Origin of the sequence: Peribacillus aracenensis, assembly GCF_025175645.1 — a bacterium.
In the GTDB taxonomy this organism is placed as follows: domain Bacteria; phylum Bacillota; class Bacilli; order Bacillales; family DSM-1321; genus Peribacillus; species Peribacillus aracenensis.
The window spans coordinates 1-115,343 of sequence record NZ_JANZMJ010000016.1; the positions used below are offsets into that span (position 1 = coordinate 1).

The window sequence follows — 115,343 nt, forward strand, 5'->3', positions numbered from 1 at the left end:
CCAACACCCCTAATGTGAAAGCCTAATTTTTAAATATTTTCAGACAGTTGGGCCCCTCCCCCGGTCCGCGGGTTAAAAAATATATGCAAAAGTTTTTGACCCGGGGGTGTTACCACCTCTCATCATCCCATTTCTTCTGCTTTGTCCCTCCAAAAACACGGTCATGCATCTTGTTATGACAGTTCAGGCATAAGGTTTCGAGATTATCCAACACCAATGCCAGTTGCGGATAATCTTCAATCTCGTACTTGTGATGGACGTTAAGCTCTATACTCTTCCGTTCTCCGTCAACCTTCTTAGAGTCCACATGCACCTTGCCTTCACGCTTACACTGTTGGCACTCACGATTGTCTCTATCCAATGCCTGCTGCCTTAGCTTGTTCCATGCCCCTGACTTATAGAAAGTTTGCTTCTGTGCTTCTGTCTTATACTCTGTCACTCCCCCTCTACCTCCCTTAATAAATATCTGATATCATATATAAAGTTGAATCCATTATTGAAGGTGATTAGCATTGACTGAAGAAAAATACAACGGCTATGATACATCCATTGTTTACGACTATAAAGACCAACCTGATATTAACAGTGGTAAATGTGATAATTGTGATAAAGCCCAGTTTAAAAGTTCCGTTAAGGACTATGTCTATATTCGCGAGTGTCGCAATTGTGGCATGAAGAAAAGTATCTGACCCTTTATGGGTCGTTTTTTATTTCCTCCTCCCTCTTCTTTCTCCATAGAAAAAAGCACCATCTTTTTATGATGATGCTTCCCTTTTTTCATCCATATACTTTTTACGTTTTACTATATCTTCTTTAAGAAAAAGCCTATCTCTGGGCAAATCCTTAATTGGATTGATGACTTCCCTTTTGACTAAGTTATTCAGGTTTTGTCTAGAGCATTGTAAGATATCTAAGGCTTCAGTGGTGTTGATAATTTCTTTCTGAACGAATTCTGCAAGTTCTTCTCTTGAATTAAATGTATACATCACGACCTCCGTTCTCTAATCTTACGATAAATATCCAGGGATTTATCCACTATCATGAGTGACATCAAGATAATAAGTAAGATATCCAACGCGCTCTTTAATAAACCATCATGCACCTTGTATTGAAAATACAAGAGATAAGCTAAAATCAAAAGTACTACGTAATCTTTTACATTCTTCATCATATTGTTTAACAAGTGGCATCCTGTTATAATTCTTATTAAGGAAGAGAAGCCGTGAACTTCTCTCCCTCGGCTCAAATTTTGATTGCTTACTTGTCGGTAGCGTCATTTTTGAGCTTTTTTATTTTTGTAAGTATGTCTACGATTTTTTCTACTATCATCAGCGATGTTAGTATCAACCCTAGCACGATTGCCATTTTTGCCACTTGCTGTCCCCCCTTTCTATATATTAATTATATCATTTATGTTTACTCACGTCAATATAAATTGGGATATTTTATTATATTTTCCAATATAAAAAGCACCTAAAAATAAGGTGCCTTTAATTAAATATTTATTTTTTTAGACGCTCTTTCATGGACTGACGTTTATTAACTTCAATAACTTTATTGCTTTCAGGCCGCTCATTTTTGTCCTTGCTATTTGTTTTGAAAAATACAGACATTAATATGTTTACTATCCGGTGAGTAGATGGTATGAACCAACATGTAAGTCCTAACCAAATATAGAAAATCACTTTAGTTGTAATTGAAGGATATACGCGTAAAACATGCATTGCACAGGAAAGAATTACTACCAAAAAACCCATTATAAATGTTTCATTAAAATAACGTTTTAAAGTATGCTTTTCTTTCGAATCAAAAATTGATTTAACAATCGCACTGTCTTTTATACTTACCAGTATACCAAGTAACGCCCCTAAAAAACCCACCACAATCGAACTAAAAGTAATCGTACCATCTAACACTTTATCAAAGTTCTCAACAGTATATGAGAAGTCAAAACGTATGGATATTACAACCACAATTATTGAAATAAATAAAGGGTAAAACCATGATATAAATTTAATCACGACACTTAGCCCCTTCCGATAGATTACCTCAGATAATGATTTATATCGCGTTGCCTATTATTACATCCCTCAGTAGCACTATAAATATCCCACATTTCTTTGGCTATCGCGAAATGACTTAAGCTTTCTCTTCTTTCCATTCTAAAAGTTCCAAAGTCATGGGCTTTGTGTGCAAACAGATCTATTAACTCTACCTTTGAATCATCATCGTCTTTTCTTGCAATTTCTGCTTTTGTAAATAACTCTCGATTTTCTTCAATGTCAATAAGTGTATCATTAATTGTTTCCTCGTCAAGTGAAGCGTTTCTAGTGTTTCCAACAGTTATAACAACTTGAGCATTTAAGCCCTGGTATTGATCAAATGACCCTATTATTTGGCCTAATGGAGACCTAAACCTCTCTCTTAGTGTGCCAGCGTTCACTTGCCTTAAATCAGCAAATCGAATGTTGATTTTTCTGTATTCTGCTGCTCTTCTTGCTAATTCAAATGCATTAGGCGGAGCTATTGGTCTTAAATAGATAGTTTCGTTTTCATTATTCCACGCTAGGTTTAAATAATCCTCAATCCCCTCAGGCCCTAAGCTAAATTTATTTCTTTGAAGCATTAATACGTGATTATTTTCGTCATACAGTGCTGAAACTTCTTCCCCAATAAACTCGTCATCTTCTAACTCTAAAGGCTCTACTCCTGCAGACGCCCTTGCTGTTGATGGTATATTCGTATCTCTAAGACGTACAAAATGCAAAAAAGAAAAACCTAGCTCTTCATCCCAATATGCAGTTTCAAGGCGTGCTTGTTCTTGTAGGTAATCATATGTTCTTCCTTCTAAAGAACGTTTAGTAGTTTGGTCCATCCATAACAACAAATCAAATAATCTGTCTCTTTCGTGAGGCCCATCCTCACGTTTTTTATAGACAACCTGATAGTATTCGAATCTTACTTTTCTATATGACATATTATTACCCCCATTTATTAAATTACTTATAAGTAATTCAACACCAGGAGGGCATATCCTTCTTTTGTCCTAAAAATAACGACACTCATAAGTTGAGTGCCGCCCTTTCTTTATTTCCGATGATATAAATTTACCATATCTAAATCCAAACGAATGAAAGTAATATGAAAAAATCCCTAAATATTTTTGAAAGTTTTTTGAAACATTTTTGAAACTAATTACCTACCGTGACAGCAAGATTAAGCGTTAAAGCCAACCGATAGAAAGCTTTCCATCTAATCTTTCCATAAGTCACATGGCTAATTGGAGGTTGGAATTTATAACAGTACACTTGAAAATCATTTATATAATCACTATCTTGGGACATGTAACGTTCTTCAATTAAAAATCTCTCCATTTTAGGCAATCGCTTGACAGCCCATTCAGTACGTTCACAATAATCTTTTTGGTATCTTTGTTGATCGGCATTATAGATGGCAATATCTCCTGTTTGATCACTAGTCTGATTTGTTGGGCCATGATAACGTACTTCTGAGCTTGCTGTCACCGATGCTTCTCGTTCCTCAAAGATTAAGTATTTATATAGGCGATATATTTCCAAATGAGACTCCACAGCTGACTGCGTAGCATTTCGATCTAATTCAGGTAATTTAAAGCTCATTGTATCCCCCATTTCTCAAAAAACACCCCAAGCCTAAGCTCAGGGATTTTATTCAATCAATTGATTAATTCTTCAGCCGTTTTTAGTTGGTCAGGGCTAACACTTGCTGAACCATCTTTCTCAATCGTGTATTCCACACCTTCATGCGGCTCTTCTAAATCATCTGTGCTCATTTGTCCTTCTGGTGCATTATCGTTTTGTGGTTGACTCTCCATTACTTCTTTAGGAGTTTGATAAGCATACGTTAAATCAATTAAGAAATACTGACCGTACTTGTTATATTTCTCTGTGATTTTGTGCATTTGAAGGTTGTTATTTTCTTTAGCAGCTGAAACAATTTCCTCTGCTTCCTCCCGTGTATCTGCATAATGTTGTTCCTTTTGATTAAGTTGTACTTTTGACATTGATTAATCCTCCTATTTATAACCGTTATTTTTATTTGAAAGTATAAGTAGACTAATTGCTCCTATAAAGAGAGTTGATGAAAGTTTTCCTTTATTTATAAAGCGTTTCTAGCCTTAGAAAGCCTTTCAGCAGCTCGTTGTCTTTGTTCTTCAGTCATTTCGCGCTTCTTGGGTACATTTTTCATACTGACCTGTTTTTCTAATAAAGTTCCTCTAACAGCTATCGGTCTGTCATCCTCGTATTCTAGGACAAATAACTCTGTTATATTAGCAAGTTTTCGAATGTGTTTAGGAACAGTAGAGTAAACGGTCCACTTGCCTGTACTATTGTCAAAAACCAATGAAGTTTCTTGTTCTTCTCGGGAATAACCCATAGTATGAAACCTCCTTTTTATTCGAACTATGCAGTAATATTTTCAAATAATGGTATTAAAACCAACTTTATCATGTTAACCTTTATATAAATATAGTTTACATATATGAGGAGGAGATAAAATGTCTCTTAACGTACGCCTTTTTATAACCATAGTTACTGCTCTTTTATTTGTCATTCTTGTGTTCATGAATTTCTTGGGATATTGGAAAGCTAACTCAGCAATACAAATTCTTTTTTTCTTTACTATGGTAGTAGCTATTTTCAATGCGGGTACTGAAACCGGTAAAAATCTAAAAAACAGGAGCTGATTGGAAAATTCCACTTGGCTTTTTTACTACACAGTTTGTGTCTACTCAACGACTCTTCTCAACTTAGCAATCCAAGGAGAAGAAAAATCTTCAACTTGGAATCGCTTTTGCTCGAAAGAATAAATACTAAGCATTTCAGATTGAGGATTTTCCTGTTTAAGAGGGGAAACAACCTCAAACCCCCTCGCTAATAAATCCTTAATAGCTTGTTCAGCCTCATGCTTCCTTTGCCGGCGGATAATAACCGGCTGTATTTGCCTAGCCATAAATATCTTTCCTCCCCTTGTTTTCCAGATAACCAGACTTAACAAAGATGTTTCTCCAAGCACGATTTAAACGATCCTTTTTTCTCCTAGCCAAAGACTTTCGAGTACGGCGTTTTTGTTTATCCGTCATGTTTTCTCCTCGCTTTTTCAGCTTTGTAGATATCCTCCAATTCGCTCAATGTTAGTTCATATAGCTGCAGACCTTCCGGCGTCTTGAAATACCCCATATTTAGCAGTTCATTTTTATAAAAGTCTTTTTCAAGTTCAACTCTTTTACGTAAGACCATAGTTCAATCCTTTCTAGCAAAGTTAATATCTAAGACAAAATGACAGCCACACGTACAAGAAAATTTATAATTATTTAGTCGTTGGCGCTTCCCTGAATACACTGTAAATTTACAAGCTGGACAGAAAGCTTTGTATCTTTGTCCATTCATAGCCTTCATTAAAAAACACCGGTCCTAAGATAGTGCTTTGCTTGATAGTAAAAATGGTGATATATCCAATTCCCACTGAATTTCTGATCTAAATAAACGATTTCAAAATTGTATTTTGCTTTAAATGTATTAAGTCTTCCGAGCAACGCTAATGGATTGTACTTGGAACGGTATTTTCCTTTAAGCATTTTTTCGTAACCGTGCAAATCCTCCACAATTAAAGTGAAAGGAATGTCTTTAGAGCGAATTAATTCGTTTTCAAATGTTGTTTGTGTATCCTTTTGAAGATTTCCTGTAATTTCATCCATATGAGCTTTACGTTCCACTCTGCTGCTTAAATAAATATCGCGACCTATTCCCAATTCATTATTTTTAGGTATCATGCAGCCATAATCGCCAGTGTCCAGTTTTTGAATTTTCACTGGAATATCTTTTTGCCGTAAATAATCAAGTATATGGCCGTTTACATTTTCACGAGTATCAACAACGATCGTTAATGTTTTTAGTATTTTATTTAATTCCGTATCTGAGTAATGGTAGGAAATCAATTTCTTTCACCTGCTTTATTTTGCTTTTTGGCATAGTTGACAGCGCGCATGTATAATTCTCTAGCCATTTTGTTTGATTCATCATTTTCAAATTGCCGAAAATCTTCATAAATGTCGTTCCATCCATTCCTAGCAAGTGAACACATCCATTCATCAAACAACGCAAATGTACCATCCTCATTACATAACCAATCATTTAATTTTTCGTTATGCTGCCATCCACAGATTTGATGAACCATTTTCATAAGAGTGATTTTCTCAGCACTAGCGTTTTTCCATGATTTAAACCATTCATCGATTTTTTCAGAATTTTGTTCTGCAGCATCCATAACTTCTTTTGGAATTAATTTTGGTCTTTCTATTGCAATTCGATCATCACTTTTATCAAGAGAAATATTTGCTCCAGATTTCCATATGAAGCTTAAAATTCTTAAAACCTGCAAATCTATCACCTCGTTATCAACCAGTTACTTAAAATCACGAAAAACAGCCTTCATTAACTAAAAGTTATTAAAGAATAACTGTCTAAACCTTAGAGCCACAAGGGATTGAGACGAAAAGTTATTAAAGTTATCGGTGTTTGGGTATTACTGCTCCTAATAGTACTTATATATTTTTTTATTTTTTTAATTAATAGAAAAACAAATAACTAAAATAACTAAATAACAATATAAGTTAACTCAAACCCTTGGTACGACTGTATTTTTGAAAAGTTATTAAAAGTTACTGAAACACCCAAACAGTTATTTAATGACCTTAAAAAAGCTGTTTTGTTCGTTCTCGATAACCCCTTTAGTAACTGGCATCCTCTCTTTTAAGGTAATTCCTGTTAAATATGTTTTATTTCCAGCGCCCTTCAATTTTCCGAAGCCTTTTGTTTCTAACATTCGATAGAATGATCTGTTCCCTAATGTGCGTTCACCAGATTTAAAACACCAATTGTCATAAACGTTGTATAATTCTTTCGCTTCGATTTTGACTGCTTCATTTTTCGGTTCATCAATGTAACAAATTTCACCCAAGAACGGTGCTAAAATATCCATTTCTTCTTTGTAGTTACCGGTTGCATCTGTTACAACTTTCGGGTCTTGCAACCCTAACCGCTGCCACTTCAAGCAACCCTCAATTGCCCAATTTAGAATCCCTGGCATTTCAAATGACAATTTTTCTTCCAGTTTCTTATCACGTTCATGCGGCTTTAGATTTAAAGTAAATGGGATAATTTTTACACGTCTCCAAATACCATCGTCTACACCACCAATAATCGGCTTATGATTTGTTGTAAAGAAAACCTTAAATTCTGGAATAAATTCGAAATACTCTTGTCGTAAAAACCGAGCTAAAATTGGCTCTCCACCTGTAATAGTCTTTACAAGAGATTCTTGCAATTTTTCGCCTTCCTCTGACTCTACGGCCGAAACAAACCTCGAATTTACTAACCTGGCAATATCATTATTTGCACCAGTATCTTTTTTCTTAATGAACGTATCTGATTTTGTTTGGGATCCGTAATCTCCCATTAATTTTTTGATTGTATTTACAAATGTCGATTTACCATTTGAACCACCACCGACTAAGAAATACATGGATTGCTCTGAGATGTCTCCAGTTAGGGAGTAACCGACAAGCCGTTGCATATAATCAATTAAGTCTTTATCACCTTTAAATATTTGGTCCAAGAAATTTGACCAAGTTGGATGTTTGGCATTTTCATCAAATTCAACATTTGAAATTTTTGATATTCCGAGCTCACGATCATGCGGCTGGAGATTTCCAGTTTTTAAATCAATAACTCCATTTTCAACATTTAATAAAAATTTATGTTGGTCGAAATCTTCACGTTCAGCCGGGACAAGTGGCATTAAATCTTTAATACTATTCATTCGGATATTTCTTCTTTCACACATTCGCGCCCACTTTGTTTCTGATTCATCCTCAGATTTATAAAGCCCGCGCAATACTTTGGCTGTGATGCGCTCAATTTCTTTTTTATTGTCTACCTTCCACCGTTTTCCATCCCATATGAACCAACCTATATCACTAACGTATTTAATGACATGACCATATTCATATGCAATCCGTTCTGCATTTCCAAGTTCAGTTAAACGGAATTTCTTTTTAGGCTTTTCCTCCACAACTTCTTCCTCAATATTGTGGAAGTCAAAGGAGAATTCTTCGAATTGTTCCTTGTTATCTAATATTGTTGTAGAGGTGGAAGAAATGGCTGTTGCTATCGTTCGTTCTCCATATGTTTCATTTGTATCTCTAAAATGGATGACATCCCATTTATCACGCATAAGGGCTGATTCACGAAACATAGTATCCATTCGTGTTGCAGATTTGCCTGTCCAAAATGCAAGGTGATTGCATAGGGCCAAATCACTAGCTGAATGATCATCATTTATCAGATTCCCATTGAATAACGAACGTATTTCATCGCCATTTTTGCTTCTGAAAATTCGGCCCCATAAAGCATCGTTCGTAATATTGATTTCGTCTTTTTCAAATTCAGCTAAGTTGACGCGGCCTTGTATATCACTGTCATCGAAATATTGCTCAAATACTTCAGCAATTTCATCTGTACGATCATATACGTCATTAGAATTTTCACGATTACCAGTGAAACTGAAATAACGTCCATATGAATAAATTTCTAAGCCATGCTTAGTGTTCTTTCGGCCAGTCCCTAGAACAGTTTGTGGAAGGTTCCCCTTAATGATGATGTGGACTCCGGTCCCAGAAGGAGAGAACTCCGTATAGCTGTCTAATGTGTCAATAATTTCTGTTGAAAGAGCATTCGTCTTTCCATCTACAACACATTTATCAATATCGATGCCGATGTAATTGTCCTGCCGGCTAAATACAAACCCTATGCCGTCATAGTCGCCTTCTAAGTAGAATTTGACTGCTGTTGCAAATGTCGACCAGGTACGTCTATTGTTCGCCTGCGCCATTTCTCCATTTACTTGATATGGCACCTTTGTTGGTTTGTTATTTCGCTTTTCCGATCTCCACAAAATCCATTGAGGAAGGGCTTTTAATTCGGCAGGGATTTCGTTGAAATTGTATGGATTTTCTTTCATTTTGCCCTCCAATTAGTGCTAAACATCGTTTTTTGGGTATAAAAAAGAGAAGCTAGTAAAATACCAACTTCTCTATTTAATTTTATTTAGAACGGGATATCATCATCACCGATGGTAATTGACGGTCCTGTTTGTTCTGGAGGACTCACCTTAGATGCTTCGAAGAATCTAGCTTTAGCATATTTTTTTGATTTATCTTTTTTATCTTCTTGATGCTTAACGGTAATAATCAAATTTTTGTTAAAAAGCTGTTTTGCCATGTCGTCAGGATCTTTAAATTCAACTCCATTAGGGAAGCCGCATGCTTTGATAAGACTGTTGATACGTTTAATATTGTTTTCTTTATACTCAGGATCATCATTATGGAAATATAGTGTGTTGTACAAAACTTTTGCACCCTGATGAGCTTGTGGAACATCTGAACGAATTTCAAAGTCTAGATTTAACGTTGGGTGACCCTGAAAATCTTGTGCATTTGCATTAATAATGATTGCCTCGTATTTCCCTTCTGCTACTAACTCAAATCCTGTGCTTACGTTTTCCTCATCAAATTTAAAGAATGACATTATTTATTTCCCCCTGTATTTTCATTTGTGGTTGATACTAATATTTCTTCTTGAACGCAGCCTTTACGATTATCAAGATGATTCTTGGCAAAAATGCTCTGGTTACCCTCCAAAATAAATCCGCGGGTCCCGTCTGCTTTTCTAATTAATCGAGCGACAACATGTACGATTCCCATTACATGATTTACGATTTTGTCACGAATATCCGGAATGAATTGGTTATATTGCTGACCGTCATCATGGATAATGCTGCGTGTAGTTTCCCAGGCAGTGTAGATGACATTGGCATCTAAACCATTGAATGTTTCAATAACCTTCAGTAAGTGGTTATCGAATAAAGCGTAATCCTTTAATTCCGGCATTCCACTTTTCGTTTTTTCGCCCTTACTCATCAACCAAAGCTTTTGATAATGGGTAAGGTTATCCACAAAAACGTTATCGTAATTAGCGATATTCGCTTTTGCATGCGCATAAAAATCTAAAATACTTTGGTGGGGATCACTCGAGTCAACCTTGGCAACATCGACATTTGAGTAACCTTGTAATACCTGACATGTCCCATCAATATCGAGCACCAATGTTTTGCCTGGTAGCAATCCAGCAACTGTCGTTTTACCGTCCCCAGGCTTTGAGTAGATAATGACTTTCGCCTTTTTGCTTTTCTTAATTTCAGAACCGTTTGTAGTTTCCAATTATTTCACTTCCTTTTCTTCTACATGCTCAATAATTTCGTTATATTGCTTAACTAAACGTTCCTTTCGAGCAATCGAATTTGAAATGGATTCATTGGCCTGTATATTAAGTTCAATTTTTGTTTTTGCTTCTGATATTTCCCTTAAAACATGATCTCGATCTTTCTTGATGTTCTTTAATGCATCCATTTGGTTTTTCACCTTCCTTTAACATCGAATCAAGGTATTCATAGTTTTCTATTAAATCTTCATATAGATGACTACCACCTATAGAAGGTTCATATTGTTCTAGTAATTTATAAAAAGGTTCTAATAAATTATTATTTGGGCTGAACACTGTACGCCCTTTTGAATCGAAATACATTATTTTTTCCTCCTATTGCATATTTGGATAAAAAATGTATAAAATGTATGTGAGATAAGTATTTTTTTAAACGGCACTGTTGGCGCAGTGCTTTTTTTATTCTTTGCCGTTTCTACAAAGTGATCTATCAGCAACATATTGGAAACAGCATTCAGAACTTTCATGGATGAGAACCGTTTCTTCTTGATCCTGCATATCGTAAAAGTCTTCAAAGGAATAAATACTTTGACCACATCCTTCACAAACTCCAATTACTTTTGGCTCTTTCCTCCACAATGAATCAATTACCATTGGGTTCTCTACACTCACTAGATTGGAACCTCCTTTATCCGGCCTGTTATTCTGTGGACGATATGCAATTCATAAGGGAAGCTTTTTATGACTAACCATTCCTTTGAATCTCGTATGCCTGCCCATTCCATGGCTTTACGTTGTCGATTAGTAGGCCTTCTACCACTTTTCAAGAAATCACCTCCTTAATTGACTGCTGCTAATGGATATTCGTAATTCACACTAACTACAGGTAAATTAATTTCAGTAATAAGTTCATCACGGCGATTAAACAATTTGAACACTCCATCATGTTCGATAATGTCATCCACAGCTTGGCCACCGAATTCCTTACCAACCTCAAAGGTATAAATAAAAGGTGTAGTTGCTTCAGCGATTACATCAATAGACTTGATCGTTCTTCCCATTTGCTTCACCTCCCTTATTATTTTTGGCTTCTTACATAAGCACGATAAACTTCCATGTAACGGTCTACCTCAGTCATTGCTAACCATTCCTTAGTTTTGATTTTCAACTTTACTACCTCCTAATCTGGTATAATTCTCCTATGAAAGGAGGTGTAATTATGGATAAAGCTATAATTACTTTCAGTAATAATGAAACTTTAGTTGTTAAGGAAGGTGATTTCTTCTGCCCAATTGTGGCAACTGAATCTCCAGAAGAAGGTATTGCTTCTGCTCAAGGTAAACCTTACGAACTTTGGGGTCATAACCATGATGGGTTGATTCCTTCCTTGACTGAATTGTTTTTTAAGGGTAACTACTTCTTTAAAATGGATGAACAAAAAACTGTTTATAACACTGCATCGATTGTGAAAATTGAATCATTATAATTCTTCTGGCGGCTTATTTGACGGATAAGCCGTTTTTTTCTTTCTCGAAAGAATTAGTGACGTTATCGATAATTGAAATTAAAACTGCATTTCCATCCCATCTAACCTGTTTTTTTAAAGCATTTAAACTTTTTTCAACATCACGATATTGCTTGGATTCTTCTCTTACTAATTGAATAAGCTGTTCTTCAATGTTCCTTATTTCTTTATTGGAACTATTTATGAATTGTTCAATTTTGCTTTTCACTAGTCTCACCTCCCTTCAATCGCCCTGAAGTCAATGAACTTCCACACATACAGCCGCCTAAAAACAAGAGTAAAGCTATCAAACCGTAAACCATGAATTCGCCCAATGAGATACCCCCCTTAAGAAACCTTCTTATTTTCTAATGGCTTTTTATAGGTCAAATACGTTCTAAAATTCCCATTTTCCTTAACAACTTCTCTTTCATAATTCTCTAGGGGATCCATTTGATTATCCAAGGAACCGGGTGCTATATACTTCCAAGCACCGGCTCTATTAAGGAGTTCAGACAGCCCTATAGGAACAGGAACTTCATATCCCCCTAGAGATATACTAGTCACAATTAAATCCTCCTTAATCCTCATCTGATCACCTCCCTCTACTTTAATAGGTAGAACCTACCTCGAATTCTCTACTTAAAGTAGAATCTACATTAAAAAAAATAAAATCATAACTTAAATCTAAAATGTCACAAATCTTCTTTGCTTCCTTGATTGTAACATCACCAGGATTTTTTTCCATTTTACTGTAAGTTTGAACATGAACACCAAGCTTTTTAGCTATTTCGCGTTGTGTAAAACCTTTTATTAATCTGGCTTGTTTCAGTGTGAGAATCATGGTTATCACCTCGCTTTTTAACCTTCACAATCACATGTTATTCTACTTTTAGTAGATTGTCAACGCTATTCTAGTAATTTTTATCTACATAATCTACTTATTTTTCATTAACTATACTAAAAGTAGATTTTTTTCGTTATTATATTGAATTAATTCTACTTTTGGGGTAATATTAATTTTATAAAGAGACAGACCGGAGGGAAATAAATGAGTATTGGTAAAAACATAAAAAAGCTGAGAGAAATACATAATCTTTCCCAAAAAGATCTAGCTGAAATTGCTGGAGTATCGGATAAAGCTGTATCTACTTGGGAGAATGGAATAAAAGACCCCCGAATGGGTGCTATTCAAAAAATAGCTGATCACTTTGGTATTTTGAAAAGCGATATTATTGAAGATAAGGAAACGAAAGTTAATCCCATTAATCCTTTAAAACAACCTAAAGTCGAAGGCTTTTCAAAACCAATGCCATTATTAGGTTCCATTGCAGCTGGTCTTCCACTTGAAATGATTCAAGTTCAAGAATGGGTGAATGTTCCTTCAGAAGTTGCTGATAAATATCCTCATGCTTTCTTAGTAAAGGTAAATGGAGATAGCATGAATAAAATTGTACCTCCTGATGCTTTAGTTTTGATTGATCCTACCTTAGAAGTAAATAACGGGGATATTGCTGCAGTTGCTATTAATGGTTATGATGCAACGTTAAAAAGGTTCTTTAAGTTTAAAAATGGAGTTACTTTGGAACCAGAAAGCTTTAATGAAAAACACATAACGCAATATTACGATCATAAGGAACAAGAATTTAATCCTATTCACATCAAAGGAAAGTTAGTTTGGTACATGGCTCCATTAGATATTAAATTCTAATTTGAAAGGTGATTATTATGACTAAGGCGGCCCTATATATTCGCGTTAGTACACGGGAGCAAGTCGAAAATTACAGCATTGAAGTACAAAAGGAACGTTTAGAAGCATTTTGTAAAGCTAAAGGCTGGGATATTTACAATATCTATATTGATGGTGGATATTCAGGTTCAACGTTAGATCGTCCCGACCTACAGAGAATGATTAAGGATTTAAAAAACATAGATGTAGTACTTGTTTATAAATTAGACCGATTGTCTAGATCACAAAAGAACACACTAGAATTGATTGAAGAACATTTTCTAAAAAACAAAGTTGATTTTGTATCCATAACAGAAACTTTAGATACTTCTACTCCTTTCGGAAAAGCCATGATTGGAATACTATCTGTATTTGCACAATTAGAACGTGAAACGATTGCTGAAAGAATGAGAATGGGACACATAAAGCGTGCTGAAAATGGATTGGGTTCAATGGGTGGGGATTATGACCCAGCAGGATACTCAAGGGAAAATGGGTTATTGATAATTAAGGATGAAGAGGCCAAGCATATCCAAAGAGCCTTTGATTTATATGAGCAGTATCGTTCAATCACAAAGATGCAACAAAGTTTGAAAGAGGAAGGTCATGCGGTATGGAGATTCAGAAGATATAGAGACATCTTAGCTAATACTTTATACATAGGCATGGTTAGCTTCGCTGGTAAGCTTTATAAAGGTCAACACCAACCTATTATTAACCCTGAACAATTTGAACGCGTACAGGCACTATTACAACGCCATAAAGGTCACAACGCTCATAAGGCTAAAATGAGCCTTTTATCCGGGCTATTACGTTGTCAATGTTGTAATGAACTTTTTGTATCGTATTCAACGAGCATTTCGAAGAAAAATCCCCAGAAGTATTATTACTACATTTGCAAAGCAAGAAGATTTCCTTCCGAGTACGACGAGAAGTGTAAAAATAAGATTTGGAATAGATCTAAATTAGAATCAATAGTGATTAGTGAATTAAAAAATATTTCAATTAAAAAGTCGAAGGCTCAAAAGAAAGAGCAAACGATTAACTACGAAAAACTAATAAAAGATACAGATAAAAAAATGGAAAGAGTAATCGAATTATACACAAATGAATTAATCAATAATGACTTACTGGAAAAACAAATGAGCAAGTTGAATACTGAAAAAGAAAAACTAATTCAGAATCAAAGGTCCACTTTCGAGGATACACATATAATCACTGATGAAATTTTAGAGAATATCCAAAGTGATTTTGAGGATTTAGAATTTAAGGATAAACAAGCAATTGTACAAACATATATAAAAGAAATTCATTTAGATGGTGACAACGTCATAATTGATTGGCGTATTTAATTAGTCATTTTTTTATGTATTCATTCCCGGCTATTCATACGGCCCATACCAGGAATTCATCTTTTCCGTTCACGGCTTCAACGACACAGTCGGAGGCATTCTGTTGACCTGCCGATAAAGTGCCTGCCCACCTCATCACATTGTCAGGAATCGTAAACTGAACGCAGGGTCCGGTCCACCTATAAAGCTTTGCACATTCACTGACCCGTCCCATCATGACGCATGAGCGGCAATAGGTGCAATCTTGCTTGCAAATCTTGCAAGGGAATGTATAAAACAACGTTTGATCTTTGTTACCGCAGCGTACACAGTTATAACTGCCGTTCCCCGATTGCACGCCGCAAGTTTCCGAGACATACCCATTCTTGAGGTGATCTGCGAGGAGTTCTTGGGAGAAGGGGATTTCGAAGGCCAAAAGGTGTTTTCCTGTGAGATGGTTCTGGAGTTCCGGGGAATAAGGGGGGGAAATGCTCATGTTTTCCAAATTGCAACCTCCTTTTCTTAATAAATTACACTCCCCCTTATCATTCGCTTTTCACTCCCGGATTCCTTTTTCCTCCATGAAAAAACGCCTTTCACTTAGTAAAGGCGTCACAGCTTGAATTTTATACCAGCCCATCCCCATTGAACCTTCTCCCAGATGCGTTACGATTACTGGACCGAAGTACTGATGCCGAACTCGACATTGGGAACCAACCCTTAAAGCCAATACTTTTCCTTTCCGATCAGGGTGCTGTGAGTGGACAGTCAATTATTTAGGCAACAGCCTTGAAAATAAAAATATAAAAAGAGCAGGAATTAGCCTGCACTTTCTTTTTAAATTAATCGAGAGTAAATGTATCCGTGTGTTGTTTGTTATTTTTTTCCCACGTTACGGAAATTTTATAGGTTAATCCCTTTTTAGGAGCATCTGCTTGGTAAAAGTCAGGGTAGTCTAAAGGATTAATCTTGTGGGCTATACCATCCTCGCTTTTACCAGGAGTAAAGTCGGTTACCTCAACTAAGACTTTATCATCTTCCTGAAAAATGATTTTTTTTACTACTGCATCTTTATTCTTGTTACTCTGCTTAATAGAAGCTTCCCATCCATAAACTTCACTAGGATCTCTATTTTTTTTGTATGTTGCTTTCCACATATTATTTTCAGACTTTCCCGATATTTTTCCTGAAGAACTATACCAATAAAGCCCTACCAATATCACAAAAAATAATGATACGACAATCAAGATATTTTTTTTCTTCAAACATTTCACCTCCTATTTATAATTTTAAAATGCGATACTTAATCCAATCAGGACTCATGTATTTGAAGTTCCTTTTAAGATAATTATCTGTGTGGACTGGTAAATATAGGGTGCCATTGGATTTTTCATAAACAAACATAGAATGAGAGTATCTTGTTTTAGGCTTTTTCTTAAACTGAATTACATCCCCTTCATCTGCAAACTAATTAGTGTAGATTTACTAGCACTACTTTTTGTAGACTGAGTTTTACTCCGGAAGGCATAAAAATCACTTACGTTAACCCATGAAGAAGACCTTTTAAAATATAGAACTTTAGCATCATAGCACTTAAATACTATACCAATAATTAGTAGTTCTGTATACTTTCGGGATATGCTTGTACACAATCCAAATTGCAACCTCCATATCCGGATAAATTACAATCCTCCTTATCAGTCGCTTTTTACTCCCGGATTCCTTTTTACTCCATGAAAAAACGCCTTCACTTAGTAAAGGCGTCACAGCTTAAATTTTATACCAGCCCATCCCCATTGAACCTTCTCCCAGATGCGTTCCGATTACTGGACCGAAGTAGCTGATGTCGAACTCGACATTTGGGAACCGTGCTTCAAGTTCGGCTTTCCAGTCCTTAGCTTCACTTTCCCTTTTTGCATGAATGATGACGGCTTTATACTTCTCGCCGATTGCCGCGTCTTCCCCAAGTAAATCGGCAATCCGTTTCATCGCTTTTTTTCTTGTACGGATTTTTTCAAACGGGACGATGACTTTATCAACAAAATGGAGGACAGGCTTCACTTGAAGCAGGCTGCCAATCAATGCTTGGGCACTGCTTAAGCGGCCGCCGCGCTGCAGATGGGATAGGTCATCTGCCATGAAGTAGGCCCTTACCGATGGTTTCATTTCTTCGAGTCTTGCCATGATTTCTTCTGCACTTTTACCATCAAGTGCCATCTTTGCCGCCTCGATCACGTAAAACCCCTGTACCATGCAGCTGATTTCCGAATCAAAGGCATGAACCCTAATCCCTTCGACCATTTCACCTGCAGATACCGCTCCTTGATACGTTCCGCTGATGCCGCTCGATAAATGAATGGAAATAACATCATCATATTCTTTTTGCAGTTCCTCGAACTTCTCGACAAACTTCCCGATTGGCGGCTGTGAAGTGGTCGGCAATTTCTCCTGCATCTTTACTTCCTGATAAAATTCATCCGCAGTTATATCAACTTCCTCCCGGTAAGCTTCATTGGAAAAAATGACATTAAGCGGCATCATATGTATATGTAAACGATCACGTATTTCCTTAGGTATATATGCAGTGCTATCTGTTACGACTGCGGTTTTCATAATAGTACCATCCTTATAAAAATTTACTCTGTATCCTATTCACCATTCTATCTGAAAATACCTTTATTTGCATTAATAGCTTTCTGCATTATGAAACCAAGAATATGAATCAGTTATCCACCAAAAAAAATCCGGCCCTTCAGCACGCATTGCGGTATCTGAAGAGCCGGACATATCGAACGCTTTAATTACTTCACTTCCACCCAGCCATTTTTAATAGCTAGGACAACCGCTTGTGTACGGTCATTCACATTCATCTTCTGTAGAATGTTACTCACATGGTTCTTGACTGTCTTTTCACTGATATATAGAGTTTCTCCGATGGCCCGGTTGCTTTTCCCGTCCGCTAAAAGTTGAAGCACTTCACATTCGCGTCGAGTCAATAGGTGAAGCGGCCTCCTGATTTCTATCGTATGTACGGAATCACGGTCAGCACCCTCTTCAGCTGCTAAGCGGCGATATTCTTTAACTAAATTATGGGTCACCTTTGGATGAAGATATGAGCCGCCTTCAGCGACTACACGCACAGCATCAATCAACGCATCTGCGTCCATTTCTTTCAAAAGATAACCTTGTGCTCCTGTTTTCAATGCATGCTGCACGTAGTTTTCATCATCATGAATGGAAAGGATGATGACTTTTGTTTCAGGGTAACGGTTCACGAGCATTTTTGTTGCTTCGACCCCATTCATGGTCGGCATGTTGATATCCATGATAACAACATCAGGTTTATGTGTTTCAACGAGGTCCATCGCTTCGCTTCCGTCATCACCCTCGGCAACAACATCAAAGGATGATTCAAAATCTAATATGCGCTTTACGCCTTCACGGAAAAGCTGATGGTCATCGATAATGACGATACTAGTCTTCAACGGCTTCTTCCTCCTAGTTTCTATTTAATATGTCTATTCTCTATAATTTATCATGGTAGGGAACTTGTATAAATACCAAAGTGCCTGCCCCCGGTTGTGAATCGATCGTCATTTCACCCTCCAGCAGCTCGACCCTTTCCCTCATTCCTACCAAGCCAAATGAACCTTCTTTTTGAATCGAAGAGTCAAACCCCTTTCCATCATCTTTGACGACGACGGTTACCATCTCCTTGGAAATGGACAGTTTAACTTGAATCTGTTTGGGGTCCGCATGCTTCAATGAATTTTGTACAGCCTCTTGGACCAGCCTGAATAATGCGACCTCCATATCGGAAGGAAGCCTTTTGACCTGTCCAAGGTTGACGAAATTCAGGTTCACGCCATTATTATAGTCTTCGGTCGTTTGCAGGTACTTTCTGAGGGTAGGTACAAGGCCTAAATCATCAAGCGCCATAGGGCGAAGGTCATAGATGATCCTGCGCACTTCATATAAAGCATTCCTTACCATGACCTTTAAACTGCGGATTTCCACTAACGCTTCATCAGGGCCTCTCTCCCGCTGCACTCGTTCTATCAAGTCTGAGCGCATCATGACGTTTGCCAGCATTTGAGCAGGACCATCATGAATTTCTCGTGAGAGCTTTTTACGTTCCTGCTCCTGGGCTTCGATTATTTTCAGGCCGAAGTCCTGTTTGCGTTTCGCTTCTTGAAGGGCTTCTCCCACAAATTTAAGATCCTGTGTCAAATAATTCTGCACTACCGATATTTGCGAAACGAGATGCACCGCTTTATCGATCGTCTGCTGAAGACCCCTTAACCTTAACTCAAGCTCATCCCGGCGATTACGGAGCTCTTTCTCCAATTGCCGGTTAATTTGTAAATCGACTTGCAGCTTATGTGCCCTTTCATAAGCATCGCGCACCTGTTCTTCAGAAAAATGGTTGAAGTGCATACTGACTTCTGAAAGCCTTTTTCGAGCAAACCTGGCCTTCGAATCCAATGCATCGCTGTCGGTTATCACAATGGCAACCCTGATTTTCACATCATCAAGCTCTTTTGATAATGTCTCGAAATCCTTTCGGCATTGTTCGCCGATATCAAAGACCTCATCCTTACTCTCACTAACAGTGCTCACCATTGTTTCTAAGATCTTGTCCAATGCTTTAGCATCAACCTTTTTTATGGACATTAAGATCCCTCCACTTAAATCAAAAGACTTAAACAATTTATTGTCTTAAAGACTATGTATACGGAAAAAAGTTCTTTCCCTTTTTCATGAATGGCTAAATTTCAGGAAACTTTTGTATGAAGTAACCTTCATGAACATATTGTACCAAAAAAAGATTAAAAATACGTTAATTCCCTTTTATGATTTCCTAAAATGTACCTTTTTACTATACATCCCATATTCCCGGCCATTAAGTCTGCCTATTAAAGGCAGAAAACCGTTTCTATTATCCTAATACAAAATATCCTTTTCAATCAAATGGGATATTCTGCTCCATTGATTATCTTATGAAATAGATGCATTTATTAAATGGCAAAATCCCTGAAATGTGAGGACGCGTTAAAGCAAAGCCAGGATAATGGCACAGAACTCATGTTTTTCCTAAAATGTTATTCTTTTAAGAATATTTGACCAGCTAATAACAATAACAGGCAATGAAATTAATTATAACACGTACAGCTTTTTCTTATATTAAAGTTTCTTTACACATGCGGTATGTAAATGAATCGTCATTGCCACTTTTTCCGCAAAGCCTTATAATAAATCAACTAATAGGAAGTACGAAGGTGGAATAGTAATGCTCACTCAATATTTAACGGTGGCAGGTCGCGGCGAACATGAAATCATCATTGAAAAATCCCGTTTTATTTCCCACATCGCCCGAGTTGAAACCGAAGATGCCGCACAGGACTTTATCCAGGAAATCAAGAAAAAGCACAAAGATGCTACACATAATTGTTCCGCTTATATGATCGGGGAACAAAATCAAATCCAAAAAGCCCTCGACGATGGGGAACCGAGCGGAACGGCAGGCGTCCCTATCCTGGAAGTACTAAAGAAAAAAGAACTGAAAGACACCGCTGTTGTTGTCACACGATATTTTGGCGGCATCAAACTTGGTGCTGGCGGTCTCATTCGCGCTTACAGCAAAGCGACTTCAGAAGGAATAAATACCACTGGTGTGGTCGTAAGAAAACTAATGCGGGTCATTTCGACAACCGTCGAATATACCTGGCTTGGGAAATTGGAAAACGAATTGCGATCTTCCATTTATCAAATAAAGGAAATTCAGTACCTTGATCAAGTCAATATCCTTGTATATGTCGAGGAAACACAAAAAGAGACATTTACCGCATGGATTACAGAGCTGACAAATGGTCAAGGCCATATCACTGAGGAAGAAATGATTTATCTGGAAGAGGAATTCACCTGATAAACTACTGCATATTTCTCCTTTTTTATGCTGTAATATAATTGAAAAGAATATTTATTTTACGAAATTATTAAATCATTGTAAAATTAGGTGTGATATATGACGAAATATAAACTGTAGGATTCGAAAAATAGCGATATATGTCTGATATTCGTTATTTAAAAGGAGAAGAAAAAGATGTCTACTACTAGGCGTGTTTATAAAGTTAAAAAAACTAAGAAAAAAAGGCGAAAGAGGCTTTGGTTGTTGCTTGTCCCCCTGCTGGTACTCGGTCTGGGAGCTTCTACGTATGCTGCGACCCTGTATATGAAAGCCCAGAACGTATTCAGTGATTCTTATGACCCTGTGGAGGCGTCAGCAAAGCGAAATGCAGCGATCGACCCGCTCGAAGATAATTTCTCGATCCTTTTCATAGGGATCGATGATAGTAAGGACCGTGACTTAAAAGGAAATTCCCGCTCGGATGCTTTAATTCTGGCCACATTCAATAAAGATCAAAAATCTATAAAACTTTTAAGCATTCCACGTGATTCCTATGTGTACGTGCCAGCCAAAGGCGTAACCACGAAAATCAACGCGGCCCACGCAGCCGGCGGACCAAAGGCGACGATGGACACCGTAGAGGAGTTATTGGATATCCCTGTCGATTATTATGTTCGCATGAACTTTAATGCTTTCATCGATGTCGTAGATTCATTGGATGGTATCGAAGTAGATGTCCCTTATGAAATAAATGAAATCGATTCACATGACAAAAAGAATGCCATCCATCTTGAAGAAGGATTACAGACCGTTGATGGTGAGGAAGCATTAGCGTTTGCACGGACACGTAAAAAGGATAGTGATATCCAACGCGGTGAACGTCAGCAGGAAGTCCTAAGGGCCATCATTGCCAAAGCAACCTCTGCCGGATCACTGACGAAATATACAGATGTAATGGAAGCTGTCGGTGACAATATGACAACGAACCTTCAATTCTCACAAATGAGAGGTTTCATAAAATATGTAACTACCGATAAAGGACTCAATCTTGAAACCATCAAACTCGAAGGTCAGGATTCTACCATTAACGGAACCTATTATTATCAGCTGAACGATACATCAGTAGCGAACACTAAGCTGTTGCTTCAATCCCACTTGAACCTGGGACCGAATGAAGGCAATCAAACTGAAGCAGTTCAATCACAAATACAAGAATAACGTGAAACCCCCACTCGTCATGAGTGGGGGTTTCCTTTTCAACTTGAAATGACATGCTTAGCAGACAGCCTTAAATGTTCCACTCTCAATACAGCAAAAAAGCCACCAACCGTCTTTAAACGATTGGTGGCTTTTATTTATATTAGCTAATCTAGTAATCTATTTCCAAAACGGTCATGGCTTGTTTTTAAAGTTGAGCATCTTGAGCAACGGCTGGTAGTTTGAATTGACCAAACCAATTTTCTCCACAAAAATCTCTATGATCAGCAGGAGTCCCGTCACAAGGATCAAAGCTCCCCACATCGTTGCAAATGAAAAGATTATGGCCGCTAAGCCAAAGCAAGCAGCTAAAGCGTAAATGAGCAAGACAGTCTGCTTATGAGTGAATCCCAAGTTTATCAAACAGTGATGTAAATGGGATTTATCAGCAGCCGAGATCGGCTGTTTATTGACGACCCTGCGGATAATCGCGAAAAATGTATCCGAAATGGGAACACCCAAAATGATGATCGGTACGATCAATGAAATCATCGTAACGTTTTTAAACCCTAACAGGGATAGAACGGCAATGATGTAACCTAAGAATAATGCACCTGTATCTCCCATGAAAATCTTTGCCGGATGAAAGTTATATTTCAAAAAGCCAAGAGTGCTTCCAATCACGATCAATGCGACCATAGCAACAAATAGGTCCCCTTTAATAAGGGCCATGGTTGCAATCGTCACTAATGCGATCGTTGAGACACCGCCTGCAAGGCCATCCAGTCCATCTATCAGGTTGATTGCATTAATGATGCTGACGATCCACAAAATTGTGATCGGTATACTAAAAACGCCGAATTCAAGTGTATCGGTAAAGAACGGCAAATTGATGAATTCCACTTCAAGGCCGCCCCATAATACGATAATGAGGGCCGCCAAAACCTGGCCCAGGAATTTGGGCGCAGCTCTTAATTCAAAAATATCATCAGCCATCCCGATCAAAATGATGACAAGGGCTCCCACCAGAAGGGGCAACTGCTCCCGAAAGTCATTCATGAAAAGTAAGAAGGTAATGAAAAAACTCAAAAATATAGCTAAACCGCCCATGCGCGGCATAATTTTACTATGCACTTTTCGCTCATTCGGTTTATCGGTAGCTCCTAATTTAAAGGCCAGCTTTCCGACAAAAGGAGTCAAAAAAATGGATAATAAAAAGGATACCAACAAGGCCCCTATTAACATCAAGAACCACCTCAATTCCACTAAAAATCTAATACCCATATCGATCTATATGAAAACCTATATATAAATGCTTATTTTAATTTTTCATCCTCAAATAAACATTATATACGTTTTTGGCTAAAATCTCTATAGAAAAGTTGCTTTTTGCAAATTTTTGTAAATCCGACCCTATCTTTGTCAGGTCTCCGGATTTTTTTAATTCCATGGCATTGCAGATGGCCAATTTCAGCTGTTCCACATTGCCGATATCCGTAACCCAGCCCTTGCTCCGATCGGGAATCAATTCCTGTACACCTCCGACATCACTTGTGATTGCCGGAAGACCCGATCTTGCTCCTTCAAGTAAAACAAGTGGAAAACTTTCGCTTAATGAAGTCAATAATGTGATGTCCCCTAACGGGTAGATTCGTTCTAAATCTTCACGATACCCTAAAAAGTGCACATGATCGGATAATCCCTTTTCCGAGACCATCTCTTCCAGAGCAGATCTCCTGCTCCCGTCCCCTGCAAGCAATAGCCTTACATTCGGGAATTCCGATACCACTTCACTTAATGCCGCTAAAGCAAATTCATGACCTTTCACCGGTTCAAGCCTTGCAGGCATGATGACGATGAAATCATCCTTCCCGAACCCGAAGTCTTCTCTTTGAAGCGGGAAAGGCAATTCCGTTTCAAAGTCAATTCCGTTTAGGATCTTTGTTATTTTTGAAGAATGGATTCCTTGATCAATCAAGTCTTGCTTAAAGCGGTCGGAAACTGCCAGTATATGATCGGCATATTGAAATGACCTTACATGAAGGCCTGTAAACAATTTCCCTTTTACGCCCTGCCCCAAAAAGTCATGATGAGGTGAACTGTGAACAGTAAGAAGCCAAGGGCATTTGATGAGGCGCTTTATAAAGGCACCATATATATTCGCCCGCGGACCATGTGTATGGATGATGTCTATATTATTTAGACGGATAAAGTCCCGTAAAGGTTTCAAAATTGAAAGGTCATATTTGGATTGTTGCTTGAAAAGTTCGGTTTGTATCCCGGAAGACATGGCCCGCCGGTAAAGTTCACCTTCTTCAAATACACCAAGCAAACATTCCTCTTTATTCAATTGGTTCAGTAAGGACATAATATGAAACATTCCGCCGCCAGTTTCATTACCAGCGTTTAAATGCAAGATTCTCATCCAGTCCACTCCTTATATTCAGGAACGCTGTACCGTTCTCCTTAACCGCTTAACCTTCAAAACGAATCTTGGCAGTGCAAGCATCCGTTTCCAGCGCGAAGGTTGCTGGATCAGCCGGTACAACCATTCAAGACGCATCTTTTGCCAGATAACCGGGGCGCGGTTCACCTTTCCCGCAAGGACATCAAAGCTTCCCCCAACTCCCATGAATAACCCCTTATTGAATAGCCCATAGTGCTTGGAAACCCATTTTTCCTGCCTAGGGAACCCTAATGCAGTCAAAATGATGTCAGGTTCAAGATCCGCTATCGACTTAGGCAGGGCATCATCCTTTATATCAATGTAACCATGGTTGTATCCCACCAACTCGAGACCCGGATATGATTCTTTTACTTTCAGGGCCGCCGCTTCAATCACGCTTTCCTCCGCTCCAAGCAGGTACACCTTCAGCGCTTTTTCATCAGCGACCCGAAATAATTCATTCATCAAGTCGAATCCAGTAATCCGCTCTTGTAAAGGTTGATTTAGCCATTTAGAGGCCATAATAATACCAACGCCATCCGGAGTGATGTAATCAGCCGATATAATGATGTCTTTATAATCCTGATGTTCATTTGCATACTCAACTATTTCCGGATTTGCCGTAACGATAAAGGTTTTTTCCTGATTCATCAATCTTGGATAGATCATCCCATTCATGAATTCATCCATATTGCTATCAATGAATGGTATGGATAGTATCTCAACAAACTTTTCTGTCATTTCACTTCAGCCTTTCATATGTACTATACATCTAAAGGGTGGGGTATTATTCAAGAAATTTTTTCATACACATCATAGAACGTGATTTTTGATTCAAAGGTGGTTAATCAATTGAAGTTTATAGAGAAGCAATCGTTATCCATTCTATTTCTGTGCCTGCTCGTCCCATCGGCAGTTCCTCACCCTATCGCCGGTTACATGGCAACGGCGCTGATGCTCATTTTTATCGGTATAAATAAAAAAAACCTGTTATTAATTCTATTCATTTATTTCCCTGCCCGTCCCTTATTGATGGAACTGAATAGCGGCTTAACCTATACAGGTGACCTGATCATTCTCACCTTATTCATTTCTTTGCTTATTGAAAGATTCAAAAAGAACGAATGGCAATTTTCGAAATATCATTTTACTGCGCCATTTTGGTTGTTTTGTTTAATTGGTGCCGGGGCTGCACTCATAACCGGAGTGGGAATCCTCCCCATCCTATTTGAACTCCGTGCCTTGCTTATTACATTCTTGCTTCTTTACATTATCGGTGAATTAAATCTAGAAAGAAAGGATATCTTTCGCTTTTTAAAGGTAATCCTAATATTTACGGTCTTACTTTGCCTGCATGGCATCGTGGAGAAAATCTTTTCACGTACGGTCCTGCTTCCCCATGCATGGGAAATGTGGAATCTTTCTCCTATAAACCGGATGAGGATTTATGGAGCACCTGCCAATCCTAATGTACTTGCCTTATACTTAAGCATCCAGTTATTCCTTAGTTTCTTTCTATTTCAGTCGCTGAAAAAATATAAATGGATCGTCTTCCTGGCAGCCATCCTGTTTTCCGGAACATTATTGCTTACCTATTCACGGGGCACGATGATTGCATTTGGGTTCTCGGCGCTTGTCTTTATGATTTGGACTAGAAATAAACCATTTCTCAAATATGCTGTAGGAGCACTTTGTCTCGGCCTGCTTTTTATTTATTACCCAGTTTTATTTGCATCAAGTAAAGTGGAGGTATCCGCATCGATTCCCATGGAAAATGTGGTAATTGGCAGCACTCCCTCTCCTGAACACGAACATGCCCTCTCCAATCGCTTTTCAGAGATGTTCTCTGATAAAACTCTGCACCAAAGTACGGAATGGGGCCGGTTATATGTCCTAATCAAAGGAATTGAAATTTTCACAGATCACCCGATAATCGGTACCGGGCTAGCAACCTTCGGAGATTCTGCCACACTTTCCCATTCCTCACCAATCTATCAGGATTACCAAATTGGTGAAAGGATGTATACCGATAATCAATATATCCAGATTCTGGTCCAAACTGGCGTATTGGGATTTCTTGCAGTCCTTGCATTCATCTTTTTCACCTGCCGTAAAATCCTAAAATCGGGAAATGGCACTTTAGCAGCGTTTACCATCTGCCTGATGTTGGCCGCATTATTAGCAGGACTTTTCTACAATATTCTCGAAGATAAAACGTTTACGCTGATATTTTACAGTTGTTTGGGAATCTGTTTACAGAAGGACATCATTTTAAAGGATTGAAAATATGCCTACTCTTTCACATGTCATTAAATCGGTCGGGCTCGTCACCATTATTGCAGCCATTGGAAAAGTCCTCGGTTTCGGTCGGGAATCGATCATAGCCGCCTATTTCGGGGCATCATCACTGGCAGATGTTTTTTTCGTGGCAAGCCTCATACCAACCATTCTTTTTACGGCTCTCGGCAGCGGTCTTCAGGCCGGCGTCATCCCTATTTACTTGGAAAAGAAAGCGGACAATCCGGTGAAAGCTGATGAATTCATCAGTGTTTTAGGCTCTTTCTTTATGCTGGTAGCCGGAGTCCTGACCATTGCCTGCATGATTTTCATAAAGCCGCTCGTCATGTTGACAGCCCCGGGGTTTTCTGAGTCTGAGCTTGCCCTGACGGAGTCACTGACCCGGATCATGCTGCCAAGTTTACTATTTTTCACGCTTTCATACATGGCGACGGGGGTCCTGAATGCGAATAAGCGTTTTATTCTGCCGGCACTCACTTCAACTGCACAAAACACGGTCATTATAGCAGCCACTGTATTGTTCGCTGCTCCGTTTGGGATTGAAGGATTGGCTTGGGGCTTTTTATTCGGTGCAGCAAGCCAGTTCCTTATTCAATACCCATCATTGAAGAAATACGGAATCCGGCCCATCGTCGCTTTCCTGCCCCATAAAAGGCAGATCGTTCAAACACTGTACACCTTTTATCCAATCATCATCGCCGCTTTGGCGATCCAGTTGAATAGTGTCGTCGATCGGATTATTGCGACTTCGCTCGAAACAGGGAGCGTATCGGCACTGAACTATGCGAATCGCCTGCTGTGGCTGCCATTAAGCATTGTCCTCACGCCCCTGATTACCGTATTGTATCCTTCAATCGTCGAGCGTGCACTTATAGGCTATCGCTCTTTCCTTAATTTGACCTTAAAGGGATTGAAGTCGCTATTATTTTTAGCGATTCCTTTCATGGTCGTCATGTTAATCAGCGGAAACAGCTTAATCACTCTGGCTTTCCAGCGCGGGGCATTCGATGCTTCAGCAACCGAGGTGACTTATAGGGCATTCATCTTTTATTCAGCTTGCCTCCCGTTCTTTGCACTGCGGGATTATCTGATGAACGCTTTCTACGCCTTGAAGAAAATGAAAGTGGCCATGTATTCCTGCCTGGTTGCCGTATTACTTAACGTCCTGCTCAGCTGGGTCCTATCACGTTATCTGGGCGTCGGCGGAATCGCTTTAGCATCAGGCATTTCCATGCTCCTGCAATCTCTTTACCTTTTCGGCTACCTATGGCTAAAGACAGAAAGAACGGACAAGGCCGCTTTCACGGATGTTTTTCAGGAAAGCAGCAAGCTTGCCATCATCGGAATCATCATTTACGGACTCGCTCTCTGGATCCATCCGTTAACCATGACATTACCCATCATCATGGAATTAGTGATCATTTCGCTGCTGGTATTCGGATTATATCTCGTATTATCCATTCTTTTTAAAGTAAGCAGCCTGCAAGCGGTGAAAAGGATTGGGTCATCCAAGTAATTCATTAGAAGAAGGAGAGCCATTATGAACATATTAATCACGACGATTTTCAACTACCCTCATGAAGGAGGGCTATCGAGCCATATCACTACGTTAAAAAAGGGTTTAATGTCGCGGGGCCATGATGTGGACATATTATCTTTCTCTCAATTGCCACCTTTCAAGAGGAAGATGCTCGCCCAGGCTCCGGGATTTTTATTAAATAAAGTAAAACAGGGGAGCGGCCAGCTTTTCAATGACCGGCAACGCCAAAAATTATTGGCTTCATCTATTAAAGCCTTGAAAAAGAACTATGATGTCATTAATGCTCAAGACATTTTCGCAACGCTCGCCTCCATCGAATCCGGGATACCAACGGTGCAAACCGTCCATGGGTATTATTCATTCGAGGCAGTCAGCAGGGGCGCCCTTCTTCCGGATAGTGAAGAAGATTTGATCATTCGGGAGCTGGAAAGGAAAGCTTATCAGTCAGCTGCAAAAGTGGTGACGGTCGATCGAAGGATCAAAGACTATATAAATCATTTGGCACATATAGAGGCGGATACGATCAAGAACTTCATTGACGTATCTGCTTTCAAACCGGAAATGGCAAAGCGGGAGCAAACCCGCCGGGACTTTCAAATACCCCTACATAAAAAGATGATTTTCGTTCCGAGAAGAATGACGGAAAAGAACGGTGTCATCTACCCGCTCCTTGCTCTGCCGGAGGTGCTGGAAAATCATCATGAAACGGTATTGGTCTATGCAGGTACAGGAGAACAGCGAAGGCGGCTTGAGGAAACGGCAGCCAGGCTCAAAATATCAGATTCCGTACTTTTCCTGGGTTCAGTGCCATTCGAGAAAATGCATAATCTCTATGAAACATCGGACATCGTACTCATCCCTAGCGTTCATTCCCACGGGGTGGAAGAAGCGACTTCCATTTCTGCATTGGAAGCGATGAGTTGCCGCTCACCCGTCATTGCAAGCGCAATCGGAGGTTTAAAGGAGATTCTCATTGATGGTGAAGATGGTCTGTTAGTGGAAGAAAAAAATAAGGAAGCACTGGCACAAGCCATCTCCATTCTGCTCAAAGACGCTGAATATGCAACAAAGTTAGCTGCGAAAGCAAGATATAAAATGGAAAACGAATACTCCCACCTTTCAGCTGCCGAGCGGTTTGAGAAAGCTTATGATGAAGTGCTGAACTAAAAAAAAGCAGACCCGAAGCCCGGGTCTGCTTTTCACTTTCATACCATTGCGGAACTACGCCTTTTCATTTGTTCTTCACGGTATTTTTTCTGTTCTTGTTTAGACATGGCGTTATATTCTTTTAAGAATGCTTCATATTGCGGCATTACTTCGTTCATGGCACCGTATGCCTTTAACTCTCCATATTCAAGCCATAAAGCCTTTTGGCAAAATTTCTTCATCTGACCGATTGAATGGCTGACAAAGAACATCGTTTTGCCTTTTTCCTTAAATTCGTTCATTTTCTCCAAACACTTTTCAGCAAAGTTTTTATCCCCGACTGATAAGGCTTCATCAATAATCAGGATATCTGGATCGATATGCACGGAAATGGAAAAACCAAGCCTGGACTTCATGCCGCTTGAGTAGGATTTCACCGGTTGATCAATGAACTTGCCAAGTTCTGAAAACTCGATGATCTCGGGCTCAAGTTCTTTGATCTGATTTTTGTCGAATCCGAGCATCAGCATTTTCAGTTCGATATTTTCTCTGCCCGTCAACTGATTATTCAGTCCCGATGAAACGGCAATCAAAGCAGTTTTCCCGTTAGTTTGGACATTTCCGTCCGTTGGCGGGATAATGCCTGCAATAATATTGGATAATGTGGATTTCCCTGATCCGTTGACCCCGACAAATCCTATTACATCGCCCTTTTCAGCTTCAAAACTTACATTCCTCAGAGCAAAATACTCTTCCCCATAGCTTTTGGGCAAAAGGAGATCCAATAATTTTTCCGAGTTTTTATTATATAATTTATATTTTTTTGTTATATCTTTGACTATTACCGATTTTTCCAACTTTTCTCACTTCCAGTTTACTTAAAGTCAACAAAGCGATCTCTAAACCTGACATGCAGCGAGGAACCTATCAAAAACAAGATGATAACGACTGCCCAGAAATAAAGCGTATATTCCCAATGCTCTATTAGATACCATGATTCCCCCAACAACGATGCTCGATACCCCTCCACAATATAATATAGGGGATTCAGCTTCATGATGTTGACTATGACAGGATGGTCCTTAGCATCCATTACCCAAAGGATTGGTGTTAAATAAAACAAGACTTTCATTAAGGACACGATTATATTATGAACGTCACGAATGATGGTTGATAATGTTGAAGAGATTAACCCAAACGAAAATAACAGCAAGACCGTCGCAACAATATAATACGGCAGCTGCAAGATATAGACTGTTGGGAGGTATCCAGTAAAACCTAATAGGATGATGATGACTCCCAGCAGCATTAAATGCTGATACAACTTGGCAAAGATGACATACGATGGGATGACACTCATCGGAAAGCTCATCTTGGATACCATATTCAGGCGGGAAAAGACGGATTTGGACGTTTGAGTTATTGAAGGATTCACAAAAAACCAGACAACGATCCCTGCCATAAGCCATGGAAGGAAATTTTCACCGCGATTTAAGATTATAAATCCGAATACAAACCAATAAATCGCAATCTGTATCATCGGATTGATGATTTCCCATAGGATTCCCAGGTAGTTATTGCTGTTGGCACTTTTCACTTCATAAACAGATAAACGCCTTACCAAATAAAAACTATTGATTTGTTCTTTTAAAACGGTCAAAGCTGAACTCATAAATTACACAGACCTTCCTAAAAACACTTTTTCTACGACACGGCGTGAAGCCTGGCCATCCTCGAGTGCACAAAACCGCTCGTGAAAATGATTGATATCATTGGTATTTTCGTATTTCACCGTCTTGATACTATCAATGACCGCATCAGATGTTTTGACTAACAAACCAGGTGCATTCTTTTCAAAGTCAAAGTAAAACCCGCGAAGCTTGTCCCTGTAATTTTCAATATCATATACATAGAAAAGCATCGGACGCTGTAAATTTGCGTAATCAAAGAATACGGATGAATAATCAGTTATTAATAAATCCGAAATAAGATACAAATGACTGATATCCTCGTAACCGGATAAATCATAGGCGAATCCATGATACGCCGATAAATCCAAATTCTCTGAAACCAAGTAATGAAGACGGAGCAAAATGACATACTCCTCCCCCAATTCCCGTTTCATTCGATCCAGGTCCAGCTTTATTTCAAACTTATATTTTCCCTTGCTATAGAACTCATCGTCCCTCCAAGTCGGGGCATATAAAACGATTCTTTTCTCTATTGGTATACCCAACTTCTGTTTCAATGAGTCGATTGTATCACGATTATCCCCATTGTAAAGTATATCATTACGAGGATAACCAGTTTCCAGAATTTTAGAAGTATCGACATTGAAGGCCCTGGCAAAAATTTCACTGGAATAAGCATTCGGTGAAATTAAATAATCCCATTTACTTGATTCGGCATGGAAATTTTCTTTATATTTATCCGTCGTTGTTCCAGGCATATGAACTTCATCCATATCCGCCGCAAGTTTCTTTAATGGAGTACCATGCCACGTTTGCAAATAGATCGTGTGCTTCGGCTTCGGAATCCAAAGCGGGAGCCTGCTGTTCGTTACCCAATAATGGGCCCTTGTCATTTTGAGCAGCCAACTGAATGAAAAACGATTGAGATATGGGATGCCTGCCTCTTCGAAATGAGCTGTATATCTTTTATCCACGCTCCAATACATTTTATATTCAGGATGGTGACTCTGCAAGTATTCATAAATCGCCCGGGGATTGCAGCTATACTGCTTGCCCAAAAAGCTCTCGAAAATAACAAGCTTCCGGTCCACCGGCAATACTGTGCCCGCCATTGCAAAAGCCATTTTATATCCTCTTAAAAAAATTGCTTTTGCCTTATTTTTAACTAGCGATAGAAGGGAAGGTCTCTTTGAGGTTTGTATTTTTTCATTTGACATATCCGATCTCCCTTTTTATTGATTAATGATATTGGAACCATGCTAATACATCGAATGAAAAATAAGCTCGCCCAATAGAAGGGAGAGCTTATTTTTGGTGTACTCCTAACAGCTACTCCAAAGACTTTATTGCCAGTCCCAAATTATTTGCCACTGTTGTATAAAACTCCACATTTTTCTTATTATACGTCATCTTATTTTTCAGGATTCTTTTAATATTCACCAATTGATAATCATTGTAGCGAATGAACACCGTAAATAACGACTTTTCCATTTTATCAATTTCATCTAATGAAACAGTGAAATAGCCTCTATTACCTTCTATTTGAACTCCGCAATTGATTTCATTGTCAATTCTTGTCCTATCACGTATCAATACAGAATCTATGTTGTCTATATCATCACCATAAATCTCAAAACTTTGGTGGTAGACATCATCCATAATATAAGAATCCAGTGCACGGGCAAGCATCGGTATCCTGACAAAGCGATATTCGTCTTTCAGAAATGGAAGTTCATAATAAGGTAAACCATCTTTTATATGGTATTTTTTATTGGAATCTCGCTTTAACCATTCAAACAACTTTACGAAATCATCAATACGATCCTCCATGAATAATTCAAGTGCCAATTTATAAATAGGTACTTTAAATTCATTTTTGAAGTCATATGACAAGTTTTTCGCAGTTTCGACAGCTTCCCTTAATATTTCTATAAAATCTTCTTTATTCTTGGATTTCACAAAGATTTGACTGTCGAACGTTTTTACAATATCGTACTCATAAATCCGGTTAAGAGCCACCTTTTTCAATTCAATGGCCATATCCTTGGATTGAATATACTTTATTATTTCAATATCCGCTTTTCTTTTGTCCAACACATTCGTGACACGTGTTAAAGAAGAGGGGTTTTCCGACGTTCTATTGACATAATAAATAGGTTTTTTAGTAGTTGATACAGCTCTGACTTTAAAGAAAACATCAGTAAAAAACCATTTATCTTCACCGAATTTCATATTCGGAAAACCAATTTCATTTTCTTTAACCATATGCAGATTCATCATTCTGGCCGTTGGACCCATATGATAAAAAAAGTGCGGTACATCCATCGGGGTGATGCTTCTTCTTTCTTTAATGGAAGCAAACTCACCGATCACACTCTCTGACCCAGATTCGACTTTTACCGTTTTGCCCACTACATAATCATCACCGGTTTCCTCCAAGATGTTATAGAGGCTTTCCAGTCCATCATGGGCAAGCCAGTCATCCGCGTCCAAAAAAGTTATATATTTGGATGTTCCCAATTCTATTCCAATGTTTCTCGGAGTCCCAGGTGACCCATTATTTTGTTTTAGGGTAACTGAACAGATATTCTTATATTTGGCTGTATACTCTTGAATGATTTTACTTGTACCATCTGTCGAACAATCATCAATGATAATATATTCAATCCGATCTATGCCCATGGTTTGATTGATTACTGATTCAATCGTTTTCCTGATGAATTTTTCAGCATTATATGCAGCAGTGACTACCGTAACTTTTTTTCCTTTTCCTAAAAATTTATTTCTTAAGCTTACAGGGCTATTTTTAAATTGAATATTACCGCTCTTTAAAAGTTCCCTCGCTTTTTGACGTACCAAGAAATTCATACGATTCCTCTCTCCTTTTATGTCTAGAGGTAACATTGACGTTCGACTTGGGCAGCCAAATTACCAGTTACTTAAGCAACAATACCCTTTATCTTAGGAATCAATCATTAAAAAATTTATCCACGATTCTCTGGGTAGCTTTACCATCCTCTATTCCACAATACTTCTCTCTAAATAAACCATATCTTTCTTTATATTGCATGTTTATTTCATCAATATTGGTAATAGTTTCGATAATCTCCTCAGTTGTTTTTAAAAATGGACCAGGCGCTTCCTTTTCAAAATCCATATAGAATCCACGGATGTTATCTCTGTAATCTTCCAGATCATACGTGTAATACAAAATCGGCCGGGCGGTATTAGCGAAATCGAACATTACTGAAGAATAATCCGTAATCAATATATCGGAAATCAGGTAAAGTTCCTGAATATCTGAATAATTGGATACGTTTATCACAAAATCCTCAAATTCACTCGGGATGCTGAGATTATTACTGATAACGACATGCATCCTTAATAACAGGATATATTCATCCCCTAGTTCTTCCTTCATTCTTTCCAAATCAAATTTCAGTTCGAAAATAAATTTATTGTTTTTCGATGTTTGATTATCCCGGAATGTAGGAGCATATAAGATGACTTTTTTTCCTTTTGGTATCTTCAATTTTTCCATCACCGAATTGGAAATTATTGAAGCATCTTCCCTGTAAAACAAATCATTTCTTGGATATCCCGTTTCTAAAATTTCCCCTTCATACTTAAAAGCGCTTCTGAAGGCCGTGGATGCGTATGGACTTGGTGATATTAAATAATCCCATGTTCTCGTTGCACCATGCACTCGATCTAAGTACCCATCGTCTCTTCCTTGAATATTGTCTATATCAAATAGCATTTTTTTCAAAGGGGTACCATGCCAAGTCTGAATATAAGTCGTTTCCTTCCTTTTGCTTAAATAGGTAGGGAAGTTTTGATTATTTATCCAATAACCTGCTTTGGCTAAATAATAATAGTATTCCGGACTTAAGCGTTTTATCAGCTTCGTATTCTTTCCTTTTATCGGTAAATTACCATTATACACCCAAACTTTTTTATATTTATTATCCCTTTTGACCAGTTCTTCATAAATATACTTGGGGCTATCGGCGAATTGCTTCCCTATCCCACTTTCAAAAAGAATAAGGTTCCGGTCAACCGGGATAACCCTGGACATGATTTTATAAACTTTTTTCATGACAGGGAAATATTTATCACTCTTCCTAAACCGATTCAAAATGAGTTTCGATATTGGATGGTTATATAATTTAATTAGTGAATTTTGATCTTTTTCTGCATTTTGAATCACTTCGAATATCCTTGAATTAGAATGGACATCGCGATATTTAATAAAACGGTTGGCTTTGTCCATATACTTCTTCTTCATGACAAAATCAGTATTGGCATATTCGGCTAATACACCCAATAATTCATCCAATTCATTCACGATTTCACCAGGAAGATCGTTATCCAAATCCAAATGTGAAGGTCTTTTCCCTATGAAATGATCTCTATCAAATTGATAGTAAATAACCGGTTTATGCAGAAAACTAAAGTCAAAAGCAACACTTGAATAGTCCGTGATCATAATCGCACTTTCCTTGATTAATCTTTGGACATCCACTTCCCCCTGACTAATTACCCTAACAGGGGCATCCTTAAAATAAGATGTGAATTTCTGCATATTAGGGTGAAGGCAAAAAATGATTTCAAACCCATCTTTTTTAGATAGATCATGTAATACCGGGTGATTCACTAACTTCTGATACCTTTCAAAATACTCGCTTTCCAAAAATATTTCATCGGAAGTAATCCAATCTCTCCATGTTGGAATGATCAATAATTGCCTCTTTGTTGAAACATCATCCTTAAACAGCGAGTCGAACCTCGAAAGTCCCGTCGCGAATACTTCTTTTTCGTTGTAACCAAAATCAGTTACAATCATATCCTTTTCAAAGTCTGAACTTACCAGAAAAACATCCGTACTAAAACCGGAGACTGCATTTTTCCCGTAGTTTGCCACCATATTCTTAGTGCCCATAACACCATGTTGAAGAAAAACCTTAACTCCCTTGACACGATTTTTAAATTCGGATGTCCTTAAAGGATATAAATAATCCGGGTGATGTGATGAAATGATACGTGTCGATTCCATTGTCTTTTTAATATGATCCTTTGACTTGAAATAAAGTACATTTCCAAGGGGCTCGACGTTCTTGGCTTCCACGGAATTTTCCTCTATTACATAATACACTTCTTTTTCTGGATGATTTTCCCTCATATATTTAAAAAAGTGATATCCGGTATCCTGGGCTTTATACGTTCTTTCTCCAACTAGCCAGACATCCTTTTTCTTTTTAAATAAAGTCAGGTATCTCCTCCATCCCATCATCCTTTTTAGATACCGATAACTTTCTGTAGTGAAGTTAAACACTTCCAAAGATAAATTGGATGCTTTAAAGGTATAGTAAGGATTGACGATAGCCACTCCATCATTCGAGCTGACATCGGTCTCTTTAGTAAATAATTTAGTTCTGGTGGTTGGTCTTCCGACGCGTACCATTTTCGGCTCTTCCTGATCATGTAAATGTAGTCTCATGTAAATGTCATATACATCATCTTCCAATTCCGCACTGACTAATTGTTCTAGATCCAATCTCAAATCATATATATAACGATTAAGTCCATATTTCTTAATAATCATTTCCTCATTATGAATAAAAGATATATTTGCCTGATATTCTTTGGAACTTTGCCTTCCTTTTACAAGGCCCTCGCCTTTTATGATTCTTGAATGCTTGGTGAAAATTTGACCATTAATTTGCATGGTTTTCGACTTATTTTTAATTTTTTCAATTTGAGACTTAATCGAAATTTTAGGGACCACATTGAAGTAAAGAGATAAATTCCCCTTATTCGTTATAGAGAATATACTTTGGTTATCTTCATATTTATAAATACTCAAATTGTTCGCGTGCGTTTCCTGGAAACGCCCGAAACGAATTGGATATTCGATATGAACCTGTTCGTTCACTTCTACATATTCGGCTTTATGCTCGATACTAAGTATCGTTTTTTTGCTCAGCCTTTCAACTGGAACGGAAATCTTTATGTAACAGTCAAAAACAGTCGGTTCAACATCTTCTAATTTCCGCATTAAATCCTTCATATCTACTTTAAACTCAAATTTAGATGTGCTCACTGATTCAGCTATTTTTATTTTTTGATTTTCATTATCCCTAGAATATAGCCATAGTTCTTTTGCGCAATAATGTTCTATTGAAAATTGCCCTTTTATCAACAGTTTATTTTCCTCTTGCACAATGGTCAGAACTTGTTTCAGCTTAATTTTAGGAGCTTTTTTTGCTTTCCCTTTTCCAAGAAGCTTTTTAATCATTTTAGACCACCTATAACAAATTATTATTTAAATAAAATGAATCATTCATTATACTTTAAAATCATAAACTTTTTTCGGTTTTTCCTCAATATCATTAAACAGACAGGCATTTCGTCCATAAATTACCTTTAATCCCTCAGATAAACAAAAAAGATAATATTGGTTAGTTCGAGACTGGAAATGAACATACTGAAACTGAAAACATTTCGTAAATATGTTCGTTCTTCCATGTTGCCAGAATGGAAAGGGAATAGCAAAAACATGTTTCTAATTGTAAAGAAGTCTTCTAAACATCAAAGTGAACGCTTTCAAAACAGCCAACTGTTATACTTGCACTTCTATTAAATGTGAAGCGATAGATTGATGGCCTATACCTGCCCCCTCCCGCAGTTTCACCTTCACCATTTACAGGGATTTATGATGCTCCTCTAGTTGTTCTCTCCTAAACGTGGTAAAATTGTGAATGGCTTATTCTGATTGCAGCAAGATGAAATTTTCTTATCCTATCGTTCATTTTAAGAATAAATACCATTCAGTATAAACCATGCATTTCTATAGCTACTTTATTATGCCCTACAGAGTAAGACAAATTAGTCAACATTTTATTTTAGCTTAAAAATTAATATTTACAATAATCATCAATGTAAAAAATTGTGGTTTATTTGTAAAAAAAATGTGGTTTATTTGTAAAGCTATTAAGTTATAATTAGTTAGAGAATGCCATTGTCTAAAAAAATATAGGAATAAAACAAGCAGAATTGAAATGCTAGCTGCCTGTTTCATTGTTCCATTTCATATTCTAATAGACCAAATATATATGATTTTGATTGAATGACAGTTTAAGAGTCTTAAAGGAGGAATAAAAATGAAGAAAGTAATCACTTACGGAACCTTTGATTTGCTTCATTGGGGCCATATCAATCTATTAAAACGCGCTAAAGATTTAGGAGATTATCTGATTGTTGCCATTTCGACGGATGAATTCAATGCTTTAAAAGATAAAAAAGCTTATCATAGCTTTGAAAATAGAAAAATGATCCTTGAATCAATCCGTTATGTGGATGAAGTTATACCGGAAGACAATTGGGAACAAAAGAGGGAAGACATCGTTCGTGAAGGTGTAGATATTTTTGTAATGGGTGATGACTGGAAAGGCCAATTCGATGAATTATCCGAAGTTTGTGAAGTGGTCTACCTTCCAAGGACAATCGGCATTTCGACTTCCCAAATTAAAGATGACCTTTTACAAGTTACTAATGGCTAAAGAATTCGCGATAGGGATTTATCTTTTTTGTTTCAAAGTTTTATTCTCTATCTTTAAACTTTTCCCTTCACATGACAAAACGACCTTTGTCACATCATTCGGGGACAATTGCCAATATATCGCAGATGAAATGGACAAGCAGGACATTTCCGTTCAAAAAGTTTTTTTAATGAAATCAAGCAGTTCTATACAAGTTAGGGACGATGGGGAAACCATCGTCCTTCCGTTTGAATCAAAAGATATCATTGCCATGATCCGGTCGATTTATCATCTGGCTACATCAAAATGGATCATCATCGATAATTATTTTGGCTTTCTTTCAGCCATTACATTCAAAAAGCAAGTGACATGTGTTCAAGTGTGGCATGCGGCAGGTGCCGTTAAGCAATTCGGGGCAAAGGACCCTTCCATTCAAAACCGTTCAGCCGGTGCAAGGAAAAGATTTTTAGAGGTATATAAAAGATTTGATTATGTTACGGCAGGTTCAGAAATAATGGCAGGGATTTATCAGGAAAGTTTTCAACTGCCAGCATCCCATATCCTAAGGACTGGAATACCTCGGACCGATTTCTTCTTTAATGATGAATCAAAAAGAACTGCCCGTAATGCTTTGCTGGCCAAGTATCCAGAACTTGAGCATAAGAAAATCATGTTATATGCCCCTACATTTCGTAATGACGGCTTGAACGACGGAGAGATTGCACTTGATTTGGAATTGCTCTTCAAGGAACTTCAGGACGAAGATTATGCGTTATTACTGAAACTGCATCCAGCTGTAAAAGCAGAGCATGATTTACAAGATAAGTTTCCGGGATTCATTTACCCTGTCAATAGTGAATTTCACGTTAATCAACTGCTGATCAGTACGGATCTTTTAATTACCGATTACTCATCGATACCATTTGAATTCTCTTTTTTGGGAAGACCTATGATATTCTTTGCATATGACTTAGAAAAGTATGTGCAGGAACGAGGATTCTGGGAGGACTACTCTTCTTCCATGCCTGGACCCGTGGTATCTACCACAGAAGAGCTCCTAAGGGAAATCCGTACCTCCGATCATTCATTAATGAAGATCGCTTCCTTTAACCAAAAATGGAATGAATACTCCACGGGAAATTCAAGCAGGGATTTAGTTGATTTCCTTTTTAAATAAAACCACCCACTTCGTAAAACGAAGTGGGTTTTCATTTTTTCAAACATACCCTAAAAACAGGTGTATTTTTACAGCAAATGACAAACGAAAACATAAAAATCCACAATGTGAAAAAAGACTCATAATATAGAAAATATTGTAGATTACAATACTCAAACCCCACCAATATAAACCAGTAAAATAATACTATTTTCCCCATGTAATAAAAATGTAATATGTTTATCCCCAAATAATTTGTTAGAATAGGGAAAAAGACATATTAGAGGTGGAAAACCGTGAAAAAAAGTGTTGTCGCATTTTCGACATTAGCCATTTTATCTTCGACTTTTGTTTCTCCTGCCCTTGCCGGTACATATACAGTTAAAAGCGGTGATAACTTAAGTAAAATCGCCCAGAAGCATAATACGACGGTAAAAGACTTAAAACAGCTTAATAACTTAAAATCAGACTTTTTGAGTATCAATCAGAAATTAATTACACCCAACTCCACAACAACATCAAATGCTTCTTCTGTTTCCGTGAAAAAAACAAATAAAACCACATATACCATTGTTTCAGGTGATACCTTAACAAGGATAGCAAACAAGCATGACCTTACACTTGCTGAATTGATGAAAATGAATAACTTAAAATCCGATAGAATTTATGCAGGCGCCAAACTTATCGTATCTAAATCAACCACCACCACTACCATTGATTTACCAGGCAGCTCCAAACCATCCAATGTGACACAGACCCCAGCCAATTCGTCTATATACATAGTGGTAAAAGGTGATACCCTTTCTAAGATTTCCAAGGAAACCAACTTGTCTGTAGCCCAGCTTAAATCAATCAATTCGTTAAAGTCCGATTTAATCAGAGTGGGTCAAAAACTAAAATTAAGTAAATCGGCAAGCACTGCAGATAATAACGATGTTGGAAAAGTGGAAGCCCCAAGTTCGGGGAACAAAGTGGCCAAGCTCGTTTCCGAAGCAAAGAAATTAATTGGTACACCTTATTCGTGGGCGGGTGCCTCCCCATCAGGTTTCGATTGCAGCGGATTTATTTACTATACGTTCAAGAAGGCTGGGTATGATGTTCCGAGGCTTTCATCTTCCACATATTATGATATGGGTAAAAAAGTTACTTCACCGAAAACCGGCGATCTTATCTTCTTTGCAACTGGTTCCAATAAATCAGTGGTAAACCATATGGGAATCTACTTGGGCGGCGGGGAATTCATTCATGCCTCATCAAGTAAGGGAGTAACAATCAGTGCTACTTCAAACTCTTATTTCAAAAGTAAATTCATCGGTTATAGAAGTTTATAAGATTTTTTTTGCCAGACTTTCCTCTTAAAGTCTGGCAATTTCATGCAAAAGTATCATAGTTTCTCTATCTCCGGGTTATACAATTTACAAAACATTCGAATGATTTGCCAACGAAGGAATTCGGTTTCTCTAGAATCCTTCGTTTTTTTGGATGAAAAAAGGTAAATATGCACTCTAAGTACAAAAAGAAACTATTCTATTTTTGACAAAAAAAAGGTATAGTTAAAAATACCGACTAGGTACTTTTTCACACCTTCCATTTTGTGGGATGGTTAAGGGAGGAATATTAGATGAGATCCGAACATAAAAAAAAGAAAAAGAAACGCAAAACGTTTAAAATAATCGGCTTCACCCTTCTTATCCTTTTCATTGGCGCAGGTGTTTATGGCGCTTCCGTTTATCAATCATTGGCCGGTGCGATCAGCACCATGCAGGGTACAGCCCATAAAACGGATAAGCGAGTAGAGGACATCAAGTTCAAAAGCAAAGATCCATTTTCATTACTAATTCTTGGTGTGGATGAAAGAAAGAATGACTCAGGTCGATCAGATACGATGATTGTCATGACGGTTAATCCTAAAAAGGAATCGATTGAGTTATTGAGTTTACCGAGAGATACCCGTACGGAGATCATCGGTAAAGGTACAACCGATAAAATGAACCATGCCTATGCATATGGCGGAATTGCCATGTCGATAAATACAGTGGAAGCCTATTTGGATATTCCGATTGATTATTACGTCAAAATGAATATGGAAGGCTTTCAGGATATTGTGAATGCTGTTGGTGGTGTCACAGTCGATAATGATATGGACCTTGCCTATAAAGGATATACCTTCAACAAAGGCACAATCGACTTAAATGGTAAAGAGGCCTTGATTTATTCCCGAATCCGTAAAGAAGATCCCCGCGGGGATTATGGACGGCAAATGCGGCAACGCCAGGTTATCCAAGCTGTCATGAAAAAAGGGGCAAGCCTTTCAACTCTTACCAATTATGACGATATATTCGAAGCTCTAGGTAAAAACGTAGAAACTAATTTAAGTTTCAATGACATGTTAAGTATCCAAAATAACTACAAATCATCCCTCAAAAATATTGAACAATATACACTTGAAGGTGACAATCAACGGGTAAACGGCATTTGGTACAATATCGTTCCAGAAGAAACAAAGCTAGAAGCCCAAAATCGTGTGAAAGCACATCTGGGATTATAATGGATGGAGGATGACTTTTATCAGTCATCCTCTTTTTTTACCTTTTTCCCAATTGGTTTAAAGTAATCTGAACGTATCACTTGATCACTCAGTTCGATCTCCTTTTGGTCTTCAGATGAAAAACCATCGACCTTGCCTTCCCCATTTATTTTCATTTGAGAACCATAATCCCCTTTCAATATCAAAGCATCGCCCTCATCGCCATTCAGCATGCTCTCTCCAAAGTACGAAGAACTCTTAATATTGAACAGATCATATAGAGTTGGCAGAATATCGATTTGGCCCGCTACCTTATCAATCGTTCTTCCTTCCATACCCTCCTGATAAATGATCACGGGAATGGGCATATATTTTTCAATCCACTCTTCATCGCTAATTTTACTGCCGTAATACGCTTCAACCTCGTGTTTATCTTTTAAAAATAGGCCATCATGATCTCCGTATATGACAATCACGCTGTCTTTCATTTTCCCGTCATCCTTCAACTTCTTTATGAAATCCCCGATGGCTGAATCTGTATAATGAATCGCTTCAAAATATTTGGTCAGGTAACTGTTCTCTTTTCCAGCTTCAGACTTCAATGTTATCTGTTCTTTCGGCAGTGAAAAAGGTACATGGCTGGTCAAAGTAACGAAAAAGGCGTAATAGGGATTTCGTTTATCTTTTAAGAAATCATAGCTTTGATTGAAGAAACTGCGGTCTCCCAAGCCCATCGAAATCATCTCATCCTGCTGCATATCCTCTATGGAAAGATAGTCATCAAACCCTAACGAGGGATATGCATGCTGCCTATTCCAAAAGTCTTCTTCATCTCCGTGGAAAGCAAAACTTTGATAATCCGACTTCTTTAATTCCTTAGCTAGACCTGGAAAATCATTATAAGGGAATCGAAAAAAGGTCGCACCTTGCTTTAAAGGAAATAGACCGGTATTCACGATAAGTTCTCCGTCAGATGAATTTCCAAATACCGTCTGTGGATATACATTCGGGAAGTACAATCCCCCTTTCGCCAGTTCATTCATGAATGGCGTGACCTCCTGCCCGGCACTGCTTTGAAATAGCGGAAACGACTGTAAAGATTCCACCTGGATGATAATCAGGTTCTTCCCCTCCAAGGATCCGGAATGGACATTTTCCTCTCCTTTCTTTTTATTGAAGTAATCAGAGACAGCTTTCTTTTCTTCCGAGGACATTCCATGCCTTCCCGAGTCAATAAAATAGGCATATGTATCCAATGCGTGATGACCGATAGGACCCCAGTTTCGCAAGAAGGTATTCGCCTCATAACGCCGGGTTATATCCACTTTGTCGAAAAAGATATTCTTGACCGGCTTTAATCCTGCTATCATCAGGAATATTACGACCGGCACTAGTGCCATATGCTTGAGAGGGTATTTTTTCTTTACAAATGATTCAGCAATTGGGATGCCTGCCAGAAGAAAGATTGCATCCTTCATTTCCATCATACTGAATATACTTTCACCTAGCCCATTCAGATTGCTTTTTTGCATCCACATATAGGAAGTTAAAGGTGTCGAATAATAACGATAAAACCAGATGTCCCCAAGGAAAAAGACCATGATCGAAAGAAGGAAAACTGAAAAAATGATGCCCTTTACGATTCGGTTCGTTATCCATTCCTTCAAATAAACAATAAAACCGGCAACACCGATGATTATCGTAATGATTCCAATAGAAAGATCGTTACCCATCCTATCATTCGTATAAGTGAAAAGTATGGCCACGATTGAAAATGACAATATCTCAAATAGCCTCTCCTTCAATCGTTGATTCAGGTTATTCTTCATGCTCCTGCCACTTTCCTCTTCATTATTTCCAAGCCTTAGTAATGCCTGATTGCGGAAGATTACTTATAAATATTACTTAGCGTTGCCATTTATGAGAAATTGCACACAGAAAACAGCATAAATATTTGGCACTAATGACTTCCCTAATAAACAAAAAGCCTTCATCCCTAAAAGGATGAGGGCTTTGCTTTGGCACTCCGGCAAAAAAGCTGCAGATTGCCGCTAGACTCATGCTGTTGTTTTCCTACTTTCCCTTCCATTCAAAAGCAATCTTCCAACCTTCATCAGGAATCGATTCCGCCAACATATCTTCTTCCTCGAATAAGAAACGCCATGGCATGCATGAGAGTGCTGGAATCTCACCAAGCTCTGTAAGATCGAATGTCTTTTTTGCGAGGAATTTTCCATCTCCATCAACTAACAGTAAATCCACGATATCAAACCTGACAGCTTTCTCTATTGAATTTCGCAGAAAAGCCACTATGATTACATCATCTTCCACCCTGGTCAGCTTGATGCCTGATATTGAAATTTGGTTCGGTTTTAATGCAGGCAGCCTTTTATGGTGGAATTTATATACATATTCCTCTTGCTTGGAAATTTCCCACCCTTTGTGAAACATCAGGGCAGTATGAATGGTGTCATCCTGATTTAATAACTCATGTACATCTGAAGCTGCATTATCCCTTTTTCCAAATAAACTCATCGTTCCTCACCCTCCAAAGCAGCTGCATCTTCCCGATTGCTTTTCATATATTCCATAAAACGGATGCTTATCTCCGACTCAATTTTACTTAATAGAAGGTTGAATTGATTGAGAGCCGCTTTTTCAAACAGTGTATATGGGTCCTGCTGACCATATCCGCTTAAACCAATGCCTTCCTTCAGACTGTTCATTTCATCTAAATGGTTCATCCAACTTGTATCAATATGCTGCAGCATGAAAGCACGCAACTGGTTTCCCCATTCTGCATCATTTTGAAAGATCATCAGCCTCAGTCTCGATTCCAATTCACCTAAAGCATCCAACGCTTTTCCTTCAATTTGATCTTCTGGATCCTGAAAATCACTTGCCTGCCAACCTAACGACAGGAAAACATGGGAAAGCTCTTCAATATAGGCATGGGGATCAGGTTCAACCATATGTTCAGGATAATATTTCACTGTGAGCCGAGTAATATATTTTTCGATATATTCAAGTAAAATGGCCGGTATCCTTCCAGGCTCCATATCAAGTATCCGATCTCTCATTGCATAGATGATTTTACTCTGCTCATTTAATGAATGTTCTAACTTCAATAGATGGTAACGGCTTGATTGATGCATCTGCTCTACCGTTTCCTGAACCATTTTAACGAATTTATCAGGTGCAGGGCTTAGCACCAATCCATTTTCATCCGTTTTGATTTTCTTGATATAACGCCCGATTTCTTCTTCATCATAGTAATCAAACAAATCATCTTCCAAAGAAATGATGAATTGTGTTGAACCAGGATCACCCTGCCGGCCGGAACGTCCTCTTAGCTGCATATCGATCCGGCGGCTTTCGTGCAGCTCCGTACCGATAATATGAAGGCCGCCCAATTCCTTGATATCATTCGCAAGTAATATATCCGTTCCTCTCCCAGCCATGTTCGTAGCCAGCATCACTTGATTTTTTTGCCCGGCATTCGCGATGATTTCCGCTTCATCCGCTTCCGTCTTCGCATTAAGGATTTGATGTTTGATATTACCCTTCTTTAGTTGAACTGAAATTTTTTCAGATTGCTCAATGGAGGTCGTCCCGATCAGAATAGGTCTGCCTCCATCATGAATCCGTTTTACTTCCGAGACGATTTTGTTGATTTTACTAGTTTCATCTTTATAAATCAAATCAACCTCATCAACTCGAATGATGGGCTCATTAGTTGGAATTTCAATGACGGGGAGCTGATATATTTCCTGAAATTCAGACTTTGATGGCATGGCACTGCCTGTCATCCCCGACATTGAATGATATAATCGAAAATAATTTTGGATGGTAATCATGGCCTGTGTTTCATTCTCTTCGGAAATCTCCAATCCCTCTTTTGCCTCAATCGCTTGATGAAGCCCATCACTGAAGCTTCTCCCTTCCATCACCCTGCCTGTGAATTTATCGATGATTGCAACTCTTCCATCGATGACAATGTAGTCCGCATCCAATTTCATGATTGCATGGGCTTTTAGCGCCTGTGTAACATTATGTAATAACTCTTGATGTTCCATTCCATACAGATTGTCGATACCAAAGGCCTCTTCAATCTTGGCAGACCCTTGATCCGTAAAATAGGCAGACCTTGACTCGCTGAAAATCTCGTAATCATCATTTTCTATAAATGTCTTCATGATTTGTGCCGTGATTTGGTAAAGCTCGGTTCCGTCGCTTGCCCTGCCCGCAATGATTAATGGTGTCCTCGCTTCATCAATCAAGATGCTGTCAATCTCATCAACGATAGCAAATCGGTGTCCTCTCTGAACCTTTCCTTCTCTTCGGTACACCATATTATCACGCAAATAATCAAAACCGAACTCTGTTGCCGTTCCATACGTGATATCTGCGGCATACGCTTCACGTTTTGCGGAAGGCCCCATTTGGGAAATGTTCAAACCAACCGTCAACCCTAGAAATTCATGAATTTGTCCCATTAACTCCATATCACGTCTGGCCAAATATTCATTGGCCGTAATGATATGGACACCATTACCGTACAGTGCATGTAAATAGCTAGGCAAAGTAGAGACAAGCGTCTTCCCCTCGCCCGTATTCATTTGTGCGATGCCCCTTTCACTCAGGACAAAACCGCCTGCAAGCTGAACATCATGGTGCCTAAGATTCAATACTCGTTTAGAAGCCTCCCTCACGACCGCAAAAGCATCTGCTTGTATATCCAATATATTGTCACCAGTATCCAATGCGCTTTTAAATCTATCCTTCATTCCGCTTAATTCCAGATCTGAATAACTTTCATATTTACCCTCTAGCCGATTCACATCTTCTACCAACTTATAAATTCTCTTTAAGTCTTTAGAACCTTCTTTGAAGAACTTTTTCATACTGGATAGCATAGGGTTTTCTCTCCTATTAATTCAATTGCACTTTAGTGAAATTATATCAGTTAAATACTTACTGTTTGTTAATTATCACCTTCATATTGTAATTATATAGAAATCCTTTCTTTTTTTGAAAGATAAATTACGTAAAAAGCGGCTGGATGCCCTTCCATTAAAAGCGCTAAAAAAATTAACTCCATCCTGAAATTCTGGGAGGGGATTTTTTATCGATTTAAACAAATAATAGGAAGACTTTCAACCACTGGAGGATTACAGATGAATAGCACAAGCAGAAAATTCATTCATAAACTTGCACAGCCGCGTCACTTTGGATTATTCGTTCTTATATTTTGCTTTATTTACATGAGCTCCCCTATTCAAGCAGAGACAAAAAACACCCCCAAGAATGTCATATTGCTGATTGGCGACGGCATGGGGGTAGGGGCCATAGAGATTGCCCGGCAATTGGAATATGGAAAGACAGGTGTTCTACATTTGGAACAACTGGAGCATGTTGCCCTGATGCACACGTATTCCGCCAATAATTTCGTCACTGACTCAGCTGCCGGAGGGTCCGCGATTGCCACTGGTATAAAAACCAACAATGAATCAATCGGTGTCGATGCCAATGGTTCCGAGGTGGATAGTATATTGGATGCGTTTCAGAACGATGGAAAAAAAGTGGGGATCATCTCAACCAATATGGTAGTCGATGCCACACCCGCTGCCTTCGGTGCAAGTGTTCCTAACCGCTGGACAGGTGGCGCAAATATCGCGAGGCAGCTATTTGATAACCGAATCGACGTCATTCTCGGCGGAGGTGCCAGCTATTTCAAGGCGGATAAGCAGAATGGCGAGGATTTAATCGCTAAATTTAAACAAGCTGGATATGGGTTTACGACGACGAAAGAAGAACTGTGTTCCATTAATAAACCGGAAAAACTTTTAGGGTTATTTCACCCTACCTATATGAATTTCAAACTGGATAAAGAAGTATTACATTCTCAAGAGCCATCCCTGCCCGAAATGACAGCCAAAGCACTGGATATTTTATCAAGGGGTGATAAAGGATTTTTCTTGATGGCAGAAGGTGCGCGTATTGACCATATGGAGCATGCAGCCGATATCACCGGAATATGGAAAGAAACGATCGAATTTGACCAAACCGTGAAAGAGGTAGTAAATTGGGCAAAAAATCGAAATGATACATTGATTGTTGTACTTGCAGACCACGAAACAATGGGGACCTCCGCTTCTGAAACAATGGATATCACCGCATTGAAAAAAATCAAGGTTTCATCTGAATATATGTCCAAACAGCTTACATTCGATAAAAATAATGAAATCAATCCAGAAAGTGTCGTTTCCACATTCAAAAAGTATGCACATATATCCCTTACGGATCAGGAAGTCGATCAATTCATCGATAACGTAAAAAAGAATAGAACGCTTGTCTATCGACAACATCAAATCGATTGGGAAATCGGAAGCACCATCGCCAGGCACCATAAGGCGGGTGTAGCTGATCGAAGCATACGGGCGGCCAGTTCCACAGGAGGGCACACAGCCAATATGATTCCCGTTTTCGCCTCTGGTCCAGGAAGTGAAGCCTTCGATGGAGTCCTAGAAAATACGGATATTTCGAAAATCATCACAAAAGCCGCCGATGTTCCGTTCACTCCCGGTCAGCATAAAACAAAAGAGGAATGAATACATTCATTCCCCTTTTAAAATTCTATCTCATACACTCGATTTTTTTTGGTAGGCATTTCTATTGAAATCCGTTAACTCAAAGTTTTGGCGAGTATACTCCGAAGTTTTGGTGAGTATACTCGTGAGTTTGTACTTTACTCGTGAGTTTGGTGGGTTTACTCGTGAGTTTGCACTTTACTCGTGAGTTCGATGCATTTACTCGTGAGTTTGAGGCATTTACTCGTGAGTTTGGCGCATTTACTCGCGAGTTTGTGCCTTTTACTCGTGAGTTTGATGCATTTACTCGTGAGTTTGATGCATTTACTCGTGAGTTTGAGGCGTTTACTCGTGAGTTTGCGCTTTACTCGTGAGTTTGGCGCATTTACTCGTGAGTTCGATGCGTTTACTTGTGAGTTTGAGGCGTTTACTCGTGAGTTTGTGCCTTTTACTCGTGAGTTTGGCGCATTTACTCGTGAGTTTGTGCCTTTTACTCGTGAGTTTGATGCATTTACTCGTGAGTTTGCGCTTTACTCGTGAGTTTGTGCCTTTTACTCGTGAGTTTGATGCATTTACTTGTGAGTTTGAGGCGTTTACTCGTGAGTTTGCACTTTACTCGTGAGTTTGGCGCATTTACTCGTGAGTTTGTGCCTTTTACTCGTGAGTTTGCGCTTTACTCGTGAGTTTGTGCCTTTTACTCGTGAGTTTGCGCTTTACTCGTGAGTTTGATGCGTTTACTTGTGAGTTTGAGGCGTTTACTCGTGAGTTTGCTCCTTTTACTCGTGAGTTTGCGCTTTACTCGTGAGTTTGGTGAGGAATCTAAATATCTTTATACAAAAAGACGTCATAATTGACGTCCTCCTCATTCATTTTTTTACATGTTTTTTTAATACATACCCAATTTGGCTTCCCTTTTTCACTTTATACCATTCATCTTGTTGAGACAGGATCGTTACGGCTTGGTCCCTGTATAGAGTCCCGACCGTTTCAGAGGATGCGTTTTTATTTTCTTTCATATATAATTCGCTTGCTGTCACTATTCCCGTGGTCTTCCTAATGGAGATTTTCGTTGAAATGGATTTCTGGTTTTCACTCTTATCCTTAGCGGAGATTGTCATCGTAAACATCCCGTTGGACATATTTTTGAAATCCCAGGTTGCCGATTGCCTGCCTTTTTTGAACTGCCTTTCAGAAAGGATGCCAACAACCTTTCCTTTACTGTTCTTAATTGCCACTGTTACATTTGCGTTTTCATTGATCGTATAGGTTATGTTCGCTTTCTCGGTACTATAATCACCCGATGTATTGACATCGGTTATTTTCGGTGCCGATGTATCTTTACTGATCTTAATCGCCATCGTGTCCAAACCTTCAATCCCGCTTCGGTCCATTGCTGATATTTCTGCTTCATATGTACCGTTACTTACCGCTTTTGTGTTCCAGATTGCTGAATGGGTACCCTTTTTCATTGTTTGGTCACGGACTGGGGTAGCTATGGCTTTCCCTTTACTATTTTTAATCGTGAGTGTTACCACTGCATCTTCTTTTAGGGAGTATGTGATTCCAACCTCATCATTTAAACGATCCGTCATCGCTTTCATGTTTACTGAATTCTGTTCCGACTTTACGACAAGTTCCGTTTTAGATCCAGCACCTGGTCCATTTTCCTTTTCTATAGTTGTGTCAGGATAATAAAACCCCAAAATCTCTTGATATGATTGGCCTGCCTCCGCTCTGTTTTTCGCTCCAAACTGACTTAGTCCTACACCATGCCCATATCCTGATCCTTTAATGGAAATTTTGGCAGGATTGGTAGATGAATGGTCAACCAAATAGCTTTTCATCACCTCTTGCCCCACCATGCCCCTGATTTTGGAAGCCGCGACATTAGTAAACTTAACCGTTTGCTGCAAAAGTTTCCCCCTGTCATCAACGAGATCCCTTACATAGAAATTCAGTTGGATGGAGCCTTTCGTTACACGGCCTCCCGTTTTTTCATCTGTAAATGTTAACAAGGGAATATCCGTTATTTTAATATCTTTATTCGCATATCCATTATTCTTCAGCCAAACCTTCAGATTTGGCACAACCGTTTTATCTTTTTCCTTTACACTTGCCCACCATTCTTCCGGTTTAGATAAATCCATTTTTGAAAGGTCGATTTGCTGTTTGTCCAGCATTATCTCCCAATTGGTTTTCGAATCATAGAGATCTTCTTTTATAGATAAATATTCAAGGGGGGTGCCACTTGACCAAACATTTGAATTCAATTCGGTCATTCCTCCATTGCTTGAGGAAAAAAACGCTTCGATTATTTCACCATCATGTTTGATTACCATGCCCTTTGTCTGTTCAATGGCTGAATTAGTTCGATAGTGACCGGCAGCCCCCCCATATACTTGGCAAGAAACTGTATCATCAATTATTGTGGATTGATGGCGAAGTGCATAAGTCCGGGCGGCAATCGCCTGTGCTTTTAAGGCTTCGGCATGCCATAGTGCGGGCATCTCCAGCGGGACAACGCCCTTTAGATAATCTTCCATATAAACATGATTGATTGGCCGGATGTAACCATTCTCCGCTGTAAAGGTAAATGAGCCAAGATACGGACGGCCGTTTATGGACAATGAAGCATCAGGTTTAACTGGAATTGCCTTAAAGGAAGCATAAGATCCCGTTTTCTTAAAACCTTTGTATACGGCAAGTTTAGCCGACTCCACTTTCAAAGTCAGATTTTCACCCGCTCTAATGAATATCTCTCCCCCTGAAGTACGGTAGTCCCCGGTTGCCGTTATTTTGACACTGGTTCTATTCCCCAAATAATTCTTCAGTTTCACTTCCATCGTTGTATTCTCTTCCGCTGCCGTTGCTTCATGAGAAGGAAATGTAAAAAAAATGATAAAGAAAGCGATAAACAAATACCTTAAACTTCTCATTGCTTTTCATCCTCATCCCTATTCTATTTATCTTTAGCATGGGTAATGGCCTGGAAGATGTCACTGCTGCAGAAATCGGATCCCGCTTGCGTGTACTCTTTTTACATTCTGTATGTCCGACTCATTATCCTTCAAATCCAGTTTTATTGTCTTAACAAAATGGAATCCTCAACGTGTAAAAAAATAAAAGCAGGACATGGAAGAAACCATGTCCTGCTTTTTAGTGGTAAATGCTTGCTGCATTTTCACCCGCTTCTTTACTTCAAATACTTTTTCAACACCGGTTTCATATGATCGATAACGACATGGCTGCCGCCTCGTCCTTTTACATCTTCCATCATCCATGCCATGAGAAGTTCCGGGTCTTCTGTATCCATGGCAACAAACCAGCCATTTTCTGTTCCGTCGGCATTTTTGGATGCCTTGATTTCGGCAGTTCCCGTTTTAGCAGCGATTTTGATGCCAAGATCATCTATTCCATGTCCGCTTCCTTTAGGATGTTCCACCACTTGTGTCAGCATCTTGGTGACTTGATTTGCTTGGTCTGCTGATATCGCATGTTCTTTCCATATTTTCTTTTCTGTTTTATCTCCTGTTATTAACGAAGGTGTCAGGATGTTTCCTTCATTCAAGAAGGCTGAATAGGTCATGGCGAGATGTAGCGTGCTCATTTGGACTTGCGCTTGACCATATCCTGCATCCGCCAAGCGTCCCTCACTGTCGATCTTACCGATGCTCGATGCTTTGATCGGATAATCGTAGTTCAAAGACTCATCAAATCCGAATGCCTTGAGTCCATTTGTGAATTTTTCCTTTCCAAGCCCCAAAGCCTTTTGGGCAAAGTAAATATTGTCTGAATAAATTAATGCCTTTTCCATATCGATTGGAACACCGGGGTCCGCCACCCTTGTAATGGAATGATCTTTCCATGTTGATTTGGCCCACGTTTTCCCTTGGATATTGATCGAATCTTTCGGATCCACACCATTTTTCAGAGCGATAGCCGCAGTGATGGCCTTAATGGTTGAACCGGGTGCAAACGTCGAACTGAAGCGGTTCAAAAGTGGTTTGTCCGGGTCTTCCTCAAGCGCTTTTTGTTCCGCCTTTGTTATCCCGAAAATATATTTATTAGGATCGAATGACGGACTTGAAACAAGTGCAAGCGTTTCGCCTGTCTTCGGATCAATTGCCGATGCCGATCCAGTTTCGTTCTTATATTGCTCGAAGATATCTTTTTGAAGCTCGGCGTCGATGGTCAAGGTAATTGTTTCTCCCTCTTTAGCAGGCTTTTCAGCAATTACTTTTTCTTCGCCATCTTCGGTTTTAATAAAGATTTTACCTCCAGGTTCACCTTTAAGCCGCGCTTCCAACACTTCCTCAAGACCTCGCTTGCCAATAACGTCACTTGCGGTATAACCTTTTCCTTTCAATTTCTCCAGATCTTCCGCAGATGCCTCACCGACATATCCAATTAGATGGGCAGTAGCCTCTTTATACGGATATATACGCTCTTCCGTATTATTGACAGATACACCGGCAATGTTCAATAGCTTTTCCAAGGTTGCCGTATTATCATTTGACATCTTCTTGATGGGCACGAAATAGCTTGGCTTTACCCATGATTGTTTTAATTTCTGATTCACTTCGTCGGTGGACATTTTGAGGATTCCAGCGACCTTTTTAACCGTTTCGGATTCGTTGGCCATTTTCTCTGGCACGATTCCCACTTCTGCCACCGTTCCATTCATGGCAAGGCCGCGTTCATTTCTATCGACAATTTCGCCGCGAATGGCTGGATACGATTCAACCGATACCTTCTCCCCAGCTTCCAATTGAGGGAATATATAGCTTTCATCCCACTTGATGTACCAATTTTCTTCCTCGCCTTCCCCTTCCTTGACAAGTGTCGCTTTATGGTCAGAGCTGACAGCACCAGCCATAGTGGACATGTCAACGGTATATGAAAGGCTTACCTTTTCTCCATCTTTATGCTTTTTCTCTTCTTTAGGCTGTTTATAGTCCACCTTTAATTGGTCGGCTTCTATGCCCGTATAGATTTTTTCATAACGCTTCGCAAATTCATCCGCACTGATTTCTTTCTTTGTCTCAGGCGACAGATACTCGTACATCTTCGCAAAATCCTGTTTATTCCAAAGCTTCGTATATGCCGCAAAGCGATCTTCCGGACTTGGCTCATCCGAGCATCCGGCCAGGAACAATACGCTCATCAACAATAAGCTGGAAACTAAAGCTAGTTTCTTCATGATTTCCTCCTAATGAATAGTTAGAATGATATACCTATAGTTTAGCAAAATATTAGGGGAATGGGGGATTTTGCATTCCGAATTTCTTAATTTTTCTAGTTGACCATGTTTTTTCTAAAACAAAAGTCCTGTACATAGTGTACAGGACTTTTATATTAAAGCATTCTTTTTTTTCGGCTTTTTTTCTCTTGCAGCCATTTTTTCAAAAAGAAAAAGCCCAAGATGGCCGAGATGACCAGACCGCTTGTCGTAACAATGACAGCTACCCATTCGTATAGGGTGTAATCCATATAAGCTTTCCACGGCAATTTCCCTTTCCAATCTTCAATATATAGATTCATTCCGAATATCCCGGAAACCACCGTATAGATCGTTAGTATTTGCAAGAGATAATTACTGCTTTTCCCAGACAGTTTATCCTGATTTTGATAAAGATAGGAAAGTGTTTCCTTCACTTCCTTGTAGAGAGCGGCAATCCTGAAGGCTTCATCCGTTTTTTTGAATAGCTCTTTACCGATTGACGTACTATTAACTTCAGTGAATAAGTACTTTGCAGAAAACTGAGTGATCATGAAAATCAGCTGTTCCGTATTCGTCTGATCTTTTTCCACATCTATCTTGGAATGTTCATGGGACAATTTTAGCAGTACGATTTTATAATAGAAGAAAAGCAACACTGTATAAAAATGCTGGCCATACATTTCGCTTGCCAGTTCCTGCTCCAGTTTACCTTTAGCTTTCGTGACACACGCAAAATGATACATGCTAGTTATATAATAGGTTTCCTTGCCCCACCTGTCGTATACCCTTTCTTGATAATACTTGTCTATATAATCGGGGTTTAATGCGCCTATATATGGCTCACCATCATTGTCATACCCGTTCAGCTCACTGATGCGGAATAAATCATTTTTAGTAATATCACGATTCTCAGGGAATGCAGTATAACTGATCACGTACATTCTTTCATCGATGAAGAAGGGTAAACTTCCAAAATATGTAGGGTTGCTTTGTTCTTCATCCATATATTCCTCAATTGGCGGCAATAGTTCATTGAAAATGAAATCCTTCACCTGTTCATACTGATTTTCCCGACAGCTTACTTTCGTTTTTTCTTCATCATCAGCGATCGGTTCGAGGATTCGGAATGTATCGCCAAAATAGAGCACATCATCATAAGAAAGCCCCTCAGGCAAAGTAATGCGAAGGTTCATCATGCCAATATGAAATGGGCATATGAAAATATCTATAGAGTTGATAATAAATGGGGTATTTAGATAGGGTGATTCGAAGGTACAATCAATATCCAGTTTTTTCGTAAAACGACGCAAGCCTTCCTTCTGTTTTGCATTGCCTGGAAATAAAATCGGCTCGATGTAAGGCATGAAATACTTTTCCAATTTACGGTGAGAAACATTATGGCCACCGTAATATTGATTTTCTTGTTCCATATCTTTCAAATTCAAAAAAACGAAATTGTCCTTAAACAACTTTTCCACAAACTTTTCAATCATCTTTCCTTCAAGCGCAAATGGAAAAATGTACTGCTGGAAAGTTCGCTTAATGGGATCATTTTTCATTTTCACATACATATAATATATTCCTCCGATTAAACTGCTGAAAAAAAGGTTTAATTCATCTTATTTCTTATAATTACCCATGTATAGACAAACAAAACGAAACATATTATAGAAATAAAGTGGACAAATTGCCCAAATAAAAAAATCCCCCAAGCAAGTCCTCGGGGGCCATCGAAAAGAGTTCTTCAACCCTCTTCACTTTAGGGTACTAGAAACTGATGTTTCTAATGAAAAATCCGATATTCGGGTCATTTTAGCATTTATTTAAAGTATGAGAAAACACGAAATTCCTCCATATTCAGGCAATACAACTTGTTATTACCCTATTAATCCTTATATACAGTGATTCGCAGAAGAAAATATAACTATAGGAATAATTATGTAAATTTTTTGTTCATTATTTTTTCTCTTTATCATGAAAATCATGTTTTAACTAATGAGAAACGGGTAAATAAAAAAAAGCAAAGGAGAGACATCATGAAATCCGATAGCAATAAACAACACTTTAAATTTTTTGAAAGAACAAATAACGCTAAACCAAGTGAACGGAAGCAAATGAGCGATTTCATCAAAAAGAAGATGAATACTCAAAACTCTCATTTAAATGGTAAAAACTCATGACGGGTTGTATGTCATGAGTTTTTATCGTTTAAAATGCGATTTCATTTCCCTTAAGGTTGTGCTTTACACATTTCTTGATACCGATTACATTCAAAAAATGTTTGATTTTCTTCATCGAGGTTGCCTGATATTCATCTGCAATGGAAAACTCTTTAATATAAGCGATTTTTTCTTGTATATCTGTATCTATATGATCTTGGCTGTATTCTTTTTGATCTGACTTTTTGCATGTGTATACCACTGCTTCACCAATATTCCTGGTGGCCTTATCAAAATAAAAAGAAAACACAATGGCACATTCATCATCGTAAAAAGAGGGCTGAATCTTCATATTAATATCCATCATTAACCTTACACCTCTCTCCGTTTTGTTATTTACACTATAACAAAATCATTAAAGGGAAATAGGCGTTACAAACTACGCTCACGTTTCTTCCGCACCTACCAAATGAATCTTACACCCCCCATTCATAGATAATTATAACTACAGGAATATGCGCAAAAGAATAATCATTTAATAATAAAAAAAACATCTTCTAATGAAGATGCTTGAATGATTGAAGGGATGCTCCATTACTTATTTATATAAACCTGGAAGTTCTGCGTAAAGGCCTGGTAATTCGCTTGGGACAATAACAAAAGCAGCGATGATAAGAAAAGATACGACTAATGCTTTAGTACTTTTTTTCATAGGTCATTCCTCCTTTTCTTTTAAAAAAATATTGGTTAAAATAGAAATTAATTCTATAGTTATATTTAACCACACTTCTAAAAACCATATATTTCGACTAAAGATTCTATTTAAACCGTTCAGGACCTGTACATACCGCTTTCACCGATTTTTCATGACAAAATATAACTCTAGGCATATTTTAAGGAGAATCAAAATGGATTTTTTTGCAGTTGGACAAAAGATCAAAGAGCTACGTAAACAAATCGGGCTTTCCCAGGAAGAGTTGGCATCCGGTATTTGTACACAAGCACAGATAAGCAAGATTGAAAAAGGCGATGTCTATCCATATGCATCCACCCTCTACTTAATTTCCCAACGTTTAGGCGTTGATGTAAACTATTTTTTCGATATTGGAATGACCCCTAGGCTGGATTACGTTGAAGAAGTGATTTATCAATTAAAAATAGCCAGGAGAACCCGTAATTACGAGGAAATGCAGCAAATTGTAAAGGCTGAGGAAAACAGTCCCCTCTTTCTTCAGAATAAAAAGAATCATCAATTGATTCTTTGGCACAAGGGAATATACGAATATGAAAAAAATAAAGATTTAGATAAAGCCATCGAATTCATTAATCAGGCCATCGCCATTACTCATACGACCGACAAAATATATTCTGAACGGGAGCTTGAAATCTTAAGCAGCCTTGGTGTAATGTATGTTGCCGAAGAACAGTACGAAAATGCATTTGCCTTGTTAAGGAAAGCTTTGGATCACTTGAAAGCCCTACCCTTTTTGACGGATAAAACGCTAAAGACACGCCTATCCTATAATTTTGGCAGAGTGTTAACACGCCTGGTCCGATACGAAGAGTCCATTGCCTGCTGCCAAGATGCCATAAAGTGGTGCCTCGAACATGATCAATTATATGCTTTAGCTGATTTACACTACCATTTGGGTTACAATTTTGAACTTATAGGTAACTTTGAAGAGGCAAAAGAGTACTTGGAAAAGTCAGCGTTTCTATTCGATTTACAAAAAAATCATACCTTTGTTACATTCATCAACAAAAAGTTGGATAGTTGGAAGAACGAAATGAAAATAAACTAATTCTATATTTTTGGCCATTCCCTCGGGAATGGCTCCAGACTGGCAAACTCGATGAAAGTCGAGTTTTTCTACATTTTTTTTAGGAATGTACAATTTGAACGTTGCCTCCAGCTCCCTCTCCAGTCAACTTTGTATTAACTTTTATAGAGAACCCCATTTGCCTGCAAACTGAGCCATTCATCAGGAATATGTATAATTTCACACGTATCATTTTCAAAACCTCCATTCAACATTTTAAATTCCAAGCCAAAATGAAGTATAATAAAGAGATGCTTCAAAAAACGCACCTTTAAAAAAGGTTTCCGCCCCTCATCAATTAGTTTTGTGAAGCGTGATGAGGATGAAGGATTTCAGGCATGGTTAATGTTAATGCCAGTTATTCCTGTTTATATCCGAACCGCTTATATTCAAGGGGATTTTTGACGATATTGACTTTTACAGGGTTATTATGAATATACGGCTAGAAGCAGTGATGCCTTGTTCGATTAACTGGATTAGAACGTAAAGAGAACGGCCATGGAAAAAGCCCGCCAATCAATCTCGGGATGTAATATATGCAAGGCCCAAGAATAACCAAGGGCAGGATTACGATATGTTAAAGAACTGATGGTTCATGATCATACAAAAAATATAAATTTTGGTAAACAGGGCTTGTCCCTGAAGGAGGAGAGTATGGAGCGGGAGTTGTTGTTAGTTGGGGAGCGGCTGGCGGAATTTTTGGAGGCCGGGGATCCGGAAGATTCGGATGTGGTGAATCAAGGGCTCCAGTTATACCGTCAGGGGCTCGTTGATATTAAAGAAGAAGCGGCGGACACGATTGCGGCTGAGGTACAGGATGGGACACGCTTTAAGGCCAGGCTGAATCTGCTCTTCCCTCAGGATGGAAGCTGTACATGTGATTCAAGGTTCATATGCCGGCATCAAATGGCCGTTTTCTTTTCTGCATATTCTGAACACGCTAGTGTTTCCGAATGGCTGAGTGAATGGAAAGCGCCAAAAAACACCTCAACTGCCCAAGCACTGCAGCAGGTTAAACGGGCAAGTGAATTACTTAAGCAGGCGGCGGGGAATTCCATCACCTTAGATAAAAGCTACCCATCATGGAAGCAATTCGTCCATGATGCCTTTTCGGAACATATCGAGCCTCATATAGGCGAGGCTACTTATATGATTGAAAATCATATACAAACTTACTTTAAACGCTTAAGCTCAAAAGCTCCAATGGAAAGGGAATGGAAGTTGCTTTATCATTTCGTTACGCAATTTTGCACGATGCAGCAGACACTGAGAGTTATTCAGCTGCATAAAAGTGAGACTCAAACGATCAGGGTCTTTTATGCACTTGCCGTCGACCTGGCAGAAGAGCTGCATGAATCGGTACAGCCGCTTAGCAGGCAAGCGAGGCCCTTCGCCTTTGATCCCTTCGTTTTCAGCATCAAGGAAGATGTAGCTAAACTACTGGATGGAGGAGAAGGCCTGGAATACGAAAAGATTGACCTCTACCGGGAGATATGGAGCTACTTGTTCTCCAACTCCTCATGGCGTAAAGAGGAACTGGAACGAATCAATAAGGAACTTCCCGACAAGTATATGGGCACTACAGAGAGGACGTCCTATTCCCTCGCAGCCATTCACCTATCCCTTTTGGAGAACCATGATAAACAAGCGATTGAGCTTCTTCATGAATTGAAGAAGGAAGCCTGTCCATACATTTTTTATTGGCTGAATCTCCTGGCTGAATCTGACAACCGGTCACGTGCCATCCCTTTCATTGAATTCATCAATCATAATGTCCAGGAATTCCTTGCCGGTTTATCCGATTATTACAAGCGGGTAGATTTCGTCCGAACGTTCACGACTTTAATTAATAGTTGCTGTTATAAATTAAAACGGACCGATTTGCTTGAGAAATTTTACAGGGCCACCCTTCCGCACAGCTATTGGAACTATGCAAATTTCCTTTTTGAACAAGGACAATATAAAAAATGGGTGGAGATGCATATTTACTCGGAAATCAGCATTGACTTAATCAGCAGTGAATCCATCAAAGAAGTGGTTTCAAAAGAACCGGAACTAATCCTGCCCCTTTATTATCATGCGGTCCAGGAAAAGGTTTCTTTGAAAAACCGGCCTGCTTATAAGCAAGCTGTCCGTTATTTGAAAAGGATGCGCACCATCTATAAAAAGAGCAAAAAGGAAGACGTATTCGATCGTTATATACTTTATGTAGCAGATTCAACCAAACGGCTTCGCGCTTTCCAAGAAGAACTAAAAAGGGGTAAGCTTATCGATGTTTAATCCAGGGAAATTAAAAATCAAAATAGCGGCTCTCGAAAACGGAACCTACGCCCTTGGTGTCGTCAATGAAGAGAATACCTTCCTCACTACGAATTATATACGCAGGCTGTTATTCAACTGGGATGACGCAAGCTTTTATGGTACCAAAATGACTACGGATATAGTGGATGGAAATCAAGTATTCATTCTTGACGCTTGGGGACTTCTCAACTTTTTTGCCAGGGAAAGCTTTAACTCCTTCATAGAATGGGAATGGTCCGAGTTATCCTCCCTCTGCCTTTCAGCAGCGCCCGTTCTACATGAATCCATTGAAGCCGGAATCCCCGTACCGGATTTCACTAATCTTCAGTTGGACTCCATCGGCTGGAAGCTGCCGGAAGAAGTGGAAGAGGAATTCGTCCCTTCCTTTTGGGAAGAAGAAATATCTTTGGATCTCCCTTCACCTGAGCTGGAAACCAACCGTACTTTTATCGAAAAGTGGTATAACGGTGCCGCTAATATGTATTTAAAAAACTATTCACCCATGCAGCATAAATGGAGCGAGGCCGTCGGGGCATTAAAGGATACACGACTTTCTCCCGAAGAATTGCAAGCCTTTTTTGACAAAGACAGCTGGCAGGAATGGCTCGGTACCGTTCCTGATCCCAAGCCATTCACTATAGGTCTCCGCTTAACTGAGCCTCCTGATGGCAATGGGCCTTGGATACTCGATGTTACCCTTCGTTCAAAAAGGGATGAGAATATCATTGAAACATATACAGGAAAAAAACTGCCGCGCGGCTGGAATAAGTATGCAAGTGAAGTGGTGCGTGCTACGAAACGCTGGCAGCTCGTCGTGCCATGGCTTGGGGAAAATGGCCGTCTGAAAAGGGAAATTTCGGAAACGGATGCATGGGAATTCTTGACCGATGCAAGCGAAAAGCTCCTGTTTCTTGGCGTCGAAATTCTCCTTCCATCGTGGTGGCTTGCCTTGAAGGAGTCCTCATTGAAGGTCAAGGCGAAAGTGAAGAGCCAATCGAACCGCGGCCCGTCTTATGTCGGGTTAAAAGCTTTAATGGACTTTGATTGGCGGTTCTCATTAAATGGCAAAGAGCTCACCGAGGCCGAGTTTGAGGAGCTCGTCAATGAAAAAAGGCGGCTTGTCTTCATCCGCGGCCAATGGGTCAAGCTTGATCCAGCTTTCATTAAACAAATTCAGGAGCTGATGGAAACAGCTAATGAAAAAGGCATCCAATTGACTGACTTGCTGCAACAGGAACTGTTGAATGGCATAAATGAAGATGGCGATGACGATTCTGAAAACGACGAGATGCTCAGGATTCAATTTGAATTGAACCAGGAGCTCCGTAAAATGGTTGGAAGACTCCGGGAAACCAAAAACATTTCCATCCTGCCAGTCCCTAATGCACTTCAAGGTGATTTACGCCCCTATCAAAAACTGGGCATGAGCTGGCTCCTTTTTTTAAGGGAGCATGGTTTTGGTGCTTGTCTAGCCGACGATATGGGACTTGGAAAAACCGTCCAGATGATCGCCTACCTACTTCATGTGAAAGGCAAGGAAGGAGCCGGTAAAGAGCTCCCCACTGCCCCCAGGGATAAACAAAAAAGTGAACCGATCATTGTTGAAGAGGATAGCAGCACAGAGAGCAGTGATGAGGCTGAGATCATTGCCACTGCCCCCGAATCCGTCTCTGTACAATCGGCGCTCATCGTCTGCCCGACATCGGTCCTGGGCAACTGGCAAAAGGAATTGGAGAAATTCGCACCATCACTTAAAGTTCACCTTCATTACGGATCGAATCGTGCTAAAGGTGAAGCATTTACTAAACTGGCAGCCGATCATGATATTGTCTTAACATCATATGGACTGACCCACCAAGATGTGGCTGAACTGACCACCATCCATTGGAGCAGCGTTATCCTTGATGAAGCGCAAAACATCAAGAATGCCCAAACAAAGCAATCCAAAGCGGTCCGCAAGCTAAACGGCAGACATCATATCGCCTTATCGGGTACGCCGATGGAAAACCGTTTAAGTGAGCTGTGGGCGATTTTCGACTTCATCAACAAAGGTTATCTCGGAACGCTAGGTCAGTTTCAGGAAAAATATGTGGCGACCATTGAGCGTGATGAACAGAAGGATAAAATCAAGGAATTGCAGCGTTTGATACAGCCCTTCTTGCTTCGCCGTACAAAACGCGATAAAGAAGTCGCCCTTAATCTTCCGGATAAGCAAGAACAAAAGGAATTCGTTCCGCTTACCACCGAGCAAGCATCGTTGTATGAACAACTGATAAAAGATACATTCACTGATATCGAACAACTGTCTGCCTTTGAAAGAAAAGGCATCATCCTCCAGATGCTGAATAAGCTCAAGCAGCTTTGCAATCATCCAGCTCTTTACTTAAAAGAGACGGAGAAGGAAAACATCATGAAGGCACCTAACCGATCAGGTAAACTCGAGAAACTGACCGAGATTATCGATGCTGTCCGCGAACAGGATGAAAGCTGTCTCATTTTCACACAATATATCGGGATGGGCAATATGATTAAAGAATTGCTGGAAAAACGATATGGCTTTGAAGTGCCATTCCTGAACGGGAGTGCGAACAAGAAACAGCGTGATGATATGATCACCCGTTTCCAAGATGGGGAATTCCCCATCTTCATACTCTCGTTGAAGGCAGGAGGCACTGGACTTAATCTTACAGAAGCTAACCACGTGATTCACTATGATCGCTGGTGGAACCCGGCTGTTGAGAATCAAGCCACCGATCGTGCTTACCGAATAGGGCAACAGCGTTTCGTTCACGTTCATAAGCTAATCTGCACAGGGACCCTGGAAGAAAAAATCGACCAGATGCTTGATAAAAAGCAAGCCCTGAACGACGAGATCATCAGCAGTGACAACTGGATCACCGAACTTTCCACAGAGGAGATCAAGGACTTGGTTGCTCTTCAATAACCCACTCTCACGATATGAAGATGAATGAGGGCGGCCGTCAGCTTATCAGGACAAAAAAAGGGAGAATGCATATATGATATGCATTCCCCTTTTTTTATACATAAGCGTCCTGTAACTTTAAATCCTGGTTCGAATACGTTTATCTGATTCAAAAAAGCGATTTCACCATATAGAGAGCTGTGATCCAAATGATGATTGCAGAAATTTTATTTAATATTCCAAGGAATTTCCCGGATGTATCAACCTTTTTCAGCAATCGCCCCGCAAGACATAATCCTTGGAACCAGCACCATGACACAAAGATGCACGTTATGGTGAATATCATTTTATCTTTCCCAGAATAAACAAGGGAGCTCGAACCGATTACACCTATCGTGTCCAAGATTGCATGCGGATTCAGTAACGAGACTGATAAAGTAAACACAATTTGCTTTTTGGCCGACATCTGCATGGATTGGGCACCTGACTGTGAATTCGGTTTGGCAAACCAAATCTGAAAACCCATATACAATAAAAATATAACTCCGATTATGATTAATGTAAGGCGCAACCAATCATATTGCATCACAACCAACGAAACACCTAAAATAGCTAACAGAATGAGCACTGTATCACAAATTGCAGCTGTGATCGTTGCTGGCAATGCTTTTTTTATTGTAGGTTGGATTGCACCTTGATTAAAGATGAATACATTTTGAACTCCCAACGGAAGTATCAGCCCTAATGCCAATAATAATCCATGAAAAAATGGCCCCATACGAATACCCCCTCCCCTCATATTCAGTATAATGAAAACAACAAAGGAATTAACCATCCAATTGGTTGGTTTTCAAACCAACCAATTTATAATGAATATAGAACATGAAAGGAGTGGTTTTCGCATGTTCATCGAATGGAGACCAAACCGGGCTTCCGACCAATCACTTCACCAACAAATAGCGGATTGGGTCAAACAACAAATTACACGAGGTGAATGGCCGGTTGGTACTAAGCTTCCATCACAACGCTCATTGGCCGACTCATTTGGTGTAAACCGAAGTACCCTCATCACAGCCATAGATGAGTTGATTGCAGACGGATTATTGGAAACTAAGATTGGATCCGGCACATTCGTTTCAAATAATACATGGAATGTGCTCGTCTCCAGCAAACAGCCCGACTGGAAAAACTATGTCCGGAATGGCCTTCATGAGCCCAATTTAAAAACGATTCAGGACATTAATCAGTATGAAACGGATACCGCCATCATCAGATTGGGGACGGGCGAACTATCTCCAGCTCTATTGCCTACAAAACAAATCGAAAAGACGTTGCGATCCACTTCTTTTGATGCCCACTCATTAGGTTATTCCGAACCAAAGGGTGATAAGAGACTTCGCCAATGTATAAGTGTTTATTTAGAAACAAAAGGGATCAACGCAAGTCCCAGCTCCCTCATGGTCGTTTCTGGCGGGCTCCAGGCACTCCAGTTGATTTCAGTTGGTTTACTTCAAAGGGGATCGTTGATTTTACATGAATCCCCTTCCTATTTAAATTCCGTTCACCCTTTTCAATCTGCGGGCATGCAATTAGTAGGTTTATCAATACAAGGCAGGGAAAGTATTCCGACACAAATAAAGCGCATCAATGGAAGGAAGAAAGCGTCACTATTTTATACTGTTCCAACGTTTAACAATCCAACAAATACTACATGGACAAAAGAAGAAAGACTAAACCTCCTATCACTGTGCAAAAAAGAACAGATTCCGATTATTGAAGATGACGTATATAGTGATTTGTGGTTTGAAAAGGAACCGCCGCCTCCTTTAAAATCCCTTGATGCAGATGGCCTTGTATTGCACATTGGCAGTATGTCCAAAACATTGAGCCCCGGATTGCGTATCGGATGGATTGCTGGCCCGATAACTGTAATTGAACGTTTAGCGGACATTAAAATGCAAATGGATTACGGTTCCAGTGCCCTTTCCCAACACCTTGTGGCAGAATGGTTAGCAAATGGTCAATATTCAAGGCATTTAGAGTGGCTAAGGCATGAGCTGATAGATCGCAGAGATTTTACATTGACCCTTCTCGATCAATATTTTAAGGGACTGGCTGAATGGCAAATACCTCAAGGCGGATTTTATATATGGTTAAAATTATGTAAACCCATCGTGAATCCAAACCTTTTCAAGCTAGCTATAAAGGAGAACATACTTCTTAATCCGGGATACATATACGAACCAAATAACCATACACATATACGGCTTTCCTATTCATACGCTTCGAAGGATCAATTAGCTTATGGCATCCAAACCCTTTCAAAGATCATTCGGCGGATGGTTTGACATTTTGAATGATAGGAGACGCTCATCATGTCGAGGAGCTGTTCGCGGCAGCTCCATTCTTATTGGGTAAAGTAACCTATTAATGTCCTGCAGTTCCAGAAGATGATATTACGGATTGGCAGCTTTCATTTTTACGTTCCGCCCTTTTTGCTGGATGATGAAAAAAGAATGGTGATAGCCATGATTGATCATGATATGATCGAGGATTGCAGTAAGAGCCTCACCCTTATTCGGCTGATATGTCTCTGAACTTTCCTCAATGATGATTTTTTCTTGGTGGGGATCATATTTAATAGATGTTTTAACACCTCTTTCAAAAAAAGAAAGGGTTACCTCCTGACATAGAGGAAATTCCTGATAGGGTGAATCTGAGCGGGGATTCTTTTCAAAGGGAGAATGGACGTGCTGAAGTGCATCAAAGAAACTTGGTTTTGTAAGATATGAGCTGTCGCTTCCTTTCCTTTCGAATTTCACTTTAATTCCGAGACTACTAACTTTATTGCTGGATTTCTTCTTATAATTCATAGATACCCTCCTTTTAATAGGTCCTTTATACCTAATTCTTTCATCCCATCCCATATACCTGCCGGAAAATGAAATTACTTCCTCACTAATAGATTTCCATATTTGCACGGTGAAAACGCAGCAAACTTCTCCATAATCCTTTCTAAAGAAATTCATTCATCAAATCCATACTTGGGAAATCTGATTACGCAAAAACAGCCCTCCTGGATAAGAGGGCTGTTTTTCATTATTTTTTAGCTTTATTGATATTAAAGGATTTCTTCGATTCATTTCCTGCAAGATCAGTCACCTTGAATTCAAACTTGTTGTTGCCTGTTTTAAGCGGCAACTCCAAATCCTCTATCTTCTTCTTATAGGCACGCATTTTGTATGGTTCCTTGAATTCATGATAGAATACTTCGCTTCCATTCAGGTAAAGGCGGATTTCATCGAAATTATCCTCTACCGTCACGTCCACTTTTGGATTCTTTCCTTTGGCTCCCACAGTTTCCGGTACACCTTTAACTTTTAAACCTGGCTTTGTTGTATCGACCATAATCGTCCGTTTAAAGGAAACTGTGTTATCCCATTTATCGGTTGCTTTAACCGTGAAGCTTTGGACACCATCTACAAATTTCTTTTCATATGAGAATTGATATTTATTATTCGTCTTGTTATATGTTACAGGTACCGTTTTATTGTCGATTTTAAATTCCGTTATTTCCGATGCTTCTTCAATTTCTCCAGTTATTTTGATTTTAGTTTTATTGTTCACGCTCAAGGCTTCAGGACTCTTGATCTTTACAGCTGGTGCATGATTATCGATCGGAGCCGAATCGCTAGCTAATTCGGTTTCAGCCGTTTTTTCATTACCTGCATAGTCAATTGCCACAACCTGAACCTTTTCCCCTTTTACATCAGGCAGGGTGAATTGTTTCGCATTCGCCGGGAGCGGTTCCTTCATGATGGATGCTCCATCGACTTGCACATCGTAATAAGCAAGCCCTGAACCATTCAAATTATCCTTACCTTGGATGGTCAATACTTTGCCCTTTTTCGAAATCTTGACTGTCGGCTTTACCGTATCGATTTTGATGGGCATTTTAAACGTCTGCCATTTAGCACCCTCGTAATCTATCATCGCTTTGATTTCAAAATAATAGACCCCATCCTTAGCGAGTGCATTATTGATTTTACCGTCCCATTTACGGGCTGGATCCAGGGTGTATGCTGTCCCTTTTCCGCCATCATAATAGTCCTTACGTACATTATTCTCTGTGCGAAGTTTCCGGACTGACTTGTTTTCACCATTCAATATATTGTATTCTACCTTTTTCGCATTCCTTAAGAATGATAGGACCGGCACGAAGTCATCCTGTGCGCCATCACCATTTGGGGAAATTGCAATATTTTTGCCATTGAATGTTTTTCCCGCAGGGTCATAGCCGAGATAAGTGAAATCTTTTCCTGCAGTCGATACTCCCCCTGCCATTCCATAGAAAGACTCTTTATCATATTTAGTGCCATCCAGGATCGGGGCTTTGTCCCACTCTCCTTTAAACCCTACATACGGTACATTCAGTTCCGGATTCGTATCGGCTGGATCCTTCAATGAAATGAACCCTTCAACAAAATATCCGTTTGGAAAGACCTTGTCAATGTCTACAAGAGTCTGTAGGTCATCTCCAAGTACCTTTGCATTGGATATGTCCACTTTCACTTCGAATGTAACTGATTTTTTTGCAGGAATGGTAATCTTATTTGTATTTTTATTATTGATTTTAATCGTAGCGTTCTTAATTTCCTGTGCTTCCAGCTCATTAGCGGAATAACCCAGTTGTCCCTGGATTGAATAGTCCGTTTGGATGTTTCCTTTTACATCATACTTGACCGCTTTGTTGCTGAAGTTTTCAACCTTTAAAGTAAAGGCGAACTTATTGCCGATCTCCTTCATTGCAACCTTCGCTTCTTTCGTGAATGCCTCGGTCACGACAGCAGGTGTGGACAATGCGGATTGCAGCTGCATGACCCCGGCTCCCTGCCTGCGAGGCGAGTAAGGGTTTTCCCAGTCAAATGCCTTATTGACGACACCCTGATCCGTTAAAGGTTTTGAAGTATTCATCATCAGATTTTTAGCTAAATTAGCCCGGGCAGATCCTTCTAATTTAAATTCTTTATCCACTCTTTCAAGAACCAGTGCCGAACCTCCGGAAACATGTGGTGCCGCCATTGAAGTACCGCTCATCATTCCATATTCATCGTTGTTCAGCGTCGAATAAATCTGTCCGCCCGGAGCAGTGATTTCCGGTTTGAAATCCAAGTTCGGTGCGACTCCCCATGAACTGAATGAGCTCATTTTCCCTGCTTCTGGATTTACAGCTTTTGTTTTATCACCATTAAAGGTAACCTTCACCTTTTCACCATCCGTTAAAGCTGCCTTCAGCTTTGCACCATCCGATTTCAACATGAACAGCTGAGGAATGGTGATGCTTGGATCTGTAGCCATGGAAATATATCCGTCAGCATTATTGTAAATGATGACTCCTGTCGCTCCTGCTGCCTGGGCATTTTGCGCCTTTTCTATAAATGAAAGCGTACCGCGCTCGATGAGGGCGAACTTGCCTTTAACATCTACTTTGGAAAGCTCCTCAGGCTTCCCAAGTCCTGCAGCCACCAAGTCATGTGTTTTATCCTTCAAAACATTGGGGTGTACACTTGAAGCCGACATGAACGGAGCTTTACCTGCTTGTCCGTTTATATCATAAGTCGCTGCATCCAAATCCATATAGTTATTCTCTACCGATGCCACTTGTACGGAATCGTAAGCAAGCCCAGGTGAACCTGAAACGCCAATATCCGGGTTCGAGGCTGATGGGTTTGCAAAACCATTTCCAAAGTGCGCCGAGTTTCCTGCTGAAATCGACATGAGGATCCCATTATCAACAGCCCTGGATACCGCCTGCTGCTCCGGATCTTCTGCCGATACAAAACCTGCAGTGGAGCCAAGGCTCATATTCAGCACATCCGCCCCAAGGATAATGGCATCGTCAATCGCCTTAATGTATATATCACCCCATGTTGTCTGCATGTCGGGATCATTCCCGAAGACCTTTAAAGCAAGGAGCTGGGCTTCAGGAGCAACCCCTTTAATGCCGCCATTCTCTTCATCTCCATTGGCACCAGCCGTACCTGCTACATGCATTCCATGCATGGAAGCCCCTTCACCAAGGTCAAGGATTTCTTCATTTTCATCCATGTAATTGTATCCATAAGGTACCTTCGCCGTATAATAATTGCCTAATAGATGGCTAGATTCCTTTATCCCGCTTATTTCACTTTCAGTCAGCTCAGCCTTAGTCTCGTCGTTCAGGATCATATCACGGTGAGATGGGTCGATTCCAGTATCGATAATCCCGACGACCATCCCTTCCCCTTTATATCCATATTCCCGCCAAGCTTCCTGGGCTTGGACAAGTTCTTTACTATATAGCATCTCGGGTTTTTCTACAGGACGTTCATATTCATTCGCAATATGTACTTCAGCAACTTCAGGCATGGCTTCCACCTTTTTGATTTCACCATACTGAAGTTCACCACTGAACCCATTTACGACTGTCGTAAAACTTTCAAGTTCCTTGAAAGCTATTTTTTTCTCTTTCACCTTTTTTTTCAATTTCTTCTGATTAGCTAGCTTTTCGGACTTTAATTGTTGTTTCTTACTTTTAGATAACTGTTTAAAAAGTTTCCCTTCTTTCGAAGCTATTTCTATTGCCGGGGCTTCCTTCATCTCTACGATGACCCTGACCTTCTCATTGCTTTTGTACTTCTTCCCCAAATCATTTTTCTTCAGCTTTATAATACTTTCCTGATTCTTCTTACCTGCACCGCCTGAGCCTGTCGGGGAGTCTGGTAGCTTGGCTGCGGAAACGCTTGCAGTAAATACTAATAGAAAGATTGCTAGAATGGACAAGCTGCGTTTAATCAATGAACTTTCCTCCTCTAAAATAATCAATTTTTGGAATATTCTTACTGAGTATAAAAGTATCACAACTTTTGGGGTGATTTTAAGGGGTAATAGTCACTATTTTCCTATTTCAATCTAGGCTTATGTTATTATTTTTCATATTTTGATAGATTTACACGATAAACGACAAAAAGATGGTGATGTTAAACTAACATCACCCTTTTAATTCTAGTTTTTCATTCTTGGATCCAATGCATCGCGCAGCCCATCCCCCATTAGGTTAAAGCCAAGTACCGTAAGCATGATCGCAAGGCCAGGGAAAAGAACCGTCCATGGTGCCTGAATGATGAACGCCCTGGAATCGGCAAGCATTTTTCCCCACTCTGGTGCTGGCGGCTGAGCTCCGAGACCGAGAAAGCCCAGTGCTGCACACTCAATTATGGCAGTTGCAATCGCCAAGGTACCTTGAACGATGATCGGTGCAAGACTATTCGGAAGGATGTGGTGAAGGAGAATCCGACCATCCCCCATTCCAATTGCCTTCGCAGCCGTTACATATTCCTCTTCTTTCACCGTTAAGACCCGTGAACGTAAAAGCCGGCCGAATATCGGGACATTGACGATGGCAATGGCAATAAGTGCGTTGCGAAGGGAAGGTCCCAAAACGGCTACGACAGCAATGGCAAGCAAGATACTTGGAAAGGCCAGAATGATGTCAAAGACCCTCGATATGATCGTATCTATCCACTTGCCGTAATAACCGGCAATGATTCCTAAAAAAGACCCAACCACAACAGATCCGGCAACAGATAAGAAGCCGACCCCTATTGATATGCGCGAGCCATAAATGACCCTGCTCAAAATATCACGTCCAAATTCATCCGTTCCGAACCAATGCTCTGCAGACGGAGCCAAATGTTTATCACTTAGCTTTTGCCCCTCAAATGAATAAGGTGCAATAAGGGGCGCGAAGATGGCGATTAAGATAAAAAATGCAACAATCCCCAGACCCACAAGGGCTACCTTATTTTTCCTAAAACTCCTCCATCCTTCCTTCCAGGGAGAGATGACCTTTTCCTCTGCCTCTTTTGGAGGAAGGATTGGCGAAGTATTCGTTGCTATTTCAGGCATGAGTTTCCCTCCCTATTTATACTTAATCCTAGGATCGATCGCTGCATACAACAAGTCCACAACTAGATTAATCATGACAAACAAAAAGGCGATGACGAGAATTCCGGACTGTATCACCGGATAATCCCGAGATAGTATTGCATCATAAATATATGTACCGATACCTGGCCATCCAAAAATGTTTTCCGTTAATATGGCTCCGCCTAAAAGTAATCCTGTCTGCAGGCCGATCACCGTCACCACTGGAATTAGGGCATTCTTAAGGGAGTGCTTGTAAACAACCCAAAACATTCTCATTCCTTTCGCACGAGCCGTACGGATGAAATCCGATCTCATAACTTCCAGCATGGACGAACGTGTCATCCTTGCAATAATGGCCATCGGTATGGTCGCAAGCGCAATCCCCGGCAATATGAGATGTTTGATCACCTCGAAAAACTGATCAACCCTGCCAGCTATGAGTGTATCTATCAAATACAGGCCGGTCATGGCCTCAACGGGATCCCTGATATTATCCCGCCCTGTCGTGGGAAGTAAATCCCATTGAATTGAAACGATGTATTGCTCCATTAATCCCAGCCAGAAAATAGGCATGGACAAACCAATCAACGCAATCACCATGGCGACATAATCAAACCATGAGTTTTGAAACCAAGCCGATATTATCCCTGCATTCACGCCTATGACCACTGCGATGATCATGGCGATCAAGGCCAGTTCTATCGTGGCCATTAGGTATGGCCCAATTTCCTCGGAAACCGGACTATTCGTTTTTAACGAAACTCCCAGGTCTCCCTTTAACAAGCCTGATAAATAACCCCAAAACTGGATGAACCAAGGTTTATCCAGACCAAGCTCCTTTGTCATTGCAGCGACTGCCTCTTCCGTTGCTTGCTGCCCTAAAATCACCTGTGCTGGATTTCCAGGAATCGCCCGAATCATCATGAATACAATAAATGCCATTCCAAGTAACACTGGAATGAGAGATCCTAAACGTCGTACGGTATAGGAAAACAAAACAATCACCCGCCTTTTAATAAGGGTCCTTCGAAGCGCCCTTGATCATTTTGAAATACATTCCATAACAAAACCGGGAAGCATGCAAGACTCCATACTACCCGGTTCGTACGGTTAATTTTCTAGTGATACATTAACAAGGGATTGTGAACCAGTTGGATGCGGAACAAACCCTTTGACCGTCTTAGATCCGGCTAACTGCGGTAAAGAGTGTACAAGCGGAACCCATGGAGCATCATCATGGATGATTTCCTGTGCTTTTCCATACAGCTCATTGCGCTTGGCTTCATCTGCCGTGGACTGAGCTTCGATCAGCAGTTTATGGACCTCATCGTTTGCGTAACGGGCATAGTTGTTGGAGCCGATATTATCTTTATCCAATAATGTATAAAGGAAGTTATCCGCATCTCCATTATCTCCTGTCCAGCCCATCATGAAGGATTGGGCCTCACCAGCCTGCACTTTCTCTAAATATGCAGCCCATTCGTACGAAACGATATTCGCTTCGATGCCGACTTGTTTTAGGCTTGCTTGAATGGCTTCAGCCACTTTTTGACCATCTGGCATATATGGGCGCGGTACCGGCATTGCCCATAGGTCCATTTTAAATCCGTCTTCAAGTCCAGCTTTTTTCAGCAGTTCTTTCGCTTTTTCTACATCATAATCATAGTCTTCGACTTTGTCATTGTAGCCAGAAACGGATGGCGGCATAGGATTCTTGGCAGGCTCTGCTGTGCCTTCATAAAAATTATCAATGATTTCCTTTTTATTGATCAAATGCGAGATGGCTTGACGCACTTCTTTCTTGTCGAATGGCGCTTTCTCAACATTGAAAGCAAAGTACCCGACGTTCATGGATGCACGTTCGAATATTTGCAGGTTTTCATCTCCTGTAACTTTACTGATATCACTTGGGTTCAACCCATCCATCAGGTCGATTTCACCCTTGATTGCAGCATTTAATCGCGCAGAGTTATCTTTAATGACCTTAAACGTGATTCCATCAAGTTTCGGCAGTCCTTCTTGCCAGTAGTCATCGTTTTTCACCACTTCAATCGTATCGCCAGGTTTCCATGATTTGAATTTGAAAGGACCTGTACCAGATGGATTTTTAGTGAAGTCATCACCGTCTTTTTCAATTCCAGCCGGACTGGCTATTGCAAATGTAGGCATGGCAAGGTTTTTCAGGAACGGCGCCTGCGGACGGTTCAAAGTGAATTCCACCGTGCTGGCATCAATCGCTTTTACTTCTTTGATGACATGGCCTTCATCACCTTCAAATCCTCCAAACATGGAGGCATAGTACGCAAATTTACCCTCATCCTTACTTTGTGCCCAACGTTGAAAGTTTTTTACGACAGCATCTGCATTGAAATCAGTACCATCATGGAACTTGATTCCGGTTTTCAATTTGAATGTATATGTTTTTGCGTCATCGGACACTTCCCATGATTCTGCAAGACCCGGATTGATTTCCGTATCATCTTCCCCATATTTCACAAGAGTTTCAAAAATCTGCTGTGTGACGATGAATGATTCCCCATCGGTTACGATAGCCGGGTCAAGACCGACAGCGTCTCCGCCTTTACCGTATATCAATACGCCGCCCTTCGCTTCACTCGATCCCCCTTTACCATCATCTTTCTCTTTTGATGTAGACGAGGAGCATCCCGCAAGCGCCAGCGAAAGAGCCAGGATACCAACCAGCAAAAATGCCAATGTTTTCTTCATATTCTTCCCCCTTATTATTTGCGAATTTATGTATACGTCGTGTCAATTGTATAAATGACAAGCAACGTAGTGACCAGGTTTATGTTCATTCAGGATTGGCTTTTCCGTACTGCATACTGCCATCGCCTTCGGACATCTTGTATGGAATGGACAGCCGCCGGGCGGGTTTGATGGGCTTGGAACATCTCCCTGCAGGATTACCCTATCCCCCTTGTATCCCACATCCGGGATGGGCACGGCTGATAGTAAAGCCTGCGTATATGGATGAAGCGGATCTTCATAAAGTCCTTCACTTTCCGACAATTCAACTATATGTCCAAGATACATGACACCGACACGGTCGGAGATATGCCTCACCACTCCAAGATCATGGGCAATGAACAAGTAGGTCAAATCAAAATCTTCCTGCAAATCCTGCAACAGATTCAAGACCTGTGCCTGGATCGACACATCCAGTGCAGATACCGGCTCATCGGCAATGATCAGTTTGGGGTTGACTGCAAGTGCCCTCGCTATGCCAATACGCTGCCGCTGGCCCCCACTGAATTGATGCGGATACCTTTTTGCATGGTAACTGCTTAAACCAACAACCTTAAGAAGTTCCTGCACACGGGCCTTTCGCGCCTTTTTATCTTTAACCCCGTGAACGATGAGTGGTTCTTCCAATATTTTCCCAATGGTATGCCTGGGATTGAGGGAAGCGAATGGGTCCTGGAAGACCATCTGCATTTCACGGCGCATCTTTCTCATTTCACTGGAAGATAAAGCTGTCAGGTCCTTTCCTTCGAAATAAACATTACCCTCACTCGGCTCAAGCAATCGAAGCAATAATCTTCCCGTAGTAGACTTTCCGCAACCGCTTTCACCGACAAGTCCTAAGGTTTCCCCTTTATAAATGGAAAAAGACAAACCATCAACTGCCTTGACCTCTCCGATGGTCTTTCCGAGAACCCCTCCTTTGATTGGAAAATGCTTCTTTAGGTTTTCTACCTTAACCAATGTTTGATTCATGCAAGGAAGCTCCTTTCCCATCTTCATACAGCCAGCAGCGAACATGCTGACCCTCATCGAATTTCAATAGAGACGGGGCCTCATTTATACATTGCTCCATGGCATGGGAGCACCGGGGGGCAAACTGGCACCCGAGGTTGCTTGTCCCAGGTTTTGGCACATTACCCGGTATCGAATAAAGGCGATCTTTCTTTATTCGCATATCGGGAATCGACTGAAGTAAACCGACCGTATAAGGATGCTTGGGGTTTTGAAAAATCGTTTGCACATTTCCTTCCTCTATCACCTTGCCGGCATACATGACAATGACACGTTCACACATTTGCGCCACCACCCCAAGATCATGGGTAATCATCATGATTGCCGTGTCTGTTTCTTTATTTAAATTCTTCATTAACTCCAGGATTTGTGCCTGGATCGTCACATCCAAAGCCGTTGTCGGTTCATCGGCTATAAGGAGTTTAGGTTCGCAAATCATGGCCATTGCTATCATGACCCTTTGTCTCATTCCACCTGAAAGCTGATGCGGATATTCTTTGAGCAATTCCTCGGCACGGCCAAGCCCAACCAGCTTCAGCATTTCCACCGCTCTATGCCGGGCCTGTTTCTTGTTCCATTTTTTATGTATCCGAAGCGTCTCGACCAACTGCTCGCCAATAGTGAACACAGGATTCAAGCTAGTCATCGGTTCCTGGAATATCATCGCTATATCATTCCCGCGAATTTTTCTCATTTTCGCTTCAGAGGCATTCGCGATGTTCTCTCCTTTAAAAAGGATTTCCCCCTCCACCTTACCAGCAGGCGAAGGAACCAGACCCATGATGGACAGAGAAGTTACGCTTTTTCCGCATCCCGATTCTCCTACAATCCCTAAAACCTCACCAGGATTGACATGGAAATCGATTGAATTCACGACAGGAATCACCCCATCGTCCGTACGAAAACTGGTTCGCAGCCCATTCACCTTAATAATTGGTTCGTCCATCAAATCACTTCCTATATATAACTTTTTTTCCAATTATATTATTGGGTTTATTATTGCATCAAAATTAAAATATTACAATATATTTTCTAAAAATTCTAATTTAACAGAATTATTTTTTTATTTTCCCCATTTACACACATTTTGGCACAAAAAAAATGACTGCTTATTTGCAGTCATTACAATGGGGAAATCATATAACTCGATTTTATTGAGGGTAAATCGAGGTTTCCAGCGGGGAAGAAGCTATATTAGCTTTTGGGGACTGAATGGATGAAAGATAATCTATATACTGCTGTCACGTTTCACTATATTTCCCTAAGAATCTGTGCATGTATTTTTCATTATGGTCCTATAAATACTTTTATTATTTCCAATGTAGTAGACATCAAATTGCTCTGTCCTACTATTCATTATTAGAAGTTTTCAAATAGGCCTTCACCACATGTCGAATTTAACCCACCCATACATTTTCTTGAGAACAATTTTGCTTCCGTGCTGGGGCAAGCCATCATGCCACCATTCACGTAACACTATAAACCAATATGTTCAAAATCTTTGGGCTTAATATCATTTTGTTTAGATCCAATGAATTGAACCCTCTCGGCAACCACTTCAGTTACATATACATATTTGCCCTCCTGATTTTCGTATCTCCTTGTTTGTATTCTGCCAGTTATGCCGATCGTTGCACCCTTTTTACAATATTGAACAGTATTTTCAGCCGACTTTTTCCATATGATACACTGTACGAAGTCCGCCTCATAGTTACCGACAGTATTACGGAAGTTCCGGTTGACTGCTAACGTGATATTGGAAACAGCCTTGCCATCGGGTGTGTATCTTAATTCAGGATCCTTCGTAAGCCTGCCGACGAGGGTAACTTGGTTAATCATCTTTTCACTCCTTTCTCTTTAATATGCATTAATCATACTCTTTCTTCCATCTATTAAAAAATCGACGAAATGGTCTTATTACACCTTTTTTCTTCATGAAAAACCGTTTTGATAATGCAAAATCGTTTTTTATTGATTGAAACCAGGTGAAAAACGAATAGTTAACAAAATTAAATATTTTGCAAATTTTTATTCTATCCTTCATAATTTAGACAAATGTTGGGTTTTCATTTCATTAAGGAACTTTTTTTTAGTATGATATAATTACCTTTAAAAGGATTAAATCGATATGTACCATTTCAAAAATTTACGTTTAAGAGAGGTAATACCGCTCTTTCTTGCAAGAAACGGAGGAATTAGATGAAATCATTTAAATTGATCTCGTTGCAAATTGTTACTGAAAATTTAAACTTGATCGATATCGCATTAACAGATGGACTGATTATAAATAAAGAAAACGACGCCAGAACATGGTTACTGGAAGCCTTTGTAGAAGAAAGTCATTTCAATAAGCTTCAGCCCTCACTTCCCAATATAGACGGAGAGGTGTATATCCAGGCAGTCATTACCAAAAAGGACAATGAACCGGCTTTGTTCCACACTGTTTTACGAACAATAAGAAAAGTGGGCAACCATTATAGCCTTCTATTCGTTGGCCACATCCAAAAGACACGGAGCAAATATGCAGAACTCCTTCTTGAAGATTTGGTCCAAAAAGGCCTATCCGGCGATGAATTACTAAAAGAGTTCAAGCAAAAAATCCGCTCAAAGCCTAAATTGGCAACTAATAAGTAAAAAACCCTTCCCTTAATTCCCATCCCTAATCGAATGCACATAAAAAAGACTGACTTAGACGAATAAGGATACCAATCCTCTTCTTACCTAAGCCAGTCTTTCTCATTCTGTGCTAATTACCTATTTTTGTCGTCATCTTTATTATCGTCTTTAATCAAGTCATCCGTATCATTATCGACGTTATCATTGACGTTATTATCGTTGTTATCAAGCACTCCATCATTATTGTTATCATTCATATCGTTATTATCGTTGTTATCATTTACACCATTGTTATCATCATCTATGATGTTGTTATCATTTTCTGGTGCGGGATTGTTGTCATTATCATTCGTTCCACATCCAGCAAGGAACATAATTGATAATAAAGATCCCCCAAGTAGTGCAAAAATTTTCTTCATCATTTTTGGCAACCTCCCTTCTTTCTTTATCATTAGCTATTTTGCCCGAATGTGAAAATAACTTGCGCCCTATTTTAAAAAAGAAAAATCCGCTTTGCTTACTCAAATAAAAAATGCCGGACATATAAAATGTCCGGCACTCAAAGGGAGAATAAAAAGTTCAAAAACCGCTCTTGCTTAAAAAAGGCAATGCAGTGCTTTTTATATACACCGCTTCACGGTTCCTTAAACCCTTTTCCAAGAAATTTAGTTTCAACATTCCATTTCCCTTTCGCGGAAAATGAATCTTATTTGTCACCAAAAGCAAACATGATATCGGCTTCACACGCTGTTTCTCCATCTACCGTTGCCACTGCTTTCCCTTTACCCATTGACCCTCTCATACGCACTATTTCCACTTCCAGACGCAGCTGATCACCTGGTTTAACTTGCTTCTTAAAGCGGCAATTATCAATCCCAGCGAAAAAGGCAAGCCGCCCTTTGTATTCTTCTTGTTTCAAAACGGCTACAGCACCGACTTGCGCTAATGCCTCTACAATCAAAACTCCAGGCATAACTGGATAATCGGGGAAATGGCCATTAAAGAACTCTTCATTTGCTGAGACATTCTTCAATCCAACCGCTCTTTTCCCTTCATCTATTTCTATGATCCGGTCGACTAATAAGAATGGGTAACGGTGCGGGATAATTTCCTTTATTTGTGTGATATCAAGCATACATCTTCCTCCTATGACTTAAATATTTCTAACATTACATAAACTAGCCCCTGTCATGTAGACAGAGGCGTAGTTGCCATGCAATGTAAATTCCGATAACGACAGCAACTACTTAAAAAAACATGGAACTACGCACCCTTGTTCACTATATCAATAATATGGGTCCATGTGGATTTTTGGAAAACATCCATTGCATGTCCTCCACCAATCACACTATATCCTAATAGTGCCCCGGATAATACAGCAATGAAAATCAATCCAATAACAATGAGTAAACGAAGCCAAATTGGCAAAAGACGGACCTTGATCCTATGATTCGGTTTCGCCTCAACTTCCTTTATCTCTTCTTCAATTTGTTGTCTCATTACACGATTTTGTTCCATATAGAATGTGAAAGCTCCTTTTAAGAAAACTCGCCGACTGATTTCCCCTTTACACCAGAAATTCAGCAGCTATGCAAAATGATCGGCACGAATGATTCCTTTTGTTATGAATCCATTATAACCGATTTGCTCTAATTCCGCAGGGAGACATTTTATTTACCAGAAACCTTAACGGATTCCATTGACCAATCCGCTCATTTGATCAGCCATCGTTACAGCCCGGGATTGAAATTGGTAGGACCGTTGAACATTGATTAGATCCGTCATTTCTTTGGAAAGATCGACATTTGATGACTCCAGAGACCCTTGACGGACTGCTGCCCTGTTACGGGAATCCCCTGTTAATGCAGTCATGATCTCGTCTTTGTTAACACCCAAGGCATTGAAGTTTTTGGGCAGGCCAAGTAAATTTCCGCCTAGCCGGTCAAGAAATTGCGGTTTCTTGACCGAGACGATTCCGAGTCCAAAACTCTTTTCTCCATATTCTTCCGTATCCACTATCAATAAGCCATTTTCCGAAATCTTAATGTCCTTAATGTTTCCGTCAATGAGGATCGGTTCACCATTTTCATCAAGGACTTTATGTCCAGCAGAGGTAACGAGCATCATTTGGTCGTTAGCATTAGGAGATAAATAAAAGGCCCCATCCCTTGTAAGCCTTGTATTGACCCCATTATCGTCTTGAACGCTTACTGTGAAGAATTGGTCATCGCGGGTGAATGCAGCATCAAGGTTGCGGTCCGTCGTCTTTAAGGCTCCCTGTGAAAGCACCAATTGAGATTGGCTTATCATAGCCCCTGTTCCTTGCCGGATGCCAGGTGTGGTCAATCTTCCTTTTTCCTTGGTCTCACTCGGTTGATTATTGAAGCTCTGTGTCAATAAGTCATTGAAACTCGTTTGGGTCTTTTTGTAGGCAGTCGTGTCCGCATTCGCGATATTATTACCTATTTGGTCGATTTTACTTTGAAGTTGGTTCAGCGTATTCGTCGCAGTCATCATCGTACGATTCATGGTTTTTCCCCTTACATGTTCAAATTTCCAAAGTCATTTTTCCTACTGTTCAATTAAAGCCTGCCAACTTCATTGACCGCTTTATCCAAACTTTTATCATAGGCTTGAAGAACCTTCTGACTCGCTTCAAAAGAGCGGTATGCAGACATCATTTCTGTCATCGTTCTCGATTGGTCAACATTGGAGCCTTCAAGAAAGCCTTGCTTAGTAGAAAAACCGACATCTGCTGCCGTATATGCACTAGGTAAATCCCCATCATTCGCAGCCTTGTATAGGCCTTCCCCATCCTTAATGAGCTGTAATGACGGATCATCCGAATAACCGATGCCCATACGTGCGGTTTGAACATTTCCTTCTAAAATAACACCGTTTTCCGCTACTGTGAATTGATCGCTATCAAGCTGGATCTTTTCATTGTTTTCGTTCAATACATAATGACCGGCAGGCGTAGTCAGATAACCTTGCCCATCCAGGGTGAAGCTGCCGTTACGCGTATAACGGATAGCACCATCATCATCCTGGACAGTAAAAAAAACCGATCCCTGCCGACCCGTTTCTTCATTGATCGGAAGGTTTTCATCGACCAAGGAAATATCCGTATTAAGCTGGGTTTCCTCCAATGTGCCCTGGACAAATAAAGGATTCGCCTCCTGTACGTAAACACCCGTACTGAGCCCTCCAACCTGGGATAAGTTAGACATTCTCAATTTGCTCTCCGTAGGAACCGTTTTACCACCTATGTTGCTTATGAGCATTTCAGGAAAAGACCTTACACTCATTTGATCTGCTTTATATCCTGTAGTATTCGCGTTGGACATATTGTTTGTGAGCAATTCTGTGCGCCTTTGCTGTGTAAGCATCCCGGAAGCAGCCGTATAAAAACCTCTTAACATCTTCTTCACTCCTCAATTTATCCAGTTCAATTTCTCATATCTATCTTATCGGTCATGAACATCAGTATCTTAAGGAAAGGGACAGCATTAGGCAGAAGAATTTACCTATATCGTAGGCTAGGTCAGATTTAAAGGAATGGTGTTAAATTCTCGACTAAAAGAAGAGGGCCTATTGCTCATCTGTACTAGAACTGCACGCACTTTCACTATGCCTCACGTTTGTCTGAACCTTAGACCCCTATCTTATGGTGCGGCTTTCCATCCGCTTTTTAGTTGAATTTGTGACGTGGCAATTTATCCATATTATCAAGCATGATACCGGTTCCGATTGCTACACAATCCATTGGCTGCTCGGCAACGAGTACTGGGACCTTAAGTTCTTCAGCAAGAAGTAAATCAATCCCGTGAAGCAATGCTCCCCCGCCTGTTAAAATGACGCCGCGGTCGATGATATCTGCAGAAAGTTCTGGCGGTGTCCGCTCAAGCACGCTTTTTGCAGCTTGTACAATGATGGAAACCTGCTCGCGAAGAGCTTCCTCAATTTCTTCCGAGTTGACCGAAATGGTTCTAGGCAATCCCGATACCATATCGCGCCCACGGATATCGATGACTTCATTACGGGATCCAGGGAATACGGTTGCAACCTGGATTTTAATGTTTTCCGCTGTACGCTCACCAATAAGGAGCTTGTACTTCCGCTTGATATAATTTAAAATTTCATTATCGAATTTGTCACCGGCCATTTTAATTGAAGAAGATGTAACGATATCCCCCATTGAAAGAACGGCAATATCCGTTGTACCCCCGCCAATGTCTACGACCATATTGCCGCTTGGTTGAAAAATATCCATACCGGCACCGATTGCAGCCACTTTTGGTTCTTCTTCAAGGAATATTTTTTTTCCGCCGCTTTTTTCAGCAGCTTCTTTAATCGCTTTTTGTTCGACACTTGTTATGTTGGTCGGGCAACAGATTAAAATTCTAGGCTTTGAAAGGAAGCCTTTCACATTCAATGTATTGATAAAATGCTTAAGCATTGATTCTGTTACATCAAAATCCGCAATGACACCGTCTTTTAAAGGACGGATTGCGATGATGTTCCCTGGAGTACGGCCTACCATTTTACGAGCTTCTTCCCCGACGGCAAGAACACGGTTCGTATTCTTATCAATCGCAACTACCGAAGGCTCATTTAACACAATTCCTTTACCTTTGACATGTATAAGAACATTGGCTGTTCCAAGATCTATCCCAATATCTCTAGCAAACATTTCTTAAATCCTCCTTGAATATCCTCACATATAACCTACTTCTGTCCTAATTGTTTATTTTACCATATTGCATTGACACAAGTAAGTATGAATTATAAATAAACACTAATAAATACTATTATTCCCTTTTTTGCCAATATGTAAAAAAATTGATGCCTTATGTACTAAATTTCGCATTTCCCCATAAAAAAAATCCCGGCACGGAACTGCAATCAAGGTTAAGAAAAAAAATGGACATTCACTTTCATGCCCCCTTATCCCAGATTGCCCGATTCACTTCCAGTTGCCGGAATGATTCAAGTATCATTTAACGATTTCTTCTTCTCTTTCAGAACGTTTATATTTTAATTTTGTCGCTTCTCCACCTCTAAGGTGGCGAATGGATTTATGATAATCCAATATATCCTTCACTTCGTTAGCCAAATCAGGATTAATTTCTGGCAGCCTCTCAGTCAAGTCTTTATGAACCGTGCTTTTAGAGACTCCGAACTCTTTTGCAATGACGCGGACTGTTTTTCTAGTTTCCACGATATACTTTCCTATCTTGATAGTTCTTTCTTTGATGTAATCGTGCACACCACTCGACCTCCCCAAATTGGATGTGAGAAGTGTGAAATGAGATTCGTATTTTTCGAATCGAATACCGCTGCCCTATAAACAATGAAAGATAGAATTATTCACCTATTAGATAATTTGTAATAAACGATTCCTCACCTCAAACACTCTCTTTGCATGGTTTATAACATCTTATTAGCTTGGTTAAGAATATATGCCTAATGGGACAGGAGGTTTGGATTTATTTCTGATTTTCATCTGTTTATTTTCATTAAGCGTAAATTATTTCCCGAGAAATTTGTCAGAAATTCAAAGGTTTCAGCATATTGGCCAATATTTCCTCGAAAAAAAAGGAAGCCGTTCAAAGTGAACGGCTTCCTTTTACCAAATTTTCAGTTGTTGTCATTCGTAACGCTCTAGGTTTTTGTTTTGATTTTATTAAAAATCTTGATCTTAATTAGATTGATTCAACGAATCTTTTAAGGAATCACTTTCTTCAGTTGTATCTTCACCAGGGACAGAGCCTTCCTCATCAGTGCCACTCTCTAAATCAGTGCTCTCGTCAGTTTCGTCAACTGCAGGAGCTTGCTCCGTGCCAGTTTCAGACTCTTCAACTGCAGGTTTTTCCTCTTTATCAGCCTCAGAACCTTCGACTGCAGGTTTTTCTTCTTTATTAGCTGAATCTTCAAGTTCAATGCCCTCGGCTTCAGTTGCCGATTGAATCGCAGAAGCTTGTTTATCAACAAAATCAAGTGGGTTTAACGCAATGTTATCTTTTCTGATTTCGAAGTGTACATGTACGCCAGCCTCTTCATTGATTTGGCTTTTTCCAGCTGTAGCAATTGCTTGTCCTTGTTTCACTTTGTCACCGACTGCAACCTTAATGTCTTTAACAGATTGATAACGGGTAACAACGCCATCTTCATGTTCTACTTCAACTAAATTTCCAAGTAGCGCATCGTCTTGAACTTTCGTTACATTTCCACTTAAGGAAGCCTTTACATCGAAAGTCTTTCCATCTTCCATTGCAATGTCTATACCTTTGTTTTGCTCATATCTATTGTTGTAGAAAACCAATGCTTCTTCTTGTGCTTTTTCATCCGCATTCACATCATAAAACTGTTTCTTGATAACCGTTTTGTTCGCATCGGCTACAGGCATCTTGATTGTCTCAAGATTACTATTAACCTCTACAGAAGGCTCACCATAGTTTTTTCCTGTTTCAGCTGATTCCTCTTTGCCATCTTTAGCTGAATCGTTAAAACTATTTTGTAATAAGAAGGCCGCGGCTAAGATTATGGCTGCACTTGCGATATAGATTGCTGATAATGCCCAACGTTGTTTTAGTATACGTCGGATTGTGGAAGTTGGTTTCTTTTCTTCCTCTCTCATATTAATCACCTCAGCAATCATTCTGAACATTTTGTTAAGATTATATACATTCAGGAAAAAAATTTTTTAGATTTATTTTGTGGAAATGAAACCGATTTTATTCGTAGAATGGTAAAATGTTTGGTATCTTACTGTTGAAGGATGTTTAAATCATGAAAAAAGCTTTCAAACTTGTGTTAACGTTATTGCCTTTCCTATATATGATTGCCATTTGGATAATGTCGAGCAACCCCGATGATATGATTCTTGATCTTCCCTCATCCTCAATTGACCGATTTATCAAAGAGGCACTTCATCTGGTCGAATTTGCCCTTTTGTATATATTATTAGTTTCCGCCCTTGCTGCAAACCAAAATCTGAAACCTGGTTTAAGCCTGTTGGCGGCACTTGTGGCTTGCCTTTACGGAGTTATTGATGAATACCACCAATCCTTCGTCCCATACCGCTCCTCTACCTTAATAGATGTCATTAAAGATATCATAGGGGTAGCTGCAGTCTATTTTCACGTCCAATATCATTATTTCAAGCGTGAACGGGGCTTTTTGACCGTTATAGAAAAAATAAGCGCAAAAAAATGAGAGATGGGGATTCCCATCTCTCATTTTTTTGCTGTCATCGTATTCAGCCACTTATTTGAAGACTGAACTTTGACGCCTTTATAATAATATTTCACGATGTCTTCATAGGTTTTACCTTCCCTGGCCATGCCATTGGCACCGTATTGGCTCATTCCAACTCCGTGTCCGGATCCTTTTGTCGTGATGACAATCTGGTTGCCTTGACGCTCCCAGTCAAAATCGGATGATGTCAGCCCGAGCTTCTCACGAATCTGTTTTCCTGTCATTTTCTTTCCTGCGATTTCCACTACACCTACACGATTACCTGATGTTCTTTCAATGACAGTCCCTATTGATGTTCCGGAAGAAAGACTTACACCCAGTTTTTTTTCAAAATCGGCCGCATTCACTACAACTTTATTATAAAATTTTGGTGATTCTTCTTTATCCCACGGACTGGATACACTTTTTAAATAAGGATAATCAGCTTGCCAATAGTCCTCGGAATTTTCCGTGTAGCCATTACTGGTCGAAAAAAAAGTGGCAGTAATCGGTTTTCCTTCATAGGTTAAAATTTGACCCGCAGTTTCTTTTATAGCCTTGTTAATTTTTTGCATCTTCGATTTATAATCAGAGCCCCACTGTTTTTTCAGCTCATCATTATTCTTATAAACTTGGTGCATGACCGTATCGCTTACATCGGCACCATCCGGCAAGCCCAGCCGACTTTCGCTTATAAGCTGATTGACAATGTAAGTTCTCGCTGTCAATGCTTGAGCCTTCAGCGCTTCTTCTTCAAAATCCGCTGGCATTTCAGCCGCAACCACACCAGTCAAGTACGATTCAATCGGCAGTTTTTCAATCTTTTTTGCAGATGTTCGGTAAACGGCAACTTCTACGGAACTCAATTCATTTGCAGCTACCTCTTTACCCTCATTCTTCACTTTCTTTTCTAATTGTTCGGTCAACTGCCCGCTTGTCTTATCATTTGAAAATGGAAGCACAAGCACTGCCGGAATCATGATAATTACGAACGCTACTGCTATGAATAGTACGATCATCGGTTTGATTGCTTTCAAATTCCTGAGCCTCCCTACACTTGTTTTCTCTGCCGTATTTAATCATATCCAGCAGGTATCTTTACATAACAAATGTATGTCGGGGGACAAGTTTTTATGAATAGAAAAACGACATCCATTTACCTGTAGCCGATGAATCCGGACCAAGACAAAAAAACCATTCACGGTTCAATGACTCGAACGTGAATGGTTCTATAAGCTATTTATGCGTTTAAATCTGCAATTTTTTTTGCTTCAGCAGGTACATCTTCGTTAATACGTTCCACATCTGCACCTAGGGATGCCAATTTACCATGGAAATTCACGTACCCTCTGTCAAGATGCTTCAGTTCTGTAACACGTGTAATGCCATCTGCAACCAATCCAGTCAGGATGAGCGCTGCTGCGGCACGTAAATCTGTTGCAGCTACTTCAGCTCCTTGGATGTTAGTTGGTCCATTAACGATTACGGAACGGCCTTCTATTTTAATATTGGCATTCATGCGACGGAATTCCTCAACATGCATGAACCGGTTTTCAAAAACGGTCTCCGTAATCATACTTGTTCCTTCAGCACGCAGTAATAATGCCATCATTTGCGATTGCATATCGGTCGGGAAACCAGGATGCGGCATTGTTTTAATATCAATGGCCTTTAAGGTTTTTGGACCGATAACGCGTAATCCATCTTCTTCTTCAAGAATTTTAACGCCCATTTCCTCCATTTTAGCAATAAGGGAAGTAAGGTGTTCAGGTACAGCTCCTTGAACTAGAACATTGCCGCCAGTAAGAGCGGCCGCAGTCATGAATGTACCAGCTTCGATACGGTCAGGTATAATCGTATGTTCAGTGCCATATAATTTATCGACACCCTCGATTCTCATCGTACCGGTACCGGCACCTCTGACTTTGGCTCCCATTTTATTAAGGAGATTCGCAAGATCTACGATTTCAGGCTCTTTGGCCACATTTTCAAGAATAGTTATACCCTCAGCAAGTGTTGCTGCCATCATGATGTTTTCAGTGGCACCCACACTCGGGAAGTCAAGATACACTCTTGCACCCTTAAGTCTGCCTTCTACCTCGGCATCAATGAAACCATTGCCGACCTTCACTTTTGCTCCCATCGCTTCAAAACCCTTTAAATGCTGGTCGATAGGACGTGATCCGATGGCACAGCCACCAGGAAGAGCAACGCGGGCCCGGCCATTCCTTGCTAGTAATGAGCCCATCACTAAAACGGAAGCTCTCATTTTACGTACATATTCAAATGGTGCTTCTTCTAATAACTCTCTTGATGCATCTACAGTTACTTGATTGTCATGAAAGGCAACATCTGCATTTAAGTTGCGCAATACTTCATTGATTGTATATACATCGGAGAGCGTAGGAACATCTTTAATGATACTTTTCCCATCACTTGCTAATAATGTTGCAGCGATAACTGGCAAAACGGCGTTTTTAGCACCTTCTACTTTAACTGTCCCGCTAAGCCTTTTTCCGCCGCGGACGATGATTTTTTCCAAAAGTATTCCCCTCCGCGTCCATTTTCTCTATATTAATATTCAAACGTTATGATTGGTGTGCCAACTACAAAGTTCGTTTGGTCACCCAATCCTTCTGTCCGTAGCCCAAACTGCAAATTTAATTTTTCTTTTGTCAATGGTTGTTTAAACAATGTTGAATGTGCAGATATAGATGTAAAGTTTGTTTCATGCACACTCTCAATTTCCCTTGCTTGGAACATATCTAACAGGTCTTCAGTTTTAGAGTTTAAAACCGAATCCATATTATCATTGATAGACCCTTTAATACAAGAAAAAATTGAAGGAGTTCCTATAAATAGGTCATTCACCCTGTTTTGGAACGTAGCAGTAAAAAATGCCGCATTGGCTTCCTTCCACTCTTTCCCCTCCACTTCGTAAATAACATAGGTAACTTTATCAAATTTCTCTTCCGTTGTCATTATTTTGATAGACTCGGTCAGACCTGAATCGACATTGTAAGTTAACGCCTCAGCCTTCCAGCCGGAAGCATCATCTTTCCGGTGCCATTGAAATTGAGGGTATTTTCGTTTTAAAGCTGTAACTTCGCTTTCAAACTCTTGTTTAGTTGTAATCTCTTTATTTATTTCTCTAGTGAGTACAGACCAATCCCCTATGTCCAAATCTTCATCTTTTTGTAACAGTCCCACCATTTTAACTATATCTGGTTTACTTTCTGCCACAATCGTACTATTCCCAATTAAAATCACCGTCAAACCGAGAAATACTATGTATGTTAACATTTTTTTGTTTAAATTAAACATGTTAAATCCCTCCCCTTTTACACATTCTTTCCACAAGGAGAGAGATCATACTTCAAGTTTTCCGACAATTGGTGACAACTTCCCCTTAAACTGGCAGGAAGCAAAAGCGAATACAAGAGTAGAATCATATTTTGCTATAAGAAAACTCTTACAGCTTATCAGTCATTACTAAACATATACGGGAGTTGGTTTGCAAATCCCAGGTAGTCGAGGAAGAAATTACTTACAGCTGAACCGATGGCAACCGTTAATAAAATATATAAAACCCTGGCCTTGATGACCGAATTGGATCTTAACATTTTATCAAAATGTAATGCCTGTAAAGCCCACCAGGTAACTGCGATGAAAAACAAGTGTGCAATAATCCCTGTTAAAGCCTGCTGTCCCATTGCTGAAAACATGTACATACCTCCTAAAAGACACCCAAATTATATTCTAACACAAAACCCCTGCATATTTGGAATTTAAAAGGAAGAATTGCAAAATATCTTTTTAAAACTGTAAATAGAGGCTTGATCCAATGGAACAAGCCTCTGATACAGGCATTATATCATTTACTCGAAATAAAGTCTGTAAATTCACCAAATTGATCATGAATAAAATCAAAGGCAATATTTGGTGCCACCCCGAAAAGAATGGTACCTATCACGCAAATGATCAACACGGCATAAAGACCCGGACGGATGTTAATGACCTTCTCCGAATGAATGGGTCGGAAAAAGACCTGCACCAATAATCCGAAATAATACACATAGGAAACAATGGTTCCAGCAATCATGATTCCAGCAAGGACAAAATGTCCAGGCTCCGTTATGAATGTTCCTAGAAAAATATTGAGTTTGCCAATGAAACCTGTCGTCCCGGGAATTCCAGCAAGTGCCAGGATAAATACGGTGAATGCCATGGCAAGATACGGTGATTTCCTCCCCAACCCTGCAAGAATGCTAATATCTTCTGACCCACTTTGACTGGAGAGCAGCTGAATGACTGCAAATACACCTATATTCATCAATATATAAGCCATTAGATAAAACCAGACTGTATCCAGCAGGAAATATCCCCCGCCCAATGTTGCCACCGCTACAAGCAGGTAACCCGCATGGGCGATGCTTGAATAGGCGAACAATCGTTTTAAATTTTGCTGCCTTAACGCAACCACATTTCCAATGATGATCGTCAGTCCCGCCAATGAAGCTATATAGATATTATTTTTTTCCAAAAAGTCGAGCGCTCCGAACGTATCACCGGAAGCTGTTAGGTACAACGAGAGAAAAATGCGCAGGATGATGACGAAACCCGCCATTTTCGAAATTACACTCAAAAAGGCTGTGACCGGTGTCGGTGCCCCCTCATAGACATCCGGCGCCCACATATGAAATGGGGCGGCAGCTATCTTGAAGGATACACCGACAAATACCATGAAGAAAGCGAGGCCCATAATGTATTGCAGCTGGCCGTCCGTCATTGCAGCCATCGTCCGGCTCATTTCACCTAAATTGACGGAACCGGTCACTCCATATAAATAGCTCATTCCGAATAAAGTGATCGCTGTGGAAATGCCTCCGTTTATCACATACTTCATGGACGCTTCATTGGACTTCCGATCATGCTTCCGTATTCCGACCAATATATAAGATGAAAGTGAAAGAAGTTCCAGTCCAACGAACAGCGTTATCAAATCGCCGCTTGAGGACATGACCATCGCTCCAAGCAAAGCGGTCAGGAACAGATAATAAAATTCCCCCCGGTGCTCCCGAAGCCCCTCTTGCGGTTCATATCCTTCAGCCAGAAGGATGATTAGGGCCGCTCCGAATAAAAGCAGCAACTTAAAAGCTTTTGCAAATGAATCTAAACGAAACGTATCGGATAAGATACTGACTGTCTCAAAGGATAGCAGGCTAATCAGTGACAAACAGGCCAAAATGATTCCGGTTAACGCGAGCCATGCCAGTTTTCTCCGATTAAAGTGCTTCGGCCAAAATAAATCCAATATCGAAAGAAACATGGCCGTTCCTAGGATGATGAATTCCGGCATCATCGCTCCCCAATCATAAGAAAGCATCGTGTTCCAATCCATCCTTCATCGCCCCCCTAGAGCTAGCATCATGGCTTCAATCGTTCCTTGAAGAGGCCCGCCTAACAAATTTGGGTATACCCCAACAGTTATTATCAAACCGAGAAGAACCAATGCGGGCAAAAACTCCCAGCCCTTAAGGTCCCGTTTCTCTGTTTCTATCAAGCTATCATTTTTTCCGAAAGTCATCAGCATGACCGCCCTCAGTACATAAACAGCGGTTAATACCAGCCCGATCACCCCTATTGCCGCAAGCAACGGCTGACTTTTGAATAAACCAAGAAATACCATGAATTCGCTGATGAAACCGGACATGCCAGGCAAACCGAGTGAAGCCAGCCCACTGGCTAACATGAACCCTGAAAAAATCGGCATCGACTTGGCCAAGCCCCCAAGCTTAGGAAGCATCGTCGTTCCCGTCCGCTCATACAACACTCCCACCAGGAAAAACAACAAAGCGGCAATTAGCCCGTGTGAGATGACTTGAAAAGTGGCTCCCTGAATGCCCGCTTCATTCAAGGCTCCCAGCCCCATCATGACGATACCCATATGTGAGATGGACGAGTAGGCTAAAACGAGCTTGAAATCCGTTTGTACCAACGCTAGAAATGCACCATACAAAAAACTGAGGACCCCAAACAGGACAATGGTAAAGGCCAAGCTTTTATATTGTTCCGGAAATATCCCCATTCCGAACCGGATGATTCCGTATGCCCCTATTTTCAATAGGACACCCGCATGTATCATGACTATGGATGGAGGCGCTTCTGCATGGACCCGCACCATCCAGCTGTGAAAGGGAAAGACGGGCAGCTTTATCGCAAATGCAACGAGAAAGGCGAGACATAAACCATATTTCATCGAACCGGATATGGGTGCAAAAAGCGAAACACCGCCCATTGTCATCATCTGTGTCAATGCCGCAATGTTAGTCGTACCTGTCCTGGCAAACAAAATCAAAATGGCCACCAATAAAACGGCCGAACCAATGCCATTATAAATCAGAAAACTATAAGAAGCTTTTTCCCTCTCCAGAAAGCCCCATCTACCAATTAAAAAGAAAGCAGGAATCAATGTCATTTCAAAAAAGATGAAAAAAAGGATCAAATTTTCTGCCGTGAAGACACCGAGCATTCCGATCTCCAGGATCAAAAATAACAAATAATACCCTTTCCAATCTTTTTTTATATAAATGGACGCGATTGCGGCCAAAGATGAAATGATTGTTGTCAGTAATATGAAGATGAGGCTTAAGCCATCCAGCCCCAACTCAAAGTCAACCGTGAAGAGTTTGGGATCATACACCTCCAAGTTCCCAAACCTGATCCAATTCAATTTAATGTCAAATTCGGATAGGGCCACACCCGAATAATATTGGCTGCATAGAAAGAACGATAGGAAAAGGGGGGGCAGTGTTCCGAAAAAGCCAAATTGTTTAATCGTTCTTTCCTCATTTTTCGGCATGAGGGCAACCATCACTATGCCCAGCAGCGGTGAAAACACTAATAGCGAGAGCAAATAGACATTCATCTTAGATACCCCCCAGTCACTGCAAAAATCACCAACAGTACCGCAAGACCCAGAAAGGCTATCATGCCGTATTGCTGTACCTGTCCCGTTTGCAGTTTAGACCCAATTTTCCCCAACCCTTCTATTGAACTTGTTACAGTGGAAACCAGGCCACCGACAATGAACCTTTCAATATAAGATAGGAATAAACTAAAGCCTTTGATTGCATAACCTGCAGTAAAATGGTAAATCTCATCAATATAATACTTATTTTCCAAAACCCTATAGACCCCGGAGTTTTCTTTGACAAGCCACTCCCGAGGTAATTTCTTTTTAGCATATATCATATAAGCAAGGCATATCCCGGCCAACGATACAATCACGGCCATCAACATGACCCAAACAGGCCCCTCACTATGGCTGGCGCCTAGAAGAGATTCATTTCCCTCCACAAGCCACTCCCCAAGGAAGGTTCCAAACCATGGTGTTTGGATATACCCACCGATTATAGCAAGAAAGGCCAATGCGAGCATCGGAATTAACATGATGGAAGGTGACTCCTTGACCTGTTTGACTTGACTGCGCGAATCGCCTGCAAATATCATGAAAAACAGCCGGAACATATAAAACGCTGTTAAAAAGGAGGTAACCACCGCTAGACCAAACAATATATAACTACCATTCTCCCAGGCTGCCATCAGAATTTCATCTTTACTGAAAAAACCCGAGAGCAATGGAAACCCGGATATCGCCAAAGTGCCAGTCAAGAACAGCGGCCCAGTCCAATTCAACTTACCCCATAAGCCGCCCATCTTTTCCATATCCTGTGTATGTATAGCGTGAATAACACTGCCTGCAGCCAAAAACAGCAATGCTTTAAAAAAGGCATGGGTCATTAAATGAAACACCCCGGCCACATATCCCGAAGTACCCAAAGCAAGCATCATAAAACCAAGCTGGGAGATCGTCGAGTAGGCCAATACACGCTTAACATCCTTTTGCACTATGGCAATGCTTGCGGCAAATATGGCTGTAATTCCACCTGTTATTGCGACGACCTGCATCGCAGCAGAACTAGCCATGAATAACGGAAACATGGCCGCTACCAGGTAAACCCCTGCAGCAACCATCGTTGCTGCGTGTATCAATGCGGAAACCGGAGTCGGGCCTTCCATTGCATCCGGAAGCCATGTGTGAAGTGGAAATTGTCCAGACTTCCCAACCGCACCGATAAAAATCAAAATAGCGATTAATGTCAGTTTTCCACTTGATATCATGCCCGCTTGAACAGCTTGAAAGATCTCTCCATATTCAAAGCTGCCTGTTTCCCAGAATAGAAGAATGATGCCGATTAAGAGCCCTACATCCCCAATCCTGGTCATGATGAATGCCTTCTTCGCTGCAGCCTTAGCTTCCAGTTTATAAAAGTAAAATCCGATGAGCAGGAAAGAACCCACCCCGACCAATTCCCAGAAGATATAAAGCTGTAATAAATTAGGTGCCATGACTAGACCAAGCATGGCAAAGGTGAAGAAGCCCAGATAAGCATAAAAAATGGAGAATCGCACTTCACCCTTCATATACCCCTTCGAATATATCTGGACAAGCAGGCTGACAAGGGAAACGATCACAAGCATCAAGGCATTAAGCTGATTGATTTCGAATCCGGCTGTAAGTTGCGTCCCTCCGAAGGAAAGCCAGTCTATCGATATATTATACGTAGGTTCTTTAAATCGTTCTAACAGGACAAGCAACGATAAAACAAACGAAGCCAATGTACATATTATTCCTATAATAGCCCCTCGTTCCCGCAACCGCCCGCCTGATAGAAGCAGAACCAGAAACGTGACGAGTGGAAAGATCGGTATGAGCCATGCGTGCTCCATCATCGTATCAAATCCCCTTCTTCATTTATATAAACCTTCAATTCTTCATTATTTCCATTTCATCGACATTGACCGTCTTCCGATTGCGATAAAGGGACATCAGTATAGCCAGCCCTACAGCAGCCTCGGCCGCAGCAATCGTAATCGTGAATAAGGAAAAAACTTGACCCGTAATGGATGGCGTTACCCCGAATTTACTGAAGGCAACTAAATTGATATTCGCGGCGTTCAGCATCAGCTCGATTGAAATCAAAACAATGACCGCATTTCTTTTCGTCAAGGCCCCATACAGCCCTATACAAAATAAAACGAGTGCCAATACAAGGTAAGCCGACAAGGGAACTCCCGTCATGATCGATCTCCCTCCTCATCATCTTTTTTAGCCAATACGATGGCACCGACTAAAGCAACAAGCAGGAGTACCGACATCACTTCAAATGGAATCACATATTTTGAAAAAAGTTCGATTCCTATTTGCTTTGTATTTTCCTCATGCAAGGCCGTTGGCTGTACAGGTATATCCAGATTATAAATCCCCAGATAAACCGCCACGGCGAATCCAGCAACCGCTGCGAACACGGAGAACTTCCCCCAGCCCCCTTTAGCGGGTGCATCATTTTCCTGGTGCTTTGTCAGCATAATCCCGAATAGCATCACAATCGTGATTGCCCCTGAATAAATAAGGATTTGGACAATGGCGACAAACTCGGCGGAAAGCAACATATAGATGCCTGCAATGCCCAAGAAAGTAAAAACAAGTGCAATTACCATGTGCACCACTTTTGTTAACGTAATCAGCAGCACCCCGCCTAATATCGCGACGAGTGCCAAACCAATAAAGGCAATTAATTCACCCGACAAACTCATACTTTATTCACCTTCCGGATATTTTCATCATTTTCATCCAGCCATTCCAGATTTTTAAATAGATGATCACGGCTATACTCGGCCAGCTCGAATTGGTTCGTCATCACGATCGCTTCTGTAGGGCAGACCTCCGTACATAAATCACATAAGATGCAAATCTCGAAATTGATGTCATACGTATCGATGATTTTCCCTTTTTTCGATGGGTCCGGATGTTTCTTACCGGTTAATTGAATACAATCAGTTGGACAAATCGTCACGCATTGATTGCATACAATACACTTTTCAGGATAGAATTTTTGGATTCCACGGAATCGGTCAGGGAGCGGAAGCGGCTCATTCGGGTAGTCATAGGTCACTTTTTTCCTCGTCAAGTTCTTTAATGTATAGGTTAAACCTTTTGCTAAACCAAGCATATTAATCCCTCGCTTTCCGACCAGCTTATGTTTCTAAAAAAGGTTAATCAATTCTTTTATTAGTGCCGTCAAAAATATATTTGCTAATGCAACCGGAAGCAGCACCTTCCATCCGAATTCCATCAATTGGTCGGCCCTTATACGAGGAAAGGTTACACGAATCCAGACCAATACATAGAATACGGCACTGAACTTCAGACCGAACCAGATGGCATCCGGAATAAAACCCAAAAACGGAATAGAATTCCATCCCCCTAAAAATAATACAGTGGTTAGAGTTGCCATTGCAAACATATACACATATTCGGATAACATGAAGAAGGCCCATCGAAATCCAGAGTATTCAACATGATAGCCTGCAACAAGTTCGGATTCCGCTTCCGGAAGGTCAAAAGGAACCCTGTTCAACTCGGCAACCGCTGCAATAAAAAACACGATAAACGCAATCGGCTGAAGAAAAATGAACCAAACCTTTTCCTGGGCTGCAACTATATCATTCAAGTTTAAACTGCCTGTTAGGAGGACGATTCCCACTAGCGACATCACCAAGGGGATCTCATAAGATATCATTTGCGCGGCTGCCCTCATTCCGCCAATCAAAGAATATTTATTATTGGATGCCCAACCCGCAGTGACTATGCCGATGGTCGATATACCGGAAACCGCAATATAATAAAGCAGTCCGACACCTATATCCGCAAATTGAAAGGCATTGGTGAACGGCAAGGTGGCAAGGACCATGAAAGCAGGAGCAAAAGCAATTACCGGAGCTAAAATATATAACGGCTTATCAGCTTCTTTTGGTATCGTATCTTCCTTGATCAGGAGTTTCAAAACGTCAGCAACCGTCTGCAAGAGACCCCATTTCCCCCCAATTTGGTTTGGGCCGACACGCATTTGCATGAATCCCATGATTTTTCGCTCTGAAAGGATTCCATAGGTTACAAACCCTAATACGACGAACAGGAGCAGGACTGCCAGACCAAAAAAAATGCCAAAATTCAGCAGGCTTGGAGCGGAGTGGAGAAGATCCTTGATCATTTATCCATCAACCTCCCCTAAAACGATATCGATTGCACCTAATATCGTTATCAAGTTCGCCATATTTTCACCTTCCAATAATTTCGGTAGAATTTGCAGATTATAAAATGAAGGTCTGCGAAATTTCAAACGGTATGGCTCCTTTTTCCCTTCACTCGCGATATAACAGCCTATTTCCCCTCTTGGCGATTCAATTCGGACAAATGCTTCACCCTTAGGAACCTTTATTATTTTAGGGACCTTAGCAAGGATCGGCCCTTCTGGAAATTGCTCAACCGCCTGCTCGATGATTTTCAGTGATTGTTCGATTTCCTCCATTCTACAGTGATAGCGTGAAAACGCATCACCCTCTTCCCTTGTAGGAACATCGAATGTGAACCTGTCGTAAATGGAATATGGCTCATTTTTTCGTAAATCCCATTTCACACCTGTACACCTTAAGTTGGCACCGCTAAGCGAATACTGCAGGGCTTCCTCCTTCGTATAGATGCCCACCCCTTTAACCCGATTAACAAAGATTTCATTCCCTGTCACAAGCTCATGGTAACCGGCAAGCTGCTCCCTCATATAAGGGACAAACTCGGCAACCTTCGCAATCCAGTCTTCAGGAGCATCCCATTTCACACCTCCGACACGCATATAATTGAATGTAAGGCGTGCCCCTGACAATTCAGTCAATAAATTAACGATCATTTCACGTTCTCTAAATGCGTAAAGGAAAGGGCTCGTCGCACCTATATCCAGCAAGTATGTACCCCACCAGACAAGGTGGCTTGCCACTCTGCCCAACTCCATTGCGATAACCCGCAAATATTCTGCCCTTTCGGGGATTTCCACCCCCATCATTGTCTCAACAGCATGGCAAAGCACATAATTATTTGTCATTGCCGCTAGATAATCGAGCCGATCGGTATATGGGATTATTTGTGTATATTGCAGATTTTCCGCTAGTTTTTCCGTACCGCGATGCAAATACCCAATGACAGGTGTTGCCTCTTTTATAATTTCACCGTCAATCTTGATGACAAGTCGAAAAACACCATGTGTACTCGGATGCTGCGGCCCGACATTGAGAAGCATTTCTTCCGTCCTTAACATTGGGCTTACACCTCCACATCATAAGGCTGGTAATCTTTTCTAAGGGGGTACCCCTTCCATTCTTCACCAAGCAAAATCCGCTTTAAATCAGGGTGTTCATTAAAGTTAATACCTAATAAATCATACGCCTCACATTCTGGCCAATTTGCTCCTGTCCATAATGGGACCAATGATGGAATAACAGGGGAGTCCCTATCAAGTTTCACCTTCAAGGCAACTGATTGGTTCATTTTGAATGAATGTAAATGTACATAGATTTCCATATGGGTTTCAAAGTCCGTACCATGAAGTTCAGATAAATACGAAAAGTTAAGCTGTTCATCGTAGCGCAGAAATTTTGCTATTGAGAAATATGTATCCGGACTGGCCACTAAAGTGGGTACATCTTTTGATAATCTATTAATATAGTGCTCTAACAATGCCCCTTGTCCTACATGGCTCTCAATAGCAGAAACAATTTGATCGAGTTTCGACTGATTTGGGGAAAGTTCGCTAGGGGTGTTAATTTCCTCGCTTTCCTTTACAGCAGTCCTGTTCTTCGCCGCCGCCGCCGCTTTTGCTTTGGCAGAGGCCGCTGCCTTCGCCTTGGCCGCGGCTGCCGCCTTTTGCTTCGCTTTATCCATTTCGCCTTCCGGCTTTTCCTCCGCCTCTTCTTTCGCCTTTTTTCGGGCCATTGCCGCTGCCTTCGCCTTAGCCGCGGCTGCCGCCTTTTGCTTCGCTTTATCCGTTTCGCCTTCCGGCTTTTCCTCCGCTTCTTCTTTCGCCTTTTTTCGGGCCATTGCCGCTGCTTTCGCCTTGGCCGCAGCCGCCGCTTTTTGCTTCGCTATATCCATTTCACCTTCCGGCTTTTCCGCTGCTTCTTCTTTCGCCTTTTTTCGGGCCATTGCCGCTGCCTTCGCCTTGGCCGCGGCCGCCGCTTTTTGCTTCGCTATATCCATTTCGCCTTCCGGCTTTTCCGCCGCTTCTTCTTTCGCCTTTTTTCGGGCCATTGCCGCTGCCTTCGCCTTGGCCGCAGCCGCCGCTTTTTGCTTCGCTATATCTGTTTCGCCTTCCGGCTTTTCCGCTGCTTCTTCTTTCGCCTTTTTTCGGGCCATAGCTTCAGCCTTTGCCTTGGCCGCGGCCGCCGCCTTTTGCTTCGCCAAGTCCTCCTTTTCACTCATCTATATCACCCGCTTTCCGGTTTTCGCCTCGTAACGGATTTTTTCTTTTAATTTATTGATCCCATAAATAAGTGCAGCTGGGTTTGGGGGACAACCCGGTATATATACATCGACAGGTACAATTTGATCTACCCCCTTGACCACTGAGTAAGAGTGAACATAAGGCCCACCAGCAGTTGCACAAGATCCCATTGCAATAACCCATTTCGGTTCTGGCATTTGTTCGTATAATCTACTTATTATTGGCGCCATTTTTTTCGTTACCGTTCCTGAAACAATCATGACATCCGATTGTCTGGGTGATGTCCGAAAAAATGAACCAAATCGGTCCAAATCATAATGGGAGGAACCGACACCCATCATTTCAATTGCACAACATGCCAAACCGAAAGTCATTGGCCAGAGTGAGTTACTTCTAGCCCAGCCTTTTATTTGCTCAAGTGTGGATAAAAAAATGCTATGGCGTATTTCTTCCATTTCTTTTGGGGTAAGTTCATCCAGCTTCAATTCCACTTTAACACCTTCTTTTTCCAAGCGTAAATTAGCCCAAGCATTAGGATCAGGACAAAAAACAGCATTTCAATCAATGCAAACAGTCCGAGTTCATCATAGGCAACCGCCCATGGGTAAAGAAAAACCGTTTCTACATCAAATATGACGAACATCAATCCGAATAGATAATACCTGACATTGAATTGAACCCTTGAATCCTGAAAAGGCTCGATCCCACTTTCATACGTCGTATATTTCATATCTGTCGGCTTATAAGGCCTTAGCAGTCTACCAAGAAATAAAGCGATCACAGGTAATAAAATCCCGAGACAAAGGAAAACGAATACAATTAAATAATTATTTTGGTAAATATGCAGCTGTCCCATGTTCATCTCCCTTTATGGATAAATCATGTTAAATGGGTACGGTTCAAATTTGCTTGTCTTCTTTTTGGATAGCGTTTTAAATATTATGCAGAGTAACACTCTTTTAGAAGCAAAGTGAAAGGAGGGGGTATGAAGTAATAAATGTAAGCGTATACATTATAACATTAGGATAAAATCATGTCGACGAGTTAAGGTTTAAAATGGAAAATACTTTACTCTATAATTCGACCTTTTTTTCCTAATTCTTATATTCAATGCCAATAATCCTCAAAAACCTTTGAATAAAAAAACACCTGATCTTACCACGAATGGTTTGATCAGGTGTTTTATAAATTAAAGTTATCGCATTTCTGCAATTTGGATTCGGTTGATGGCACGTTTAAGCGCTAAATCAGCTCTTTTGGCATCATTTGATCCATCATTGTTCTGCAATCTTTGTTCAGCACGGGCTTTTGCTGCTTGAGCACGTGCAAGATCGATAGTTTCAGCTCTTTCAGCAGATTGAGCCAAAATGGTTACCACATCAGGGCGAACTTCCAAGAAGCCACCATTTACAGCTACATAGTCTGTGTTGCTTCCATTCTTAAGACGGACAGCACCAATGGTAAGCGGGGCTACAGTTGGAACGTGTCCAGCCATGATTCCCAGCTCACCGCTTTTAGCTTTAGTGCTTACCATTTCAACTTCTGCATCATATACTGGGCCATCGGGAGTAACAACATTGACTTTAATGGTCTTCATTTCATTCCCTCCTAGGTCCCTTTAATTAAGCCATTTCTTTTGCTTTAGCAACAACTTCTTCGATGCGGCCAACTAGACGGAAAGCATCTTCAGGAAGTTCGTCATATTTTCCAGCTAGGATATCTTTGAATCCTTGGACTGTTTCTTTAACTGGTACATAAGATCCCTTTTGACCAGTAAATTGTTCAGCCACGTGGAAATTTTGTGACAAGAAGTTTTGAATTCTACGAGCACGGGCAACGATTACTTTTTCGTCTTCGCTTAACTCGTCCATACCCAAGATCGCAATAATATCTTGAAGTTCTTTATATTTCTGTAAAGTTGATTGAACTTGACGGGCCACTTCATAGTGCTCAGCTCCAACGACTTCTGGGCTAAGAGCACGAGAAGAAGATGCCAATGGATCAACTGCAGGATAGATACCCATTTCAGAAAGCTTACGCTCAAGGTTAGTTGTTGCATCCAAGTGAGCGAAAGTTGTAGCTGGAGCCGGATCCGTATAGTCATCGGCAGGTACATAGATCGCTTGAATAGATGTAACAGAACCTTTATTAGTTGAAGTGATACGTTCTTGTAATTGACCCATTTCTGTAGCAAGCGTTGGTTGGTAACCTACCGCTGAAGGCATACGGCCTAGAAGGGCAGAAACCTCTGAACCTGCTTGAGTGAAACGGAAGATGTTATCGATGAAGAAAAGAACGTCTTGTCCTTGTTCGTCACGGAAATATTCAGCCATTGTCAAACCACTTAGAGCTACACGCATACGTGCACCTGGTGGCTCGTTCATTTGTCCGAATACCATCGCTGTTTTCTTAATAACACCAGAATCAGTCATCTCGTAGAAAAGGTCATTTCCTTCACGAGTACGCTCACCTACACCAGCGAATACTGAGATACCGCCGTGCTCTTGTGCGATGTTATTAATAAGTTCTTGGATAAGTACAGTTTTACCTACACCAGCACCACCAAAGAGACCGATTTTACCACCTTTGATGTAAGGAGCAAGTAAATCTACTACTTTAATACCAGTTTCAAGAATTTCAACTGTTGTTGATAAGTCCTCAAAAGTTGGTGCTTGTCTGTGAATTGGATCACGACGCACCTCTGCTGTAAGTGGTTCAAATAGGTCAATGTTTTCACCTAATACGTTGAAAACGCGGCCTAGAGTCACTTCACCTACAGGAACGGAAATTGGAGCTCCTGTATCAACAGTCTCTGCACCACGAGTTAAACCATCAGTGGAAGACATTGCTACAGTACGAACTGTATTATCACCTAGTTGAAGGGCTACTTCAAGAGTTAGTCCTGTACCAGACGCTGTATTTTCGATTCTTAACGCGTTATAGATCTTAGGAAGTTGTCCGTCTTCGAATTTCACGTCAACAACCGGACCCATAACTTGAGTAACGCGTCCTATATTCATCGTTTTCCCTCCTAACGTTGCTTATAACGACTATCGAGATTATGGAACGGCCAAGCTTCGTCCGGGCCGACCGTCCCCTTTTATGATTTTATTCTAAAGCTGCTGCACCGCCGACAATTTCCGTGATTTCTTGAGTAATTGCGGCCTGACGTGCACGGTTATATTGCAATGAAAGCGAGTCGATCAATTCTTTCGCATTATCGGTTGCATTTTTCATTGCAGTCATACGTGCAGAGTGCTCACTTGCTTTACCATCTAATAAAGCACCATAAATTAAACTTTCTGCGTACTGAGGTAGTAATACCTCAAGAATTTCTTCTGCATTCGGTTCGAATTCATAAGAAGTCAATGCTGCATTGGAAGTATTAAAGTCAGCTAAAGGAAGGACTTGCGTTTCCGTTACATCCTGTTGGATTGGGCTGACATAATGGTTATAGTACATATAAAGCTCATCACACAGTTCATTTAGATATAAATTCACTGTTGATTTAGCAAGGGAGCTAATGTCAGCGAAAGATGGCTGATCAGGAACCCCAGTTACTTCAAGCTCTACGTGCATATTACGGCTGACAAAGAAATCACGGCCAACCCTTCCGATTGCGATAATGACGAACTCATCATTGGATTTATGGCGTTCAAGAATAGTTTTATGAACGTGGCGAAGGATGCTACTGTTGTATGCTCCTGCCAATCCGCGGTCCGATGTGATTACCAGGTAACCGGTTTTCTTCACTGGACGTGAGACAAGCATTGGATGAGATGCACCCGTACTTCCGTTCGCAATACTTGATACTACTTCTTGAATTTTTTCCATATATGGAACATATGCCTTAGCATTAGCTTCAGCACGGTTCATTTTAGAAGCAGATACCATCTGCATCGCTTTTGTAATTTGACTCGTCTTTTTCGTTGAAGTAATCCGAGACTTAATATCGCGTAAAGAGGCCATTCATTCTCACCACCCTTTATAAATTAGTTAGACCTTATTATTCAGAAATAACGAAGTTCTTTTTGAACTCGTTAATTGCAGCAACGATAGCAGCGTCTTCAGGAAGACCTTTAGTTGTGCGAATGTGATCTAATAATTCCGGATGAGAACGATCTAGGAACACATAGTATTCTTCTTCAAAACGAAGGATATCCGATACTGGAATATCATCTAGATGACCTTTAGTCAATGCATAGAAAATCATGACTTGTTTTTCAACTTTAATTGGTTTATTTAGATCTTGTTTAAGAACTTCAACTGTACGAGCACCACGGTTAAGTTTTGCTTGAGTAGCAGCATCAAGATCAGAACCGAATTGAGAGAATGCTTCCAATTCACGATAAGAAGCTAAGTCCAGACGTAATGTACCCGCAACTTTTTTCATCGCTTTAATTTGTGCAGATCCACCAACACGGGATACGGAAAGACCAGCGTTAATCGCAGGACGTACACCTGAGAAGAACAAATCGGATTGTAAGAAGATTTGTCCGTCTGTGATGGAAATAACGTTTGTTGGAATGTAAGCAGAGATATCTCCTGCTTGTGTTTCAACAAATGGAAGCGCAGTAATTGAACCGGCACCTAAAGTGTCATTCAATTTAGCTGCACGCTCAAGTAAGCGGGAGTGCAAGTAGAATACATCCCCAGGGAATGCTTCACGACCTGGAGGACGGCGAAGAAGCAAGGAAAGTTCACGGTATGCTGATGCTTGTTTAGAAAGATCATCATATACCACTAAAACGTGCTTGCCAGCGAACATGAACTCTTCACCCATAGTCACACCAGCATATGGAGCTAGATATAAAAGTGGTGCTGGTTGAGAAGCTGATGCAGATACAACAATTGTGTAATCTAGTGCACCATTTTTACGTAGTGTCTCAACTGTTCCACGAACTGTTGATTCTTTTTGACCAATAGCAACATAAATACAGATCATGTCTTGGTCAGCTTGGTTAAGGATTGTATCGATCGCAACTGATGTTTTACCAGTTTGGCGGTCACCAATGATTAACTCACGTTGTCCGCGTCCGATTGGCACTAGAGCATCGATTGCTTTAATCCCTGTTTGTAATGGTTCATGAACAGATTTACGGTCCATAACACCTGTTGCAGGGCTTTCGATTGGACGAGTTTTTGTTGTAGCGATTGGACCAAGACCATCTAATGGTTGTCCTAGCGGATTCACGACACGTCCGATTAATTCTTCTCCAACTGGCACTTCCATGATACGGCCAGTACGGCGTACTTCACTGCCTTCTTGAATGTCTCTGAATGGTCCAAGAATAACAACACCTACGTTATTTTGCTCAAGGTTTTGTGCCAATCCCATTGAACCATTAGAAAATTCTAAGAGCTCCCCAGCCATTGCATTATCTAAACCATGAACGCGAGCGATACCATCACCAACAGTGATTACTGTACCTACATCGCTTACTTTAATTTCCGACTGATAGTTTTCAATCTGCTTTTTAATCAGCGCACTGATTTCTTCAGCTTTGATGCTCATGAATTTCACCCCTATCTGTGAATATTAACCTAATAGTTGTTTGCTAAGGCGATCAAGCTTCCCGCTTATCGTCCCGTCATAAATACGGTTACCGATTTGAAGTTTGATGCCGCCAAGAATATTGCTATCCGTAACATTAGTGATACGCAAATTACGTTTGCCGATTTTTGCAGCAAAAGCTGAAGACACAGCTTCCGCTTCAGCTTCAGTTAAAGGATTAACTGTATAAACAGTCGCATCCGCTACTGAATTTTCTTCATTCGCAAGTTCAATGAACTCTTGTGCCATAGCAGTCACTTCACCTGTACGATGACGCTCCACCATTAACATTACAGTATTTTGAACGGAAGACGAAAGACTTGCAAATGCATTTGCAAGCAATGTATTTTTTGCATCGCTAGTCATTTTAGGATGAGCCAAGAAGTTCAATAGCTCTTTATCATTTGTGAAAACTTCATTCACTATGCGAAGCTCTTCTTCAAGTTGGTTAATGAGATTTTGCTCTTTCGCAATTTGGAAAAGAGCTACAGCATAACGTCCTGCTACAGTTATATCGCTCATTTACCTTCTCCTGCCTCTTGAATATATTCATTGATTAGTTTTTCTTGATCAGCTGATGAAAGTTCTTTCTCAATCACCTTAGAGGCGATCATAACAGATAATGAAGCTACTTGCTCGCGTAAGGCGGCAACTGCTTTTTCTCTCTCTTGAACGATTTCACGTTTTGCTGATTCTTTAACACGCTCAGCCTCTGCACGCGCTTGTTTAATGATATCTTCGCGTTGTGCTTCGCCTTGCTGCTTGGCATTCTCTATAAGTTGTCCCGCTTCAGTGCGAGATTGTTTTACGATTTCACGCTGTTCTTCTAAATATTTCAGTGCTTCTTTTCTACTAACTTCAGCTGCTTCAATTTCATTCGCAACATGCTCTTCACGTTCTTTCATGATGCCCATTAGCGGACCCCATGCAAACTTCTTAAGCAACGCTAACAAAATAATAAAGATTACAAGCTGGTATATAATATCCCCACCGTTAAAGTGGACTGCTTGACCAAGAACATAATTGCTTGTTAACACGCTCGGTTCACTCCCTTCATGAGATTCACTATTGAAGTTCTGTATTTTCGATTGACAGTATCACTGTCATAAATATTCACTTTAACACAGAGCAATGGCGAAGGTTCTCCTTGGATCATCTTCGCCATTATTGAACTTTTTCAAGTTATCTTATTTACCCATTACAATAAACGCGATAACTACAGCGATGATTGGAAGTGCCTCAACTAACGCAATACCAACGAACATTGTAGTTTGAAGCATACCACGAGCTTCTGGCTGACGAGCCATCCCTTCGATTGTACGCCCTACGATAAGACCATTACCAATACCCGCACCTAGTGCACCTAATCCAACTGCGATAGCAGCAGCTATAAGACCTAAAGAACCTGTCATGATAAATTTCCTCCTTGAAATGTTGTTTTATTTTTTCATCAATATAATGTTCAGAATGAACAATATTTATAATTAATGGTCGTCACTCACTTTATGGGAAAGATAAACCATCGTTAACATAGTAAAGATAAAAGCTTGAATGGAGCCGACAAAGATACTAAATCCTTCCCAAGCTAACATTGGTAATGCAGCAGTGGCAGCACCCACAGCACCACTTGTTCCTAGTCCAGCAAGTAAAGTTAGTAGTAACTCACCCGCATAAATATTCCCGTAAAGCCGTAATCCTAGAGTTAACGTATTAGCGAACTCCTCAATAATCTTTAACGGAAACAAGAAACCCATTGGTTGGACATAAGTTTTGGCATAATTTTTCATGCCTCTCATCTTGATACCATAATAATGAGTTAAACCCATTACCATAACTGCCAAGGTTAAAGTTATTGCTGGATCAGATGTAGGTGATTTCCACCAAAGTTCATGTCCTATTACAATTGAGAACGGCAACCCTAACATGTTTGAAACAAATACGTACAAAATTAATGTCATTCCCAACATAAGGAACTGACCACCCGTACGCCAATCCATATTGCTGTTGATGATGTTTTTCACAAAATCCATAACCCATTCGATAAAGTTTTGGATTCCTGTCGGCTTCATCGCAAGTTTTCGAGTTGCTGCTACAGCAATAATGAAGACAATGAGACTTGCGATAGTCATCATAAGAACATTAGCCAAGTTGAAATGTATTCCAGTATTCATAAATTCCCGTATAGGAGCTTCATGATTCAACAGTATTCACCTCTCTTCTTTACTACCTACGTATGTTTTGCATAAAATAATCTATCATAATGACAAAGTAAACTGTCATTAATCCCAATACCACGCAGACCACTTGAAACTCGTCAGGATATCTCAATGCAATAATTGCAGCTAAACCCGCTACAGACATTCTAGTTAAACTACCAAGGGAGCGCGTTTTCTTACCTTCGGCAACCTCTTGGGCGAACTTTTTGTTCTTTTTGACCATTGACCAGAATATAAATAGGCTGAAGGCAGTTCCAAGCAATAATCCTTGGAAGACAGAATCATGTGAAGTGAAGCCCACCCCGAGTATATAAATACCCATTAAATACAACATGTATTTTAGCTGCCTATTGAACATTTTTTCCAATTCTAGCATTTTGTCATGTAATCTCCCTAGAAATATTGTAGTATCTGTGTTTAGCTAGGGAATTTGCCCGTAACAAGTCCAAATAGAAGGTCAAAAACCATCTTCTATTTGACACATTATTAACGTATGAAACCCCTCTCATTTTACATCCTTAGTTAGCATACAATAGGCTAGAATCATTGTCAATGAGTGGTTAGTGAAATTTGTCACAGGTTTGTAATTATTAACGAATTGTTCACAAATTATCTTTTTTATACTATTGACATCCATTTTATTTTACTTATTAACCTCTATTCACTCAATAAGTAACGTCTTTTCTATCCGATCTTCCCTTCCACCCTTTCTCGCAAAAATGATCGCTTTATACACACCTTTAGGCGGCAAGTTCTTTTTCAATACATCTTTTTTAATCAAACCGGAAGGTGCCGATTTGGACCAATCCAAATATCCAGCGAATTTCAAGCTATCTTCCTCATAAAGGGCAATACCGAATTCTTCAGCCCCGCGCGGAAGGTACATTTCGTATCGATATGTGCCTTTCTGGTCCCCTTGGCCAAAATCGAATCCCATTATCCTTGGATAATCAGGCTCTTCTTTTACATATAAATAAGGAAGGGATATTCTTTTGGTTCCTTCCATTATTATGAGGTATCCATCAAAGACTCCTTTTTTAAGCTTTGCTGGGTTGACCTGAAGCCCCACTTTTATCCGTTTTTTCTCCTTCGGATTCAAAGTAAGGGATTTTGGCAATTCCCAAGTAAGTCCCGTCTCTTTCAATGGAACCATGAAGGAGTACTTCCTCTTTTCCGTTCCGGTATTTTCTATGACTATCGTTTCATGATGTTCTTCAATTCCTTCTTTTTTCGTATACATCCCAAAGGACAATGAGCTTGGACTCAAGAGCGTGTCCGCTTTTAATGCTTCGTCGACCTGGATGCGTCCAGCCCCCTGTTCGTATGTGTGATACAATTGATTCGTAGATTTCCTCAATGGTTTGGAAGTGCTCATCAATGCAGACTTCACTTGCTCAGGATTCCATTCGGGGTGTTTTTGCAGGATTAAGGCGCATGCTCCTGCAACATGCGGCGCGGACATACTTGTTCCATCCAAGGACATATATCCTTTAGGGATGGTACTTTCAATTTCCACTCCCGGTGCCAATACGTCAGGCTTTATTCCCCATGATACGGTTACCGGGCCCCTGGAGCTAAAATCTGCGAGCTTATCCTGCTCGTTCTTATAAACAAATTGAACGGTTTTGCTCTGCCCTTGCTCCATGATTTGCTTTAGCTGCAATCCATCTCTTCTATTAATAGAAGCAGCCGGGATGCTCATTTCTTTTTCCAAGCTTCCAGTAAAGGTCCCGCTCGTATTATTATAAACAATTACCCCCTTTGCACCTGCCTTTTCTGCATTGGATACTTTCTGCTGGAAGGTAAGTGTGCCACGTTCCATCAACACAATCTTATCCCGAACATGTTTCAAGTCCTCTTCATTGCCCAGACCCCCAAATATGACATCCTCGGAAAACGTCAGGTTCCATTTTTTAGAGCCTTGAAACACGGTTAAATGCGATTGATGCTTTTTCGACCCAAGCCCGTAAATCATATACGGAACCCTTAAGGGAGGAGTCGATGCCCCAACGGAAATCGCTTTTTCCGCTGTTCCAGGTGAGCCTACGGTCCATACAGCCGGACCGGAATTCCCGTTGGATGTCACGGCAACGATGCCGCTTTCCACAGCCTTATTCAATGCAAGGGAAATAGGTAAATCAGGACCATTGACGTTATTGCCAAGAGAGAGGTTCAATACATCCACCTTATCCTTCATGGCTGACTCAATAGCCATCAATACTTGGTCTGTATCTCCTGCACCACCTGGTCCCAAAGCTCGATATGCATATATCTCCGCTTCTGGTGCGACGCCTTTCATTTTTCCATTGGCTGCAATGATGCCTGCCACATGAGTCCCATGTAATGTATCCAGGTCGCCTTGATTTTTGGTTTCCATCGGATTTTCATCACCATCTACCAGATCCTTCCCGCCTTTATAAGCACGTTGCAAATCTGGATGTGTATAATCGATGCCAGTATCTATGATTCCTACTTTTACCCCTTTCCCGGTAATCCGGTGATTCTCCTTATCAAAGATCCCCCTTGCCCTTCCCCCTCCTATGTATGGGACACTTTTATCCAACACCGCTTGATAAACGGATACTTCCGTTACAGCCTGAATTTCATCCTCCTTTTTAAGTTGTTCTATCTCATTCATTTTCCCCTGAACGGAAAATCCATTCAGGGCAACTGAATAAACATTCCTTAATTGAAGGGACGGATATTTTTCAAGCAGTTTTTCGATTTTTTTTCGTTGAAATACCTTATCCATCGTGACAACAACCGTTACTTCCCTAGATTCAGATAGTTTTGGTAAAGGCGGCAGAATGACGGATGCCAATCCCTTTTCATTTTGATAAATAAATATAAAAAGGAAAACAAACACTATAAACGTTTTCTTTCCCAACATAATCATCCCCTTAGCAGTTATCTTTTCTCAACAACCTTGGAGTATGCAAATAAAAAAAGGAAAAGCGCATGGCTTTTCCTTTTTTATGAGTCAAATCTAGCTGGCGGCATGTCTGCTTGCTTAAAATAGTAACGGATGGCTTCAGCGATGCGGACCGAAGCATTTCCATCCCCATAAGGATTGGAGGCTTTGGACATTTTTTCGTGCATCTCTTGATCCGTGAGCAATTCATGTGCCAAGTTATATATGTTTTTTTCATCAGTACCCGCCAATCTTAAGGTTCCAGCAGCAATCCCCTCAGGACGTTCGGTCGTATCCCTTAAAACTAGGACAGGTACACCCAGTGACGGTGCCTCTTCCTGGATTCCTCCAGAATCAGTCAAAATCAGATAGGCTCTTGAAGCGAAGTTATGGAAATCCAATACATCCAGCGGTTCAATCAAATGAACCCGCGGATCGTCCCCGAGAATTTCGTTTGCCAATTCCTGAACAAGCGGATTTAAATGGACAGGATATACCACTTGAACGTCATCATGCTCAGCAATGATTCTCTTTACGGCCCTAAAGATATTCCTCATGGGTTCACCAAGGTTCTCCCTGCGATGGGCGGTAAGCAAAATGAGCCTGTCTTCTCCAAGTCCATTTAAAACCGGGTGCGAATACGTGGAACGTACAGTAGTTTTTAAAGCATCTGTTGCCGTATTTCCCGTCACGAAGATATTATCCTTCTTGTTTTCGTTAAGCAGATTCTCCTCCGCTTTCGATGTCGGCGCAAAATGCAAATCTGCCATAGTACCAGTAAGCTGCCGATTCATCTCTTCCGGATAGGGGGAATACTTATTCCATGTGCGCAGCCCCGCTTCAACATGCCCAATGACAATTTGATTATAAAAAGCTGCCAGACTTGCGACAAACGTCGTGGTTGTATCACCGTGTACAAGAACAATATCAGGTTTAGCTTCCTTCATTACTGAATCAAGACCATTTAATGCTCTTGTTGTAATGTCAGCAAGCGTTTGCCTTTCCTTCATTATGTCCAAGTCATAGTCCGGCTGTATGGAAAATAGTTCGAGAACTTGATCTAACATTTGCCGATGCTGTGCCGTAACAGCAACGATCGGCTTGAAATATTCTGGGTGTTTTTGAAATTCGAGTACTAAGGGAGCCATTTTGACAGCTTCTGGTCTCGTTCCGAAAATGGTCATGACTTTTATCGGTTTATTCATTCGTGACACCTCAGTTTCTTTCCTTATTTTGTGCCGAATAAACGATCTCCCGCGTCTCCAAGACCTGGAACGATATACCCGTGTTCATTCAGTTTTTCGTCAAGACCCGCAATATAAATATCAACATCAGGATGGGCTTCTTTCAATGCCTCTACACCCTCTGGTGCTGCAATCAAACACATGAATTTAATATTGACTGCACCGCGCTTTTTAATGGAATGGATCGCTTCGATGGCTGATCCGCCAGTGGCTAACATCGGGTCAACGACAATGCATTCCCTTTCTGCCAAATCGCTTGGCATTTTCGCATAATATTCCACCGGTTTCAATGTTTCAGGATCACGGTAAAGTCCAACATGTCCGACCTTTGCAGCAGGAATCAGCTTAATGATCCCGTCCACCATCCCTATGCCTGCACGTAAAATCGGGACGATACCCACTTTTTTACCAGAAAGCATTTTCACTTTCGCTGTGCTTACAGGCGTTTGGATTTCCACCTCTTCCAGTGGCATATCCCTCGTGATTTCAAATGCCATCAATGATGCAACTTCATCCACTAGTTCACGGAATTCTTTTGTTCCTGTATTTATATCACGTATATAGGCTAATTTGTGTTGAATTAACGGGTGATCGAAAACATAAACTTTTCCCATTTAGCATCTCTCCAATTCCATTGCTTAGTTTTGCGCTTTTTTATGATTTCCCTAATCGAATAGAAAAATTTTCGTGTCTTTTAAAATTCACTTCAACCTATTTTACAGAAAAAAGTTTCAATCTTCAATAAAGGTTTAGATGTCAGACCTATTTTCACTATTCGGATTCTTCTAACACCAGCCCTTGCATAAGATATAAAAAAACCGCCCCCTTTAAAAGGGAGCAGCTACGATATTACAATGAAGGATATAATTCAAATTTGTTCGCTAATGATTCAACGCGCTGTTTTGCTTCTTCAAGTTTAGCTGCGTCTTCATTATTTTTCAAAACAAGTCCGATGATTGCAGCTATTTCATCCATGTCTTCCAATCCGAAGCCACGTGATGTCACCGCCGCAGTCCCAATGCGTATACCGCTGGTAACGAATGGTTTTTCCGGGTCATAAGGAATCGCATTTTTGTTCACGGTAATACCGATTTCATCCAAAACATGTTCTGCGATTTTTCCCGTTAATCCAGTAGAGCGCACATCAAGAAGAATCAAGTGATTGTCCGTTCCATCAGAAACAAGGGTGAACCCTTCTTTCTTCAAACCTTCGCCCAAACGTTTAGCATTATCGATGATTTTTTGTGCATATACTTTAAATTCATCTTGAAGCGCTTCGCCGAATGCAACAGCCTTAGCGGATATTACATGCATCAACGGGCCGCCTTGAATTCCAGGGAAGATGGATTTATCGATTTTCTTACCGAATTCTTCTTTACAGATGATCATACCTCCGCGTGGTCCGCGAAGTGTTTTATGAGTGGTTGTCGTTACAAAGTCAGCATAAGGAATCGGGCTTTGATGTAATCCAGCCGCAACCAAACCTGCAATATGCGCCATATCGACCATTAAATAAGCCCCGACTTCATCTGCAATTTCACGGAATCGCTTGAAGTCAATTTCCCGCGGATATGCACTTGCACCCGCTACGATCAATTTCGGTTTGTGCTGACGCGCTTTTTCCAATACATCATTGTAATCGATACGGTGATCTTTTTCGTCTACACCATATTCAACAAAATTATAGTTAACGCCACTGAAGTTAACTGGACTTCCATGTGTTAAGTGACCTCCATGCGAAAGGTTCATCCCAAGCACTGTGTCTCCAGTTTGAAGAACAGTAAAGTAAACGGCCATATTGGCTTGAGCTCCAGAGTGGGGCTGTACGTTCACATACTCCCCTCCGAAAATTTCTTTCGCACGCTCACGTGCTAGATCTTCAACGATGTCTACATACTCACATCCGCCATAGTAACGTTTTCCAGGGTATCCTTCTGCATACTTATTAGTCAAGACCGATCCTTGTGCTTCCATGACAGCTTCACTCACGAAGTTTTCAGAAGCAATAAGCTCAATTTTACTTCTTTGACGCCCTAATTCCAGTTGAATTGCGTTAAACACTTGCTCATCTTGCTTTGCTAAACGATTCATTCCGTAATTCCTCCTCAAATTGTGCGTGATTCGCTTTTTAGTATTTATGTGCAACATGCCTTCAAAAAAGCATGAAAAAGCCTTACCAATAGTTATTAGAAAATTCTACTCCATTTTAACATGTCTAATTTAGAAGCGATAGTCTAATTTTATCGAACGTTAAATGTTTTTTCTTTTAATAACGTTCGTATTTAACATCAAAATTATGCTTATTAGCTCTTTCACCCTATATTCCATAAGCAAAATCACTATTCTATTAACATTATAAAGTAATGATTTTTTGTAAACCTTATCTTGGGCTTTCCGATTTCGCTCTCATTCAATTAAAAAACAGCATCCCTCATCCGAGAAATGCTGTCCCCCTTACCCATTAAGTACAACTCTTGTTATCAGAAAAGTCCTGATAAACGGCCCGCTCCCCGCCAATCAGTTTCGGACGTGTTTTTGCCATGGTCACATGTGCATGCCCTATTTCCTTAATGGCAGAGCGAATCGGAACCGCCACATGCTTCAGATGCATGCCAATGAAGGTGTCCCCAATGTCAATCCCCGCATCCGCTTTAATATGCTCGACAACGACAGCATCTTTCCATTGCTGATAGGCATACGTCGCCATCGATCCCCCAGCTGTTCTTACAGGTACAACCGAAACTTCTTCATAATCATATCGAACCGCGGTTTCCCTTTGTAAAACCAAGGCCCTGTTTAGATGTTCACAACATTGATAGGCAACCTGAACACCCGTTTTTCCTTGAAAATCCCTAACTACGGAAAAAATCATCCCTGCAACATCGAGGGTACCTTCAGTACCGATCCTTTTCCCGACCACTTCACTTGTGCTGCAGCCGATCACCAGTAGCTGTTTCTCTTTTAAAGCTGTCTGTTCTTGAAACTCATGTAAAAGTTCCCGAAACTGGTTTTCCCATATCTCAAGCTCATTTGAAGATGTAGCATCACTTGTCATGAAAACGCATCCTTTCAATAAGAAAACTTGCTATCGGTAGAAAATGGTTCTCTCCAAAAAACCATAGAAATTAGCTATGTTTACCTTCATACTCCGCAATCTTACCGATCCTGTTTTGATGACGGCCGCCTTCAAATTCCGAAGTCAGCCATGTTTGGGCAATTTCCCTGGCCAGACCCGGGCCAATGACACGTTCCCCCATCGCTAACATATTGGTATCATTATGCTGACGGGTCAATTTCGCACTATAGACATCATGAACCAATGCACAACGTATTCCTTTGACTTTATTGGCAGCAATGCTCATTCCAATTCCTGTTCCACAGATTAAAATGCCCCGATCGAACTCACCCTGCGCCACTTTTTCAGCAACCGGCAAGGCATAATCAGGATAATCCACCGACGTACTGCATTCACAGCCAAAATCCTCAAATGGAATCTGTAACTCATTCAATAAAGTCTTTATTTCTTCACGGATATGTATACCACCATGATCCGAAGCAATCGCAACTTTCATCATAATCCTCCTCTAGCTTTTTCATTTGATTTTATTATTATTGTGTCACAAAATTATGAAAAGATAAAGGATGTCCATCCTTTTTCCCCGCAAAGAAGCAGGAAACCAACTCGGGCTTCCTGCAGTAAAATGTCAAGTGTGAAAGCGCGTAATGGTCCTGTTAACCCTTTTCCGCTTTCACTTTAAAATTTCCATTGCCGATTTTTCGACATTTTCCTTGACTAGAGCTTATTCGTTTGTCCTGGCCGTCACTTCTTCCGCTCCAGCAGATTGCTTATTCTGCAATGGCAGCCACTTCTTGGGACTGCCTTGATCTTACACTTTGCATAGACGGTCAACAAGCTTAGTAATATCTTTTACTGCAGCGACCACATTATGTACCCGTTCATTCTTTAAGCCTTTTGACCAATTCTTCTATTAATTCCTGCAGCTCCCTGAACGTTTCCCGGTAAATGCCTTCAGAACCTCCAAACGGATCTATTATATCTCTATCATATTTATCCTCAATAACGAATTCCTTTAAAGTAAAAGTCTTATCGATCATTTGGGGGTATGCATGGGCAATGACAGATTTATGCCCTTCCGTCATGGTGAAAATATGAGTCGCCCATTCCATTTCCTTCTCGGATAAGGGCGTTGAATGATGATTATGCACTATGTCATTTTCAACCAATACATTTTTAGCATGCAGCGAAGCATCCTGCCCTGATGAAGCATACACGCCTGCGGACTTCACTTCAACACCCGCAATATTCTTATGTTTCAATATCGCTTCTGCCATCGGGCTTCTGCATGTGTTACCTGTACATACAAATAGTACTCGGATCATTTTAACGCCTCCTTTTTTATTCATTATAAGCTATAGCCCGTTTATTATAGTCAAAAAAATCACTCTCATTATGTCCGAAGTAAAATAAAAACCGCTCCAGTAATTGGAACAGTTGAGGAAGGAACGATATGAATTCAAGCGGATCAAAAAGAGAACAATAATTTCAATCCAAACGCACACAGGATGCTTCCGCCAAGAATCTCACTATACACGCCAAGCAAGCCCTGCATTTTTCTACCCAGTAAAAGGCCTGCCCACGTTAATAGGGTGGCGGCAAACCCAAAACAAAGAACGGTTAAAATCGTTTTTGCACCGTAAATTCCCAGTGTCAATCCTACCGAGAAGCTATCCAGGCTTACCCCTAAAGCAAAAATGAATAGACCTTTCCCGACAGGAGCCAGCATCTTATTTTCCCTGGCACCAGCTCCATCCTTTTTACCAGGGATAAACATCTGTATACCAAGAATGATCAGCAACAGACCGCCGGCGTATGTAGCAAAGGTCCCGAATTTTTCTGAAATGAAACGGCCTGCCCCCATTCCAAGCAAGGGCATCCAAATATGAAAAATGCCAACTATCAGCCCTATAAACAATATTTGCCTCAACCTTAGCTTAAACATTCCCATTCCAAGGCCAACTGAAAAGGCATCCATTCCCAGCGCGAATGCCATTA

115 protein-coding genes and 2 pseudogenes (1 of these 117 running past the window's edge) are annotated in these 115,343 nt (G+C 40.4%); 24 read left to right on the forward strand and 93 right to left on the reverse strand.

What is annotated here, in order from left to right:
* Positions 1-109: 109 nt before the first annotated feature.
* The gene (locus N0M92_RS16260; protein ID WP_260286741.1) at positions 110-439 is read right to left on the reverse strand and encodes an HNH endonuclease; all 330 of its coding nucleotides are present in this window, start codon (positions 437-439) and stop codon (positions 110-112) included.
* A gap of 73 nt (positions 440-512) precedes the next feature.
* On the opposite strand from N0M92_RS16260, the gene N0M92_RS16265 reads away from it, so the two are divergent.
* A complete protein-coding gene (locus N0M92_RS16265; RefSeq protein WP_260286744.1) occupies positions 513-689 on the forward strand; it encodes a hypothetical protein in 177 nt (58 codons plus the stop codon).
* Between the two features lie 66 nt (positions 690-755).
* Here N0M92_RS16265 and N0M92_RS16270 read toward each other — a convergent pair whose 3' ends face one another.
* The 6 genes from N0M92_RS16270 to N0M92_RS16295 all read right to left on the reverse strand — a co-directional run bounded on the left by N0M92_RS16270 (position 756) and on the right by N0M92_RS16295 (position 4,416).
* Positions 756-986: a DNA-binding protein gene (locus tag N0M92_RS16270; protein WP_260286745.1), complete on the reverse strand. Its 231-nt coding sequence runs from the start codon at positions 984-986 to the stop codon at positions 756-758.
* A 516-nt stretch (positions 987-1,502) separates the two neighbouring features.
* Complete coding sequence (locus N0M92_RS16275; RefSeq protein WP_260286746.1) at positions 1,503-2,021, reverse strand: hypothetical protein; 519 nt, start codon at positions 2,019-2,021, stop codon at positions 1,503-1,505.
* A 23-nt stretch (positions 2,022-2,044) separates the two neighbouring features.
* Positions 2,045-2,977 carry a DUF6731 family protein gene (locus N0M92_RS16280; RefSeq protein WP_260286747.1) on the reverse strand — a complete coding sequence of 311 codons (933 nt, stop codon included), beginning with the start codon at positions 2,975-2,977 and terminating at the stop codon, positions 2,045-2,047.
* 214 nt (positions 2,978-3,191) lie between these two features.
* Entirely contained in the window at positions 3,192-3,638 is a 447-nt protein-coding gene (locus N0M92_RS16285) for an ArpU family phage packaging/lysis transcriptional regulator (RefSeq protein ID WP_260286749.1), read from the reverse strand.
* A gap of 56 nt (positions 3,639-3,694) precedes the next feature.
* Complete coding sequence (locus N0M92_RS16290; RefSeq protein WP_260286750.1) at positions 3,695-4,042, reverse strand: organic solvent tolerance protein OstA; 348 nt, start codon at positions 4,040-4,042, stop codon at positions 3,695-3,697.
* Positions 4,043-4,137: 95 nt separating this feature from the next.
* Complete coding sequence (locus tag N0M92_RS16295) at positions 4,138-4,416, reverse strand: hypothetical protein (protein ID WP_260286751.1); 279 nt, start codon at positions 4,414-4,416, stop codon at positions 4,138-4,140.
* Between the two features lie 121 nt (positions 4,417-4,537).
* On the opposite strand from N0M92_RS16295, the gene N0M92_RS16300 reads away from it, so the two are divergent.
* Positions 4,538-4,726 carry a hypothetical protein gene (locus N0M92_RS16300; RefSeq protein WP_260286752.1) on the forward strand — a complete coding sequence of 63 codons (189 nt, stop codon included), beginning with the start codon at positions 4,538-4,540 and terminating at the stop codon, positions 4,724-4,726.
* A 41-nt stretch (positions 4,727-4,767) separates the two neighbouring features.
* On the opposite strand, the gene N0M92_RS16305 is transcribed toward N0M92_RS16300, so the two are convergent.
* The 12 genes and pseudogenes from N0M92_RS16305 to N0M92_RS16360 form a co-directional block, all read right to left on the reverse strand.
* A complete protein-coding gene (locus N0M92_RS16305; RefSeq protein WP_260286753.1) occupies positions 4,768-4,992 on the reverse strand; it encodes a hypothetical protein in 225 nt (74 codons plus the stop codon).
* A 22-nt stretch (positions 4,993-5,014) separates the two neighbouring features.
* Positions 5,015-5,122: pseudogene (locus N0M92_RS16310) on the reverse strand (DUF3983 domain-containing protein); the annotation flags it as partial.
* Positions 5,112-5,279, reverse strand: coding sequence for a Fur-regulated basic protein FbpA (locus N0M92_RS16315; protein WP_260286756.1), 168 nt, complete (start codon positions 5,277-5,279; stop codon positions 5,112-5,114). The gene N0M92_RS16315 and the pseudogene N0M92_RS16310, both read right to left, overlap by 11 nt.
* Before the next feature lie 158 nt (positions 5,280-5,437).
* Complete coding sequence (locus N0M92_RS16320; RefSeq protein WP_260286758.1) at positions 5,438-5,977, reverse strand: ERCC4 domain-containing protein; 540 nt, start codon at positions 5,975-5,977, stop codon at positions 5,438-5,440.
* Positions 5,974-6,420 (reverse strand): hypothetical protein, encoded by a 447-nt coding sequence (locus N0M92_RS16325; protein ID WP_260286759.1) that lies wholly within the window; start codon positions 6,418-6,420, stop codon positions 5,974-5,976. The genes N0M92_RS16320 and N0M92_RS16325 overlap by 4 nt, the downstream gene beginning before the upstream one ends.
* A gap of 300 nt (positions 6,421-6,720) precedes the next feature.
* Complete coding sequence (locus N0M92_RS16330) at positions 6,721-9,060, reverse strand: phage/plasmid primase, P4 family (RefSeq protein WP_260286760.1); 2,340 nt, start codon at positions 9,058-9,060, stop codon at positions 6,721-6,723.
* 86 nt (positions 9,061-9,146) lie between these two features.
* Entirely contained in the window at positions 9,147-9,626 is a 480-nt protein-coding gene (locus N0M92_RS16335) for a DUF669 domain-containing protein (protein WP_260286761.1), read from the reverse strand.
* The gene (locus N0M92_RS16340; RefSeq protein WP_260286763.1) at positions 9,626-10,318 is read right to left on the reverse strand and encodes an AAA family ATPase; all 693 of its coding nucleotides are present in this window, start codon (positions 10,316-10,318) and stop codon (positions 9,626-9,628) included. The genes N0M92_RS16335 and N0M92_RS16340 overlap by 1 nt, the downstream gene beginning before the upstream one ends.
* A complete protein-coding gene (locus tag N0M92_RS16345; protein ID WP_260286764.1) occupies positions 10,319-10,507 on the reverse strand; it encodes a hypothetical protein in 189 nt (62 codons plus the stop codon). It abuts the gene before it with no gap.
* A 271-nt stretch (positions 10,508-10,778) separates the two neighbouring features.
* Positions 10,779-10,991 (reverse strand): hypothetical protein, encoded by a 213-nt coding sequence (locus tag N0M92_RS16350; protein ID WP_260286765.1) that lies wholly within the window; start codon positions 10,989-10,991, stop codon positions 10,779-10,781.
* Positions 10,991-11,146 carry a DUF6906 family protein gene (locus N0M92_RS16355; RefSeq protein ID WP_260286767.1) on the reverse strand — a complete coding sequence of 52 codons (156 nt, stop codon included), beginning with the start codon at positions 11,144-11,146 and terminating at the stop codon, positions 10,991-10,993. The genes N0M92_RS16350 and N0M92_RS16355 overlap by 1 nt, the downstream gene beginning before the upstream one ends.
* A gap of 12 nt (positions 11,147-11,158) precedes the next feature.
* Positions 11,159-11,380: a hypothetical protein gene (locus tag N0M92_RS16360; protein WP_260286768.1), complete on the reverse strand. Its 222-nt coding sequence runs from the start codon at positions 11,378-11,380 to the stop codon at positions 11,159-11,161.
* A 158-nt stretch (positions 11,381-11,538) separates the two neighbouring features.
* On the opposite strand from N0M92_RS16360, the gene N0M92_RS16365 reads away from it, so the two are divergent.
* A complete protein-coding gene (locus N0M92_RS16365; protein ID WP_260286769.1) occupies positions 11,539-11,805 on the forward strand; it encodes a hypothetical protein in 267 nt (88 codons plus the stop codon).
* 13 nt (positions 11,806-11,818) lie between these two features.
* Here the strand turns inward: N0M92_RS16365 and N0M92_RS16370 are convergent, their stop codons facing one another.
* From N0M92_RS16370 to N0M92_RS16385, 4 genes are read right to left on the reverse strand one after another with little or no spacing between them, the layout of a single operon-like run.
* Positions 11,819-12,052: a hypothetical protein gene (locus tag N0M92_RS16370; protein ID WP_260286770.1), complete on the reverse strand. Its 234-nt coding sequence runs from the start codon at positions 12,050-12,052 to the stop codon at positions 11,819-11,821.
* Positions 12,036-12,158, reverse strand: coding sequence for a hypothetical protein (locus tag N0M92_RS16375; protein WP_260286771.1), 123 nt, complete (start codon positions 12,156-12,158; stop codon positions 12,036-12,038). The genes N0M92_RS16370 and N0M92_RS16375 overlap by 17 nt, the downstream gene beginning before the upstream one ends.
* A gap of 13 nt (positions 12,159-12,171) precedes the next feature.
* Positions 12,172-12,414 (reverse strand): hypothetical protein, encoded by a 243-nt coding sequence (locus N0M92_RS16380; RefSeq protein ID WP_260286772.1) that lies wholly within the window; start codon positions 12,412-12,414, stop codon positions 12,172-12,174.
* A 19-nt stretch (positions 12,415-12,433) separates the two neighbouring features.
* Positions 12,434-12,667 (reverse strand): helix-turn-helix transcriptional regulator, encoded by a 234-nt coding sequence (locus tag N0M92_RS16385; protein WP_260286773.1) that lies wholly within the window; start codon positions 12,665-12,667, stop codon positions 12,434-12,436.
* Between the two features lie 207 nt (positions 12,668-12,874).
* Here N0M92_RS16385 and N0M92_RS16390 point away from each other — a divergent pair, with 207 nt between their 5' ends.
* Positions 12,875-13,534: a LexA family protein gene (locus N0M92_RS16390; protein ID WP_260286774.1), complete on the forward strand. Its 660-nt coding sequence runs from the start codon at positions 12,875-12,877 to the stop codon at positions 13,532-13,534.
* Positions 13,535-13,551: 17 nt separating this feature from the next.
* Complete coding sequence (locus tag N0M92_RS16395) at positions 13,552-14,904, forward strand: recombinase family protein (protein ID WP_260286775.1); 1,353 nt, start codon at positions 13,552-13,554, stop codon at positions 14,902-14,904.
* A 34-nt stretch (positions 14,905-14,938) separates the two neighbouring features.
* Here N0M92_RS16395 and N0M92_RS16400 read toward each other — a convergent pair whose 3' ends face one another.
* The 6 genes from N0M92_RS16400 to N0M92_RS16420 form a co-directional block, all read right to left on the reverse strand.
* A complete protein-coding gene (locus N0M92_RS16400; RefSeq protein WP_260286776.1) occupies positions 14,939-15,241 on the reverse strand; it encodes a hypothetical protein in 303 nt (100 codons plus the stop codon).
* A gap of 484 nt (positions 15,242-15,725) precedes the next feature.
* Entirely contained in the window at positions 15,726-16,148 is a 423-nt protein-coding gene (locus N0M92_RS16405; protein WP_260286777.1) for a DUF4944 domain-containing protein, read from the reverse strand.
* Positions 16,149-16,164: 16 nt separating this feature from the next.
* Positions 16,165-16,329, reverse strand: a complete 165-nt coding sequence (locus N0M92_RS29470; protein WP_397443872.1) for a hypothetical protein — start codon at positions 16,327-16,329, stop codon at positions 16,165-16,167.
* A gap of 324 nt (positions 16,330-16,653) precedes the next feature.
* The gene (locus N0M92_RS16410) at positions 16,654-17,496 is read right to left on the reverse strand and encodes a DegV family protein (RefSeq protein WP_260286778.1); all 843 of its coding nucleotides are present in this window, start codon (positions 17,494-17,496) and stop codon (positions 16,654-16,656) included.
* Between the two features lie 188 nt (positions 17,497-17,684).
* Complete coding sequence (locus N0M92_RS16415) at positions 17,685-18,368, reverse strand: response regulator (protein ID WP_260286779.1); 684 nt, start codon at positions 18,366-18,368, stop codon at positions 17,685-17,687.
* A 40-nt stretch (positions 18,369-18,408) separates the two neighbouring features.
* Positions 18,409-19,557, reverse strand: coding sequence for a sensor histidine kinase (locus tag N0M92_RS16420; RefSeq protein WP_260286781.1), 1,149 nt, complete (start codon positions 19,555-19,557; stop codon positions 18,409-18,411).
* A gap of 616 nt (positions 19,558-20,173) precedes the next feature.
* Between N0M92_RS16420 and N0M92_RS16425 the strand changes: the two genes are divergently transcribed.
* Both N0M92_RS16425 and N0M92_RS16430 read left to right on the forward strand, forming a co-directional pair.
* Complete coding sequence (locus tag N0M92_RS16425; protein WP_260286783.1) at positions 20,174-20,809, forward strand: YigZ family protein; 636 nt, start codon at positions 20,174-20,176, stop codon at positions 20,807-20,809.
* Between the two features lie 177 nt (positions 20,810-20,986).
* Complete coding sequence (locus N0M92_RS16430; protein WP_260286784.1) at positions 20,987-22,009, forward strand: LCP family protein; 1,023 nt, start codon at positions 20,987-20,989, stop codon at positions 22,007-22,009.
* Between the two features lie 174 nt (positions 22,010-22,183).
* Here the strand turns inward: N0M92_RS16430 and N0M92_RS16435 are convergent, their stop codons facing one another.
* From N0M92_RS16435 to N0M92_RS16445, 3 genes are all read right to left on the reverse strand, one after another.
* Positions 22,184-23,233 (reverse strand): glycosyltransferase family 4 protein, encoded by a 1,050-nt coding sequence (locus N0M92_RS16435; protein WP_260286786.1) that lies wholly within the window; start codon positions 23,231-23,233, stop codon positions 22,184-22,186.
* 76 nt (positions 23,234-23,309) lie between these two features.
* Positions 23,310-24,413 carry a glycosyltransferase family 4 protein gene (locus N0M92_RS16440; RefSeq protein WP_260286788.1) on the reverse strand — a complete coding sequence of 368 codons (1,104 nt, stop codon included), beginning with the start codon at positions 24,411-24,413 and terminating at the stop codon, positions 23,310-23,312.
* Positions 24,414-24,431: 18 nt separating this feature from the next.
* On the reverse strand, positions 24,432-25,175 hold the full coding sequence (locus N0M92_RS16445) for a WecB/TagA/CpsF family glycosyltransferase (RefSeq protein ID WP_260286789.1): 744 nt from the start codon (positions 25,173-25,175) through the stop codon (positions 24,432-24,434).
* 111 nt (positions 25,176-25,286) lie between these two features.
* On the opposite strand from N0M92_RS16445, the gene N0M92_RS16450 reads away from it, so the two are divergent.
* The 3 genes from N0M92_RS16450 to N0M92_RS16460 are packed head-to-tail and all read left to right on the forward strand — an operon-like array spanning position 25,287 to position 29,439.
* Positions 25,287-26,717: an O-antigen ligase family protein gene (locus tag N0M92_RS16450; protein WP_260286790.1), complete on the forward strand. Its 1,431-nt coding sequence runs from the start codon at positions 25,287-25,289 to the stop codon at positions 26,715-26,717.
* A gap of 4 nt (positions 26,718-26,721) precedes the next feature.
* Positions 26,722-28,248 (forward strand): murein biosynthesis integral membrane protein MurJ, encoded by a 1,527-nt coding sequence (gene murJ / locus N0M92_RS16455; RefSeq protein WP_260286791.1) that lies wholly within the window; start codon positions 26,722-26,724, stop codon positions 28,246-28,248.
* Positions 28,249-28,272: 24 nt separating this feature from the next.
* Positions 28,273-29,439 (forward strand): glycosyltransferase family 4 protein, encoded by a 1,167-nt coding sequence (locus N0M92_RS16460; RefSeq protein WP_260286792.1) that lies wholly within the window; start codon positions 28,273-28,275, stop codon positions 29,437-29,439.
* Positions 29,440-29,477: 38 nt separating this feature from the next.
* Here N0M92_RS16460 and tagH read toward each other — a convergent pair whose 3' ends face one another.
* The 5 genes and pseudogenes from tagH to N0M92_RS16485 all read right to left on the reverse strand — a co-directional run bounded on the left by tagH (position 29,478) and on the right by N0M92_RS16485 (position 37,407).
* A complete protein-coding gene (gene tagH, locus N0M92_RS16465) occupies positions 29,478-30,275 on the reverse strand; it encodes a teichoic acids export ABC transporter ATP-binding subunit TagH (protein WP_260286794.1) in 798 nt (265 codons plus the stop codon).
* A gap of 17 nt (positions 30,276-30,292) precedes the next feature.
* On the reverse strand, positions 30,293-31,090 hold the full coding sequence (locus tag N0M92_RS16470) for an ABC transporter permease (protein WP_260286795.1): 798 nt from the start codon (positions 31,088-31,090) through the stop codon (positions 30,293-30,295).
* Positions 31,091-31,093: 3 nt separating this feature from the next.
* Positions 31,094-32,299, reverse strand: a pseudogene (locus N0M92_RS16475) (CDP-glycerol glycerophosphotransferase family protein); the annotation flags it as partial.
* Between the two features lie 139 nt (positions 32,300-32,438).
* Positions 32,439-33,977, reverse strand: coding sequence for a glycosyltransferase family 2 protein (locus N0M92_RS16480; RefSeq protein ID WP_260286796.1), 1,539 nt, complete (start codon positions 33,975-33,977; stop codon positions 32,439-32,441).
* A 100-nt stretch (positions 33,978-34,077) separates the two neighbouring features.
* Entirely contained in the window at positions 34,078-37,407 is a 3,330-nt protein-coding gene (locus N0M92_RS16485) for a CDP-glycerol glycerophosphotransferase family protein (RefSeq protein WP_260286798.1), read from the reverse strand.
* 865 nt (positions 37,408-38,272) lie between these two features.
* Between N0M92_RS16485 and tagD the strand changes: the two genes are divergently transcribed.
* The 4 genes from tagD to N0M92_RS16505 all read left to right on the forward strand — a co-directional run bounded on the left by tagD (position 38,273) and on the right by N0M92_RS16505 (position 42,354).
* On the forward strand, positions 38,273-38,671 hold the full coding sequence (gene tagD / locus N0M92_RS16490; protein ID WP_057278149.1) for a glycerol-3-phosphate cytidylyltransferase: 399 nt from the start codon (positions 38,273-38,275) through the stop codon (positions 38,669-38,671).
* Entirely contained in the window at positions 38,664-39,827 is a 1,164-nt protein-coding gene (locus N0M92_RS16495) for a CDP-glycerol glycerophosphotransferase family protein (RefSeq protein ID WP_260286799.1), read from the forward strand. Before tagD ends, N0M92_RS16495 begins: the two co-directional genes overlap by 8 nt.
* Before the next feature lie 275 nt (positions 39,828-40,102).
* Entirely contained in the window at positions 40,103-41,137 is a 1,035-nt protein-coding gene (locus tag N0M92_RS16500; RefSeq protein WP_260286800.1) for a C40 family peptidase, read from the forward strand.
* Between the two features lie 290 nt (positions 41,138-41,427).
* Complete coding sequence (locus N0M92_RS16505; protein ID WP_260286801.1) at positions 41,428-42,354, forward strand: LCP family glycopolymer transferase; 927 nt, start codon at positions 41,428-41,430, stop codon at positions 42,352-42,354.
* Positions 42,355-42,374: 20 nt separating this feature from the next.
* Here the strand turns inward: N0M92_RS16505 and N0M92_RS16510 are convergent, their stop codons facing one another.
* From N0M92_RS16510 to secA, 3 genes are all read right to left on the reverse strand, one after another.
* Positions 42,375-44,162, reverse strand: a complete 1,788-nt coding sequence (locus N0M92_RS16510) for an LTA synthase family protein (protein WP_260286802.1) — start codon at positions 44,160-44,162, stop codon at positions 42,375-42,377.
* Between the two features lie 244 nt (positions 44,163-44,406).
* Positions 44,407-44,868 carry an SLAP domain-containing protein gene (locus N0M92_RS16515; RefSeq protein ID WP_260286803.1) on the reverse strand — a complete coding sequence of 154 codons (462 nt, stop codon included), beginning with the start codon at positions 44,866-44,868 and terminating at the stop codon, positions 44,407-44,409.
* A complete protein-coding gene (gene secA, locus N0M92_RS16520) occupies positions 44,865-47,249 on the reverse strand; it encodes a preprotein translocase subunit SecA (RefSeq protein ID WP_260286804.1) in 2,385 nt (794 codons plus the stop codon). Before secA ends, N0M92_RS16515 begins: the two co-directional genes overlap by 4 nt.
* A gap of 261 nt (positions 47,250-47,510) precedes the next feature.
* On the opposite strand from secA, the gene N0M92_RS16525 reads away from it, so the two are divergent.
* The 3 genes from N0M92_RS16525 to N0M92_RS16535 all read left to right on the forward strand — a co-directional run bounded on the left by N0M92_RS16525 (position 47,511) and on the right by N0M92_RS16535 (position 49,463).
* Positions 47,511-48,944 (forward strand): alkaline phosphatase, encoded by a 1,434-nt coding sequence (locus tag N0M92_RS16525; protein WP_260286805.1) that lies wholly within the window; start codon positions 47,511-47,513, stop codon positions 48,942-48,944.
* A gap of 164 nt (positions 48,945-49,108) precedes the next feature.
* Positions 49,109-49,297, forward strand: a complete 189-nt coding sequence (locus N0M92_RS16530) for a hypothetical protein (RefSeq protein WP_260286806.1) — start codon at positions 49,109-49,111, stop codon at positions 49,295-49,297.
* Complete coding sequence (locus N0M92_RS16535) at positions 49,275-49,463, forward strand: hypothetical protein (RefSeq protein ID WP_260286808.1); 189 nt, start codon at positions 49,275-49,277, stop codon at positions 49,461-49,463. Before N0M92_RS16530 ends, N0M92_RS16535 begins: the two co-directional genes overlap by 23 nt.
* A gap of 326 nt (positions 49,464-49,789) precedes the next feature.
* Here N0M92_RS16535 and N0M92_RS16540 read toward each other — a convergent pair whose 3' ends face one another.
* The 3 genes from N0M92_RS16540 to N0M92_RS16550 form a co-directional block, all read right to left on the reverse strand.
* Positions 49,790-51,859, reverse strand: a complete 2,070-nt coding sequence (locus N0M92_RS16540) for a SpoIID/LytB domain-containing protein (RefSeq protein WP_260286813.1) — start codon at positions 51,857-51,859, stop codon at positions 49,790-49,792.
* Between the two features lie 257 nt (positions 51,860-52,116).
* Entirely contained in the window at positions 52,117-54,123 is a 2,007-nt protein-coding gene (locus tag N0M92_RS16545; RefSeq protein WP_260286814.1) for a penicillin-binding transpeptidase domain-containing protein, read from the reverse strand.
* Between the two features lie 155 nt (positions 54,124-54,278).
* Entirely contained in the window at positions 54,279-55,715 is a 1,437-nt protein-coding gene (locus tag N0M92_RS16550; RefSeq protein WP_260286815.1) for a magnesium transporter CorA family protein, read from the reverse strand.
* Positions 55,716-56,180: 465 nt separating this feature from the next.
* Here N0M92_RS16550 and N0M92_RS16555 point away from each other — a divergent pair, with 465 nt between their 5' ends.
* Entirely contained in the window at positions 56,181-56,324 is a 144-nt protein-coding gene (locus N0M92_RS16555) for a hypothetical protein (RefSeq protein ID WP_260286816.1), read from the forward strand.
* Positions 56,325-56,352: 28 nt separating this feature from the next.
* Here the strand turns inward: N0M92_RS16555 and N0M92_RS16560 are convergent, their stop codons facing one another.
* The gene (locus tag N0M92_RS16560) at positions 56,353-56,670 is read right to left on the reverse strand and encodes a hypothetical protein (protein ID WP_192207222.1); all 318 of its coding nucleotides are present in this window, start codon (positions 56,668-56,670) and stop codon (positions 56,353-56,355) included.
* Between the two features lie 541 nt (positions 56,671-57,211).
* On the opposite strand from N0M92_RS16560, the gene N0M92_RS16565 reads away from it, so the two are divergent.
* The 3 genes from N0M92_RS16565 (at position 57,212) to N0M92_RS16575 (ending at position 63,368) form a co-directional block, all read left to right on the forward strand.
* A complete protein-coding gene (locus tag N0M92_RS16565; RefSeq protein ID WP_192207223.1) occupies positions 57,212-58,105 on the forward strand; it encodes a helix-turn-helix domain-containing protein in 894 nt (297 codons plus the stop codon).
* 672 nt (positions 58,106-58,777) lie between these two features.
* Positions 58,778-60,403 (forward strand): hypothetical protein, encoded by a 1,626-nt coding sequence (locus N0M92_RS16570; RefSeq protein WP_260286817.1) that lies wholly within the window; start codon positions 58,778-58,780, stop codon positions 60,401-60,403.
* Positions 60,396-63,368, forward strand: a complete 2,973-nt coding sequence (locus tag N0M92_RS16575; RefSeq protein ID WP_260286823.1) for a DEAD/DEAH box helicase — start codon at positions 60,396-60,398, stop codon at positions 63,366-63,368. The genes N0M92_RS16570 and N0M92_RS16575 overlap by 8 nt, the downstream gene beginning before the upstream one ends.
* Positions 63,369-63,516: 148 nt before the next feature.
* On the opposite strand, the gene N0M92_RS16580 is transcribed toward N0M92_RS16575, so the two are convergent.
* Positions 63,517-64,125 carry a LysE/ArgO family amino acid transporter gene (locus N0M92_RS16580; RefSeq protein WP_260286824.1) on the reverse strand — a complete coding sequence of 203 codons (609 nt, stop codon included), beginning with the start codon at positions 64,123-64,125 and terminating at the stop codon, positions 63,517-63,519.
* 124 nt (positions 64,126-64,249) lie between these two features.
* Here N0M92_RS16580 and N0M92_RS16585 point away from each other — a divergent pair, with 124 nt between their 5' ends.
* The gene (locus N0M92_RS16585) at positions 64,250-65,695 is read left to right on the forward strand and encodes an aminotransferase-like domain-containing protein (protein ID WP_260286825.1); all 1,446 of its coding nucleotides are present in this window, start codon (positions 64,250-64,252) and stop codon (positions 65,693-65,695) included.
* A 108-nt stretch (positions 65,696-65,803) separates the two neighbouring features.
* Here N0M92_RS16585 and N0M92_RS16590 read toward each other — a convergent pair whose 3' ends face one another.
* The 8 genes from N0M92_RS16590 to ssb all read right to left on the reverse strand — a co-directional run bounded on the left by N0M92_RS16590 (position 65,804) and on the right by ssb (position 76,931).
* Positions 65,804-66,220: a hypothetical protein gene (locus tag N0M92_RS16590; RefSeq protein ID WP_260286827.1), complete on the reverse strand. Its 417-nt coding sequence runs from the start codon at positions 66,218-66,220 to the stop codon at positions 65,804-65,806.
* A gap of 226 nt (positions 66,221-66,446) precedes the next feature.
* Positions 66,447-70,184 carry a S8 family serine peptidase gene (locus N0M92_RS16595; protein ID WP_260286830.1) on the reverse strand — a complete coding sequence of 1,246 codons (3,738 nt, stop codon included), beginning with the start codon at positions 70,182-70,184 and terminating at the stop codon, positions 66,447-66,449.
* A gap of 207 nt (positions 70,185-70,391) precedes the next feature.
* Positions 70,392-71,294: an ABC transporter permease gene (locus N0M92_RS16600; protein WP_260286831.1), complete on the reverse strand. Its 903-nt coding sequence runs from the start codon at positions 71,292-71,294 to the stop codon at positions 70,392-70,394.
* Between the two features lie 12 nt (positions 71,295-71,306).
* Positions 71,307-72,311, reverse strand: coding sequence for an ABC transporter permease (locus N0M92_RS16605; protein ID WP_260286832.1), 1,005 nt, complete (start codon positions 72,309-72,311; stop codon positions 71,307-71,309).
* A 114-nt stretch (positions 72,312-72,425) separates the two neighbouring features.
* Positions 72,426-74,042, reverse strand: coding sequence for an ABC transporter substrate-binding protein (locus tag N0M92_RS16610; protein WP_260286833.1), 1,617 nt, complete (start codon positions 74,040-74,042; stop codon positions 72,426-72,428).
* Positions 74,043-74,084: 42 nt separating this feature from the next.
* On the reverse strand, positions 74,085-75,053 hold the full coding sequence (locus N0M92_RS16615) for an ABC transporter ATP-binding protein (protein WP_260286836.1): 969 nt from the start codon (positions 75,051-75,053) through the stop codon (positions 74,085-74,087).
* Entirely contained in the window at positions 75,034-76,038 is a 1,005-nt protein-coding gene (locus N0M92_RS16620) for an ABC transporter ATP-binding protein (protein WP_260286837.1), read from the reverse strand. The genes N0M92_RS16615 and N0M92_RS16620 overlap by 20 nt, the downstream gene beginning before the upstream one ends.
* A 530-nt stretch (positions 76,039-76,568) precedes the next feature.
* Positions 76,569-76,931, reverse strand: coding sequence for a single-stranded DNA-binding protein (ssb, locus tag N0M92_RS16625; protein WP_260286839.1), 363 nt, complete (start codon positions 76,929-76,931; stop codon positions 76,569-76,571).
* Between the two features lie 360 nt (positions 76,932-77,291).
* Between ssb and N0M92_RS16630 the strand changes: the two genes are divergently transcribed.
* On the forward strand, positions 77,292-77,726 hold the full coding sequence (locus N0M92_RS16630) for a YwpF-like family protein (protein ID WP_260286840.1): 435 nt from the start codon (positions 77,292-77,294) through the stop codon (positions 77,724-77,726).
* 116 nt (positions 77,727-77,842) lie between these two features.
* Here the strand turns inward: N0M92_RS16630 and N0M92_RS16635 are convergent, their stop codons facing one another.
* The 8 genes from N0M92_RS16635 to N0M92_RS16670 all read right to left on the reverse strand — a co-directional run bounded on the left by N0M92_RS16635 (position 77,843) and on the right by N0M92_RS16670 (position 84,348).
* A complete protein-coding gene (locus N0M92_RS16635; RefSeq protein ID WP_260286841.1) occupies positions 77,843-78,130 on the reverse strand; it encodes a hypothetical protein in 288 nt (95 codons plus the stop codon).
* A 284-nt stretch (positions 78,131-78,414) separates the two neighbouring features.
* Positions 78,415-78,843, reverse strand: a complete 429-nt coding sequence (fabZ, locus tag N0M92_RS16640) for a 3-hydroxyacyl-ACP dehydratase FabZ (protein WP_034315755.1) — start codon at positions 78,841-78,843, stop codon at positions 78,415-78,417.
* 128 nt (positions 78,844-78,971) lie between these two features.
* Entirely contained in the window at positions 78,972-79,226 is a 255-nt protein-coding gene (locus N0M92_RS16645; protein WP_260286842.1) for a DNA-directed RNA polymerase subunit beta, read from the reverse strand.
* Between the two features lie 168 nt (positions 79,227-79,394).
* Complete coding sequence (locus N0M92_RS16650; RefSeq protein ID WP_260286843.1) at positions 79,395-80,237, reverse strand: flagellar hook-basal body protein; 843 nt, start codon at positions 80,235-80,237, stop codon at positions 79,395-79,397.
* Positions 80,238-80,290: 53 nt separating this feature from the next.
* Positions 80,291-81,130: a flagellar hook-basal body protein gene (locus N0M92_RS16655; RefSeq protein ID WP_260286844.1), complete on the reverse strand. Its 840-nt coding sequence runs from the start codon at positions 81,128-81,130 to the stop codon at positions 80,291-80,293.
* Between the two features lie 269 nt (positions 81,131-81,399).
* Positions 81,400-82,401, reverse strand: coding sequence for a rod shape-determining protein (gene mreB / locus N0M92_RS16660; protein ID WP_260286845.1), 1,002 nt, complete (start codon positions 82,399-82,401; stop codon positions 81,400-81,402).
* Between the two features lie 303 nt (positions 82,402-82,704).
* A complete protein-coding gene (gene spoIIID, locus N0M92_RS16665) occupies positions 82,705-82,977 on the reverse strand; it encodes a sporulation transcriptional regulator SpoIIID (RefSeq protein WP_034315767.1) in 273 nt (90 codons plus the stop codon).
* Between the two features lie 432 nt (positions 82,978-83,409).
* Positions 83,410-84,348: a peptidoglycan DD-metalloendopeptidase family protein gene (locus N0M92_RS16670; RefSeq protein ID WP_260286848.1), complete on the reverse strand. Its 939-nt coding sequence runs from the start codon at positions 84,346-84,348 to the stop codon at positions 83,410-83,412.
* A 152-nt stretch (positions 84,349-84,500) separates the two neighbouring features.
* On the opposite strand from N0M92_RS16670, the gene N0M92_RS16675 reads away from it, so the two are divergent.
* The gene (locus N0M92_RS16675) at positions 84,501-84,926 is read left to right on the forward strand and encodes a VanZ family protein (protein ID WP_260286850.1); all 426 of its coding nucleotides are present in this window, start codon (positions 84,501-84,503) and stop codon (positions 84,924-84,926) included.
* Positions 84,927-84,946: 20 nt separating this feature from the next.
* Here N0M92_RS16675 and spoIID read toward each other — a convergent pair whose 3' ends face one another.
* From spoIID to N0M92_RS16835, 32 genes are all read right to left on the reverse strand, one after another.
* Complete coding sequence (gene spoIID / locus N0M92_RS16680; RefSeq protein WP_260286855.1) at positions 84,947-85,984, reverse strand: stage II sporulation protein D; 1,038 nt, start codon at positions 85,982-85,984, stop codon at positions 84,947-84,949.
* Positions 85,985-86,187: 203 nt separating this feature from the next.
* Positions 86,188-87,489, reverse strand: coding sequence for a UDP-N-acetylglucosamine 1-carboxyvinyltransferase (gene murA / locus N0M92_RS16685; RefSeq protein ID WP_260286858.1), 1,302 nt, complete (start codon positions 87,487-87,489; stop codon positions 86,188-86,190).
* Positions 87,490-87,521: 32 nt separating this feature from the next.
* Positions 87,522-88,271, reverse strand: coding sequence for a YwmB family TATA-box binding protein (locus tag N0M92_RS16690; protein ID WP_260286859.1), 750 nt, complete (start codon positions 88,269-88,271; stop codon positions 87,522-87,524).
* Between the two features lie 158 nt (positions 88,272-88,429).
* Positions 88,430-88,672, reverse strand: coding sequence for a DUF1146 family protein (locus N0M92_RS16695; protein WP_192207241.1), 243 nt, complete (start codon positions 88,670-88,672; stop codon positions 88,430-88,432).
* A gap of 149 nt (positions 88,673-88,821) precedes the next feature.
* Positions 88,822-90,348: an NADH-quinone oxidoreductase subunit NuoN gene (gene nuoN / locus N0M92_RS16700; RefSeq protein ID WP_260286862.1), complete on the reverse strand. Its 1,527-nt coding sequence runs from the start codon at positions 90,346-90,348 to the stop codon at positions 88,822-88,824.
* A gap of 3 nt (positions 90,349-90,351) precedes the next feature.
* Positions 90,352-91,875 (reverse strand): NADH-quinone oxidoreductase subunit M, encoded by a 1,524-nt coding sequence (locus N0M92_RS16705; RefSeq protein WP_260286863.1) that lies wholly within the window; start codon positions 91,873-91,875, stop codon positions 90,352-90,354.
* Positions 91,872-93,743: an NADH-quinone oxidoreductase subunit L gene (nuoL, locus tag N0M92_RS16710; protein WP_260286872.1), complete on the reverse strand. Its 1,872-nt coding sequence runs from the start codon at positions 93,741-93,743 to the stop codon at positions 91,872-91,874. Before nuoL ends, N0M92_RS16705 begins: the two co-directional genes overlap by 4 nt.
* 34 nt (positions 93,744-93,777) lie before the next feature.
* Positions 93,778-94,092 (reverse strand): NADH-quinone oxidoreductase subunit NuoK, encoded by a 315-nt coding sequence (gene nuoK, locus N0M92_RS16715; RefSeq protein WP_098371643.1) that lies wholly within the window; start codon positions 94,090-94,092, stop codon positions 93,778-93,780.
* The gene (locus tag N0M92_RS16720; protein WP_260286877.1) at positions 94,089-94,607 is read right to left on the reverse strand and encodes an NADH-quinone oxidoreductase subunit J; all 519 of its coding nucleotides are present in this window, start codon (positions 94,605-94,607) and stop codon (positions 94,089-94,091) included. Before N0M92_RS16720 ends, nuoK begins: the two co-directional genes overlap by 4 nt.
* Positions 94,604-95,023, reverse strand: coding sequence for an NADH-quinone oxidoreductase subunit NuoI (gene nuoI / locus N0M92_RS16725; RefSeq protein WP_048685828.1), 420 nt, complete (start codon positions 95,021-95,023; stop codon positions 94,604-94,606). Before nuoI ends, N0M92_RS16720 begins: the two co-directional genes overlap by 4 nt.
* A gap of 33 nt (positions 95,024-95,056) precedes the next feature.
* Positions 95,057-96,064 (reverse strand): NADH-quinone oxidoreductase subunit NuoH, encoded by a 1,008-nt coding sequence (gene nuoH / locus N0M92_RS16730; protein WP_260286878.1) that lies wholly within the window; start codon positions 96,062-96,064, stop codon positions 95,057-95,059.
* Complete coding sequence (locus N0M92_RS16735; RefSeq protein WP_192207247.1) at positions 96,065-97,162, reverse strand: NADH-quinone oxidoreductase subunit D; 1,098 nt, start codon at positions 97,160-97,162, stop codon at positions 96,065-96,067.
* Positions 97,163-97,167: 5 nt separating this feature from the next.
* Positions 97,168-98,322: an NADH-quinone oxidoreductase subunit C gene (locus N0M92_RS16740; protein ID WP_260286879.1), complete on the reverse strand. Its 1,155-nt coding sequence runs from the start codon at positions 98,320-98,322 to the stop codon at positions 97,168-97,170.
* Complete coding sequence (locus N0M92_RS16745) at positions 98,323-98,799, reverse strand: NuoB/complex I 20 kDa subunit family protein (RefSeq protein WP_179086075.1); 477 nt, start codon at positions 98,797-98,799, stop codon at positions 98,323-98,325.
* A gap of 26 nt (positions 98,800-98,825) precedes the next feature.
* Positions 98,826-99,200 (reverse strand): NADH-quinone oxidoreductase subunit A, encoded by a 375-nt coding sequence (locus N0M92_RS16750; protein WP_076368347.1) that lies wholly within the window; start codon positions 99,198-99,200, stop codon positions 98,826-98,828.
* Positions 99,201-99,539: 339 nt separating this feature from the next.
* Positions 99,540-99,941 carry a F0F1 ATP synthase subunit epsilon gene (locus N0M92_RS16755; RefSeq protein ID WP_034315803.1) on the reverse strand — a complete coding sequence of 134 codons (402 nt, stop codon included), beginning with the start codon at positions 99,939-99,941 and terminating at the stop codon, positions 99,540-99,542.
* Between the two features lie 25 nt (positions 99,942-99,966).
* Positions 99,967-101,364 (reverse strand): F0F1 ATP synthase subunit beta, encoded by a 1,398-nt coding sequence (gene atpD, locus N0M92_RS16760; RefSeq protein ID WP_192207249.1) that lies wholly within the window; start codon positions 101,362-101,364, stop codon positions 99,967-99,969.
* Positions 101,365-101,452: 88 nt separating this feature from the next.
* A complete protein-coding gene (locus N0M92_RS16765) occupies positions 101,453-102,313 on the reverse strand; it encodes a F0F1 ATP synthase subunit gamma (RefSeq protein ID WP_192207250.1) in 861 nt (286 codons plus the stop codon).
* Positions 102,314-102,350: 37 nt separating this feature from the next.
* Complete coding sequence (gene atpA, locus N0M92_RS16770) at positions 102,351-103,859, reverse strand: F0F1 ATP synthase subunit alpha (protein WP_034315812.1); 1,509 nt, start codon at positions 103,857-103,859, stop codon at positions 102,351-102,353.
* Positions 103,860-103,883: 24 nt separating this feature from the next.
* Positions 103,884-104,420, reverse strand: coding sequence for a F0F1 ATP synthase subunit delta (locus N0M92_RS16775; RefSeq protein ID WP_192207251.1), 537 nt, complete (start codon positions 104,418-104,420; stop codon positions 103,884-103,886).
* The gene (atpF, locus tag N0M92_RS16780; RefSeq protein ID WP_260286886.1) at positions 104,417-104,935 is read right to left on the reverse strand and encodes a F0F1 ATP synthase subunit B; all 519 of its coding nucleotides are present in this window, start codon (positions 104,933-104,935) and stop codon (positions 104,417-104,419) included. Before atpF ends, N0M92_RS16775 begins: the two co-directional genes overlap by 4 nt.
* Before the next feature lie 150 nt (positions 104,936-105,085).
* Positions 105,086-105,310, reverse strand: a complete 225-nt coding sequence (gene atpE, locus N0M92_RS16785; RefSeq protein WP_034315818.1) for a F0F1 ATP synthase subunit C — start codon at positions 105,308-105,310, stop codon at positions 105,086-105,088.
* A gap of 72 nt (positions 105,311-105,382) precedes the next feature.
* Positions 105,383-106,099, reverse strand: coding sequence for a F0F1 ATP synthase subunit A (gene atpB / locus N0M92_RS16790; RefSeq protein ID WP_260286888.1), 717 nt, complete (start codon positions 106,097-106,099; stop codon positions 105,383-105,385).
* Positions 106,100-106,121: 22 nt separating this feature from the next.
* Positions 106,122-106,490, reverse strand: a complete 369-nt coding sequence (locus tag N0M92_RS16795) for an ATP synthase subunit I (RefSeq protein WP_192207254.1) — start codon at positions 106,488-106,490, stop codon at positions 106,122-106,124.
* 285 nt (positions 106,491-106,775) lie between these two features.
* On the reverse strand, positions 106,776-109,004 hold the full coding sequence (locus N0M92_RS16800) for a S8 family serine peptidase (RefSeq protein WP_311202568.1): 2,229 nt from the start codon (positions 109,002-109,004) through the stop codon (positions 106,776-106,778).
* An 83-nt stretch (positions 109,005-109,087) separates the two neighbouring features.
* Positions 109,088-110,230 (reverse strand): non-hydrolyzing UDP-N-acetylglucosamine 2-epimerase, encoded by a 1,143-nt coding sequence (gene wecB, locus N0M92_RS16805; RefSeq protein WP_260286889.1) that lies wholly within the window; start codon positions 110,228-110,230, stop codon positions 109,088-109,090.
* A gap of 23 nt (positions 110,231-110,253) precedes the next feature.
* A complete protein-coding gene (gene upp, locus N0M92_RS16810; RefSeq protein WP_034315825.1) occupies positions 110,254-110,883 on the reverse strand; it encodes a uracil phosphoribosyltransferase in 630 nt (209 codons plus the stop codon).
* 235 nt (positions 110,884-111,118) lie between these two features.
* Complete coding sequence (locus tag N0M92_RS16815) at positions 111,119-112,360, reverse strand: serine hydroxymethyltransferase (RefSeq protein ID WP_260286890.1); 1,242 nt, start codon at positions 112,358-112,360, stop codon at positions 111,119-111,121.
* Positions 112,361-112,730: 370 nt separating this feature from the next.
* Positions 112,731-113,324 carry a TIGR01440 family protein gene (locus N0M92_RS16820; protein ID WP_260286891.1) on the reverse strand — a complete coding sequence of 198 codons (594 nt, stop codon included), beginning with the start codon at positions 113,322-113,324 and terminating at the stop codon, positions 112,731-112,733.
* 70 nt (positions 113,325-113,394) lie between these two features.
* A complete protein-coding gene (rpiB, locus tag N0M92_RS16825; protein WP_311202569.1) occupies positions 113,395-113,841 on the reverse strand; it encodes a ribose 5-phosphate isomerase B in 447 nt (148 codons plus the stop codon).
* A 385-nt stretch (positions 113,842-114,226) separates the two neighbouring features.
* Positions 114,227-114,670 (reverse strand): low molecular weight protein arginine phosphatase, encoded by a 444-nt coding sequence (locus N0M92_RS16830; RefSeq protein WP_260286893.1) that lies wholly within the window; start codon positions 114,668-114,670, stop codon positions 114,227-114,229.
* 143 nt (positions 114,671-114,813) lie between these two features.
* Positions 114,814-115,343, reverse strand: the 3' portion of a protein-coding gene (locus N0M92_RS16835) for a manganese efflux pump MntP (RefSeq protein ID WP_260286894.1). It continues 37 nt past the right edge of the window; 530 of the gene's 567 nt are visible here — the last part of the coding sequence; the start codon falls outside the window, past its right edge — the gene reads right to left on this strand; the stop codon is at positions 114,814-114,816.

What these genes read in the sequence shown, in the direction of transcription:
- N0M92_RS16270 (WP_260286745.1), bottom strand. Translation starts at nt 986, where the DNA reads ATGTATACATTTAATTCAAGAGAAGAACTTGCAGAATTCGTTCAGAAA.
- N0M92_RS16280 (WP_260286747.1), bottom strand. Translation starts at nt 2,977, where the DNA reads ATGTCATATAGAAAAGTAAGATTCGAATACTATCAGGTTGTCTATAAA.
- N0M92_RS16285 (WP_260286749.1), bottom strand. Translation starts at nt 3,638, where the DNA reads ATGAGCTTTAAATTACCTGAATTAGATCGAAATGCTACGCAGTCAGCT.
- N0M92_RS16290 (WP_260286750.1), bottom strand. Translation starts at nt 4,042, where the DNA reads ATGTCAAAAGTACAACTTAATCAAAAGGAACAACATTATGCAGATACA.
- N0M92_RS16295 (WP_260286751.1), bottom strand. Translation starts at nt 4,416, where the DNA reads ATGGGTTATTCCCGAGAAGAACAAGAAACTTCATTGGTTTTTGACAAT.
- N0M92_RS16300 (WP_260286752.1), top strand. Translation starts at nt 4,538, where the DNA reads ATGTCTCTTAACGTACGCCTTTTTATAACCATAGTTACTGCTCTTTTA.
- N0M92_RS16305 (WP_260286753.1), bottom strand. Translation starts at nt 4,992, where the DNA reads ATGGCTAGGCAAATACAGCCGGTTATTATCCGCCGGCAAAGGAAGCAT.
- N0M92_RS16315 (WP_260286756.1), bottom strand. Translation starts at nt 5,279, where the DNA reads ATGGTCTTACGTAAAAGAGTTGAACTTGAAAAAGACTTTTATAAAAAT.
- N0M92_RS16330 (WP_260286760.1), bottom strand. Translation starts at nt 9,060, where the DNA reads ATGAAAGAAAATCCATACAATTTCAACGAAATCCCTGCCGAATTAAAA.
- N0M92_RS16335 (WP_260286761.1), bottom strand. Translation starts at nt 9,626, where the DNA reads ATGTCATTCTTTAAATTTGATGAGGAAAACGTAAGCACAGGATTTGAG.
- N0M92_RS16345 (WP_260286764.1), bottom strand. Translation starts at nt 10,507, where the DNA reads ATGGATGCATTAAAGAACATCAAGAAAGATCGAGATCATGTTTTAAGG.
- N0M92_RS16360 (WP_260286768.1), bottom strand. Translation starts at nt 11,380, where the DNA reads ATGGGAAGAACGATCAAGTCTATTGATGTAATCGCTGAAGCAACTACA.
- N0M92_RS16365 (WP_260286769.1), top strand. Translation starts at nt 11,539, where the DNA reads ATGGATAAAGCTATAATTACTTTCAGTAATAATGAAACTTTAGTTGTT.
- N0M92_RS16380 (WP_260286772.1), bottom strand. Translation starts at nt 12,414, where the DNA reads ATGAGGATTAAGGAGGATTTAATTGTGACTAGTATATCTCTAGGGGGA.
- N0M92_RS16385 (WP_260286773.1), bottom strand. Translation starts at nt 12,667, where the DNA reads ATGATTCTCACACTGAAACAAGCCAGATTAATAAAAGGTTTTACACAA.
- N0M92_RS16390 (WP_260286774.1), top strand. Translation starts at nt 12,875, where the DNA reads ATGAGTATTGGTAAAAACATAAAAAAGCTGAGAGAAATACATAATCTT.
- N0M92_RS16395 (WP_260286775.1), top strand. Translation starts at nt 13,552, where the DNA reads ATGACTAAGGCGGCCCTATATATTCGCGTTAGTACACGGGAGCAAGTC.
- N0M92_RS16410 (WP_260286778.1), bottom strand. Translation starts at nt 17,496, where the DNA reads ATGAAAACCGCAGTCGTAACAGATAGCACTGCATATATACCTAAGGAA.
- N0M92_RS16420 (WP_260286781.1), bottom strand. Translation starts at nt 19,557, where the DNA reads ATGTCCATAAAAAAGGTTGATGCTAAAGCATTGGACAAGATCTTAGAA.
- N0M92_RS16425 (WP_260286783.1), top strand. Translation starts at nt 20,174, where the DNA reads ATGCTCACTCAATATTTAACGGTGGCAGGTCGCGGCGAACATGAAATC.
- N0M92_RS16430 (WP_260286784.1), top strand. Translation starts at nt 20,987, where the DNA reads ATGTCTACTACTAGGCGTGTTTATAAAGTTAAAAAAACTAAGAAAAAA.
- N0M92_RS16435 (WP_260286786.1), bottom strand. Translation starts at nt 23,233, where the DNA reads ATGTTAATAGGGGCCTTGTTGGTATCCTTTTTATTATCCATTTTTTTG.
- N0M92_RS16440 (WP_260286788.1), bottom strand. Translation starts at nt 24,413, where the DNA reads ATGAGAATCTTGCATTTAAACGCTGGTAATGAAACTGGCGGCGGAATG.
- N0M92_RS16445 (WP_260286789.1), bottom strand. Translation starts at nt 25,175, where the DNA reads ATGACAGAAAAGTTTGTTGAGATACTATCCATACCATTCATTGATAGC.
- murJ (WP_260286791.1), top strand. Translation starts at nt 26,722, where the DNA reads ATGCCTACTCTTTCACATGTCATTAAATCGGTCGGGCTCGTCACCATT.
- N0M92_RS16460 (WP_260286792.1), top strand. Translation starts at nt 28,273, where the DNA reads ATGAACATATTAATCACGACGATTTTCAACTACCCTCATGAAGGAGGG.
- N0M92_RS16470 (WP_260286795.1), bottom strand. Translation starts at nt 31,090, where the DNA reads ATGAGTTCAGCTTTGACCGTTTTAAAAGAACAAATCAATAGTTTTTAT.
- N0M92_RS16480 (WP_260286796.1), bottom strand. Translation starts at nt 33,977, where the DNA reads ATGAATTTCTTGGTACGTCAAAAAGCGAGGGAACTTTTAAAGAGCGGT.
- N0M92_RS16485 (WP_260286798.1), bottom strand. Translation starts at nt 37,407, where the DNA reads ATGATTAAAAAGCTTCTTGGAAAAGGGAAAGCAAAAAAAGCTCCTAAA.
- tagD (WP_057278149.1), top strand. Translation starts at nt 38,273, where the DNA reads ATGAAGAAAGTAATCACTTACGGAACCTTTGATTTGCTTCATTGGGGC.
- N0M92_RS16495 (WP_260286799.1), top strand. Translation starts at nt 38,664, where the DNA reads ATGGCTAAAGAATTCGCGATAGGGATTTATCTTTTTTGTTTCAAAGTT.
- N0M92_RS16505 (WP_260286801.1), top strand. Translation starts at nt 41,428, where the DNA reads ATGAGATCCGAACATAAAAAAAAGAAAAAGAAACGCAAAACGTTTAAA.
- N0M92_RS16510 (WP_260286802.1), bottom strand. Translation starts at nt 44,162, where the DNA reads ATGAAGAATAACCTGAATCAACGATTGAAGGAGAGGCTATTTGAGATA.
- N0M92_RS16515 (WP_260286803.1), bottom strand. Translation starts at nt 44,868, where the DNA reads ATGAGTTTATTTGGAAAAAGGGATAATGCAGCTTCAGATGTACATGAG.
- secA (WP_260286804.1), bottom strand. Translation starts at nt 47,249, where the DNA reads ATGCTATCCAGTATGAAAAAGTTCTTCAAAGAAGGTTCTAAAGACTTA.
- N0M92_RS16525 (WP_260286805.1), top strand. Translation starts at nt 47,511, where the DNA reads ATGAATAGCACAAGCAGAAAATTCATTCATAAACTTGCACAGCCGCGT.
- N0M92_RS16540 (WP_260286813.1), bottom strand. Translation starts at nt 51,859, where the DNA reads ATGAGAAGTTTAAGGTATTTGTTTATCGCTTTCTTTATCATTTTTTTT.
- N0M92_RS16545 (WP_260286814.1), bottom strand. Translation starts at nt 54,123, where the DNA reads ATGAAGAAACTAGCTTTAGTTTCCAGCTTATTGTTGATGAGCGTATTG.
- N0M92_RS16550 (WP_260286815.1), bottom strand. Translation starts at nt 55,715, where the DNA reads ATGTATGTGAAAATGAAAAATGATCCCATTAAGCGAACTTTCCAGCAG.
- N0M92_RS16555 (WP_260286816.1), top strand. Translation starts at nt 56,181, where the DNA reads ATGAAATCCGATAGCAATAAACAACACTTTAAATTTTTTGAAAGAACA.
- N0M92_RS16560 (WP_192207222.1), bottom strand. Translation starts at nt 56,670, where the DNA reads ATGATGGATATTAATATGAAGATTCAGCCCTCTTTTTACGATGATGAA.
- N0M92_RS16565 (WP_192207223.1), top strand. Translation starts at nt 57,212, where the DNA reads ATGGATTTTTTTGCAGTTGGACAAAAGATCAAAGAGCTACGTAAACAA.
- N0M92_RS16570 (WP_260286817.1), top strand. Translation starts at nt 58,778, where the DNA reads ATGGAGCGGGAGTTGTTGTTAGTTGGGGAGCGGCTGGCGGAATTTTTG.
- N0M92_RS16575 (WP_260286823.1), top strand. Translation starts at nt 60,396, where the DNA reads ATGTTTAATCCAGGGAAATTAAAAATCAAAATAGCGGCTCTCGAAAAC.
- N0M92_RS16580 (WP_260286824.1), bottom strand. Translation starts at nt 64,125, where the DNA reads ATGGGGCCATTTTTTCATGGATTATTATTGGCATTAGGGCTGATACTT.
- N0M92_RS16585 (WP_260286825.1), top strand. Translation starts at nt 64,250, where the DNA reads ATGTTCATCGAATGGAGACCAAACCGGGCTTCCGACCAATCACTTCAC.
- N0M92_RS16590 (WP_260286827.1), bottom strand. Translation starts at nt 66,220, where the DNA reads ATGAATTATAAGAAGAAATCCAGCAATAAAGTTAGTAGTCTCGGAATT.
- N0M92_RS16600 (WP_260286831.1), bottom strand. Translation starts at nt 71,294, where the DNA reads ATGCCTGAAATAGCAACGAATACTTCGCCAATCCTTCCTCCAAAAGAG.
- N0M92_RS16610 (WP_260286833.1), bottom strand. Translation starts at nt 74,042, where the DNA reads ATGAAGAAAACATTGGCATTTTTGCTGGTTGGTATCCTGGCTCTTTCG.
- N0M92_RS16615 (WP_260286836.1), bottom strand. Translation starts at nt 75,053, where the DNA reads ATGAATCAAACATTGGTTAAGGTAGAAAACCTAAAGAAGCATTTTCCA.
- N0M92_RS16620 (WP_260286837.1), bottom strand. Translation starts at nt 76,038, where the DNA reads ATGGACGAACCAATTATTAAGGTGAATGGGCTGCGAACCAGTTTTCGT.
- ssb (WP_260286839.1), bottom strand. Translation starts at nt 76,931, where the DNA reads ATGATTAACCAAGTTACCCTCGTCGGCAGGCTTACGAAGGATCCTGAA.
- N0M92_RS16630 (WP_260286840.1), top strand. Translation starts at nt 77,292, where the DNA reads ATGAAATCATTTAAATTGATCTCGTTGCAAATTGTTACTGAAAATTTA.
- N0M92_RS16635 (WP_260286841.1), bottom strand. Translation starts at nt 78,130, where the DNA reads ATGATGAAGAAAATTTTTGCACTACTTGGGGGATCTTTATTATCAATT.
- fabZ (WP_034315755.1), bottom strand. Translation starts at nt 78,843, where the DNA reads ATGCTTGATATCACACAAATAAAGGAAATTATCCCGCACCGTTACCCA.
- N0M92_RS16645 (WP_260286842.1), bottom strand. Translation starts at nt 79,226, where the DNA reads ATGGAACAAAATCGTGTAATGAGACAACAAATTGAAGAAGAGATAAAG.
- N0M92_RS16650 (WP_260286843.1), bottom strand. Translation starts at nt 80,237, where the DNA reads ATGAATCGTACGATGATGACTGCGACGAATACGCTGAACCAACTTCAA.
- N0M92_RS16655 (WP_260286844.1), bottom strand. Translation starts at nt 81,130, where the DNA reads ATGTTAAGAGGTTTTTATACGGCTGCTTCCGGGATGCTTACACAGCAA.
- mreB (WP_260286845.1), bottom strand. Translation starts at nt 82,401, where the DNA reads ATGTTTGCTAGAGATATTGGGATAGATCTTGGAACAGCCAATGTTCTT.
- N0M92_RS16670 (WP_260286848.1), bottom strand. Translation starts at nt 84,348, where the DNA reads ATGAGAGAGGAAGAAAAGAAACCAACTTCCACAATCCGACGTATACTA.
- N0M92_RS16675 (WP_260286850.1), top strand. Translation starts at nt 84,501, where the DNA reads ATGAAAAAAGCTTTCAAACTTGTGTTAACGTTATTGCCTTTCCTATAT.
- N0M92_RS16690 (WP_260286859.1), bottom strand. Translation starts at nt 88,271, where the DNA reads ATGTTTAATTTAAACAAAAAAATGTTAACATACATAGTATTTCTCGGT.
- N0M92_RS16695 (WP_192207241.1), bottom strand. Translation starts at nt 88,672, where the DNA reads ATGTTTTCAGCAATGGGACAGCAGGCTTTAACAGGGATTATTGCACAC.
- nuoN (WP_260286862.1), bottom strand. Translation starts at nt 90,348, where the DNA reads ATGGATTGGAACACGATGCTTTCTTATGATTGGGGAGCGATGATGCCG.
- N0M92_RS16705 (WP_260286863.1), bottom strand. Translation starts at nt 91,875, where the DNA reads ATGAATGTCTATTTGCTCTCGCTATTAGTGTTTTCACCGCTGCTGGGC.
- nuoL (WP_260286872.1), bottom strand. Translation starts at nt 93,743, where the DNA reads ATGATGGAGCACGCATGGCTCATACCGATCTTTCCACTCGTCACGTTT.
- nuoK (WP_098371643.1), bottom strand. Translation starts at nt 94,092, where the DNA reads ATGACGGGAGTTCCCTTGTCGGCTTACCTTGTATTGGCACTCGTTTTA.
- N0M92_RS16720 (WP_260286877.1), bottom strand. Translation starts at nt 94,607, where the DNA reads ATGAGTTTGTCGGGTGAATTAATTGCCTTTATTGGTTTGGCACTCGTC.
- nuoI (WP_048685828.1), bottom strand. Translation starts at nt 95,023, where the DNA reads ATGCTTGGTTTAGCAAAAGGTTTAACCTATACATTAAAGAACTTGACG.
- nuoH (WP_260286878.1), bottom strand. Translation starts at nt 96,064, where the DNA reads ATGATCAAGGATCTTCTCCACTCCGCTCCAAGCCTGCTGAATTTTGGC.
- N0M92_RS16735 (WP_192207247.1), bottom strand. Translation starts at nt 97,162, where the DNA reads ATGTTAAGGACGGAAGAAATGCTTCTCAATGTCGGGCCGCAGCATCCG.
- N0M92_RS16740 (WP_260286879.1), bottom strand. Translation starts at nt 98,322, where the DNA reads ATGAGTGAAAAGGAGGACTTGGCGAAGCAAAAGGCGGCGGCCGCGGCC.
- N0M92_RS16745 (WP_179086075.1), bottom strand. Translation starts at nt 98,799, where the DNA reads ATGGAAGAAATACGCCATAGCATTTTTTTATCCACACTTGAGCAAATA.
- N0M92_RS16750 (WP_076368347.1), bottom strand. Translation starts at nt 99,200, where the DNA reads ATGGGACAGCTGCATATTTACCAAAATAATTATTTAATTGTATTCGTT.
- N0M92_RS16755 (WP_034315803.1), bottom strand. Translation starts at nt 99,941, where the DNA reads ATGAAGACCATTAAAGTCAATGTTGTTACTCCCGATGGCCCAGTATAT.
- atpD (WP_192207249.1), bottom strand. Translation starts at nt 101,364, where the DNA reads ATGAATATAGGACGCGTTACTCAAGTTATGGGTCCGGTTGTTGACGTG.
- N0M92_RS16765 (WP_192207250.1), bottom strand. Translation starts at nt 102,313, where the DNA reads ATGGCCTCTTTACGCGATATTAAGTCTCGGATTACTTCAACGAAAAAG.
- atpA (WP_034315812.1), bottom strand. Translation starts at nt 103,859, where the DNA reads ATGAGCATCAAAGCTGAAGAAATCAGTGCGCTGATTAAAAAGCAGATT.
- N0M92_RS16775 (WP_192207251.1), bottom strand. Translation starts at nt 104,420, where the DNA reads ATGAGCGATATAACTGTAGCAGGACGTTATGCTGTAGCTCTTTTCCAA.
- atpE (WP_034315818.1), bottom strand. Translation starts at nt 105,310, where the DNA reads ATGACAGGTTCTTTAGGTCTTATAGCTGCTGCTATCGCAGTTGGATTA.
- N0M92_RS16795 (WP_192207254.1), bottom strand. Translation starts at nt 106,490, where the DNA reads ATGCTAGAATTGGAAAAAATGTTCAATAGGCAGCTAAAATACATGTTG.
- N0M92_RS16800 (WP_311202568.1), bottom strand. Translation starts at nt 109,004, where the DNA reads ATGTTGGGAAAGAAAACGTTTATAGTGTTTGTTTTCCTTTTTATATTT.
- wecB (WP_260286889.1), bottom strand. Translation starts at nt 110,230, where the DNA reads ATGAATAAACCGATAAAAGTCATGACCATTTTCGGAACGAGACCAGAA.
- upp (WP_034315825.1), bottom strand. Translation starts at nt 110,883, where the DNA reads ATGGGAAAAGTTTATGTTTTCGATCACCCGTTAATTCAACACAAATTA.
- N0M92_RS16815 (WP_260286890.1), bottom strand. Translation starts at nt 112,360, where the DNA reads ATGAATCGTTTAGCAAAGCAAGATGAGCAAGTGTTTAACGCAATTCAA.
- N0M92_RS16820 (WP_260286891.1), bottom strand. Translation starts at nt 113,324, where the DNA reads ATGACAAGTGATGCTACATCTTCAAATGAGCTTGAGATATGGGAAAAC.
- rpiB (WP_311202569.1), bottom strand. Translation starts at nt 113,841, where the DNA reads ATGAAAGTTGCGATTGCTTCGGATCATGGTGGTATACATATCCGTGAA.
- N0M92_RS16830 (WP_260286893.1), bottom strand. Translation starts at nt 114,670, where the DNA reads ATGATCCGAGTACTATTTGTATGTACAGGTAACACATGCAGAAGCCCG.